The sequence below is a fragment of the Pseudomonas sp. FP597 genome (assembly GCF_030687435.1).
Taxonomy (GTDB): Bacteria; Pseudomonadota; Gammaproteobacteria; order Pseudomonadales; family Pseudomonadaceae; genus Aquipseudomonas; species Aquipseudomonas lactucae.
In genome coordinates this window covers 4,991,438-5,102,444 of the sequence record NZ_CP117432.1, presented here as the reverse complement: position 1 = coordinate 5,102,444, position 111,007 = coordinate 4,991,438, and the positions used below count along the sequence as shown (strand labels likewise).

Below are 111,007 nucleotides of genomic sequence, written 5' to 3'. Positions count from 1 at the left end.
CGCCGTTAGAGCGATACATGGCGAAGCGCAGACGGAACGACAGATCCTTGGCCGGGCCGCTTTGCATGACGTACTTGGACTCGGCGTTCCACTCGTTTTCCTTGCCTTCACCCAGACCGTTGGTCTTGATGTTGTCGCCTTTGACGTAACGGGTCATGAAGCTCAGCCCAGGAACGCCGTAGGTCGCCATGTTAAGGTCGTAGCGAGCTTGCCAGGAACGTTCTTCCCTGCCCACGAAGTCGGAGATCTGGATGGAGTTGGCCAGGAAGACCGTGCCGTTGCCGTCCACGCCGTAGTAGTAACCGTTGTCACCGCTGGAGCGTTGGTGAGCGAGGGTGAACTTGTGCGCGCCGACGCTATAGGCGGCTTGCAAGCTCCACACGTTGTTGTCGACCCCGGTGGTGCCGTCGCCGATCATGTCGACGAGGTCGCCGCGCTTGTCGCCGCGGGTGCGGTAGCCGTTGAAGTCGAAGTTCAGCGACTGGGTGTCGCTCATCGGCAGGGTGTAGTTCAGGTTGACGTACTGCTTCTTGAAATACTGATCAACGTCGGAAGCCGCGAAAGTACCGGTGAAGCTATCGGTAAATGCGTACGTCGCGCCGAAGATGTTGGCTGCAGTCAGGCCCTTGCCGTTGTCGAAGCCATCGGAAACACCACCGATGCTGTCGCGCCCCATGCCGGTTTGCTTGCTCAGGGCGGTGAAACGACCTGCGCTCAGCTCCAGACCTTTGATTTCAGTGGAGGTGATCATGGTGCCGGTAGCGATTTCAGGCAGCAGACGGCTGTCGTCAGTCGAGAACACAGGGCTGGCGACGGTTTGCTGACCATACTTCAAGACGGTGTCGGAAATGCGGAACTTGATGGCTGCGCCGCCCTTGGACTGAGTCTTTTCAGGGTTGCCATCACTGTCGTTGGCAAACAGGCCGTTACCGCGACGGCCCGAACCGCCGTCCAGCTTGGCCGAACCCATGACGAATGCATCGAGGCCAACGCCAACGGTGCCTTGCGTGAAGCCGGACTTGTATTGGAGCAACTCACTGATACCGGTATCTTGACGATAGCCGCTTGTGCCCGAAGAAGGGTTACTCGCCCCATTCTTGTAATCACGGTTCATGTATTCCATGCGAGTCTTGGCCGTGAGGCTCTGATCTTCGATGAAACCCTTGGAGTCGTCCTGGGAGGACGCCATTGCGAACTGCGAGGTGCCTGCTGAAACAGCCAGGGCGATCATGCTCCACTTCATCACGCGCATCGTGATTTGCTCCTTTGGTTTTCGGAAGAGTACTGCCGTCCCACCTGTATTTTTATCTGGGCGGCTCTTTCTTTTTTGTGTCGGCGCAAAGTTATATCACGCCGGCTCTATTGACGATACTTACCCATCTTTCCTTTCAGCTTCTTTACGAGGCTGTCGTAAACTGCTAGCTCCGTGTCGCAAATTCACAGCCCGAGTGTAGCCGGGCTGACAACTTCAATACTGTTTCAAACGCCTTTCGAAGTTTGAATCCTTCCTTGATCTGCATTGAAACGCTGCTGTTTCTTATCGCGTAACACCTGCTTCCCGCTGGGTGTCGTTGCCGACGATAGCGGGGTGAATGCAACAAGCGCGCCCAAACCGGTAATCAAATGTCATTTTTTCGTGAAAAATGTGATGGTCCTGTAAAAGCCGCATAAACACGGGCTTTTTACGCCGTTTGGTTTGGGCTTGACGCCCACGTGTTACTTCTGTTCGCACGTGCGAAAAACCTGTTCCGGTGAAAAACGTTACCGGTCCACCCCGTTGAGTGGGTAGTCGGCGGTTCTCTTTGAAGCACAAGTGGGTCATTTTGGTGCATCCCGGTGAGGCCCGAGTTAGCGTAGCTCAAATAACGATCTGCATCGAAAGGGTGCAGATTTTTTATCCAATTGCGCAGGTGTGTGTGCAATCGCCGTGAAGCCTTGGGCATTCAACGGTATGCTGGGCCCTGAACCTGACCTGCCGAATGGAGTGCCCGCGGTGTTCGCCCTAGATCAACGCCTGCAACAAGACACACTGGTCCTCGGGGACTTCCCGCTGTGCCGCCTGCTGCTGTCCAATGACTCGAACTACCCCTGGTTCATTCTGGTGCCGCGTATCAACGGTATCAGCGAAGTGTTTCAGCTGGGTGTCGCAGATCAACAAACACTGTGGCAAGAGACGACGACCCTGGCGCAATTGCTGAACGAAGGCCTGGGCGCCGACAAGATGAACATTGGTGCGCTGGGTAACGTTGTCAGCCAATTGCATGTGCATGTGATCGTACGCAAGCGCGATGACGCCGCCTGGCCGGCACCGGTGTGGGGCAAGCACCCGGCGCGGCCGTATACTGACGAGCAAGTGGCGGGCATCCGTGCACGCCTGCGCGAGCTGCTGCCCGCCGATTTCAAATTTACCCAGGGCTGAATCATGGACCTGCAAGCACGCGTTACCGACCTGGAAAGCCGCCTGGCTTTTCAGGACGACACCATCGAGACCCTCAATGACATTCTGGTTGCCCAGCAACGCGCGGTTGAACGTCTGCAACTGCAGATGACCGCGCTGCTCAAGCGCCAGGAAGAAATGGGCGGCCAGTTCGAGACGTCCGAAGAAGAAGCACCGCCGCCGCACTATTGATCGGCGTGCAATAAAAAACCGCGATCCAGTCAGCGCTGGATCGCGGTTTTTTTTGCTGCGAAGGCGGGTATCAGCGACGCGGCAGTGCCGCGATCACGTCTTCGGCTTGCAGGCCTTTGTCGCGATTCATCACGGAGAACTCCACGCGCTGGCCTTCCACCAGGACGCGATGGCCTTCGCCGCGAATGGCCCGGAAGTGGACGAAGATATCGTCGCCCGAATCACGGGAAATAAAGCCGAAGCCTTTGGACGTGTTGAACCACTTGACGGTACCGGTATCCCGATTGGTCATGTCGTAGGTTTGCGACGCGGCCGCCGGGGACGAGCGGTAGAAGCTGATGGCCAGGTGAAGAACGATGGCGACCACAGCGATCACCAGGCTGAGCAGGATGGCCGGGTGGCCGCCGACTTCAGGCATGGGTGCCAGGAGGGTGAGCGTTTGTACAACGACGGTCAGTACCAGCAGCGCGCTGACCAGGTTTTGCAGTTGATGACGGGTGCCTTTGTTCCAGTAAGGGATTACCGGGGCGAGCGTCAGGTTGAGAAGGCCGAACAAGGCCAGGTACAAAGCATCATGTTGTTGCAGGTAGGGCAGGCTTTCAGGCTGCAGGCTCGGGATAAAGGACAGCAGCAACGCTGCAACGCCCGTTAGCAGGTGGACGATTTTCAACATTTTGATTAACTCACGTTAAGACGGATCACAAGGAAGAGCTGACTGGCACGGTTCGCTTCTGAACAATGGGAGGCGCTGGGCACGTGCACGGGTATCAGCCTATGTCGCTTGCCGTGGACATTAACGACGGCGACACGCTGCCTATTTAACAGCAAAGGCCGTGCCTACTCAAATCAAGCCTTTGCGGGCGTTGCGAGGCTTCGGGCATTTCCAGGGCAAACGCTTGTCCTAGACAGGTGCGGACGATTTGCCGCACGTCGCCTGGGTGTGTCGGGCTGCGCATTGCCGGCGCTCTTGCTAGAGTGGGGCGGCACCTGGTCAATGAATGTTGCTCAATTGAAGGGGATAAACATGGCAATCGATATCGGTATCAGTGAAGAAGATCGCAAATCCATCGTCGACGGGCTTTCGCGTCTGCTTTCCGATACTTATGTGCTGTACCTGAAGACCCACAATTTCCACTGGAACGTCACCGGCCCCATGTTTCGTACACTCCACTTGATGTTCGAGGAGCAGTACAACGAGCTGGCGCTGGCGGTCGATTCCATTGCCGAGCGTATCCGTGCCCTGGGCTTCCCGGCGCCGGGTGCCTATTCGATCTACGCCCGCCTGTCGTCCATCAAGGAAGAAGAGGGCGTGCCCAGTGCCGAAGAAATGATCCAACAACTGGTGGCGGGTCAGGAAGCGGTCACGCGTACCGCGCGCGGTATCTTCCCGCTGCTCGACAAGGTCAGCGACGAGCCCACCGCCGACCTGCTGACCCAGCGCATGCAGGTTCACGAAAAAACCGCATGGATGCTGCGCTCCCTGCTCGAAGACAAGTAAGGCTTGCGCCTGAGCGGTGTCGTCCTGATGCCGCTCGCTTGTTTCTCCGTGTTTCCTGGCGTTGTCCTACAACTATCGACTCCGCGTCTTCTGGCTGTGCCCTCGCTTCCTGCTGTTTTATAGGTTCACCGCCCAATGGGAGCAACCCATGGGCAGCTGTTTGGCAATGGAGTGTCAGGTGTATGTCACGCGCAGTAGGTAATGGAGTGATGGAAGCCTGTGGTTTTCATAAGATAAAAGTCGATCCTTTCAGCAAGGGGTTCGACATGGGACTGGCCAGGCCATTGTCTCGATCGGTCAGGCTCAACGGGTTTTCAACGTGCCTGCGGCTCGAACAGATCTATTGGAATATCCTCACGGAAATCGCCAGGATCAACGCGTGCTCAGTCAGCGCGTTGTTGTCTTACGTCGATCGGGAAGTGCACTTGCGTTACGGCGGGGTGAAGAACTTCAGTGGGCTGGTCAGGGTGGTGTGCGTGGTTCACGTCCTCACAGGCCGTGTCGCCTCGCCCAACCCCGAGTAATCGGGGCGCTCCGGGGCCGGCTCGCAGCACAGGCGGGCAAGGCTCCGGTCAGAAAGCCGGCTGCGCTGCCTCGATTTACCAGATATAATCCCGCGCTTTGCCGCGCATGTGCTCAACCTTTGGGGCCGGCGTGGCGCAGTAACGATCTGATCGCCGAGACATCGCCATGCCCATGTACGATTATCAATGTGCTTCCTGTGGTCATCAGTTGGAAGCCATCCAGAAGATCAGCGCAGCGCCGCTGGTCGATTGCCCGGCCTGCAAGGCCCCTGAGCTCAAGAAGAGCTTGTCCATGCCGGGCTTTCGCCTGAGCGGCAGCGGCTGGTACGAGACCGACTTCAAGACCGGCTCCAAGAAGAATCTGGCGGGCGGCGATAAAGCAGACTGAGTTGAACTCAACGCGCAGGCTCCTGCATTATCCGTCCCCTGCTTAACTGTACGGTGACGAGGCACGCCTGCCACCGAATTTCGAATTACGAGAAGTGAAACCACGACCATGATGCGCAGCCACTATTGCGGCCAACTGAACGAGACCCTGGAAGGTCAGGAAATTACCCTTTGCGGATGGGTTCACCGTCGCCGCGACCACGGCGGGGTGATCTTCCTCGATATCCGTGATCGTGATGGTCTGGCCCAGGTGGTGTTCGACCCGGACCGCGCCGAGAGTTTCGCCGCCGCCGACCGCGTGCGCAGCGAATACGTGGTGAAGATCACCGGCAAGGTGCGCCTGCGTCCGGCCGGTGCCGTGAACAAGAACATGGCCTCCGGCGGTATCGAGGTGCTTGGCTACGAGCTGGAAGTGTTGAACGAGTCGGAAACCCCGCCGTTCCCGCTTAACGAATACTCCGACGTGGGCGAAGAAACCCGCCTGCGCTACCGCTTCCTGGACCTGCGTCGTCCGGAAATGGCCGAGAAGCTGCGCCTGCGTTCGCGCATGACCACCAGCATCCGCCGCTTCCTCGACGAGAACGGCTTCCTCGACGTCGAAACGCCGATCCTCACCCGGGCCACCCCGGAAGGCGCGCGTGACTACCTGGTGCCGAGCCGTACCCACGCCGGTTCGTTCTTCGCGCTGCCGCAATCGCCGCAGCTGTTCAAGCAACTGCTGATGGTGGCCGGCTTCGACCGTTACTACCAGATCGCCAAGTGCTTTCGCGATGAAGACCTGCGCGCCGACCGCCAGCCCGAATTCACCCAGATCGACATCGAGACCAGCTTCCTCGATGAAAAAGAGATCATGGGCCTGACCGAGCAGATGATCCGCAACCTGTTCAAGGAAGTGCTGGACCTGGAATTCGGTGACTTCCCGCACATGACCTTCGAAGAAGCCATGCGCCGCTACGGTTCCGACAAGCCAGACCTGCGTAACCCGCTGGAACTGGTGGACGTGGCCGACCAGTTGAAAGAAGTCGACTTCAAGGTGTTCAGCGGCCCGGCCAATGATCCTAAATGCCGCATCGCCGCCCTGCGCGTGCCTGGCGGCGCGAGCATGCCGCGCAAGCAGATCGACGACTACACCAAGTTCGTCGGCATCTACGGTGCCAAGGGCCTGGCGTACATCAAGGTCAACGAGCGCGCCAACGGTGTTGACGGCCTGCAATCGCCGATCGTCAAGAACATCCCGCTGGACAACCTGAACGCGATCCTCGATCGCGTCGGTGCGGTCGATGGCGATATCGTGTTCTTCGGGGCCGACAAAGCCAAGATCGTCAGCGAGGCCCTGGGCGCGCTGCGCATCAAGCTCGGTCACGACCTGAACCTGCTGACCTGCGAATGGGCGCCGATGTGGGTGGTTGACTTCCCGATGTTCGAAGAGAACGACGACGGCAGCTTCAGCGCCTTGCACCACCCGTTCACCGCGCCGAAGTGCTCCCCGGCCGAGTTGGAAGCCAACCCGGCAGGCGCGCTGTCCCGTGCGTACGACATGGTGCTCAACGGCACCGAGCTGGGTGGCGGTTCGATCCGTATCCACCGCAAAGAGATGCAGCAAGCGGTCTTCCGCCTGCTGGGCATCAACGAAGCGGAACAGGAAGAGAAATTCGGCTTCCTGCTCGACGCCCTGAAATACGGCGCACCGCCGCACGGTGGCCTGGCGTTTGGCCTGGACCGTCTGGTCATGCTGATGACCGGCGCCCAGTCGATCCGTGAAGTGATCGCCTTCCCGAAAACCCAGAGTGCCGCGGACGTCATGACCCAGGCTCCGGGTGTAGTGGATGCCAAGGCGCTGCGTGAACTGCACATCCGTCTGCGCGAGACGCCGAAGGCTGAGTAAGGCTGCTGCATGAAAGCGCGAGTAAGATTGTAGGCAGTCAAAAAGGCGCATCTTCGGATGCGCCTTTGCGTTACAAGGGGTGCATCCCGCTTGGGGCGGGATTGATAAGGTTTCTATAAGAATTTCGGAGTTGTGTTATGGCTGGCCATTCCAAGTGGGCGAACATCAAGCACCGCAAAGAGCGTCAGGATGCCAAGAAAGGCAAGATTTTCACCAAGTGGATCCGCGAGCTGACCGTCGCCGCTCGCCAGGGCGGTGGTGACCCAGGCTCCAACCCGCGTCTGCGCCTGGCGCTGGACAAGGCCCTCGGCGCCAACATGAGCCGCGACATCATCGATCGCGCCGTGGCCCGTGGCGCCGGCGCGGCCGACACCGACGACATGGTCGAGCTGACCTACGAGGGCTACGGCCCCGGCGGTGTGGCGGTGATGGTCGAGTGCATGACCGACAACCGCAACCGTACCGCTGCCGCCGTGCGCCATGCGTTCAGCAAATGTGGCGGCAACCTCGGCACCGACGGTTCGGTGGCCTACCTGTTCGAACGCAAGGGGCAGATTTCCTTTGCGCCGGGCACCGATGAAGACGCCCTGATGGAAGCGGCGATGGAGGCCGATGCCGACGACGTAGTGACCAACGACGACGGCTCCATCGATGTGTTTACCTCGTTCGCCAGCTTCTATGCGGTACGTAACGCCCTGGAGACCGCCGGTTTCAAGGGCACCGACGCGGAAATCGTGATGCTGCCGACCACCAGTGCCGAACTCGACCTGGACGGCGCGCAGAAGGTGTTGAAAATGCTGGATATGCTCGAAGACCTGGATGATGTACAGAACGTGTATTCAAATGCCGACATTCCAGAGTCAGTGGCCGAACAGCTAGGCTGAAGTGCGATGTGGATTAATTGTGGGAGGGGGCAAGCCCTAATGCCAGTCACTTAAGGGACAACACTGTATCTGTGGCGAGGGAGCTTTTTACCCCTTCAAAGCCTTAACTGACTGGCATTAGGGCTTGCCCCCTCCCACATTGGATCTTCTGTGTATCAAAAAATGTGTTTACCCAACCCGCAGGCGTTATGACTTTAATCCTAGGTATCGACCCCGGTTCGCGCATCACCGGTTTTGGCGTGGTGCAACACACCCCGCGCGGCTGCGTCTACGTCGCCTCGGGCTGCATCCGTACCGGCGCGGGCGAGCTGGCCGAGCGTTTGCAGATTGTGTATCGCGGTGTGCGTGAGGTGATCCAGATCTACGGCCCGGTGACCATGGGCATCGAGAAAGTATTCATGGCCAAGAACGCCGACTCGGCGCTGAAACTGGGTCAGGCCCGTGGCGCGGCGATTGTCGCCGGAGCCGAGGAGGGCATGGAAATCGCCGAATACACCGCGACCCAGGTCAAGCAGGCCGTGGTCGGCACCGGTGCGGCCAATAAAGAACAGGTGCAGATGATGGTCATGCACATGCTCAAGCTCACCTCAAAGCCACAGATCGACGCCTCCGACGCCCTGGCCATCGCCATTTGCCATGCGCACACCCGTTCCAGCCTGCTGCCACATGGCTTGGGCACGGCACGCAGTCGTGGCGGGCGGCTGCGTCTCTGATAGCATCAGCGCAATCGTTATGTCGGGTCAGGCCTTGATCTGACCCCAAGTTTTAAGGATCTGAACCGTGATTGGACGCTTGCGCGGCACCCTGGCTGAAAAACAGCCGCCGCACCTGATTCTGGATGTGAACGGGCTGGGGTATGAGCTGGAAGTGCCCATGACCACCCTGTATCGCCTGCCGTCGGTCGGCGAGCCGATAACGCTGCACACCCACCTGGTGGTGCGCGAAGACGCACAATTGCTCTATGGTTTCATTGGCAAGCGTGACCGCGACTTCTTCCGTGAGTTGATTCGCCTCAATGGCGTAGGGCCGAAACTCGCCCTGGCCTTGATGTCGAGCCTGGAAGTGGACGAACTGGTGCGTGCCGTCTCGGCCCAGGACACCTCGGCGCTGACCAAGGTGCCGGGCGTGGGCAAGAAAACCGCCGAGCGCCTGCTGGTGGAACTCAAGGACCGCTTTAAAGCCTGGGAAGTGGTGCCGAGCATGTTCGCCCTGGTGCCGAACCAGCCGGACATGCCGGCGGGCCAGGTCGCCAGCGCCGAAAGCGATGCGGTCAGTGCGCTGATCTCCCTGGGCTACAAGCCGCAGGAAGCCAGCAAGGCCGTGTCGGCCATCAAGGACAAGAACCTGAGCAGTGAAGATATGATCCGCCGAGCCCTGAAGGGAATGATTTAAGTGATTGAAGCTGATCGTCTGATCGCCGCCACCGGCCCGCGTGACCGTGAAGAAGTCCAGGACCGCGCCATTCGCCCCCTGAGCCTGGCCGACTACATCGGCCAGCCCACCGTGCGCGAGCAAATGGAGCTGTTCATCCAGGCCGCGCGCGGGCGCAGCGAGTCCCTGGACCACACGTTGATCTTCGGCCCGCCGGGCTTGGGTAAAACCACCTTGGCCAACATTATTGCCCAGGAAATGGGCGTGTCGATCAAGTCCACCTCCGGCCCGGTGCTGGAGCGTCCAGGCGATTTGGCCGCGTTGCTGACCAACCTCGAACCGCACGATGTGCTGTTTATCGATGAGATTCACCGGCTGTCGCCGATCGTCGAAGAAGTGCTGTACCCAGCCATGGAAGACTTCCAGCTCGACATCATGATCGGCGAAGGCCCGGCGGCACGCTCGATCAAGCTCGACCTGCCACCGTTCACGCTGGTGGGCGCAACCACGCGCGCGGGCATGTTGACCAACCCGTTGCGAGACCGTTTCGGCATTGTTCAACGTCTGGAGTTCTATAGCACAGCGGACCTGGCGACCATCGTCAGCCGTTCGGCGAGCATTCTCGGCTTGCCCCTGGACCCCGAAGGCGCGTTTGAAATCGCCCGTCGTGCCCGTGGCACGCCGCGTATTGCCAACCGTTTGCTGCGTAGGGTGCGTGATTTTGCCGAAGTGCGGGCCAAGGGGCATATCACCAAGGCCGTGGCCGACCTGGCGTTGAACCTGTTGGATGTGGACGAGCATGGCTTCGATCACCAGGACCGGCGTCTACTCTTGACCATGATCGAGAAATTCGACGGTGGCCCGGTGGGCGTCGACAGCCTGGCGGCGGCCATCAGCGAGGAGCGCCATACCATCGAGGATGTGCTGGAGCCGTACCTGATCCAGCAGGGCTACATCATGCGCACGCCAAGGGGCCGGGTGGTGACACGCCATGCGTATCTGCACTTTGGGCTAAACATTCCGTCACGATTGGGTGAGATGCCCGTGGTAGACGAATTTCTCGATGCAGTGGACGATTAAAAAGGCGACGCGCGTCGATTTATTCAAGGTTTGTGCTGTCCCAGTGTCGGGCGTCGTCATTCAGTCGTAGGAAATGTCTTCGAGAATGCAAAAACAGTTGCCGATCCGGATTGGCAACCTCAGGAGTAAGCACTAGAGTATGCGCGCGCAAAACGGGGATCAGTCGTTCGCACATCGCTGTCGCGTTTATTACGAGGACACCGATGCCGGCGGCATCGTGTATTACGTCAATTACCTCAAGTTCATGGAGCGGGCTCGAACCGAGCGGCTACGGGAGCTGGGCTTTGCCCAGTCCACGCTTGCGGGAGAGGACCTGTTGTTCGTCGTGCATTCCAGCGAGGCGCGTTACCACGCACCGGCGCGACTGGACGACGAACTGCTGGTCAGCGCTGAAGTAATCGAATTGAACCGTGCCAGCCTGCGTTTCAAGCAGCAGGTCAGGCGGGCCACGGATGCAACGCTGCTCTGTGAGGGGCAGTTCCTGGTGGCGTGTGTGCGCACCAACAGTTTGAAACCTCGGGCCATTCCCGAAACTCTACGTGCGGCCTTTGCCGCCGTGAGCGGCGCGGGTAAACAATCAAAGCAGGAGATTTAGCGTGGAACCTACCGTCGTCGACCATTCCTCCATGTGGAGCCTGGTCAGCAATGCCAGTGTTGTGGTTCAACTGGTCATGCTGATCCTGGTAGCCGCATCGGTTACCTCTTGGGTCATGATTTTTCAGCGCAGCAACCTGCTGCGTGCCGGTCGACGTGCCCTGGAGAGCTTTGAAGAGCGCTTCTGGTCGGGTATCGACCTGTCCAAGCTGTATCGCCAGGCCGGCAGCAACCCGGACCCGGACTCGGGCGTCGAGCAGATTTTCCGTGCCGGCTTCAAGGAATTCTCGCGCCTGCGCCAGCAGCCAGGCGTTGACCCGGAAGCCGTGATGGAAGGCGTGGCCCGCGCCATGCGCGTCGCCATTTCCCGCGAAGAAGAGAAGCTGGAGCAAAGCCTGCCGTTCCTCGCCACCGTCGGCTCCGTAAGCCCGTACATCGGCCTGTTCGGTACCGTCTGGGGGATCATGAACTCCTTCCGTGGCCTGGCCCAGGCGCAGCAAGCCACCCTGGCCACCGTGGCCCCGGGTATCGCCGAAGCCCTGGTCGCCACCGCGATCGGCCTGTTCGCCGCGATCCCGGCCGTTATCGCCTACAACCGTTTTGCCGCACGCGGCGAAAACCTGATTGGCCGTTACTACACCTTCGCCGATGAATTCCAGGCGATCCTGCACCGTAAAGTGCACACCAGCGAAGAATAAGCAGGTACTCCCCGATGGCTTTAATCACTCGAGCTCGAACCAAGCGCAAGCCGGTCGCCGAGATGAACGTAGTGCCTTACATCGACGTGATGCTGGTGCTGCTGGTGATCTTCATGGTGACCGCGCCGATGCTCAACCAGGGTGTCAAGGTTGACCTGCCCAAGGTATCCAGCGAAGCCTTGCCTCAGGACAACAACACCCAGGTGCTGACCATTTCGATCAAGGCAGACAAGACCTACTACTGGAACCTCGGCAGCGAAGTCGACACCCAGAAGCAGCAGGACAAGGCCTTGACCCTGCCGGCGATGACCGATGCGGTGACCAAGATCATTCGCTCCGGCAACGAAGGCGGCAAGCACACCCAGGTGTTCATCCGCGGCGACAAGTCGGTCGACTACGGTTCCGTCATGGGCGCCATGGGCGGGCTGCAGAAGGCCGGCGTGGGTAACGTTGGCTTGATTACCGAGGCGCCCTGATGCAGCAACAGCGAGAGCCGTCCGCCTCGGAAAGCTACTTCTGGCCTAGCGTCTGGGCAATTGCCCTGCACATCCTGGTGTTTGGCATGCTGTTCGTCAGCTTTGCCATGACCCCGGATCTGCCGCCGGCCAAGCCGATCGTGCAGGCGACCCTGTATCAGCTGAAATCGAAAAGTCAGGCCACCACCCAGACCAATCAAAAGATTGCGGGTGAGGCCCAGAAGTCGGCTGCGCGCCAGACTGAAGTCGAACAGATGGAACAGAAGAAGGTCGAGCAGGAAGCGGTGAAGGCTGCTGCGGAACAAAAGAAAGAAGAGGCGGCTCAAAAGGCCGAGGAATCGAAAAAGGCGGATGAAGCCAAGAAGGCTGACGAGGCGAAAAAGGCTGACGAAGCCAAGAAAGCCGAGAAAGCTGCCGAAGCGAAAAAAGCCGAAGAGAAACAATTGGCTGATATAGCCAAGAAGAAATCCGAAGAAGAAGCCAAAAAGGCTGCCGAGGAAGAGGCCAAGAAAAAGGCCGCTGAAGAAGCCAAGAAAAAGATAGTCGAAGACGCGAAGAAGAAAGCCGCCGAAGACGCCAAGAAAAAAGCTGAAGCAGACGAGGCGAAAAAGAAAGTCGCCGACGACGCGAAGAAGAAAGCTGCCGCCGATGCCACCAAGAAAAAGGCCCAGGAAGCAGCGCGTAAATCCGCCGAAGAGAAAAAGGCCCAGGCCTTGGCGGATTTGCTCTCCGACACGCCGCAGCGTCAGCAAGCCTTGGCCGATGAACGTGGCGATGAAGTCGCGGGCAGTTTCGACGACCTGATTCGGGCGCGGGCAGCGGAAGGCTGGACACGTCCACCTTCGGCACGCAAAGGCATGACAGTAGTGCTACAGATCGGCATGTTGCCGGACGGTACGGTGACTTCGGTCAGCGTGGCCAAGGGCAGTGGCGATCCATCGTTCGACAGTTCGGCAGTTGCCGCGGTCAAGAACATTGGCCGGTTGACCGAGATGCAGGGAATGAAACCAAGCGACTTCGCTCCCTATCGTTCATTCAAGATGACATTCACACCTGAGGATCTAGCCTTGTGAGAAACCTTCTTCGAGGAATGCTTGTCGTTATTTGCTGTATGGCAGGGATAGCGGCGGCGGATGAAAAGAACATCCTGGTCACCAGCGGTAGTGATCGGGCCACCCCGATCGCCGTTGTACCGTTCGGTTGGCAGGGCGGCAGCGTGCTGCCGGATGACATGGCCCAGATCGTCAGCGACGACCTGCGCAACTCCGGCTACTACGCACCGATTCCGAAAGGCAACATGATCAGCCAGCCGAACCAGGCCAGCGAAGTTGTGTTCCGTGACTGGAAAGCCGTGGGCGCCCAGTACCTGATGGTCGGCAACATCACGCCGGCCGGCGGTCGCCTGCAGATCACCTACACCTTGTTCAACGTGGCCACCGAGCAGCAGGTCCTGACCGGCAGCGTCTCGGGCACCGCCGAACAACTGCGGGACATGGCCCACTACATCTCGGACCAGTCGTTTGAAAAACTCACCGGTATCAAAGGTGCGTTCTCCACACGTCTACTGTATGTAACGGCTGAGCGTTTCTCCGTGGACAACACGCGCTACACCCTGCAGCGCTCGGACTACGACGGTGCGCGGGCCGTGACCTTGCTGCAATCGCGTGAGCCGATCCTGTCGCCGCGTTTCGCACCGGACGGCAAGCGTATCGCCTATGTGTCTTTCGAACAGAAGCGCCCGCGTATCTTCGTCCAGCACATCGATACCGGCCGTCGTGAGCAGATCACCAACTTCGAAGGCCTCAACGGTGCGCCGGCCTGGTCGCCGGATGGTTCGCGCCTGGCGTTCGTGCTGTCCAAGGACGGCAACCCGGATATCTACGTGATGAACATGGCTTCGCGCCAGATCACTCGCGTCACCAGTGGCCCGGGTATCAATACCGAACCGTTCTGGGGCAAGGATGGTTCGACCATCTACTTCACCTCCGATCGCGGCGGCAAGCCACAAATCTACAAAACAAGCGTGGGCGGTGGTGGTGCGGAGCGTGTGACCTTTATTGGTAACTACAACGCCAATCCGAAGCTTTCGGCCGATGAAAAGACGTTGGTGATGATTCACCGTCAGGATGGTTTCACTAATTTCCGGGTTGCGGCCCAGGATTTGCAGCGTGGAACCGTAAAAATCCTTACAGATACCAACCTTGATGAGTCAGCCACTGTTGCGCCCAACGGCACCATGGTAATCTACGCCACCCGCCAGCAGGGCCGGGGAGTCTTGATGCTCGTGTCCATTAATGGACGCGTAAGGCTCCCGCTTCCTACCGCACAAGGCGAAGTCAGAGAACCATCCTGGTCCCCTTACCTGAACTGACGCGGCGCTACAAAAAGATTTGCTTAACACACTGGGGTTCATTAGGAGTTTCACGATGGAAATGCTGAAGTTTGGTAAGTTTGCTGCTCTGGCTCTGGCTCTGTCCGTAGCCGTTGGTTGCTCGTCCAAAGGCGGCGACAATGCCGGTGAAGGCGCAGCTGTTGATCCAAACGCTGGTTACGGCGCTAACTCGGGTGCCGTTGACGGTTCCCTGAGCGAAGAAGCTGCTCTGCGCGCTATCACCACTTTCTACTTCGAATACGACAGTTCGGACCTGAAACCAGAAGCCATGCGCGCTCTGGACGTTCACGCCAAGGACCTGAAAGCTAACGGCGCTCGCGTTGTTCTGGAAGGTAACACTGACGAACGTGGTACTCGTGAGTACAACATGGCACTGGGCGAGCGTCGTGCGAAAGCCGTTCAGCGCTACCTGGTACTGCAAGGTGTTGCTCCAGGCCAACTGGAACTGGTTTCCTACGGTAAAGAGCGTCCAGTTGCTACTGGCCACGACGAGCAGTCCTGGGCTCAAAACCGTCGCGTCGAACTGCGTAAGTAATTCGTCATGCGAACGTGCCGTCGTGCTCTAACTGTATTGGCTCTCAGCTTCGCACCGCTTGCGGTGTGGGCTGCGGTTCCTGTAACGGATAGCAACTCTGGCTATAACAATAGCGGGAGCAGTTATCCGCCAGCGGGTTATGGCACGAACGGCGCCTATGCTGGGGGAGCGGCTACGGCCGCGCCCTCGGCACAGGGCGAGCTGTTCAACCAGCTGCAACGCATGCAGGATCAAATCGCGCAGCAACAAGGCGCCATTGAAGTGCTGCAGAACCAGGTTAACCAGCTCAAGCAAGAAGGCCTGGAACGTTACCAGGATCTTGATCGACGTATAGGAGCCGGTGCTGCACCTGCCGCTACTCCTGATAATTCTTCTGCCGGTGGCGCGCCCAGTGCGGCCATCGGTGGTGCGGCAGCGGGGGCGGCTGCCAGCCAAGCCCCTGCCGCCAGCAGCGAACCGGGTGATCCGGCGAAGGAAAAACTGTATTACGATGCAGCCTTCGACCTGATCAAAGCCAAGGATTTCGACAAAGCCAGCCAGGCATTCAGCGCGTTCCTGCGCAAATACCCGAACAGCCAGTACGCGGGCAATGCCCAATACTGGCTGGGCGAGGTCAACCTGGCCAAGGGTGACTTGCAGGGCGCGGGCCAGGCGTTTGCCAAGGTCAGCCAACTGTATCCCAAGCATGCCAAGGTGCCGGATTCGCTGTACAAGCTCGCTGACGTAGAACGCCGCCTGGGTCATACCGACAAGGTCAAAGGCATTCTGCAGCAGGTCGTAGCCCAATATCCGGGTACTTCCGCTGCCCAGTTGGCTCAACGGGACCTGCAGCGCTTGTAAGCGATGCCGCCCGTTTAGAAGAAACCCGCGCCTGGCGCGGGTTTTTTCGTTAGAATCCACGCCCTTTTATGAAATACGCTCCTTGGGGCCCACGCGTTGGCGGGGTTCCTTGAAGTGCCTGACGGAGGCGGACAGCCTGTTCAGCTGTTACGCCCGTGGCGACTATGCAAGACACACTACGCATTACCGAAGTTTTTTACTCGTTACAGGGTGAAACGCGCACCGCCGGCCTGCCCACAGTCTTTGTGCGCCTGACCGGCTGCCCGTTGCGTTGCCAGTACTGTGACAGCGCCTACGCCTTCAGTGGCGGCACTATACGCACCCTCGACGACATCCTGGAGCAGGTGGCCGGTTACAAGCCGCGCTACGTCTGTGTAACAGGCGGCGAGCCGTTGGCCCAGCCCAACGCCATCCCTTTGCTCAAGCAACTGTGTGACGCCGGCTACGAGGTGTCCCTGGAAACCAGCGGCGCCCTGGATATTTCCGCTGTCGATCCGCGGGTCAGCCGAGTGGTCGACCTCAAGACCCCGGACTCCAAAGAGGCGCACCGCAACCGCTACGAGAACATCGAACTGCTGACGCCCAACGATCAGGTCAAGTTCGTCATCTGTTCCCGCGACGATTATGACTGGGCCACCTCCAAGCTGATCCAATATGGCCTGGAGCGCCGTGCGGGTGAGGTGCTGTTTTCCCCAAGCCATCACGACCTGAATGCACGCGAGCTGGCGGACTGGGTGGTGGCGGACAACCTGCCGGTGCGCCTGCAATTGCAGTTGCACAAGTACCTGTGGAACGACGAACCGGGGCGCTGAGAGGGCGTGCAAACAGCCGCTATGACGGCCCAGACGCGTTATTTCTGGTTTTTTTAAAATAAGGTGTTGAATAATCCTTAGAAATCAGTATTATACGCGCCACCACACAGCGGGTCGTTAGCTCAGTTGGTAGAGCAGTTGGCTTTTAACCAATTGGTCGTAGGTTCGAATCCCACACGACCCACCATTTTTGGCGGTTTAGAAAATCCGGAAGGCCCACGCAAGTGAGGATTTCCGGGTTTTTTTTTGCCTTGTGAAATCACACCTGCCTGTCACTGTTATCGGTGACTTACCGTTTCCAATGCCCGGTTAATGAGTGCGTGTCGTTTTTTTGACCTGGCGTTTGCTATTAATGGGCTGTCAATCGATCTCTGTCTTGGTTAAATTAAAGCCTGTTCAGTTCAAGACATGGATCGTCTCATGACCACTCTTTCACCCATTGCTGCCAATACCCTCATTGTTCGCCGACCAGAGAGCGTTGCCGCGACGCCGATACAAAGCAGCGACACCCTCTCTGCGCGTCCCTCCTCAGTGGTCAGTCTGGGCAATGTCGTCTCCGACACATTCGCCGATACCTATTCGCGCCGCGGACAGTTACCGGGTCACGAAAGCGTACGTGCCTGGGAAAGCGACAGCCAGAACGCGCTCGGCAAAACGATGGGTACCAACTTCAATTCATTGTCCACAGCCAGCCGCTTCAATGGCCTGGGCGCAGGCTTGCTTGAGCAGTTCGCCAAGGACGGCAGGGACATTTCCCAGTCAGTGCTCTACGCCAGCGCCGATCGTGCGGACAACGCCGGCGAGCTCAAAATCGACCAGTCGTTGCTGCACAGCAAGGCCGACAACCAGGTCAGCCTGAGTATCAAGACGGCCAGCGGCAAGACCGTCACCTTCAGCCTGTCCAGCCAGAGCGATGGCTTGGGCGTGCAGGCCACCGTGGATGGGGGTGAGTTGACCGCCGACGAACTCAAGGCCGTGGGTCAACTGGGCAGTGCGTTCCAGGCGGCGGTAGATGGGCTTACCGCCATGCCGCCCAGGCTTGATTTAAGCAACTTGACTCAGGTCGACTCGAAGGTGCTGGCCTCGGTTGACCTCAACGCCAAACTGAAAACCTCGGCAGGGCAGGACCAGACCCTGGCCTTTCATGTGGACAGTCAAAGCCGCAGCACACGCATGAGCGGTCCGGACGGCGAATTGGACCTGTCCGTGGACCTGAAAAACGCGGCGATCCTGGGCAACGCCCAGCAACAGGCCAAGGCGCTGAAAAGCTACCTGGCACAGTTCGATCGGGTTCAGGAGCGTGGCAATGCGAAGGCGCAACTGATGACGATGTTCAAGGACGCGTTCAGCGCCATGAACAGCAATTATCCCCAGGGCCCCGGCGTTGCTGAGGCGTTGACCCTCAACCCGACCGACCAGGGCTTGCTGACCGGCCTGGCCGACTTCAAGGCGTCCATCAGGCAGGCCAGCGAATCCTCCAACCCGATGCGCCCGGCTGAAATCGACAGTTTTGCCTATAACGTGTCGCAGAAAACCCGTGTCAGCGGCGCCAGCGCGTTGGATCGCAGCATCACCCAGGACCAGAAGTCGAGCCTCTCGGCCAGCTATCACAAAGGCCTTGATGGCAGTAAAAACCCGAGCCTGGGGCGCGATCAAAACTCGCAAAACTATCTTTACGTTCAAGTCGAGGACAAGGCCACAAGTTCGGCCAATCTTTCCTACAAGAATGGCCTGCTGACCAACGCTTCCGTTTCCCAAGAGGCAAGCCAGACCACCCGCACGCAGAAGTACGTACTGGGCAAGCGGGTGGATGAGAGCTTCGTGCCCAAACAAGCCTCGGCTCAGCGTGACTACCTGGTGCTGTTGGAATACGCGGCCAAGGAGAGCAGGAAGTCCAAGGATGCGCTACAAGAGTCCACCTTGAAGGATGCCCTGACGACCCTGCATGAATCGGTGATGTTGCAGGAAGATCCGTCCGCCCTGGCACACTGAGGGTGCAATGAAAAAACGGGAAACCCCAACACGGGGTTTCCTTTTTTTTTGCCCGATAGACTTACCCTCGAATGCCAGATTAGGCTTTTGAAACCATTGGATATTCTGTAGCCTTGCGCAGCTTCAACCGTGCTTGATGAACACACTCACTTCGTCCGGCGGCGCCCGTAGGGCTCCTGAGCCGGTGGTACACTCGACTTTCGCGCAACTGCGCCTGCAGGTCTTGCGAACATGACGCATATTTCCGAACGCCTACTGGTTCAAGCCCACCTCGACGCCAAGCAGCCCAAGGCCCTCAGCGCCGACGAAGAGGCAAGCCTGCGCGCCGCCATCGCCGCCGAGCTCAAGGCTCAGGACGCGGTGCTGGTGGCGCACTTCTACTGTGACCCGGTGATCCAGGCCCTCGCCGAAGAAACCGGCGGCTGTGTCTCCGACTCCCTGGAAATGGCGCGCTTCGGCGCCGCCCACCCGGCCAAGACCGTACTGGTCGCCGGCGTGCGTTTCATGGGCGAGACCGCCAAGATCCTCACCCCTGAAAAACGCATCCTCATGCCGACCCTGGAAGCCACATGCTCCCTGGATCTTGGCTGTCCGGTGGATGAGTTTTCGGCGTTCTGCGACCAGCACCCGGAGCGTACCGTGGTGGTGTATGCCAACACCTCGGCGGCGGTCAAGGCGCGGGCCGATTGGGTGGTGACGTCCAGCTGCGCGCTGGAAATCGTCGAAAGCCTGATGGATAACGGCGAGACCATTATCTGGGGCCCGGACAAGCACCTGGGCACTTACATCCAGCGCCAGACAGGGGCCGACATGCTGCTGTGGGACGGTGCGTGCATCGTCCACGAAGAGTTCAAGTCCAAGCAGTTGGAAGACATGAAAGCGTTGTACCCGGACGCGGCGATCCTGGTGCACCCCGAATCCCCGACATCGGTGATCGAACTGGCGGACGCGGTAGGCTCAACCAGCCAGTTGATCGCGGCGGCGCAGCGTTTGCCGAACACGACCTTTATCGTGGCGACCGATCGCGGCATCTTCTACAAGATGCAGCAGCTGTGCCCGGACAAGGTGTTTATCGAAGCGCCGACGGCCGGCAACGGCGCCGCGTGCCGCAGCTGCGCACATTGCCCGTGGATGGCGATGAACACGCTGGAGCGCACGCTGCAGTGCCTGCGCGAGGGCAGCAACGAGATCTTCGTCGAGCCGTCGGTGATTCCGCAGGCGGTGCGCCCGCTCAAGCGCATGTTGGATTTCACCCAGGCGGCACGCCTGAAACTGGCCGGCAACGCGTGACCTGAGACTGGCTCGGTCAACAATGTGGGAGGGGCGGTGCGACGATTCGACTTGCCCCCTCCCACATTTAGATCGTCACTTGGCTGGGGTTACTTCTTTTGCTTCGGAATCCGCACCAGTTGCGTGTCCGAATAGATGTCATGCCAGCTGCGTTTGTTCTTATCGAACAACGACCAGATAAACCCCAGCCCCACGCACAACCACGACGCAATCGACACCACAAAGCGCAACAACGCCTGCCACAGGCTGATGCGTGAGCCGTCGGCGTTCTGCACGCGCACGCCCCACACCTGCATGCCCAGGGTCTGCCCCGAATGGGTCCAGAACTTGGCAAAGAAGCCAAACAGCACAAACAACAGGATTGTCGACAGCAACGGGTCACCGTCCAGTGCGCCGGATTCGGTGAGGGTGCGCATTTTTGCTTCGCCGACGAAGGCGATCCACACCAGCTTGTAGATAAACGCGGTGACGATCAGCAGGGCGGTGCACAGCAAAAAGTCATAGAACATCGCTGCCAGACGACGGCCCAGGCCAACAGCGGGAAATTCGCCCTGGGGGCTTAGCAGGGGGTTGGGCATGGCAGGGCTCTCGGAAGAAAAAACGCAGTTTACGGAATCGCGCCCATAAAAAAGCCCCTGATGTCATATCAGGGGCTTTTTGTCGCAGGAAGGATCAGGCTTCTGCTTGTACTTCGTCAGCCTGCATGCCTTTTTGGCCTTGCACAGCAACGAAGGTCACTTTCTGGCCTTCCTTGAGGCTCTTGAATCCGTTGCCCTGAATGGCGCGGAAATGCACGAACAGATCCGGACCGCTCTCCGGCGTGATAAAACCAAACCCTTTCTCGTCGTTGAACCACTTGACGGTACCGCTCTGACGTTGGGACATTTTCTTCTTTCCTTTGACGCTAAAATTAATGACAGCCCCTTTCACATGAAAGAGTACTGGGCTGGGTTGCAGGAAAGTAAGAGACGTCGAACGGGTTGTAGCATAACGACTTCAGCTACTGCCCAGGTCCAGGTTCCAAGCGACCCATGCAAACACAGTGGGCAAACTCTACGCCAACTAATATGAAAAAAACAACCCCTGGCAAACCCCAGGCTTTGCTCGGTTTCATGACGCTTCGTTGAATAATCCGGAACCGACTTATTCGATAGAGTTGGTCACTTGTTATAGGTGGATACCTATAACAATGACTATCGTGAGTGCACTGTTTTATGGCGGTTGCGTTACAGCTTAGTGCACGCTGACGCAACCGCGTTACTTATGGGAACAGTTACTCAGCCGCGATAGTAACGCTGCGGCACAAATGGCATTTTACTTACACGAAGTGGCACCCTTTTCCCACGCACCAACGCGGACACTTCGGTATCCAGTGCGGTGAATGCGCTGTCCAGGTAACCCATGGCCAGAGGGCCGCCCAGGGATGGGCCAAAACCGCCGCTGCACACGCTGCCGATCACGGTGCCCTCTGCGTCAACGATTTCCGCGCCTTCACGTACTGGCGTGCGTTCCTGCGGCAGCAGGCCCACGCGTTTGCGGCTGACCCCGGTTTGTTGCTGGGTGAAGATGCGGTCGGCGCCGGGGAAGCCGCCGGCACGTACGCCGTCGGCACGACGGGCCTTGGACATCGCCCACAGCAGGCTGGCCTCGATCGGCGTGGTCTCGGCGTTCATGTCGTGGCCATACAGGCACAGGCCGGCTTCCAGGCGCAGGGAGTCGCGGGCGCCCAGGCCAATGGCCTCGACTTCGGTCTCGGCCAGCAGGCTGCGCGCCAGGCTTTCGGCGCTGGCTGCCGGTACCGAGATTTCAAAACCGTCTTCGCCGGTGTAACCCGAACGGCTGACGTAGCAGTCCACGCCCAGCAGGCGCAGCGCGGCGAACTGCATGAAGGTCATCTTGCTGACTTCCGGTGCCAGGCGCGCCAGCACTTTCACCGCGGCCGGACCTTGCAGGGCCAGCAACGTGCGGGCTTCGAACAGTGGCTCGACGGTGCACTGGTCGCCGATATGCGCGCGCAGGTGCGCCAGGTCCTGGTCCTTGCAGGCGGCGTTGACCACCAGGAACAGCTCGTCGTTGCCCAGGTTGGCGACCATCAGGTCGTCGAGGATGCCGCCTTGTTCGTTGGTGAACATGGCGTAGCGCTGCATGCCCACCGGTAGGTCGATGATGTCGACGGGCACCAGGGTTTCCAGGGCCTTGGCCGCGTTGGCACCGGTGAGGCGGATCTGGCCCATGTGGGAGACGTCGAACAACCCGGCCTGATCACGGGTGTGCAAGTGTTCCTTCATCACACCCAGCGGGTACTGCACCGGCATGTCGTAGCCGGCGAAGGGCACCATGCGCGCACCCAGTTCCAGGTGCAGCGCGTGCAAGGGGGTTTTCAACAGGGTTTCGGTGGACATGTTCAGCTCCTGAAAAACGTGCCAGCGCGCCTTGAGGCGTCAGCACTCGATAATGTTGACCGCCAAACCGCCACGGGCGGTTTCCTTGTATTTGCTTTTCATATCGGCGCCGGTCTGGCGCATGGTGCGGATCACCTTGTCGAGGGACACGAAGTGCTGTCCGTCACCGCGCAAGGCCATGCGCACCGCATTGATCGCCTTGACCGAGCCCATGGCGTTGCGCTCGATACAGGGCACCTGCACCAGCCCGCCAATCGGGTCGCAGGTCAGGCCGAGGTTGTGTTCCATGCCGATCTCGGCGGCGTTTTCCACCTGCGACACGCTGCCGCCCAACACTTCGCACAAGGCACCCGCGGCCATGGAACAGGCCACGCCGACTTCGCCCTGGCAGCCGACTTCGGCACCGGAGATCGAGGCGTTTTCCTTGTACAAAATGCCGATGGCGGCGGCGGTGAGCAGAAAACGCACCACGCCGTCTTCGTTCGCGCCGGGGATAAAACGCATGTAGTAATGCAATACCGCCGGCACGATCCCGGCGGCACCGTTAGTGGGCGCGGTGACCACGCGCCCGCCGTTGGCGTTCTCTTCGTTGACCGCCAGCGCATACAGGTTCACCCAATCGAGCACCGACAAAGGGTCGCGCAGCGCCGACTCCGGGTGCTTGCATAACTGGCGATGCAGGGCCGCCGCGCGCCGCTTGACCTTCAAGCCCCCCGGCAGAATCCCTTCATTGCGACAGCCCGCGTCCACGCAGTCCTGCATCACTTGCCAGATGTTCAACAGGCCGGCGCGGGTTTGCGCTTCCGGGCGCCAGGCACTTTCATTGGTCAGCATCACTTGGCTGATCGACAGGCCATAGGTGGTGCAATGACCGAGCAGGTCCTTGGCGTGCTTGAACGGGAAAGTCAGGGGGGTGGTGTCCTCGACAATCCGGTCGGCGCCGGCGGCGTCTTCATCCACCACAAAACCGCCGCCGACCGAGTAGTACTCGCGGCTGCGGACCTGGATGCCGGCCGCATCGAAGGCGCGAAAGATCATGCCGTTGGGGTGGTAGGCGAGGGGTTTGCGAATCATCGCCAGGTGTTCTTTCTCGTTGAACGCAATGCTGTGTTCGCCGAGCAGGTTCAAGCGGCCGTTGCCGCGCATCTGCGCCAGGCGCGCGGCCACGGTTTCGGTGTTCACGGTGTCCGGGTGTTCGCCTTCGAGGCCAAGCAGCACGGCCTTGTCACTGCCGTGGCCTTTGCCGGTGGCGCCCAGCGACCCGTAGAGTTCCACCTTGATGCCGGTGGTGGTGCTCAACAGGTTGTCGCGCTTGAGGCCCTCGACGAATCGAGCGGCGGCGCGCATCGGGCCGACGGTGTGGGAGCTGGAGGGGCCGATGCCAATCTTGAACAGGTCGAACACGCTTAAAGACATGAGTTGTTCTCCGGTTTCTTATTATTCTTGAGATCGTACTCGGTCAAGTGTGGGAGGGGCGGTGCGACGATTCGACTTGCTCCCACATTTGATCGAGTTGACCCTTAAGTTACGCGTAACTCTCGATCGATGGGCATGCGCAGACGAGGTTACGATCGCCGAACACGTTGTCGACCCGGCCCACCGGCGGCCAGTACTTGCCTTCGACCAGCGACGCAACCGGGTACACCGCCTGCTCGCGGCTGTACGGGTGGCTCCATTCACCGACGATTTCAGCGGCGGTATGCGGCGCGTTCTTGAGCGGGTTGTCGTCCTTGTCCAGGGTGCCGTTTTCCACCGCGCGGATCTCTTCGCGGATGGCGATCATCGCGTCACAGAAGCGGTCCAGTTCTTCCCTGGATTCACTTTCGGTCGGTTCGATCATCAAGGTGCCGGCCACCGGGAACGACATGGTTGGTGCATGGAAGCCAAAATCGATCAGGCGCTTGGCTACGTCATCCACGCTGATGCCGCTGCTGTCCTTGAGCGGGCGCAGGTCGAGGATGCATTCATGCGCCACCAGGCCGTTGCTGCCGGTGTAGAGCACCGGGTAATGCTCTTCGAGGCGACGCGAAATGTAGTTGGCATTCAGGATCGCCAACTGCGAAGCGCGCTTGAGGCCCGCGCCGCCCATCATGCTGATGTACATCCAGGTAATCGGCAAAATGCTCGCGCTGCCGAACGGTGCGGCGCAGACCGCGCCTTCCTTGCGTTCCATGGCCGCGTGACCGGGCAGGAACGGCGTGAGGTGCGACTTGACGCCGATCGGGCCGACGCCCGGGCCGCCACCGCCGTGGGGAATGCAGAAGGTCTTGTGCAGGTTCAGGTGGGACACATCGCCGCCGAACTTGCCCGGTGCGCAGAGGCCGACCATCGCGTTCATGTTGGCGCCATCGATGTACACCTGGCCGCCGTTGTCGTGGATGATCGCGCAGATTTCGCGGATGCCTTCCTCGAACACGCCATGGGTGGACGGGTAGGTGATCATCAGCGCGGCGAGGTGTTCGCGGTGCTCGATGGCCTTGGCGCGCAGGTCTTCGATGTCGACGTTGCCGCGCGCGTCGCAGGCGGTCACGACCACGCGCATGCCGGCCATGTTGGCGGTGGCGGGGTTGGTGCCGTGGGCGGACGATGGGATCAGGCAGATATCGCGGCGGGCTTCGCCACGGCTCTGGTGATAGGCACGAATGGCCAACAGGCCTGCGTACTCACCCTGGGAACCGGCGTTCGGTTGCAGGGAGATCGCGTCGTAACCGGTGGCCGCACAGAGCATGGCTTCCAGGTCGGCGGTCAGTTGCAGGTAGCCGGCGCTTTGTTCGGCCGGGGCGAACGGGTGCAGGGCACCGAATTCGGCCCAGGTCACCGGGATCATTTCGCTGGCGGCGTTGAGCTTCATGGTGCACGAGCCCAGCGGGATCATGGTGCGGTCCAGCGCCAGGTCTTTGTCCGCCAGCTTGCGCAGGTAGCGCATCAGCTCGGTTTCCGAATGGTAGCGGTTGAACACCGGGTGGCTGAGGATCGGCGACTGGCGCAGCAGCGCGGCCGGCAGGGCGCTTTCTGCCTGGGCGAAAGCCGGCAGGGCCTTGCCGTCGGCGAAGATCGCCCACAGGGTTTCGATATCGGCCTGGGTGGTGGTTTCGTCGACCGACAGGCCGACACGCTCGGCATCCACCACACGCAGGTTGATGCGCTGGGCGCGGGCCTTGTCGTGCAGGGCGGCAGTGTTGGCGCCGGTGTTGAGCGTGAGGGTGTCGAAGAAGTTTTCTTGTTCGACCTTGAGGCCCAGGGCGGTCAGGCCCTTGGCCAGGATCGCGGTCAGTTGGTGAATGCGCTGGGCGATCTGGGTCAGGCCTTCAGGCCCGTGGTACACGGCGTACATGCTGGCGATGTTGGCGAGCAGCACTTGGGCGGTGCAGATGTTGCTGGTGGCTTTCTCGCGGCGGATATGTTGCTCGCGGGTCTGCATGGCCAGGCGCAGGGCCGGCTTGCCGAAACGGTCGACGGACACGCCGACCAGACGGCCCGGCATGTCGCGCTTGAACGCATCCTTGGTGGAGAAGTACGCCGCGTGCGGGCCACCGAAGCCCAGCGGCACGCCGAAGCGTTGCGCGCTGCCGATGGCCACGTCGGCGCCGAACTCACCCGGCGGGGTCAGCAGGGTCAGGGCCAGCAGGTCGGCGGCCACGGCGACCAGGGCGTTGGCGGCGTGGAAGCGTTCGGTCAGCGCACGGTAGTCGAACACATCACCGTTGCTCGCCGGGTATTGCAGCAGGGCGCCGAAGAAAGCGCTCACGTCGGTCAGCTCGCGCTCATCACCCACCACCACGTCGATGCCCAGCGGCTCGGCGCGGGTGCGCAGCACGTCAAGGGTCTGCGGGTGGCTGTGCACGGAGGCGAAGAAGGCGTTGCTGCCCTTGTTCTTGCTCAGGCGCTTGCAGAAGGTCATGGCTTCGGCGGCGGCGGTGGCTTCGTCGAGCAGGGATGCGTTGGCGATCGGCAGGCCGGTGAGGTCGCTGATCAGGGTCTGGAAGTTCAGCAGCGCTTCCAGGCGGCCTTGGGATATCTCTGGCTGGTACGGGGTGTAGGCGGTGTACCAGGCCGGGTTTTCCAGCAGGTTGCGCAGGATCGGCGACGGTGTGTGACAGTTGTAGTAGCCCTGGCCGATGTAGGTCTTGAACAGTTGGTTCTGGCTGGCGATGGCTTTGATCTTGGCCAGGGCCTCGGCTTCGCTCAGGCCGTCTTCCAGGCCGAGCACGCTGGTGCCCTTGATGCTTTCGGGGATCACGCTGGCGCTCAGGGCTTCGAGGGAATCAAAGCCCAGGCTTGCGAGCATTTGTTGCTCGTCTGCCTGGCGCGGGCCGATGTGGCGGGCGATGAATTCGTTGGCGGTGCTCAAATTAATACTCATGGCGCGCTCCTCAGGCTTGGGCATTGGCTTTGATCAGGCGGTCGTACGCATCCTGATCCAACAGCTTAGCCACTGCACCGGCATCGGCTGGTTTAAAGCGGAAGAACCAGCCTTCGCCCATCGGGTCTTCATTGACCAGCTCCGGGCTGGCGTCGAGTGTGTCGTTCACTTCCAGCACTTCACCGTCCAAAGGCATGTACACGCCGCTGGCGGCTTTTACCGATTCCACGGTGGACGCTTCAGCGCCCTTGTCGTAGGCCTGCAGCTCAGGCAGTTGCACGAAAACCACATCGCCCAGCGCGTTCTGCGCAAAAGCGGTAATGCCCACGGTAACGCTGCCATCGGCTTCGGCGCGCAGCCATTCGTGATCTTCAGTGAAACGCAACTCGCTCATGGAAACTCCTCGGGGCCAGAATCGTCTGGTGGACGGGATTGGGATAATGGGGAGTTGCTTAGCAAGAACGCGGCCAACGTTATTAATTCTTTATATTTCAATGAGTTAATAAAATTGGTTATGAGGTTATGCCATTTGTCTGTAGCGATTTCGCTACAGTTGAGCCTTGGAAAAAAAGCCTATGTGGATCAAAGCCTTGCATGGCGCGTAAAAAGCAGGGTTGTAGCGATATCGTTACGCTGTAGCGCTTTCAGTACACGGGATGTCGTTCTTGGACCAAAAATGCGGTCAATGTGGGAGGGGCGGTGCGACGATTCGACTTGCTTCCGATTGCGGTGTATCAGTGACATATGAATTGACTGACACACTGCTATCGGGAGCAAGCCCCCTCCACACTGGTTTGTATTTCACATTCAGATCCCATTTCCTTTGAAATCAGGGCTTGTTGGGGATGCCGTACTTGCGCAGGCGATGGGCGATTGCGGTGTGCGAAGTCTGCAACCGGCTGGCCAGTTGGCGGGTCGAGGGGTAGCTGGTGTAGAGCTTCTCCAGCAGGTCGCGCTCGAAGTCTTCCATGGCCTGTTCCAGGCTGTCGATTTCGCCGTCGTTCTGGCGTGCAACCGAGGTGCCGGCGATGTCCAGATCGCCGATGTCCACCAGGCTGCTTTCGCAGATGGCGGCGGCGCGGAAGATGACGTTCTGCAACTGGCGTACGTTGCCCGGCCAGCGGTTGCCCAGCAGCGCCGGATAGGTGCCGGGTGCCAGGCGGCACACCGGACGCTGGATCTGCGCACACGCCTGCTGCATGAAGTAGCGGGCCAGCAGCAGGATGTCCTGGCCGCGTGCACGCAGGGGCGGTACTTCGACGTTGAGGACGTTGAGGCGATAGAACAGGTCTTCGCGGAAGGTGCCTTCGCTGACCATTTTTTCTAGGTCGCGGTGGGTGGCGCTGAGGATGCGCACATTGACCTTCACTTCACGATCGCCCCCTACCCGGCGAAAACTGCCGTCGTTGAGAAACCGCAGCAGTTTGGCCTGCAGGTACGGCGACATCTCGCCGATCTCATCAAGGAACACCGTGCCCTGGTTGGCCAGTTCCATCAGCCCTGGCTTGCCGCCGCGCTGGGCGCCGGTGAAGGCGCCCGGTGCATAACCGAACAGCTCGCTTTCGGCGAGGTTCTCCGGCAGCGCCGCGCAGTTCAACGCCAGAAACGGCGCACTCTGGCGCGCGCTGGTGGCATGGCAGGCGCGCGCCACGAGTTCCTTGCCGGTGCCGGTTTCGCCCTGGATCAACAGCGGTGCATCCAGGGCCGCCACTCGCTGCGCACGCGCCTTGAGGGTGCGGATGACCGGCGACTCACCGAGCAGCGCATCAAAGCCTTCGGCATGGTCATGGTGCAGCGCCGAGAGTTGTTCGCCGATACGGTTGGGTTGGTACAGGGTCAGCAGGGCGCCGGCGTCGGTGATCGGCGTCGCGTCCAGCAGCAGGGTCTGGCCGTTGACACTGATCTCGCGCAGGGGCAAACGAAAGCCGTTTTCCAGCAAGGTCTCCAGCAGCGCGGGGTCGCTGAACAGTTCGGCGATACTCTCACCGGCCGGTTCGCGCCCGTAGAGGGCGATCAGCGCCGGGTTGGCCAGCAGGATCTTGCCCGCGCTGTCCAGGGCCAGCACCGGGTCGGTCATGGCGGCCAGCAGGGCGTCGAGTTGCAGGTGGCGGCGTTGGCCGGGAAGAATGTCCACCACCGTCACCGCTTGCACGCCGTGCACGCTGAACAGCGCATCGCGCAGCTCTTCCAGCACCTTGGCGCTGAGGGTCGGCGCGTCGATGTAGACGTTGGGCGGCACCATTTCCACCGCATCCAGGTTGAGATTGCGCCCACCGAGCAAGGCCAGGACTTCCTGGGTGATGCCGACTCGGTCGATGAAGCTGACGTGGATACGCATGGGGCGATTGGCAATTCTGGAGAGCTGGAGGCGGCAAGTATGCCTTGGCGCGGGGCGCAGGTGAAATCTGACAAATGATGGAGATCAAAATGTGGGAGGGGGCTTGCTCCCGATAGCGGTGTATCAGCCAATAAATACAGTGACTGAAACACTGCTATCGGGAGCAAGCCCCCTCCCACATTTGGACCGAGTTACGCCAGGTGTTCGGGCTTGACCGGGTCGCCGGATTTCATGTCCAACTGATGCCGCACATCTTCAAACATCAGATCGTAGTGCTTGTGGTCCGATCCCACGCTGCTGTGGTTTTTGGGGATGCCGTATTTCTCGACAATCCGGGTCACGTTGCTGGCGAAGTTGTAGGCCTGATCCTTGGGCAGAAAGAACGTTTCCTTCATGTCCTTGCCCTGGACGCTGCCATGCAGGGTGAACTGCATGCCTTTGCCCTCGCTTTTATCCGTGACGACTTCGTAGTCCAGGCACAGGTCGTAGCTGACGTCGTCCTTGTTCAGCGCATGGCGTTCGACATGCAGATGACCGGGTTCAAAGGTAGCCATAGGCGTATCTCCTCTACTTCACAGATAGGTGATGCCAGGTGTTGCCGTGCTGATGCGTGTACCGGCGTTGCCCTGGACGATGGCTTCGATGTCCGAGAGTGAACCGATCACCGCAGTTTTGCCAGTCTGGCGGGCGAACTCGCAGGCGGCTTGGACCTTGGGGCCCATGGAGCCGGCGGCGAAGCCGAGGTCTTCCATGGCGTCGGGGTGGGCCTGGGCGATGGCTTTCTGGGTCGGCTTGCCGTAGTCGATAAACGCTGCGTTGACGTCGGTGGCGATCACCAGCAGATCGGCGTCCAGTTGCGCGGCCAGCAAGGATGAGCACAGGTCCTTGTCGATCACCGCTTCAATGCCTGTGAGCTTGCCGTCTTCGTCATACATCGTCGGGATACCGCCGCCGCCGGCGCAGATCACGATGGCTTGTTTCTCCAGCAGCCATTTGATCGGACGAATTTCGAAGATGCGTTTCGGGCGCGGGCTGGCGACCACACGGCGGTATTTGTCGCCATCCGGCGCGATCGCCCAGCCTTTTTCGGCGGCGAGTTTTTCCGCTTCGGCCTTGGTGTACACCGGGCCGATCGGCTTGGTGGGGTTCTGGAAGGCGGGGTCCTTGGCGTCGACTTCCACTTGGGTGAGCAAGGTGGCGAAGGGCACTTCAACGTCCAGCAGATTGCCCAGTTCCTGTTCGATGATGTAGCCGATCATGCCTTCGGTTTCGGCGCCCAGCACGTCCAGCGGGTAGGGCGACACGCTGGTGTAGGCCGCCGCCTGCAACGACAACAGGCCGACCTGCGGACCATTGCCGTGGGCGATCACCAGTTCGTTGCCGGGGTGGATCTTGGCGATCTGTTCGGTGGCGATACGGATATTGGCGCGTTGGTTGTCCGCGGTCATGGGTTCACCACGGCGCAGGAGGGCGTTGCCGCCCAGGGCTACGACGATGCGCATAAGGAATGTCCTTCTAGAGTTCGATGTTGCGAACACAGGACCAAATGTGGGAGGGGAGCTTGCCCCCTCCCGCACTTAACCCGTGTAGCCTTTAGATATCCGCCAACGCCGACACCAGGATCGCCTTGATGGTATGCATGCGGTTTTCCGCCTGCTCAAAGGCAATGTTGGCCGGCGACTCGAACACTTCTTCGGTCACTTCCACGCCATTGGCCAGGTTCGGATACCGTGCGGCGATGTCCTTGCCGACCTTGGTTTCGCTGTTGTGGAACGCCGGCAGGCAGTGCATGAATTTCACCCGTGGGTTGCCCGAGGCTTTCATCATCCTGGCGTTGACCTGGTACGGCAGCAATTGCTCGATGCGCTCGTCCCAGGCTTCCACCGGCTCGCCCATGGACACCCAGATATCGGTGTGGATGAAGTCCACGCCCTTCACCGCCTCGGCAGGGTCTTCGGTGATGGTGATGCGCGCGCCGCTCTCTTCGGCGAACGCCTGGCATTGCTTGATGAAGTCGTCATGTGGCCACAGGGCTTTCGGCGCGCCGATGCGCACGTCCATGCCGAGCTTGGCGCCGATCATCAGCAGCGAGTTGCCCATGTTGTAGCGGGCGTCGCCCAGGTAGGCGTAGCTGATGTCATGCAGCGGCTTGTCGCTGTGTTCGCGCATGGTCAGGGTGTCGGCGATCATTTGGGTCGGGTGGAATTCGGCGGTGAGGCCGTTGAACACCGGCACGCCGGCGAACTTGGCCAGTTCTTCGACGATGTCCTGTTCGAAACCACGGTATTCAATGGCGTCGAACATTCGGCCCAATACGCGGGCGGTGTCTTTCATGCTTTCTTTGTGGCCGATCTGCGACGACACCGGGTCGATGTAGGTGACGTGGGCACCTTGGTCATGGGCCGCCACTTCGAAGGCGCAACGGGTGCGCGTCGAAGTTTTTTCGAAGATCAGCGCGATATTCTTGCCCTGCAGGTGCGGACGCTCGGTGCCGGTGTATTTGGCGCGTTTGAGGTCGCGGGACAGGTCCAGCAGGTAGTTCAGCTCGCGGGTGGTGTGGTGCATCAGCGACAGCAGGCTGCGGTTGCGCATATTGAAAGCCATGATGGAATCTCCTTAATAGTCGATTGGGTCGCGGATGATCGGGCAGGTCATGCAGTGGCCGCCGCCACGGCCACGGCCGAGCTCACCGGCGCTGATGGTGATGACTTCCACGCCGGCCTTGCGCAGCAAGGTGTTGGTGTAGGTGTTGCGGTCGTAGCCGATCACCACGCCTGGCTCCACGGCCACCACGTTGTTGCCGTCGTCCCATTGCTCGCGTTCGGCGGCGAAGCTGTTGCCGCCGGTCTCGACCACGCGCAGCGCCTTGAGGTTGAGGGCGGCGGCCACGGTTTCGAGGAAGTTGGTTTTCTCGCGCTGGATATCGATGCCGTGCGGCTTGCTGTCGTCAGGGCGCAGGGTGAACGGCACGATCTGGTTGACCACTTCGGGGAAGACGGTGACCAGGTCGCGGTCGCAGAAGCTGAACACGGTGTCCAGGTGCATCGCCGCGCGGGATTTGGGCAGGCCGGCCACGATTACGCGTTCCACGGCGTTGTTCTTGAACAGGTTGCGCGCCAGTTGGCCGATGGCCTGGTGGGACGAGCGCTCGCCCATGCCGATCAACACCACGCCGTTGCCAATCGGCATCACGTCACCGCCTTCCAGCGTGGCGGCGCCGTGTTCCTGGTCGGGGTCGCCGTACCAGATCTGGAAGTCGGCATTGGTGAACTCGGGGTGGAATTTATAGATGGCGCTGGCCAGCAGGGTTTCCTGGCGTCGCGCCGGCCAGTACATCGGGTTGAGCGTCACGCCGCCGTAGATCCAGCAAGTGGTGTCGCGGGTGAACTGGGTGTTGGGCAGCGGCGGCAGGATGAAGCTTGCGTGGCCGAGGAAATCGCGGAACATCTCGATGGTCTTGCCACCGAAGCTGCCGGGCAGGTCGTCGGCCGATACACCGCCGATCAGGTACTCGGCGATCTTGCGCGGTTCCAGGCTGCGCAGCCACGAGCCGACTTCCTCGACCAGGCCCAGGCCCACGGTGTTGGCGGTGATCTTGCGCGCCAGGATCCAGTCCAGGGCTTCAGGGTTGGCAACGATGTCGGTCAGCAGGTTGTGCATTTCCAGCACATCGATGTCCCGCTCGCGCATCTTGGTCACGAAGTCGAAATGGTCGCGCTTGGCCTGGGCCACCCACAGCACGTCATCGAACAGCAGTTCATCGCAGTTGTTGGGGGTCAGCCGCTGGTGGGCCAAGCCTGGGGAGCACACCATGACTTTGCGCAGTTTGCCGGCTTCGGAATGTACGCCGTACTTCACTTTTTCCGTGGTCATTACAGATCCTCCAATGAACAACAGTTACAACGTTAAGAAACCGTCATAGAGCCCATAGGCCGCCACCAGGGCGCCAATGACCACTGCGGCGAAAATCAGCTTCTCGACGTTGGTGAAAATGGGTTTGCCCAGTTCATGCTTGGCCTTGGCGAACAGGATCGCGCCGGGCGCATAGAGCAGGGCGGAGAGCAGCAGGTACTTGGTGCCGCCGGCGTAGAGCAGCCACACCGCGTAGATCAGCGCGACGGCACCGATGAACAGGTCTTTGCGGCGCTCCTTGAGGGCGTTTTCGTAGGTCTCGCCGCGTACCGCCAACAGCAGGGCATAGGCCGCCGACCACAGGTAGGGCACCAGGATCATCGAGGTGGCGAGATAGATCAGCGACAGGTAAGTGCTGGCGGAAAACAGCGTGATCACCAGGAACACCTGGACCATGGCGTTGGTCAGCCACAGGGCGTTGGCCGGCACATGGTTGGCGTTTTCCTTGCGCAGGAACTCGGGCATGGTGTGGTCCTTGGCCGCGGCGAACATGATCTCCGCGCACAGCAGCACCCACGACAGCAGCGCACCCAGCAACGAGACGATCAAGCCGACGCTGATCAACACCGCGCCCCAGTGGCCCACCACATGTTCCAGCACGGCGGCCATCGACGGGTTCTGCAACTTGGCCAATTCCGGCTGGGTCATGATGCCCAGGGACAGTACGTTCACCAGCATCAGGAACAGCAGCACGGTGATAAAACCGATCACGGTGGCCTTGCCCACGTCGCTGCGCTTTTCGGCGCGTGCCGAGAAGATGCTCGCGCCTTCGATGCCGATGAACACCCACACGGTGACCAGCATCATGTTGCGCACCTGGTTCATCACGCTGCCCAGGTCGGGGTTTTTCACGCCCCAGATGTCAGCGGTGAAGATCTCCAGCTTGAACGCGAACACTGCGATCAACACGAACAGCACCAGCGGCACAACCTTGGCCACCGTGGTCACCAGGTTGATGAACGCCGCTTCCTTGATCCCGCGCAGCACCAGGAAGTGCACGGCCCACAGCAACACGGAAGCGCCAATCACGGCAGCCGGCGTGTTGCCTTCGCCGAAGATCGGGAAAAAATAACCGAGGGTGCTGAACAGCAGCACGAAGTAACCGACGTTGCCCAGCCAGGCACTGATCCAGTAGCCCCAGGCCGACGAGAAACCCATGTAGTCGCCAAACCCGGCCTTGGCGTAGGCGTACACGCCGCCGTCGAGGTCGGGCTTGCGGTTGGCCAGGGTCTGGAACACGAACGCGAGGGTCAACATGCCCACGGCGGTAATCACCCAACCGATCAGCACGGCGCCTACATCGGCGCTGGCCGCCATGTTTTGCGGCAGGGAGAAAATACCGCCACCAATCATTGAGCCAACGACCAGCGCAACCAGTGCGCCTAAGCGAAGTTTTCCGCAAGATTCAGACATCGCATAACTCCAATGCAGGAGAAGAGAGACCACAGAATAATTCCGTGCGCTAATCAAACAGCTGACTCAGATCACTTCATTGGCACATTCCATTGTGGATTAATGACTTAGGCTGCAAATCCCTGAGCAATACTTGTGCGCGCAAAGCCGCTTTCCAGAGCGGTGCCTGCGTGTTGGTCACTTATTGAGTGCTACGTATGGACGTTTGACGCTAGACCGTTTTGTTGAATGTGCAAAACGTTTAGAGAGCAAACCGGCAAGTCGCTTGAAAAGGCTGAAGTATTCGACGTATTTAAATTATAAATACGTCTGAGCGTTATAAACTGTCATGCCGCTGGGTTATGAACGCGGGGCTTTTATCGCCATTACTAATAAACGCCGCACTCGCTGAATTAATTAAGTTGAGTGCACGATTGTCCGCAATTAAGTATTTCAGGAGTGTGCATGTCTCAACCGGCCCAGAAACTTCGACTCAGCGCCCTGATCGCCCTGGTGGTGGGGTCGATGATTGGCGGGGGGATTTTTTCCCTGCCGCAAAACATGGCGGCGCGGGCCGAGGTGGGCGCTGTGCTGATTGGCTGGGCGATCACCGCCGTGGGCATGTTGACCCTCGCGTTCGTGTTCCAGACCCTGGCCAACCGCAAGCCCGAACTGGACTCCGGGGTGTATGCCTACGCCAAGGCCGGGTTTGGCGACTACATGGGATTTTCGTCGGCCTGGGGTTATTGGATCAGTGCGTGGATGGGCAACGTCGGTTATTTCGTGTTGCTGTTCAGCACCCTTGGCTACTTTTTCCCGGTGTTTGGCCAAGGCAATACGCCGGTGGCCATCGGGTGTGCGTCGGTGCTGCTGTGGGCTGTGCACTTTCTGGTGCTGCGCGGGATCAAGGAGGCGGCGTTCATCAACCAGGTCACCACGGTGGCGAAGATCGTGCCGCTGCTGATGTTTATCGTGATCGCCGCCGTGGCGTTCAAGGCCGATGTCTTCACCCGCGATATCTGGGGCCTGGGCAACCCGCAATTCGGCAGCGTGGTGGATCAGGTGCGCAACATGATGCTGGTCACGGTGTTTGTGTTTATCGGCATCGAAGGCGCCAGTGTGTATTCAGCGCGGGCCGAGAAACGCGCGGACGTCGGCCGGGCCACGGTGATTGGTTTTCTCGGCGTGCTGGCGCTGCTGGTGATGGTCAATGTGCTGTCCCTGGGCGTCATGAGCCAGTCGGAATTGGCCGGTCTGCAAAACCCGTCGTTGGCGGGCGTGCTCGAGCACATCGTCGGGCCCTGGGGCGCCCTGCTCATCAGCCTCGGCCTGGCGGTGTCGCTGCTGGGCGCGTTGCTGTCGTGGGCGCTGCTCTGCGCGGAAATCCTCTACGCCACGGCCCATGACAAGACCATGCCGGCTTTCCTGAAAAAGGAAAACGCCAACCAGGTGCCGGTCAACGCGCTGTGGCTGACCAATCTGATGATCCAGGCGTTCCTGGTGATCACGCTGTTCTCCCAGAGCACCTACACCACGCTGATTTATTTGGCCTCGTCGATGATCCTGGTGCCGTACCTGTGGTCGGCGGCCTATGCGGTGTTGTTGAGCGGGCGCGGTGAAACCTATGAAGGCGCCCAGGGCCAGCGCCTGAAGGACTTGCTGGTGGGGTTGATTGCCCTGGGGTATGCGGTATGGCTGCTCTACGCTGGCGGCTTGAAGTACCTGCTGCTGTCGGCACTGCTGTATGCACCGGGCGTGATCCTGTTTGCCCTCGCCAAGCGTGAGCAGGGCCAGCCCTTGTTTACCCAACTGGAAAAAGGCATTTTCAGCTGCGTGATCGCTGGCGCCGGGCTGGCGGCGTATGGGCTGTATAGCGGGGGGTTGTCGTTGTGAGACTGGCGTATCAGCCGCCTTATGACTGGGCGGCGATGGTGGGTTTTTTATCGGCGCGGGCTATTGCTGGGATGGAGACGGTAGAAGCTGGCATCTACCGGCGCAGTATCAGCGTGAGCGGCCAGCACGGCTGGATCAGCGTGGCGCCGGGGGCTGGCGATTGGTTGGACGTTGGGGTGGAGTTTCCAGAGACTGCGGCGCTGCCTGAGATCGAACGGCGCCTGCGCAAGCTGTTTGATCTGGATGCGCAGCCCGAACTGATTAACGCGCAATTGGCGACGGACCCATTGATGGCGCAACTGGTTGCAGCGCGTCCCGGCCTTCGCGTCCCGGGTAGTTGGGAAGGGCTGGAATTGGCGATTCGGGCAGTGCTGGGCCAGCAGATCACGGTAGTGGCCGCGATTCGTTTGGCGGGCAAGTTAGTGGCGCAGTACGGCCAGCCGCTGGAAACGCCGCACACCGGTATCACTCATGTTTTTCCCACGCCCGAAGTATTGGCGGCGGCGGACCTGGCGACCTTGGGCATGCCCAAGGCGCGCGGGCGCACGTTGTCGGGTGTCGCGCAGGCATTGCTGGATGATCCTGAAGTGTTCGAACCCAAGGCCAGCCTCAAGGAAGGCGTGGCACGGCTGGTGGCCTTGCCGGGGATTGGTGACTGGACGGCGCAGTACATCGCCATGCGCCAGATGCGCGAGGCGGATGCGTTTGCGACAGGGGATATCGGGTTGATCAATGCGTTGGTGGCGTTGGAAGGTGGGCCGGTTTCGGCGCGGCAGTTGTGGGCGCGTGCTGAGGCTTGGCGGCCGCTCAGGGCTTATGCGGCGCAGCATTTGTGGACGTCGTTGAGCAGGGGGGATTGATGGTGATAGTTATGGCCTCATCACGGCATAGGTATCTACACAACTGCTTGTTCTTACGCTGTTGCTCTGGCTGTTGCTCTGGCTTTTGATCTTGATCTTGATCTCAGGCGCCCCCCCAAATCAATGTCGGATTACGGGCACACCGAGCCTAGGCGAGGTGCCGAGTGTTGGGCGTGGGCCTTTTGGTTACTTTTGTGCCTTTACAAAAGTGACACGCCGTAAGGGCGTAACCCTAAGTGGCCGTTACCGCAGGAATGGATATGTACTCGTTGAGCCAACATCCTCCTCAGCTGTCAGGCCGTCACAGGAGCACGCTCCCTCACCACAGGTCCAGGGCCACGCCAAAGTTGCGTAGATACCTATGCTGCGATTGCGGTGGTCAAGTCACCACTGCGGCCGGTGCGCCCCCAATTCCCCAGCCGGCAAATCCCACTGCAACGGCGTGCCGCTGATGGTCAACGGCGCCAACAACCGATGGGCCTGGCCCCAGGCTGTTTGTTCCACCACCAACCCCTGATCCCCCGGCGCTTCAGCCCGCAACGCCGGTTGCTCTGGCACCTGTCCTGCCTCCACTAACAACTTTGCCGTACGCGCCAACGACAAGCGCGCCGAACCGCCACGCCCGGTTTTCAGCCGTTCGCTCAATGCCCGAATCGCACTGGCCGCCATCAAATACCCGGTCGCGTGATCCAGCGCCTGCAACGGCAGCGGCACCGGTTTATCCGATTGTTTCCAGGCCATGCCCGCCTCGGCGATGCCGCTGCTCATCTGCACCAGGCTGTCGAAACCCCGGCGATTGCGCCACGGGCCGCTCCAGCCGTAGGCGTTGAGGCTGACGTCGATCAGGCCGGGGGCGAGGGCTTGCAGTTGGCCGGTGGTGTAGCCGAGTTGCTCCAGGGCGTCGGCGCGGTAACCGTGGAACAGGATGTCGGCGCCCTTGAGCAGGCTTTCAAACACCTGGCGGTCTGCGGTCTGCTTGAGGTCCAACCGGGCGCAACGTTTACCCAATGTCATTTCCGGCACCACGCCGGGTTCGTTCCAGGTGGGTGAGTCGATACGCAGCACATCCGCGCCCAGGCCGGAGAGAAAACGACTGGCCACGGGCCCGGCCAATACGCGCGTCAGGTCCAGGACCTTGATACCCGTCAGCGGGCGGGCCACCGAGCCGAGCCAGGGTGTGTCGCGGGTCGTCTCGACCGTCTGGCGCTGGATCAAGTCCTCGGCGTTCACCGCCAACCCCTGCGGATGGGTTTGCCAGGCCCGCCACGTGCGCATCTGCGCCGCGCAGCCGCCGGCCTCGACAATCGCCTGCTCCAGTTCGGCGGCCTGCCAGCCGGCGACGTTTGCGGCCATTGCGGCGCGGTCCGCGACCTTGCCGAGTACCCGTTCAGCGGCGGCACGGTGATGGGGCGCGTTGGTGTGCAGGCGAATCCAGCCATCGGCGCTGGCGTAGTCACCGGCCACCGGGTCCCACAGGGGCGGTACTTGCCAGCCCACCGGGCGAATCGATGAGGAGAACCAGAACGAGGCGAGGCGCCGGTCGACACTCACGCTGGGCAGGCGCCCGGTCTGTTGCCGGATCAGTTCGGCCACGGCCTGGCCGGCGACGCCGATGCTGGCGCCGGCCAGTTCGGTCACCGCGAAGGTCGAAGGCAGAGCGCCGGTTTCGGTAAGGGTCAGGGGCGTTGGCGGTAGATCGAGTGCGGCTTGGATGGGAGTCAGCAAGTCAGTCATCAAAGGCCCTCCGTAAGAGAAGGGCCACTATAAGAGATCATCACACCGCAGTGGTAACCCCCGGTTCCAACGGCAGGTCGATGCTGGCGATAAACCCGCCGTCGGGGTGGTTGGCCAGGATCAGGCTGCCGCCATGGCGTTCGGCGGCGCGCCGCGCAATCGCCAGCCCGAGGCCGTGGCCCTGGGCGGTCTGGCCGGGGGCGCGGTAGAACGGTTCGCCCAGTTGGCTCAGGTGTTCGGCGTCGACGCCGGGGCCATGGTCGCGCACGCTGATCAGGATGCGGTCGCCCTGGCGCTGTGCCTGCAATTGGATCGATTGGTCGGGCGGGTTGAAGCGTTGGGCATTGCGCAGCAGGTTATCCACCGCGCGCTCAATCATGGTCGGCCAGCCCTTCAGGTGCAGGTCGCTGTCGGTGCTCAGTTGCACCACCTGGTCCGGCGCGCTGAGTTGGGCGTCCTTCTGAAGGGTCTTGAGCAGCGCGATGAGGTCGACCTCTTCGGCGCTGGCGTTGTCGGCATCCACGCGGGCCAGCACCAGGATTTCGCTGATCAATGCTTCGAGGCGGTCGCACTCGCGGGTCAGGCGCGGCCAGAGTTTTTCGCGTTCTTCGGGGCCGGCGCGTTCGGCCAACGCCAGGGCGATGCGCAGACGCGCCAGGGGCGAGCGCAGCTCGTGGGACACGTCGCGCAGCAACTGGCGCTGACTGGCGATCAGGCTTTGCAGGCGTGCGCCCATGCGGTTGAAGTCGGTGGCCAGTACGCCGAACTCATCGCGACGGTTGGCCAGGCGCGCCAGGCTGTTCTGTTGATAGGTGGCCTGGCCGAGGTCATGCACCGCGCCGCGCAGGCGGCTAAGCGGACGGGTGATGGATAACGTGACGAACAGGCTGAACAGGGTCAGCACCACCAGCGCAATGGCCAGGGCGCTCAAGGGCCAGGTCAGGCTGCTGCGGTGCCACTGGTCGAGTTCCGGGTGCGGGATACGGTAGATCAACAGGTAGGTGTCGCCGGTTTTCTCGCTGGTGTACTCGGCGGTCAGGCGCCGCCAGGGCAGGTGGCCGTCTTTGTCGTCGTTCTGCCGCGCTTCGAAGGCGGCGGCGCGGCGCGGGAAGGTGCCGCGCACCACCGGCTCACCGCTTTCGTTCAGCACTTGCACGTCGATGTGGTACTGGCGCTTGCGCTGTTGCAGTAAGTCCTGGGCGGCGTCCTCACCCTGGGCTTCGTAGAGTTGGGTCCACTCCTGGGCCAGGTTATTGAGACCAGGGTGACGGCTGAGAATCCAGGCATCTTGATTGAGCATGTGCCCAAGCAGGATCGACAGCCCGGCAACCAAGGCGATGGCCAGCCAGAAACTGGCCAGGATGCGCCAGAACAATGAACGCACAGGAAACCCTCAAACTGGAAAAGCCCAGTGGCGGGGGCCACTGGGCTGGGAGCACTAACGCGAGGGCATTATTGCGCTTTTTGCGGCTGTTGCGCTTTCCAGGCTTGGAATTCCTTCCACTCGGCACGCCGCTGTTCTTGCTTCTTGACGATCTCGTCGAACTTCTTCTGCTGGTCCGGCTTGAGCACGGCGCGGATATCGGCCTGGGTTTTCTGACGGCCGGCGGCGATTTCATCCTGCATGGCTTTCTGGTCAGCGGCCGGGAGTTTGTCCAGGTACTTCCTGGTCAGGTCTTTGCGAGCGTGCCATTGGTCGCCCATCAGCTTGCCGATCTGCTCGCGCTGTTCGCGGCTCAGGTCCAGCTGGCTGAAGGGGCCGCCTTTGCCACGCGGACCGTGTTCACCGCCGTGGCCCGGGCCACCCATCATGTGGCCGGAAGGCTCGCCCATCGGGCCTGGGCCTTCGGGCATGGCGGCCATGGCAACGGTCGGCAGGGCAGCGGCGAACATCAAAGCGATAAGGGTCTTGCGCATGGTGAATCTCCTGTCTCTATTCCGGTGAGTCCGGATGTGAGTAGGTTACCCAGAGCAAGGTCAGCCGCCGTCAGGGGAGGGTAAAGGTTTGGTAAGGGGGAGGGGGGCAGCGGCAAGTTTTCAGCGGCAAGCTGCAAGTGAAGAGCTTGCAGCTTGCCGCTTGAAACTTGCAGCTGCCTCAAAGGCTGTAGTAATAGCCGCGGCTGCGCAACGCCACGATGCGCGGCCGGCCATCCGGGTGAGGGCCGATCTTTTTGCGCAGGTTACTCACGTGCATGTCCAGGCTGCGATCGTACAGGGTCAACTTGCGGCCCAGGGCGATCTGCGCCAGTTCCTGTTTATCCAGCGGCTCGCCGGGCTGGCGCAGCAAGGCTTCGAGCAGGCGGCTTTCGGAGACGGTGAGGGCGAACTCCTGTTCGTCGATGCTGACTACGCCACGCACCGGGCTGAAGCACAGGTCGCCCAGTTCCAGCTGGGTCGACACGGCGGCCGGGTGGCTGCGGCGCAACACGGCACGCAGGCGCGCGGTGAGTTCGCGGGGGTCGCAGGGTTTGGCCAGGTAGTCGTCGGCACCCAGTTCCAGGCCGAGGATACGGTCCAGGGGTTCGCCGCGGGCCGACAGCATCAGCACCGGCAGCTCCGGGTGGTCGTTGCGCAATTGCTTGAGCAACTCCAGGCCACTGCCGTCGGGCAGCATCACGTCCAGCACCACCGCGGCGGGCGCGCTATCGGCCAAGGCTTTGCGCGCGCTCAGGCCATCGTGGCAGGCGCGCACCTGGAAACCTTCCTGGCCCAACCAACTGGTCAGCAGCTCACAGAGCTCCTGGTCATCATCTATCAGTAACAGCTCGCTCATGACTCACTCAATTTAGCCATTGTCGACGGCGACGGTGCCCCCCGCTGGCGAAGATCCCGCACAGCAAGGCGATCAGTGCGACCGCCCCGCCAGTGACAAACCATTGCTGTTGCTCGGTCAGCCATCGGGTCAAGACGCCGCTTTGTGAATCTTTGAGTTGCTGGGTCAGCCGTTGGTTCTCTTGGCGAAGGCGACTCAATTGAGCGCTTTCGCGAGTAGCATCCGCGCTTTGCAGTTGCTTGCTCAGCTCTTCACGTTGCCGCTCGCTGTCTTTCAAGCGTTGCTGCAACTCGGTGATCTGGGCGCCGGCGCTCAAGGACAGGGGCGTGGAGCTACCGGTGTTCGAGGTTTCTTCAGCGTGGGCCGTAGCCCCGATCATTAACACTGCCAACAGACACAACTGACGTAAGCGCATCGGAACTCCTGATTCCACACGAATATTCAGTACGTTGTCGGCAGGTTACCGAGAATAATGAGCCATTTGGCGTGCGCCGAACTCAATAGGTTCGACGCAACCCGGATCAAGGCAGGACTTGCTTGAAGGGTTTGATCACCACGTCGGCATAGACACCTGCCGCGACATAGGGATCAGCCTTGGCCCAAGCCTGGGCATCGGCCAGTGAGGCGAACTCGGCAACGATCAGGCTGCCGGTAAAACCGGCGTCGCCCGGGTCGTTGCTGTCCACGGCCGGGTGCGGGCCGGCCAGGACGATGCGGCCTTCGGCTTGCAGCTGCTTGAGGCGCTCGACGTGGGCCGGGCGTACGGACAGGCGTTTTTCCAGCGAGTTTTCAACGTCGGTGGCAATGATGGCGTAGAGCATGTCAGTCCTCGGTTTTCGGCGTGGAAGGGTCGGTGTCATGCAGGTGGCGCGACAGGTAGATGCCCTGGCCGACCAGGAACAGCACGGTCATGCCCAGGCTGCCGAACACCTTGAAGTCGACCCAGTAGTCCTGGAAGGTAAACGCCACGAACAGGTTGGCGGCGCCACAGAAGATGAAAAACACGATCCAGGCCACGTTCAGGCGTACCCAGACCGGTTCCGGCAGGGTCAGCGCGTGGCCCATGATCCGCTTGATCAGCAGGCGGTCGCCGATGAAGTGGCTGCCGATGAACGCCAGTGCGAACAGCCAGTTCACCACCGGGGCTTTCCATTTAAGGAAGGTCTCGCTGTGGAAGGCCAGGGTCAGGCTGCCGAAGACCAGGCACGCGACCAGGGTCAGCCATTGGCTTTTTTCCAGTTTGCGCTGGGAAATGAACAGGGCGCCATAGACCACGATGGAGCTGATGATCAGCACGGCGGTGGCGCTGTAGATGCCGCCTACGGTGAGCTCATGGCCGGCCACGTCGACGACCCGAGGGTCAAGTTTGTAAACGATGAAAAACAGCAACAGCGGGATGAAGTCGATGAATTGTTTCACAGTAAGAGCCAGAAGCTGGATGTGGCGGCATAATAACAAACATCCTTGGTTGCGATAGCGCCAGCTGACTTGAGGTTACAGACCCCCGTGAATGTTGATTTGCACTGCCACAGCACGGCCTCCGACGGCGCCCTGGCGCCCGCGGTACTGGTTGCGCGTGCGTTTGAAAAAGGCGTGCGAGTCCTGGCGTTGACCGACCACGACACCCTCGAAGGCATCGATGAAGCCCGCACGGCGGCCCATGCCCTGGGCATGCAGTTGGTCAACGGCGTGGAATTGTCCTGCACCTGGGGCGGTGCCACCATTCATATACTTGGCTACGGTTTCGATCAAACGGCCCCGGCGCTGGTGCAGGCCATCGCCGATTTGCACGATGGCCGCTGGCTGCGGTCCGAAGAAATAAGCCGCAAGCTCAGCCTTAAAGGCATGCCCAACGCCCTCGACGGCGCCCGCGCCATCCAGCAGGAACTGGGCGATAGCGGCAACGCGCCGGCCCGGCCGCACTTTGCCGACTGGATGGTGCGTGAAGGTTTTGTCAAAGACCGCGCCGAAGCCTTTCGCAAATGGCTGGGCGCTGGCAAGTTAGGCGATGTGAAGCAGCATTGGCCGACCCTCGAAGACACCGTCGAGACCTTGCGTGCCTCCGGGGCCTGGGTCAGCCTGGCGCATCCCTGGCACTACGATTTCACCCGCAGCAAGCGTCGCAAGCTGATAGGCGACTATATTGGAGCCGGCGGCCACGCTATCGAAGTGGTCAACGGGCATCAACCTGCCGAACAGGTGGGCAGCCTGGCGATTCTTGCCCGCGAATTTGGTCTGCTGGTCAGCGCCGGCAGTGACTTTCATGGCCCAGGCGGCTGGTCCGAGATCGGCGAATATCGCGCCGTCCCGGACGACCTGCCGCTGTTGTGGGGGCGATTCAAGCATGACCCCATTATTGCCACCGTCTGAACAGGTAGAACACGTGAGTCAATTCTTCCAGATTCATCCGGAAAACCCCCAGGCGCGCCTGATAAAACAGGCCGTGGAGATTATTCGCGCCGGCGGCGTGGTGATCTACCCTACCGACTCGTCCTACGCCATCGGCTGCCAGATCGGCGACAAGGGCGCGGTCGAGCGGGTCAGACGCCTGCGTCAACTGGATGACAAGCACAACTTTGCGCTGATCTGCAGCGATTTGTCCCAGCTGGGCCTGTTCGCCAAGGTCGACACCGGTACGTTCCGCCTGCTCAAGGCTCACACACCGGGGCCTTACACCTTCATCCTCAACGCCACCCGCGAAGTGCCGCGCCTGTTGCTGCACCCGAAGAAGCGCACCATCGGCCTGCGTGTGCCGGAACACCCGATTGCCCTGGCGCTGCTGGCCGAACTGGGTGAGCCATTGATGAGCGTGTCCTTGATCATGCCCGGCGACACCGAGCCGCTGGAAGACCCGTACGAAATGCGCCAACTGCTGGAAAAGCAGGTGGACCTGATCATCGATGGCGGCTTCGGTGGCGGCAAGGCGTCCACCGTGATCAACCTGGCCGACGGTGAGCCCGAAGTGGTGCGTGTCGGCTGCGGCGATCCCGCACCGTTTATGGTCGAGGCCTGAATGTCGTCAGTGGAAACCGTCGACCCCCAGGCAGGCGCCCAGCAGGAGTTGCCGTTCGCCATGGTGTATGGCCAGGCGGTCATGGAAATGCCGCTGGACCTGTACATCCCGCCGGATGCCCTGGAGGTGTTCCTCGACGCTTTCGAAGGCCCGCTCGACTTGCTGCTGTACCTGATCCGCAAGCAGAACATCAACATCCTCGACATCCCGGTGGCGGAAATCACCCGCCAGTACATGGGCTATGTCGAATTGATGCAGTCGGTGCGCCTGGAACTGGCCGCCGAGTACCTGGTGATGGCCGCCATGCTCGCCGAGATCAAGTCGCGCATGCTGCTGCCGCGCTCGGAGACGGTCGAGGCCGAGGAAGACGACCCGCGCGCCGAATTGATCCGCCGTCTGCAGGAGTACGAGCGTTTCAAGGCTGCCGCTGAAGGCATCGACGGCTTGAGCCGGGTGGGCCGTGACGTGGTGGTGCCCAAGCTCGACGCGCCGGAGGCCCGTGCGCGCAAATTGTTGCCGGACGTGAGCCTGGAAGAGTTGCTGATGTCCATGGCCGAGGTGCTGCGCCGTGGCGACATGTTCGAAAGCCACCAGGTCAGCCGCGAGGCGTTGTCGACCCGCGAACGCATGAGCGATGTGCTGGAGCGTCTCAAGGGTGGCGGGTTTGTGCCGTTTGTCGAGCTGTTCACCGCTGAAGAAGGGCGCCTGGGGGTGGTGGTAACCTTTATGGCGGTCCTCGAATTGGTCAAGGAGTCCTTGGTCGAGCTGGTCCAGAATGAGCCTTTTGCGGCTATCCACGTGCGGGCGCGAGCCGAATAAAGAGCTGAAACCATGAACCTGACTGAACCCCGCGAACTGGCGCCCTTGCTGGAAGCCTTTCTCCTGGCCTCGGGTAAGCCGCAATCCCTGGAGCGCCTGTTCGAACTGTTTGAAGAGGCTGAACGCCCCGAGCCGCCGGTGTTCAAGAAGGCGCTGGAGATCCTGCGCAAGTCCTGCGACGGCCGCGCGTTTGAACTGCGCGAAGTGGCGTCGGGTTATCGCCTGCAGATCCGTGAGAAATTCTCCCCATGGGTCGGCCGCCTGTGGGAAGAGCGCCCGCAACGCTATTCACGGGCGATGCTCGAGACCATGGCGCTGATCGCCTATCGCCAGCCGATCACCCGGGGCGAGATCGAGGATGTGCGGGGCGTGGCGGTCAACAGCCACATCGTCAAGACGCTGCTGGAACGCGAGTGGATCCGCATCGTCGGTTACCGCGACGTGCCGGGCAAGCCGGCGATGTTCGCCACCACCAAGGTGTTCCTCGACCACTTCAACCTGAAAAACCTCGACGACCTGCCTCCGCTCGCTGAATTGCGCGAGATGGAAGCCGAGCCGGTGCTCGACTTCGACGACGCGCCGGTGCCGCAGGGCTTGCAGGAATTGGCCGATGCCAGCGCCGAGCCGGAGGAACCGAAGGACGAAACCAGTTTCCATACCTTGCTGCTGGAGCTGGATGACATGGAGCAGGGCATCAAGACCGACTTTGATGATTTGCTGCGTGATGGGGCGGCCGAGCCGGAAACCGAGGTGAACGTTGAAGTTGAGCCTGAGGTCGAGCCCGAAGAAGACATCCTCGGCGTGGCCGATGCCCGCGAGAAACTCCTGGCCGCCGTCGCCGCCCTCGAACAACCGCCGCTGAGCGATGAGGAAGACGAGGCCCGGGCACTGGCCGAGGCCATCGAAAACGAACGCCGCCAGTTCGAAGACTGACGCGGTCCCATGTGGGAGGGGTTAAGGCTTTGAAGGGGTAAAAAGTGACCTGTGGCGAGGGAGCTTGCTCCCGTTGGACTGCGCAGCAGTCCCATTCTGTGTAAACAAAGAGAGGGGCCGCTTCGCGGCCCAACGGGAGCAAGCCCCCTCCCACATTTGATCTCCATTGTTTGGGAGAAAGCATGAGTTCAACCAAAGACCCCTGCATCAGCCTCTGCAAGTTCAGCGACGATATCTGCGTCGGCTGCGGGCGCAGCAAGCGCGAAATCCGCGCCTGGAAGAAACTCGACAAGGTAGACAAGCGCGCGGTGCTGGCCGAAGCCGAGCTGCGCCTGCTGGTCTTGGGCGCCACCGGTCGGCGGAAAAGCAAATGACTTGGGCTGTATCGACTACTCTGTGATGCGCAATGCGCGTCATGCGCGTATGATTCGCGACCCTTTGCCGCCGTATTCGGCCAAAGCCCCGCTTTCAACACTCTTCAGGCCACGCCTGAATCGACCCACCGGGAGGTGCTTAAGATGAATGACCAAGACCATAAAGACCAGGAAATCGGCCCAGCAGGCGAAAAGCTGCAAAAGGTGCTGGCGCGTATCGGCGTGGGCTCGCGCCGCGACGTCGAAGCCTGGATCACCCAGAAGCGCATCAAGGTCAACGGCGTCGAGGCCACCCTCGGCCAGCGCGTCGACCTGCACGATGCGATCACCATCGATGGCAAGGTGATCAAGCGTGAAGAGGCCGCCGAATCGGTGCGCCGCGTGATCATGTACAACAAGCCCGATGGCGAGATCTGCACCCGTGACGACCCCGAAGGCCGTCCGACCGTGTTCGACAAGATGCCCAAGCCCAAAGAAGGCCGCTGGATCAACATCGGTCGCCTGGACATCAACACCACCGGCTTGCTGATGTTCACCACCGACGGTGAACTGGCCAACCGCCTGATGCACCCGTCCTACGAGATGGACCGTGAGTACGCCGTACGTGTACGCGGTGAAGTCGACGACGAGATGATCGAACGCCTCAAGGCCGGCGTGGTGCTGGAAGACGGCCCGGCCAAGTTCACCGACATCAAGCAGGCGCCCGGTGGCGAGGGTTTCAACCACTGGTACCACTGCGTGGTGATGGAAGGTCGTAACCGCGAAGTACGTCGCCTGTGGGAATCCCAGGGCCTGGTGGTCAGCCGCCTGAAACGCGTGCGTTTCGGCCCGGTGTTCTTGAACTCCGACCTGCCGATGGGCCGCTGGCGCGAAATGAGCCAGTACGAAGTCGACATCCTCAGCGCCGAAGTCGGCCTGACGCCGGTCGCAATGCCGCAGATGAACGCCAAGAGCAAAGACAAGCTTGAGCGTATGCAGCGTAAGTCGTCGCGTCCTGTCGCGCGTACCGAACGTGTGGCCCGCACCCTGCGCCCGGCGCTGGATGCACCGGCCACCGGCGGGCGTATCTCGCGTCAGCCGCAGATCGAGGGTGAACGTCGTCCAACGGCGCCATCGCGTCAGGAAGGCGAGCGTGCTCCACGTACGCCGCGCCCTGCGCCGGCCGGTGGTCGCAGCAACCGTGGTGAAGCGGATCGCCCGGCCGACAACGCCAGCACCAAACGTCCAGCCAAGCCGGCGGCGAATAAGCGCCCCGGTCCGAAACTGGTCGCCGACGAGCCGTCTGGCAAGCGCCGTGGCGCACCGGCCGGTTCGGGTCAACGTCCGGGTTTTGGTCGCAAGAAACCGCAGTGATGTAAACGCTGCACAAAAACGCCAACCTTAGGGTTGGCGTTTTTTTTTGGATCTTCATTTGATTCGAAATGGGTGCTCAGAACGCAAAGGCGCCATCGAATACCGGCTTGTCATCCAACGCCAACACCCCGCTGGCAAAGATCAGATCCAGGTGATGACTGCCTTTCTGCCCGCCGCCCAGCCCCAGGTGCAAGCCGCAATGGCGCTCCTCAAACCCGGCATTGCGCGCATATAAATCCTTGACCCCTTCATTGGTGCCAATGCCCAGTTCCTCCACCCGACGGTTGGACGGGTTGGCATTCAGGTATTTGTTGAAGTCATCCACCAGCCCCGGCACCTCGCTGGCCACGCTGCAGACGGTCGAGTTCTCGATCCACAACTCCAGCGGCGTCTCCAGCACGCCGTATTTGCGTGCAAACGGGATAGTGCTGAGAAAGGTGCCGACAAATCTCACCTGGCCATTGATGGCCTCACTGTGGGTGGCGATTTCGCCGGGTGCGAGGTCATGGTTGCCGACGCCGTTGATATTGGTCCACTTTTTGATGCTGCTCATCGGCGCTTCAAGACGTGAGCCGTGTTTGTCGGTAAAGCTCAGCACGTTGGCCTGGCCCATGCGCCGGATCAGCGTGGCGTTGAGGTCGGCGATGCGCTGCGGCTCGACGCTGAAGGTGTCGTAGAAGTAGTCGCCGTAGTCCTTGAACAGCAGGGATTTCTTCCAGTGTTCGGCCATCACCCCCTGCAGGGCGCGGATAAAGTTCGGGCCTTCGGCGCGTGGGTTGGGCAGTGTCGAGGCGTCGTAGAGAAACAGGTACAGGTCGCAGGCTTCGATGGCCTTGGCCAGGGTATCGCTGGCGGCCAGGTCCAGGCGCTGTACCTGGAAATTGAAGCGGGCGGCGCTGCTGTGGGTGATGGCGTGAGCAATGGCGTCGTAACGCTCGGTATGGCCCAGCAGCACAGTGGGGCAACTCAGCCCGTTGAGCGCCGGGTGATGGGCGAGGTAGTAAAGAAAGTGTTCGACGGCGCGGGCCTTGTCCATGACGGGTGTCCTTGTGTGCCTTGGGTAAGGGGGGCAGGTGCCGTGCACAGCACCTGCCGAATGCCTGTCGCGTCTTAGAAAGGCCACATCGCGGTGCCGAACGGCACGACGGCGTCGGCCTGCATCATTTCAACGGCGGCCTCATGGGTCGGCGCTTCAAACCAATCGTCGAGTTGCAGTTCGGTTTCCAGGTCGTTTTCCAGTGCTTGCATGGTGTATCTCCTAGAGGACGGTGTTTGAGAACGGCTTGCCAGCGGGCTTCGCTGGGCAAGTGGAATGAACCTAGGAGAGCTTGTTGGTTAATGCAAAAAATTTATTGACACGGTCTCATTTGGATTTTTTCTTCTGTTTTTCACCGTGAGTTTTTTATTCAGTAAAAACAATGAGCTGGCGCGGGTAATGTTTCGGAAATTTCTTACCGACATTTTTCCGTTTGCCGAAGGTCGACAGCTTGGCTGTAACGCTTATTTTCCACGGTGTAACGATAAATTTACGAGAAGCGCTCGGCATTATTGGGGCGCCTTTCGTCGTAACGAATGCCTGACAGATTGTCGCGTGCACTGTTGCAGGGCGTTCGCAAGCGGTCGAGCGGTGTACAATGCGCCGCGTTTTACTGTGACCCCTTGCGTAACCACGCAAAAGGCCAAGACCTCAGGGTTTACCCACCCTGATCACTCCGCCCGGCCACGAGCCCGGCGGGTTCGATTTCGTCACAGATAAAAACAAACAGGTGACGCATGAACGTTGGAAAAACGCTGTACTCCTGGTGCCTGCGCTGGGGTTTGAGCGGCGCTGCTTGAGTCGAGATTCAACGCAGCAACGTGCATTCACATCATCAAACCTTGCGTGAGACCCTTTTCATGAGTGGACCCCATTCTTCTTCAGGCGAGCTGAAACGCGGCCTGAAAAACCGTCATATCCAGTTGATCGCCCTCGGTGGCGCCATCGGTACCGGCCTGTTCCTGGGCTCGGCCGGGGTGCTCAAATCCGCCGGTCCGTCGATGATCCTGGGCTATGCGATCTGTGGCTTCATTGCCTTCATGATCATGCGCCAGCTCGGCGAAATGATCGTCGAAGAGCCGGTTGCCGGCTCCTTCAGCCACTTTGCCCACAAGTACTGGGGCGGTTTCGCCGGCTTCCTGTCGGGCTGGAACTGCTGGATCCTGTACATCCTGGTGGGCATGTCGGAGCTGACGGCCGTCGGCAAGTACGTGCACTATTGGTGGCCGGAGATCCCGACCTGGGTCTCGGCGGCGGCGTTCTTCGTGCTGATCAACCTGATCAACCTGGCCAACGTCAAAGTGTTCGGCGAGGCCGAGTTTTGGTTCGCGATCATCAAGGTGGTGGCCATCGTCGGCATGATCGCTCTGGGCAGCTACCTGCTGGTCAGCGGCAGCGGCGGCCCGCAAGCCTCGGTGAGCAACCTGTGGGAACACGGCGGTTTCTTCCCCCATGGCGTCGGCGGCCTGGTAATGGCCATGGCGATCATCATGTTCTCCTTCGGCGGCCTGGAAATGCTCGGCTTTACCGCTGCCGAAGCCGACCAGCCGCGCACCGTGATCCCCAAGGCGATCAACCAGGTGATCTACCGCATCCTGATCTTCTACATCGGCGCCTTGGTGGTGCTGTTGTCGCTGACGCCGTGGGACAGCCTGCTGGCCACCCTCAATGCGTCCGGCGATGCCTACAGCGGCAGCCCGTTCGTGCAAGTGTTCTCGATGCTGGGCAGCAACACCGCCGCGCACATCCTCAACTTCGTGGTCCTGACGGCGGCCTTGTCGGTGTACAACAGCGGCACCTACTGCAACAGCCGCATGCTGCTGGGCATGGCCGAGCAGGGCGATGCGCCCAAGGCCCTGTCCCGGATCGACAAGCGCGGCGTGCCCGTGCGTGCGATCCTCGCCTCGGCGGCGGTGACCCTGGTGGCGGTGCTGATGAACTACTTCGTCCCACAACACGCGCTGGAGTTGCTGATGTCGCTGGTGGTGGCCACGTTGGTGATCAACTGGGCGATGATCAGCTTCTCGCACTTCAAGTTCCGCCAGCATATGAACCGCACCGGCCAGGTGCCGTTGTTCAAGGCGCTGTGGTATCCGTACGGCAACTACCTCTGTCTGGCGTTCGTGGTGTTTATCCTGGTGATCATGCTGATGATTCCGGGGATCCAGGTGTCGGTGTACGCGATCCCGGTGTGGGTGGCGTTTATGGCGGTGTGTTACTGGTTCAAGAACAAGCGCAGTGCCGAAGCGGCGTTGGCGACGGCGAGTGCGGTGTTGAAGTAGGCAAACTGGGCAGGCTGTGTGAAAACGCTGCCTGCACCGGTTGAAAGCAAATGCCCTGACTTGTCGGGGCATTTGCTTTTCAGGGATGAAAAAAACAGATCTGGACGTCTGGTTTTTCCAGTGTTCATTTGTTTCGAAGACGTTGAGGTTTAAACGACTACTTTTTTAACCACGGCAGGACGCCATGAGCCGCACAGTTGCACTCCACTCCACTTATTTCATCTGCTGCCATACATTTCACGTCTACACAGCGCCGCCATATAGCCTCATTCACTACAAGACAACTGAAAAATGTAGTTCGGGCTATTGAAGGTCTTGCCGGTCATGCTTTCAAGAAGGCCGACTTGCTCTGGTGATAGGTCGTACTCATAGATCGCATCTTCAGGCTCGCTCCAGGACATTAGCTCCGATAATTTGTCGTACTGGTCGGCAGGAATTTCAATACTGAAAGCCAACTCCTCGGTTTTTTTATCAAATGCAAGAATTTCATGCTGCATGTCTGAGGCTCCTATCAAAATTATTTTGGCGTGGTTCGGCCTGGCTCGGCGTCCTTTGTGCGCTCTGCCGTTTTTCGGATAGGAGCGTTCAGACATGACGGGCTCACTTCCTTGTGTGGGGGAGTGAGCCTACGAGGGAGGATCAAGGAGCTGGAATCGGCAATATTCGATGGGAAACGTGGGAAAAGTAGACGGAATATCAGGGTGTTTCGAATACATTTTTTAAGAGGCATTCACCGGCTTTTTAAAATCACACCACTCATGTATTGATTCAAATCGCGAAAATCCTCAACGCTCCACGCATGCGGCGGTACGCGCACACCGTTCTCCTGCAGTGTTTTTGGAATCAGGTTCCCATTGGGACGAAGGATGACCGAAGACACAATTACGCCCGGATAATCAGCCAGGCGTTTTTTGAACGCGGGCGTCGTCAGGTCAGGTGTAGGCGGGCTGCTCTTCCTGGCCAGTGGTCCCGTTGCCTTGAGATCCGCTCCATGGCACATGGCGCATCGCTGTGAATACAGAGTCTTGCCGTTGGCACTATCGGCGAAGGACTGCGAAGTTTGAATGAGTGCTAAAGTGCCGAGCAAAGCGATCAAGGGTATTTTCATTCCACGGGTGACCTTGTTGCCTATGTTGTTATCCACGATTGGCTTATCCGTTGCCTAAGGTTTTTGAGTGATGCTGGTCATTTCCAACAACGTGCACCTGCCCGATGCCGAAATCGAGCTGACTGCCATCCGTGCCCAGGGCGCCGGTGGGCAGAACGTCAACAAGGTGTCGAGCGCGGTGCACCTGCGTTTTGATATTCCGGCGTCGTCGCTGCCGGATTTCTATAAAGAGCGGCTGCTGGCGCTGCGTGACAGTCGCATCACCAGCGACGGCGTGTTGATCCTCAAGGCCCAGCAATACCGGACCCAGGAACAGAACCGCGCCGATGCGTTGGAGCGCCTGGTGGAACTGATCCTTAGCGCCACCAAGGTGGAGAAGAAGCGTCGCCCGACCAAGCCCACCCTGGGCTCGAAAAAGCGTCGCCTCGAATCCAAGACCAAACGCGGGAGCATCAAGGCCGGGCGCGGCAAGGTCGATTTCTAAGCGTCGCGTGCCTCGCGCGCCTTGGGCGCCTGCCGGTACAGGTACACACTCAGCAACAGGCCACCCAGGGCGGCGAGGGCGGCGAACAGGAAGATCGACGCAAAGCCGAAGCCTGCCGCTACCGCCCCGGCCAACGGGCCGGTGATGCCCAGGGACAGGTCGATAAACAATGAATAGGCGCCGACCGCCGAACCCCGGCTGGACGCAGGCACCAGGTTGACCGCCTCTACCCCCAGGGCCGGAAACACCAGGGAAAACCCAAAGCCGCTCAACGCCGCGCCGGCCAGGGCCAAATTGGCATCCGGCGCCAGCCATAGCAACAGCAGGCCGAGGATCTCCACCGACAGGCAGGCGATTGCCACGCGAAAACCGCCGATACGGTTGATAAAATTGCCGAACAACAGGCGTGCGCCGATAAAACTGGCGCCGAACAGGCTCAGTGCCCACACCGCGTTATCCCAGTGCTGGGTGGTGTAATACAGGGTGATGAAGGTGGCGATGGTGCCAAAGCCGATCGAGCCCAAGGCCAGCGCGCAGCCGTGCGGGAGTACCCGACCGAGGACATTCATGAACGGCAGGCGCACGCCGGCGACAATCGGCGCGGCGACCTTGTTCCACCCCAGCAGCAAGCCCACCGCCGCCAGCAGGATAATGCTGACGCCCATGCTCCACAGCCCGAATTGCCTGACCAGCAACACTCCCAGCGGCGCACCGACCGCCAGCGCGCCATAACTGGCGATGCCATTCCACGAGATGACCTTGGCGGTGTTGGCCGCGCCCACCCGGCCGATGCCCCAGCCGATGGCGCCCGAACCCACCAGGCTTTCCGCGCTGCCCAGCACCAGGCGGCCAATCAACAGGCTGCCCAGGCTCAAGGCCGGCAGGCTTGAGGACCATGCCGCGATTAACATGAACACACCGCTCAGGCCGCATCCCGCCAGGCCGATCAGCACCGCTCGCTTGCTGCCCAGGTTGTCGATGAGTTTGCCCGCATACGGTCGGCTCAGCAGGGTGGCCAGGTATTGCACGCTGATCACCAACCCGGCAATCACCGCGCCATAGCCCAGTTCGCTGTGGACATAGCCCGGCAATACGGCCAGAGGGATGCCGATATTCAGGTAGCCGATAAAGGTGAACAACACGATGGAAACAACTTGCAGCGTGACCGCCATGGGGCGCTGGGTATCTGGCATGGGGAGAGGTCCACTGTCGCAGCAGGTAAAGATAGGCTGCTAATGATAGCGGTGCTTTGACCCGAGCAGGGCGGTAAAACGCAAAAACGTCAGAGGTCAGGGCTTGGCGGGGGCCAGCAGTTGAGTGGTGACCAATGCGGCCAACGCGTTTTCCTGGGTGCCGAAGCGCTTGAGCAGCACCGCTTGCTTGTCGGCGCTGAGGCGGTTCCACACCTCGACCATCTGCAAGGCTGCATCGAGGACGGCGGTGTCCCGGGTGTCGGGGAGGGTATCGGTCATGGCGGGTACCTCGGGTGATTCAGGCAGTGTGGAAAGCGCTCAAAGCTGCGCTTTCCACACGGTCTGGTACGGCGTCAGTCCTGGCGTTCGCTGTCGACTGGTTTGGCTTCTTTGGCCTCAGGCTGCTTGGGGCTGGCCTGTTGCGGTGTTGGCTGCTCAGTTTCGTGCAGGCTTGGGAAGGGGAGATTAGGTATCTCGTGCATCGTCGTCGCTCCTCGCAAAGTCTGTTTTTTCAATCGCAGGTGAGTCCGCGCTCTCAAAAAGCCTTCGCAGGATACAACACTGTAAATGACAAAAAGACTTTTATCTCGACGAGGAGCTAGAACGGCACCTTGCCCAGAATCATGTCGCGGTACATCACAAAATCCCCCAGCAAGCTGTAGAACGGGTGCTTGAAGGTTGCCGGACGGTTCCTTTCGAAGAAGAAATGCCCGATCCAGGCAAAGCCGTAGCCGGCAATCGGCACGGCCAGCAACAAGCCCAGTGACCCTTTGCCGATGGCGTAGGCCAGAATGCCGATCACTAATGTGGTGCCGATAAAATGCAGGCGCCGGCAGGTGCTGTTGCCGTGTTCGCGTAGGTAATACGGGTAAAACTCGGCAAAGCTGTTGAATCGATTGACGTTTTCCACAGTGACCGGCCCTTTGATTGTTATACCGCTCAACGGATGTTCGGCGGGGAGCTTATTTAAGTCTAGAGTGATCAGTGGTAACGGCCAGTGACATTGGATGCCACTTTAGTATCCTTGGCTTCCTGGCTGCCGTTTTCAGCCTGCTTTATTAAGAAGACGCCATGAGCGAACGAACAACTTCTGCAAGCTGGGCGATGGGGATAGTCAAGGCACTGGAAATGGACGGCCTTGATTGCCGCAGTCTGTTCAAGCAACTGGGCCTGGATTACGCCGCCCTCAACGACCCCGACGCCCGTTTTGCGCAGGATTCCATGACGCGCCTGTGGCAGCGCGCGGTCGAGCTGTCGGGCAACCCGGCGATCGGCCTGAACATGGGCAAGGTGGTGCGCCCAGCGTCGTTTCACGTCGCCGGTTACGCTTTGATGTCCAGCAACACACTGGCCGAAGGCTTTATGCGTCTGGTGCGCTACCAGCGGATCATCGCCGAAAGCGCCGACTTGAGCTTTCGCCTGTTGCCCGAAGGCTATGCGCTGATTCTGACGGTGCATGGCGATCATCTGCCGCCCACCCGGCAAAGCGCCGAAGCCTCGCTGGCTTGTGCTCTGGCGCTGTGCGGCTGGCTGACCGGGCGCACCCTGCAACCGCGCAAAGTCATGTTGCAGGGTGAGCCTCCGGTGGACCTGGCCCCTTACAAACAGGCGTTCCATGCCCCGCTGGAGTTTAATGCGGTGTACGACGCGCTGATCTTCGAACGTGCCGACATGGACGCACCGCTGCCCACGGCCAATGAAGCCATGGCGCTGCTGCATGATCGGTTTGCCGGTGAATACCTGGCGCGTTTCTCCGAAAGTCGTGTGACCCACAGGGCTCGCCAGGTGTTGTGCCGCCTGTTGCCCCAGGGCGAACCCAAGCGCGAAGTGGTGGCCCAGACCCTGCACCTGTCCCAGCGTACCTTGCAGCGGCGTTTGCAGGAGGAGGGCACCAGTTTTCAGACCCTGCTCGACGACACCCGCCGCGAACTGGCCGAGCAATACCTGGCGCAGCCGAGCATGACCCTGCTGGAAATTGCCTATCTGTTGGGGTTTGCCGACCCCAGTAACTTCTTCCGCGCGTTTCGCCGCTGGTTCGATGCCACGCCCGGCGAATACCGGGCGCGGTTGCAGGAGACATCGACGGTCAGTGACGCCAGAACGCCGGGATGCACAGAACAAAGACTGTGATGATTTCCAGCCGGCCCAGCAACATGCCCAGCGACAGAATCCACTTGGCCGCATCCGGCAGGCTGGCGAAGTTGCCGGCCGGGCCGATGGTTTCGCCCAGGCCCGGGCCGACGCCGGACACGGTACTGGCGGCGCCGGTGAGTGCGGTCATCCAGTCCAGGCCCAGCAGCGACAAGGCCAGGGCGATGGCGCAGATGGTGATGGCAAAGAAAAACGAAAAGGTCAGGATCGAACGCACGATCTCTTCGTCGAGACGATGACCGTTGTACTTCTGCTTGATCACCGCGCGGGGGTGAATCAACTGGTTCAAGTTGGCCTTGAGCAGGATATAGGCGACTTGGAAGCGGAAAATCTTGATGCCCCCCGCGGTGGAGCCGGAACAGCCACCGATGAAGCCCAGGTAGAAGAACAGCATCAGCGAGAAGTTGCCCCAGAGGCTGTAGTCCCCCAACGCAAAACCGGTGGTGGTGACCACCGAGGTCACGTTCAGCGCCACGTGGCGCAGGGCCTCCAGCCAATGCAGGTTGGTGGTCCACCAGTACCAGGTGCCGAGCACCAGCCAGGTCACCACCAGCAGCCCGAGCAGGCCCTGCACTTGTTGGTCCTTGATCAGTGCCTTGCGGTTGCCGCGCAAGGTGGCGACGTACAGGGTGAACGGCAGGCTGCCGAGGATCATCACCACCACCGCCACCCAGTGCACCGCCGGTTGTTTCCAGTGGGCCAGGGATTCGTCGGAGGTGGAGAACCCACCGGTGGAAATCGCCGACATCGCGTGGTTGATCGCGTCGAACAGGCCCATGCCGGCCCACCAGAACGCCAGGCTGCCGAGGATGGTAATCCCCACATACGCCGCCACGATCAAGCGCGCCACCATGTGCGAGCGCGGCATGACCTTTTCCGAGCGGTCCGAGGACTCGGTCTGGAACAGGCGCATGCCACCGATACGCAGCAGCGGCAGGATCGCCACCGCCATGCCGATAAAGCCGATACCGCCCAGCCAGTGCAGCAGCGAGCGCCACATCAGGATGCCCGGCGACATGCTGTCCAGCCCACTCAATACCGTGGAGCCGGTGGCGGTGATGCCGGACATGCTTTCGAAGAACGAGTCGGTGTAGCTGATGTGCTGGGTCAGCAGGAACGGCAGCGCGGCGAACACGCACACCACCAGCCAGCTGGTGACGGTGAGCAGGTACATGTCGCGCGGACGCAGGTGCACATGCTCGGGGCGACCGGGGATGACCAGGGCCAGGCCGGCGACAAAGGTGATCATGCTGGCCCACAGGAACGAGGGCAGGTCGCTGGTGCGTTCGAAAATCACCAGGGTGGCCATGGGCACAACCATGGCGATCGCGAGGGTGATCAGGAAGATGCCGATGATGAAACCGATGATACGTAGGGTCGGCAACGCCATGAAGTTCGCTCGATAGAGGGCAGAGGCGCCATTCTACCTGGGGTGCAGGGCATGTAAACCGGCGTACTTGGGACGATCTGGAGCAAATGAGGGGTCGGTGCGACGATTCGACTTGCTCCCGATATAGGTGGTTCAGCAGATACTTCCTTCACTGACACACCGCTATGGGGGTATGAACTCTCCCACAGCGTTTTGTGGTGGTTATTGGGCCGTGAAAGGCAGGCACAAAAAAGGCGACCCGAAGGTCGCCTCATTCGACACGGTGCAGATCAGAACTCGTGATCAGCGCTGTCCGGGTTCAGGTCGCTGATGCCCAGCTTGCCGGCCGCGGCTTCGATCGAGCCGGTCTGCTTGACCAGCGCCGCGATGGCGTCGCGCACGATCTGGTTGCCTGCCTCGTTACCGGCGGCGATCAATTGGTCGTAGTGCTCACCCTTGTTGGCGTGATCAACCATGACCTGGATCTTCGCCTCGGTGGCGGCCAGGTCGGCCTTCAACGCGGTATCGGCAGCCGGGTCGGCCTTGGCCACCAGGGACGACAGGCTGGCGCCGGTCATTTTGGTGCCGTCGACGCGGGTGTACTCGCCCAGGTAGACGTTGCGGATGCCCTTGGCGTCGTAAAAGTGCGAATTGTGAGTGTTGTCGCTGAAGCAGTCCTGCTCGTCTTCCGGCGAGTTGGCTTCCAGGGACACTTTCATACGCTCACCGGCCAGTTCGCCGAGGGAGAGGCTGCCCATGCCGAACAACATTTTGCGCAGGCCGTCGGTGGCAGGTTCTGCCTCGAGAGTGGCGCGATAGTTGTCTTCGACGTTGGGTTTCCAGTTGCCGACCATTTCTTCCAGGTCGCTGACCAGCAGTTGGGTCACGGCGCTCAGGTAGGCGCGACGACGCTCGTTGTGGCCGCCGGTGGCACCGCTACCGGTCAGGTAGTCCGATGCGGGACGCTTGCCTGCGCCGGGGCCGGTGCCGTTGAGGTCCTGGCCCCACAGCAGGAATTCAATGGCGTGGTAGCCGGTGGCGACGTTGGCTTCGGAACCGCCCAGCTCATTGAGGCTGGCGAGTTTTTCCGGGGTGATGACTTTCACGTCGATCTTGTCTTCGCCGATCTGGATCTGGGTGTTGGCGATGATGTTGGCGGTAGCGCCCGGGTTGCCCAGGGCATGCTCGTAGGATTTGTCGGTGTAGTCGATCAGGCCTTCGTCCAGCGGCCATGCGTTCACCTGGCCTTCCCAGTCGTCGATGATGGTGTTGCCGAAGCGGAATACTTCGCTCTGCAGGTACGGCACGCGGGCGGCAACCCAGGCGGCGCGGGCGGCTTTCAGGGTTTCGTCGTTCGGCTTGGCGAGGAACGCGTCGATCGCGGTCTGCAGGGTTTTCGCGGTGGATTCGGCGTCGCTGTACACCGCGAAGACCATGTCGGCGTAATGCGCGACCACGGCTTTGGCGGCGGTTTCGTCGACCTGGCCGGCAGGGGTGGCAGCCGCTGGAGCGGTAGTGCTGGCAGCCGGGGTCGGCGCCTGGTTGGCTGCGGGCTTGTCTTTACCTTCGCCGCAACCGGCGAGAGAAATGGCAATAGCCAGCAGACTGGCGGTGGCCAGGGGCATACGAATCATGGCGAACATCCTGCTTCGGTTGTTGATAGGACGCGCGGGGGGGCGCAAAAACTGCGACATAATGCGAAAGATTTGCATTTTGTGTAAAGGGTTATACGCGGGAAATATTAACTATCGTTTCGCCCTGTTACAGAATCATCGCGTTGTCCCGCTCGGCCTGCTTCAAAAAAGCCGCCAGCTCCCGAGCCTGCAAGGGTTTGCTGTAGTAGTAACCCTGACCTTCGTGGCAGCCTTCGGAGATGATGTAAGCCTCCTGTTCCGCGGTTTCCACGCCTTCGGCGATCACCTGCATGCCCAGGCTTTTGCCCAGTTGGATAATCGCTCGCACGATGGTTGCATCGTCGTCATCGTCCAGCAGGTCCTGGACGAAGCTCTTATCGATCTTGATCTTGTCCAGCGGCAGGCTTTTCAGATAGCTCAGCGACGAGTAACCGGTGCCGAAGTCATCGATGGCGATCAACGCCCCGGAACGGCGCAGGCTCAGCAGGTGCTGGGCGGCGGTGCTGATGTCTTCCATCAGGCCGGTCTCGGTGACTTCCAGCTCCAGACTGCGCGGTGGCAGGCGGTAGATCTGCATCAGGTTGTTCACCACGCGGGGCAGCTCGGTGTGGTGCAACTGCACGGTAGACAGGTTGACCGCCATGCGCAGGCCGGTGAACCCCTGGTCGTGCCATTCGCGCAGCTGGCGGCAGGCCTGGTCCAGCACCCACTCACCGATGGGAATGATGGTGCCGTTCTGTTCGGCCAAGGGAATAAACAGGTCCGGCGGCACCAGCCCGTGTTCCGGATGTTGCCAGCGAATCAGCGCTTCCACGCCCACCACATGCTGGTCGCGGTAACTGATCTGCGGTTGGTACACCAGGTGAAACTGATCGCGGCTCAACGCCTCGCGCAGGTCTTTTTCCAATTCGCGGCGCCGGCGCATTTCGCTGTCGACGCTGGCGATATAGAACTGATAGCGGTTGCGCGAGCGGCTCTTGGCCAGGGTCATGGTCTGCTCGGCTTTTTGCAGCAGCTTCTCGGTGCTGTCGCCATCTTCGGGGAACAGGGTGATGCCGATGGTGGCACGCAGGCGGATCGGTTCCTGATCGAGGGCGAACTCCGCTTCCAGGTCGTCGAGGATACTTTGCGCGAGTTCGGCGGCTTCGTAGGGTTGGTCGATATTGGCCTGGACCAGGGCAAACTGATCGCCGCCCAGGCGTGCCAGGGCGCCGAGGCGGCCGCTGTGGGCGCGCAGGCGGTCGGCCAGGGCCAGCAGCAACTTGTCGCCGGCCTGGTAGGTGAATTGCTCGTTGACGCTTTTGAAGTCATCCAGCCCCACGCACAACACGGCCACACGGCGCTGCCGGCGGCCGGCGTCGATCAGGATCTTGTCCAGTTGCTCCTGCAGTTTCTGGCGGTTCGGCAGGCCGGTCAGGAAGTCGTACTGGGCCATGCGCAACAGGCTGCTTTCCGCTTCGTGACGTAAGTGAGTGTTGCGCTCGATGGATTCGAGCAATTGGTTGGCGGTGTTGATCCACAGCCCCAGTTCGTTGCGCTCATGACCCTTGAGCTGCGGAATCTTGTGTTCGCTGGGGCGGTCCGGATTGATTGAGGTCAGGTGTTCGATGATTCGCGACAGCGGTTTGGTCAGCAGCCAGTGGTATACCAGGTACAGCACCAGGCCCAAGGCGAGCGCGCGCAGCACCCCGGAAATGAAGATGATCACCGAATTGACAATAAACCCCTGGCCATAGGTGGCGGTGTCGAGGGTAATGCTCAGGTCACCGTAATATTCACTGTAGGGGCCTTTGCCGACCAGGCTGGTGGTAAACGTGCGTTCCTGGCCAAGAATCAGGTCGGTCAGCCAGCGGCTGGAGGATTGCTGCAGCGCGCGGCTTTTTTCCGCCAGCATGGTTTCGTTGGGGTGGCCGATGGAGGCCATGCGCACGGCATCGTCCTGGAACAGCCCTTCGATCACCTGCATGCCCATCTCGCGGTCCAGGCTGTAGACGGCCTGGGTCGAAGGGTCCCGAAACATGTCGAGGATGCGCTGGGCATCACCGGCCACGGTCTGGCGCGTCTTATAGGCATCAAACACGATCTGGGCCACGCTCAGCGCCACGCCCACGATCAATGCCGACAGCAGCACCACCCGTAGCAACTTCACCGACAAGCTGTGTTTGAGTTCCAGCTTCAAAGGGGCATTCCTTGTCTCACGCGGGTGGCCTTCAATATGCCATGAGTATTGGCAATCTGGTAAGGGCCGTCAAAGGGACATTGGAAGACGCGTGAAATGGTGTGAAACCAGGAACCAAGTCTTGGGAAATTGCCACATAGGCCACGAGAGGAATAAGCCTTTCGGTCAATTTCGGAGTTTGTATTTATGATCGCAGCAGGAGCAGCAACAGCCGGCATCGCAGCGCTGGCCCCCATCGTATTGCCGTTGGCGGCTCAAGTAGCGGGGATGGCGGCGGATACTGCAAAGCAAGTGCTGGACCGCGCGGTGAATTTTGCCGATAGCAACATGAGCCAGCAGAAGCAAATTCGCTTCTGATAGCCAAGGGTGGCAAAGAGAGCGCTCTCTGCCACCCTTTGTTCTACTGTTTGAACGTGATCATCAGCTTTTCAATTTTTGCGTCTTTGGCAAATTCAATGGATTTGCTTGGCTGCGTCTCTTCTTCAGTGCCTATCTTCTTTGCGACGGCATCCGCGAACGGTTGGATCAGCGGCGTCACCGCTTTGACAATATCGCCAACCACCGGGAGTGCCGTTTTTAACAGGTCGCCTACTACGGGAAGTGCTGCCATTGCGCCGATTGCCATTGTTATTTCTCCGACAGGTTAGAGAGATCATTTCGTCTCGATGACTACGTGGCAATACACAATGACGGGGTTCCTGCGCAGGCATGACAATTTATGACAATCGAGTAGGAGGCGGATTTACATCCGCCGTCCTCTCACACCACCGTACGTACGGTTCCGTATACGGCGGTTCAGGTCATGCGGATAAGCCGTTGATCGTATCGAGTATCGAGACCAGTCCGAGCTGGTTCCACAGTTTCTTCGGCAGCGCCTGATTCATATGTGACGCTCCCGAGTTCCACCAAGGACCTCTGCCATTGAACGCTGATGTGCAAGCACGTCCTTCATGGATCCCCAGGCGCATCAGGTTGCGCGCCCTCGTAGAGGGCCGCTTCCATTGACGCCAGACGACACATCGAAGCTTACGTCTTACCCAACCGTCCAATTCTTCGAGTGGTTTCCTGCTCTGGCTGAGCTTGAAGTAACCCGCCCAACCACGCAGCACCGGGTTGATCCGCTCAATGACGTTAGCCATCTTGTGGCCCCGGGCTTTACGCAGCAGTGCTCTGAGCCGATCGCGTAGGCGATCCAGGCTCATCGTCGCCACTCTTAGTCTCGGCTGTTGGTGCCAGCTCATCCCATAACCCAAGTAGTCACAGGCCCAGGGCCGTGCCACACGGCTCTTTTCCTGATTCAACGTCAATTTCAGGTGTTGATTCAGGAAGCGTTCAACCCCGGCCAGCACACGCTCGCCTGCGCGACGACTACGCACATAAATGTTCGCGTCGTCGGCATAGCGTACAAAGCGGTGGCCCCGTCGTTCCAGTTCACGGTCGAGTTCGTTGAGCAGGATATTCGACAACAACGGCGAGAGCGGACCGCCTTGCGGCGTCCCTCCTGCCGTCGGCTGGCGATCCCACCCGACATGACTCCAGCCTCGAGGTAGCGACGGATCAGCCTGAGCACTCGCTTGTCTTCGACTTGACGTTCGATGCAGGCCATCAATACATCGTGGTTGACTCGATCAAAGAACTTCTCAAGATCAAGCTCCACGCACCAGCGGTTCCCCGCCGCCACATGGGCGCGAGCTGTTTCGATAGCTTGGTGAGCGCTTCTGCCCGGACGAAAGCCGTAGCTGTAATCCGAGAACAGAGGGTCGAAGATCGGTGTGAGCTGTTGCAGCAAAGCCTGCTGGATCAGGCGGTCCACTACACTGGGAATGCCCAGCTGTCGCGTTCCTCCCTTGGGCTTGGGGATTTCAACGGCGCGTACACCTTGCGGGTGATACTCACCGGCCAGCAACCGAGCCTTGAGGATCGGCCAATACTGATTCGTGTAGTCCGCCAATTGCTCGACCGTCATGCCATCGGCACCCGGCGCGCCCTTGTTGCTGACCACACGGTGATACGCACGCTTGAGGTTGACGGGTGCGAGCACCCGCGCCATCAGCGTGTCCGGCTCCGCTTTCGTCCGCGCCACAGACGCCGCCGATACCTCTGCGCTGTCAGCCGTCATCCTCGGATACTGTCCGGAACTCGGAGTAACAGTTTTCTCTGGGAGAAATTTCTGCATTTCGGTATTCAACGAGACTCTGACGCCTACCGGCGGCATAACCTGTTCAGCCCTTGATGACGTGGTTATTCGTCACTTACTACGGCCTCGGCTGACTTCTGCAGGTTCATCCCGTCGCCTCTCGACGCCCGGTAGCACAGTGGCAAACCTACAGATCTCCCAGGGTAATTCGCGCGACCTTCCTGCTTATGCCTGTCGGATCTACGTCGTAGCGTTCCGTGCAAGTATTGGGCTTTAACGATTTGCGCCGTCTTACCCCGCTACGCCGCCTCTATCCGCTTCCTGTTCGTCAGGCCAGCATTTTGCCTCGGGCTTCCTTCAGATTCGCAGTCACCCGCGACACCCTTGCCTCTGGCTAACACTTCCCCTTGCCGGGTGTGTAGAGGACTTTCACCTCCAAGTCACCAGCGTGGCCACCACAGCCAAGCTGGTTGCGCTTACGCGCAACGCGCCATGCCTGGCGCACGCACAAAAAAGCCCGGCAATCGCCGGGCTCTTTTTACTGCAAGCGTTGCTTAGGCAGTGAAGGTCTTGCCTTCGAACTGCTCAGCCACGAACTTCCAGTTGACCAGGTTCCAGAACGCTTCCACATACTTTGGACGCACGTTGCGGTAGTCGATGTAGTAGGCGTGTTCCCACACGTCGCAGGTCAGCAGCGGAGTGTCGCCGTTGGTCAGCGGGTTGCCGGCGCCGATGGTGCTGGCCAGGGCCAGGGAACCGTCAGCCTTTTTCACCAGCCAGCCCCAACCGGAACCGAAGGTGCCGACGGACGTCTTGGTGAACTCTTCCTTGAACTTGTCGAACGAACCGAACGCCGCGTTGATGGCTTCAGCCAGTGCGCCGGTAGGTTGGCCGCCGGCGTTTGGCGCCAGGCAGTTCCAGTAGAAAGTGTGGTTCCAGACCTGAGCGGCGTTGTTGAAGATGCCGCCCGAAGAGGATTTGACGATCTCTTCCAGGGTCTTGCCTTCGAACTCGGTGCCAGGCACCAGGTTGTTCAGGTTCACGACATAGGTGTTGTGGTGCTTGTCGTGGTGGTATTCCAAGGTTTCCTTGGAGATGTGCGGCTGCAGGGCATCGTGTGCGTAGGGCAGCGGCGGCAATTCGAAAGCCATGATGATTCTCCTAATCAGGTCAGTTGCGGTGAGCGCAAGGCCGATCACGGGCGGCCAAACAAGCGCCGGGGAGTTTGTACTCTTTGCGGCGCAGGGGCAGGATCATAGCACCGGGGGTGCGGCAAAACCACGCAACAACTGTGTGGGATAGAGGTTCCAGAGCCTTTTGGAATAAGTTCACGGCGCGCTTATTAATTGGTAGGCCACGCTGAACATCATCGCCGCCACCAACAGGTCCAGCAGGCGCCAGGTCGCCGGGCGTGCCAACCACGGTGCCAGCCATGCCGCGCCCACGGCCAGGGTCATGAACCACAGGAACGAAGCGCTGGCGGCGCCGGCCACGTAGGCGCCGGGGTCGGTTTGTTGCGCGCCCAGCGAACCAATCAGCAATACCGTGTCCAGGTACACGTGGGGGTTGAGCAAGGTGACCGCCAAGGCACTGAGCAGTACCGCGCGCAGGGAGCGCATCTTGATATTGGCGCCTTGATCCAGGCTCTGTGTCGAACAGGCTCGACGCAATGCCGACACGCCATACCACACCAGGAACGCAGCGCCGCCCCAGCGCGCCACGCCCAACAGGATCGGGCTGTGAGCCAGCACCGTGGCCAGGCCGAATACGCCTGCGGTGACCAGCAACGCGTCGCAAATCACACACAGCGCCGCCACGGGCAGGTGATGTTCACGGCGCAGACTCTGCGCCAGCACGAAGGCGTTTTGCGTGCCGATGGCCATGATCAGGCCGAGGGCCACCAGCAATCCGTTCATATAGCTTTGCCACATAGATAAGATCCTCTCAACGATGCTGGTCATTCTCATGGTTCAGGCTGTATAAGAAAAACAAATCTTGCTCATCGCTCATTAGGGAAACTGATGTTCGAGTATAAATTGCTCTCCGCCCTGGCGGCCGTGGTGGAACAGGCCGGCTTCGAGCGCGGCGCTCAAGTGCTGGGCATATCGCAGTCGGCAATTTCCCAACGCATCAAGTTGCTCGAAACGCGCATCGGCCAGTCGGTGCTGGTACGTGCCACGCCGCCGACGCCTACCGATATCGGCCGGCGCCTGCTCAACCATGTGCAACAGGTACGCTTGCTGGAGCGTGACCTGCAAAGCCAGGTGCCAGCACTGGACGAGGAGGGCATGCCTGAACGCCTGCGCATCGCCCTGAACGCGGACAGCCTCGCCACCTGGTGGGCCGAGGCGGTCAGCGATTTTTGCGCCGAGCAGCATTTGCTCCTCGACCTGGTCGTCGAGGACCAGACCGTAAGCCTCAAGCGCATGCGCGCCGGTGAAGTGGCGGCTTGCATTTGCGCCAGCGAACGTCCGGTTGCCGGTGCGCGCAGCCTGTTGCTCGGCGCCATGCGCTACCGGGCGCTGGCCAGCCCGGCCTTTATCGCCCGGCATTTCCCGCAAGGCGTGCGCGCCGATCAGTTGGCCCGCACACCGGCGCTGGTGTTTGGCCCGGACGATTTCCTGCAGCATCGCTATCTGGCCTCCCTTGGGGTGGACGGTGGTTTCGAACACCATTTATGCCCATCCTCCGAAGGCTTTATCCGCCTGACGGAAGCCGGCCTCGGCTGGGGGCTGGTGCCTGAATTGCAGGTGCGCGACCAACTGGAAAGAGGCGCGCTGGTGGAGTTACTGCCAGATAAGCCCATCGACGTGCCGTTGTACTGGCATCATTGGCGCAGTGGCGGGCAACTGTTGGGCGTGTTGACCGACCATCTGGCTCAGGCGTGTGGTCAATGGTTGGTGCCGTTGGACTGATGGCGTGCGTCAAGGCAACAGCGATGAAAAAACGAAAGAACACGGAGTAATACATGAAGATTCTGGTCACCGGCGCAAGCGGCTTCATCGGCGGACGCTTTGCGCGTTTCGCCCTGGAGCAGGGCCTGGATGTACGGGTCAACGGACGCCGCGCCGAGGGTGTGGAGCACCTGGTACGGCGCGGTGCCGAGTTTATCCAGGGTGACCTGAATGATGCCGACCTGGTGCGCGACCTGTGCCGCGATGTCGAAGCGGTGGTGCACTGCGCCGGTGCCGTGGGGCTGTGGGGGCGTTATCAGGACTTTCATCAGGGCAATGTGCTGGTCACTGAAAACGTCGTCGAAGCCTGCCTCAAGCAACGCGTCGGGCGCCTGGTGCACCTGTCGTCGCCGTCGATCTACTTTGATGGCCGCGACCATCTGGGCCTGACCGAGGAGCAAGTGCCCAAGCGCTTCAAGCACCCCTATGCCGCCACCAAATACCTGGCGGAGCAGAAAGTCTTCGGCGCCCAGGAGTTCGGCCTGGAAGTATTGGCCCTGCGCCCGCGCTTTGTGACCGGGGCGGGGGACATGAGCATCTTTGCGCGCCTGCTGAAGATGCAGCGCAAGAACCGCCTGGCCATCGTGGGCGACGGCCTGAACAAAGTCGACTTCACCAGTATTCACAACCTCAATGAAGCGTTGCTCAGCAGCCTGCTGGCCCCCGGCTCGGCACTGGGCAGGGCCTACAACATCAGCAACGGCGCGCCGGTGCCGGTGTGGGATGTGGTGAACTACGTGATGCGCCAAATGGAGTTGCCCCAGGTCACTCGTTATCGCTCCTACGGCTTGTCCTACAGCGTGGCCGCATTGAACGAGGCGTTCTGTGCGATGTGGCCCGGGCGCCCGGAGCCTTCGTTGTCGCGCCTGGGCATGCAGGTCATGAACAAAAATTTCACCCTCGACATCAGCCGGGCCAGGCATTATCTGGACTACGAGCCCAAAGTCAGCCTGTGGACCGCCCTCGACGAATTCTGCGGCTGGTGGAAAGCCCAGGATCCCGGGCTCAAGTAAAGGTCACACCAGGCAACATATCGGGAACCGAATTCAGGGTTCCGGGTCGATCAGTGCGACGCGACTGCGGTTTATACTCCGCTCGCTCGGCTCTCCCGCCAGCCACCTCACCGATTCAGGGTTGATACATGCGTAACGATGCCAACGACGATTTCGACAACGTTCCCAGCCTGCGGGCCGACCTTGGGGATGACGATGATTTCGAACCTTCCCCGGCCACTTCGGTGCGTTCGCGAAACACGCCCGTGGTCAAGGTCAAGGGGGCCAGCACCGGCCCGCTGTGGGCGTTGATCGGTGCGCTGCTGATCGCCTTTGCCGGCCTGGCCTGGTGGAGCTTCCAGCAGATCTCGCTGATGGGCCAGCAGTTGGTCGCCACCCAGGAAAGCTTTGCGCGCATCAGCGAAGAAGCGGCGGGGCGCCTGCAGGATATTTCCGGCAGGGTGGTCGCCAGCCAGGCCAGTGTGAATAACGGCAGCGAGGCGCTCAAAGCGCAGATCAAGCAGCTCGAGAGCCAGTTGCAGGAACAGAGTAAGCAGCAGCTCGGCGTTGCCGGCCAGGCCACCGACCTGGACAAACGCCTGGCGCAAATGACCGCCAGTACTACCGAACTGTCGGGTGCCAATGCCAAGCTGCAAGGCCAGGTGCAAGCCCTGACCGATGCGGTAGCCACCCTCAAGGCGGCTCAAGGGGACGTCGGCAGGCGCGACAATGAGATCAAGGAACTGGCCGCCGACGTGGCCGCGCTGAAAAAACAAGGCAACCCAAGCGCCGCCATTGCCCGTCTTGAACAGGACTTGGTGGTACTCAAAAGCGCGCAGGACGCCCAGCCGGCCAATAACGATGCGCCGACCAATAAAGAGTTCGATGTGTTCCGCATCCAGACCACGCGCAATATCACCACTTTGCAGAGCCAGGTGCAGAACCTGCAACAGCAGCTCAACACGCCGGCGAAGATCACCCCGCTTGGTCAATGATTAAAACCTAATGCCAGTCAGTTAAGGGACAGCACTGTATCTGTGGCGAGGGAGCTTGCTCCCGTTGGGCCGCGAAGCGGCCCCTCTCTTTGTTTACACAGAATGGGACTGCTGCGCAGTCCAACGGGAGCAAGCTCCCTCGCCACAGGTCACTTTTTACCTCTTCAAAGCCTTAACTGACTGGTAGGGCGAGTCCCCTCCCACTTTTTGGATTGGCGCCAAGTTAAATAATGCTCGCTGGTAGCATTGTCACCACTCGGTGACATTTCCCATCCCCTTCGTTACTTGCCCCGTTCACGCCCTTGTTTAGACTCCTGTCACCCCACAAAAAACAATAAGGGCCGCCCATGACCACGCAACCACTGCCTGCCAGCAGTTGGCTCAACGCACCTGCCCATCACGCCTGGCTCGCCGCCGAAGGCCAGCGCCTGCTGTCATTCGCCAAGGCCTCCCGCCTGCCGGACGGCTTTGGCAACCTCGACGACAAAGGCCAGCTCCCATCCGCTGCCCACGCAGAGACCATGAACACCGCGCGCATGACCCACAGCTTCGCCATGGCGCATGCCATGGGCTTGCCGGGGTATGCCGAGCTGGTTGAGCACGGGGTGGCGGCCCTCAGTGGACCTTTGCGCGACAGTGAGCATGGCGGCTGGTTCGCTGCGCCGCAGGCGGTGGATGGCAATACCGGCAAGGCTGCGTATCTGCATGCGTTTGTCGCCCTGGCCGCCAGCTCTGCGGTGGTGGCGGGTGCGCCGGGTGCGCAAACCCTGCTCAATGACGCCATTCACATCATCGACCAGTTTTTCTGGAGCGAGGAGGAGGGCGCCATGCTTGAGTCCTTTGCCCGCGACTGGAGCGGCCTGGAAGCCTATCGCGGCGCCAACAGCAACATGCACGCCACCGAAGCGTTTCTCGCCCTGGCCGATGTGACCGGTGATACGCGCTGGCTGGACCGCGCACTGCGCATCGTCGAGCGCGTGATCCGCACTCACGCGGCCGGCAACCAATTCATGGTGATCGAGCATTTCGACAGCCAATGGCAACCGCTGCTCGGTTACAACGAAGACAACCCCGCCGACGGTTTCCGCCCCTACGGCATCACCCCCGGCCACGGTTTCGAGTGGGCGCGGCTGGTCTTGCACCTGGAAGCCGCGCGCCTGCACGCCGGGCTGGTCACGCCGGATGGGTTGGTCGGCGACGCCAAGGGGCTGTTCGCCAGTGCCTGTGAGTTCGCCTGGAATGTGGACGGCGCCCCCGGCATCGTCTACACGCTGGACTGGCAGCATCAGCCGGTGGTGCGCGAGCGCCTGCACTGGACTCACGCCGAAGCCAGTGCCGCGGCCCAGGCCCTGCTCAAGCGTACCGGTGAGACTCACTACGAAACCTGGTACCGGCGGTTCTGGGAATTTTGCGACACCCATTTCATCGACCGCCGCCACGGCAGCTGGCACCACGAACTCAGCCCGCACAACCAGCCCAGCAGCACCATCTGGGGTGGCAAGCCGGACCTGTACCATGCCTGGCAAGCGGTAGTGCTGCCTGCACTGCCCTTGGCGCCGAGCATGGCCAGTGCTTTAGGCGCTGGGCGCTATGTCACCAAGTGGTGACATTTGTGCATCCCTTTGTTACCTGCGCTCAAAAAAACCATGTTTAAACTCCGTGCAGCGCAAGCTCCAGACTTGCATGCATAACAACAAGAAAAGGTATTCAGATGAACGCGATTAATCGCCTCGCCGTAGCTATTTCCGTTGCCTCGTTGTTTCCTCTCAGTGCATTTGCCGCCGACTCCAAAGGGACGGTTGAAGTTGTGCATTGGTGGACCTCGGGCGGCGAAAAAGCGGCTGTAGATGTCCTGAAGGCCCAAGTCGAGAAAGACGGCTTCACCTGGAAAGACGGTGCCGTCGCCGGTGGCGGTGGCGCCACGGCCATGACCGTGCTCAAAAGCCGCGCGGTCGCCGGCAACCCGCCAGGCGTTGCCCAGATCAAAGGCCCCGACATCCAGGAATGGGCGTCCACAGGCCTGCTCGACACCGACGTCCTCAAAGACGTGGCCAAAGAAGAAAAGTGGGACTCCCTGCTCGACAAGAAAGTCTCCGACACTGTGAAGTACGACGGTGACTACGTCGCCGTACCGGTCAACATTCACCGTGTGAACTGGCTGTGGATCAACCCGCAAGTCTTCAAGAAAGCCGGCATCACCAAGAACCCCACCACCCTCGAAGAATTCTACGCCGCCGGCGACAAGCTCAAGGCCGCGGGCTTCATCCCGCTCGCCCATGGTGGCCAGCCTTGGCAGGACAGCACCGTATTCGAAGCGGTGGTTCTGTCGGTGATGGGCGCTGATGGCTACAAGAAAGCCCTGGTCGACCTGGATAACGCTGCGCTGACCGGCCCGGAAATGGTCAAGTCGCTGACTGAGCTGAAGAAAGTCGCGACCTACATGGACGTCGACGGCAAAGGTCAGGACTGGAACCTGGAAGCGGGCAAGGTCATCAACGGCAAGGCCGGCATGCAGATCATGGGTGACTGGGCCAAGTCCGAATGGACCGCCGCCAAGAAAGTCGCCGGCAAGGACTACGAGTGCGTAGCCTTCCCAGGCACCGACAAAGCCTTCACCTACAACATCGACTCCCTGGCGGTGTTCAAGCAGAAAGACAAAGGCACTGCTGCTGGTCAGCAGGACATCGCCAAAGTCGTCCTGGGTGAAAACTTCCAGAAGGTGTTCAGCATCAACAAGGGTTCGATCCCTGTGCGCAACGACATGCTGAACAAAATGGACTCGTATGGCTTCGACTCCTGCGCCCAGACCGCCGCCAAAGACTTCCTGGCTGACGCCAAGACCGGCGGCCTGCAGCCAAGCATGGCGCACAACATGGCCACCACCCTGGCCGTGCAAGGTGCGTTCTTTGACGTCGTGACCAACTACATCAACGACCCGAAAGCCGACCCGGCCGACACCGCCAAGAAACTTGGCGCTGCGATCAAGTCTGCCAAGTAACACCCTATGTAGGAACCCGATTGCTGTGGCGAGGGAGCTTGCTCCCGCAGGGGTGCGTAGCGCCCCCAAAGGCGGCGCTGCCGCGCAGCCGAACGGGAGCAAGCTCCCTCGCCACAAAAAGCGGGTTCCTACAGGCTGTAGTCCTTTTTCCTTGTATTGGATTTCCCCATGAGTTCTGTTGCTGTGTTCAGCAAAGCCTCGCCGTTCGATGCACTGCAGCGCTGGCTACCCAAACTGGTGCTGGCGCCCAGCATGTTCATCGTGTTGGTGGGCTTCTACGGCTACATCCTGTGGACGTTTGTGCTGTCGTTCACCACGTCCACCTTCCTGCCCAGTTACAAATGGGCGGGCCTTGCGCAATACGAGCGGTTGTTCGACAACGATCGCTGGTGGGTAGCGAGCAAGAACCTGGCGCTGTTTGGCGGCATGTTCATCGGCATCACCTTGGTGATCGGCGTGACGCTGGCGATTTTCCTCGACCAGAAAATCCGTCGCGAAGGCTTTATCCGCACCATCTACCTGTACCCGATGGCGCTCTCGATGATCGTCACCGGTACCGCCTGGAAATGGCTGCTCAACCCGGGCATGGGCCTGGACAAACTCCTGCGTGACTGGGGCTGGGAAGGTTTCCGCCTGGACTGGCTGATCGATCCGGACCGCGTCGTTTACTGCCTGGTGATCGCTGCTGTCTGGCAAGCCTCGGGCTTTATCATGGCGATGTTCCTCGCCGGCCTGCGCGGTGTTGACCAATCGATCATCCGTGCGGCCCAGATCGATGGCGCGAGCCTGCCGCGCATCTACTGGAGCGTGGTGCTGCCCAGCCTGCGTCCGGTGTTCTTCAGTGCGGTGATGATCCTGGCGCACATTGCGATCAAGAGCTTCGACCTGGTGGCGGCAATGACCGCCGGTGGCCCGGGCTACTCGTCCGACCTGCCTGCAATGTTCATGTACTCGTTCACCTTCAGCCGTGGCCAGATGGGCATGGGTTCGGCCAGTGCAATCCTGATGCTCGGTGCGATCCTCGCGATCATCGTGCCTTACCTCTACTCCGAGCTGAGGACCAAACGTAATGACTAGTCTCGCCTCCAAACCCGCCATCAGCCTGAGTCGCATCGCGATCTACGCGGTGCTGATTCTCGCGGTGCTGCTGTACCTGGTGCCGCTGGTGGTGATGTTGCTCACCAGCTTCAAGACCCCGGAAGACATCACCACCGGCAACCTGCTGAGCTGGCCGACCGTAGTCACCGGCATTGGCTGGATCAAGGCCTGGGATACGGTGGATGGTTACTTCTGGAACTCGATCAAGATCACCGTTCCGGCCGTGCTCATCTCCACCGCCATCGGTGCGCTGAATGGCTACGTGCTGTCGTTCTGGCGCTTCCGCGGTTCGCAGCTGTTCTTCGGCTTGCTGCTGTTCGGCTGCTTCCTGCCGTTCCAGACCGTACTGCTGCCGGCGTCGTTCACCCTCGGCAAGATGGGCCTGGCCAGCACCACCACGGGCCTGGTGTTTGTGCACGTCGTCTACGGCCTGGCGTTTACCACGCTGTTCTTCCGTAACTACTACGTGAGCATCCCGGATGCGCTGATCAAGGCGGCACGCCTGGACGGTGCGGGTTTCTTCACCATCTTCCGTCAGATCATTCTGCCGATGTCGACCCCGATCATCATGGTCTGCCTGATCTGGCAGTTCACTCAAATCTGGAACGACTTCCTCTTCGGCGTGGTGTTCTCCAGCGGCGACTCCCAGCCCATCACGGTGGCGCTGAACAACCTGGTCAATACCAGCACCGGGGCCAAGGAATATAACGTGGATATGGCGGCGGCGATGATCGCCGGGCTGCCGACCCTGCTGGTCTATGTGATCGCAGGCAAGTATTTCGTGCGCGGCCTCACGGCCGGCGCGGTCAAGGGGTAATCATGGCTACGCTTGAACTTCGCAATGTAAACAAGACCTATGGCGCCGGCCTGCCCGACACCTTGAAGAACATCGAACTGTCGATCAAGGAAGGCGAATTCCTGATCCTGGTCGGCCCGTCGGGCTGTGGTAAATCCACGCTGATGAACTGCATCGCCGGCCTGGAAACCATCACCGGCGGCGCGATCATGATCGGTGATCAGGACGTGAGCGGCATGAGCCCCAAGGATCGCGACATCGCCATGGTGTTCCAGTCCTACGCGCTGTACCCGACCATGAGCGTGCGCGAGAACATCGAGTTCGGTCTCAAGATCCGCAAGATGCCCCAGGCCGACATCGACGCTGAAGTGGCGCGCGTGGCCAAGCTGCTGCAGATCGAGCACCTGCTCAATCGCAAGCCGGGCCAGCTCTCTGGTGGTCAGCAACAGCGTGTGGCCATGGGCCGTGCGCTGGCGCGTCGCCCGAAGATCTACCTGTTCGACGAACCGCTGTCCAACCTCGACGCCAAGCTGCGCGTCGAGATGCGCACCGAAATGAAACTGATGCACCAGCGCCTCAAGACCACCACCGTCTACGTGACCCACGACCAGATCGAGGCGATGACCCTGGGCGACAAAGTGGCGGTGATGAAGGACGGCATCATCCAACAATTCGGCACGCCGAAAGAAATTTACAACGACCCTGCTAACCTATTTGTGGCAAGCTTTATCGGTTCACCACCCATGAACTTCGTTCCCATGCGCCTAAAACGCAAAGACGGTCATTTGGTTGCGCTGCTCGACAGCGGCCAGGCCCGTTGCGAATTGCCGCTGAGCATGAACGACACGGGCCTGGAAGACCGCGATGTGATCCTGGGCCTGCGCCCGGAGCAAATCGTGCTGGCGACGGGTGAAGGCAATGGGACGTCGAGCATTCGTGCCGAAGTCCAGGTCACCGAGCCCACCGGCCCGGACACCCTGGTGTTCGTGCAGCTCAATGACACCAAGGTGTGCTGCCGTCTTGCACCGGACGTAGCACCCCAAGTGGGGGAGACGCTGACCCTGCAATTCGACCCGGCCAAGGTCTTGTTGTTCGACGCCAACACCGGCGAGCGCCTGGGCACCGCTTCTTCATTGCCCGCACAGGGGCATGCCGACAATGTGGCCCAATTCAAGGGTCGCTGAAGCAGTTAACGTGTTGTTTTAATTGAAAAAAATGTAACCCGCGTTAGATAAAAACAGTTTAATAACAATAAAGACGAGGATGTAGGGATGAAAAAGCAACACAACAACACCCGGCTGATCTGCCAATTGTCAGCGGCAGCAGCCCTGGTATTGTCCGCCAATGCGATGGCGGCCGATGCATTCAGCGCCGATTCCAAGTGGATGACCGGCGATTGGGGCGGCGAACGTACCAAGCTGATCGAGCAAGGTATCGACATCAAGGCTGACTACGTAGGGGAGATGGGCTACAACGCCCACGGCGGTTATAACGACGACAAGACCGGTCGCTATTCCGACCAGTTCGGTCTGGGCGTGGCACTGGACCTGCAAAAACTGTGGGGCTGGGATAACACCCAGGCCAAGATCCAGTTCACCAACCGTAATGGCCAGAACATCTCCAACGACCGCATTGGCGACCCGCGTGCCGGCACGCTGAGTTCGTCCATGGAAGTCTACGGTCGTGGCCACATGGTGCGTCTGACCCAGTTCTGGATCCAGCACCAGATGTTCGACAACAAGCTGGATGTGAAGCTCGGTTACTTCGGTGAAGGCGAAGACTTCAACACCTTCCCATGCGACTTCCAGAACCTGTCGTTCTGCGGCTCGCAGGTCGGCAACTACGTGAACACCTGGTACAACTGGCCGGTCAGCCAGGCGGCGATCCGCGTGAAGTACAACATCACGCCAGAGCTGTATGCGCAAATCGGTGCCTACAACCAGAACCCATCGCAGCTGGAACACGGCAACGGCTTCAAGCTCAGCGGCAGCGGCACCAAGGGCACCGTGATTCCGGTGGAATTGGTCTGGTCGCCGAAGGTTAATAACCTGCCGGGCGAATACCGTGTGGGTTACTACAAGAGCGCGGCCGATGCTCCGGATGTACGTGAAGACGTCAACGGCGGCAATGCTGTCCTCACTGGCGCGGACTTCCGTACCCGCAGCAGCAAGAAAGGCTACTGGTTCGTCGCCCAACAGCAACTCACCACGCACAACGGCGACGCTTCCCGTGGTCTGAACATCGCGGCCAACGCGACCTTCCACGACAAGGAAACCAACCTGGTCGACAACTATCAGTCGCTCATGCTGGTGTACAAAGGCCCATTCGATGCGCGTCCAAAAGACGACGTCGGTATTGGTGCCGCGCGCCTGCACGTCAACAATGACGTGAAGAAAAACGCGGAACTGCTCAATGCCGCCAACGGCGTCAGCGACTACGACAACCCGTTGTACACGCCGATCCGCGAAACCGAATACAACTTCGAAATCAACTACGGCTTCCACGTTACCAACTGGCTGACCGTGCGTCCCAACCTGCAATACGTCGTGCAACCTGGCGGCGTGGATAAAGTCGACAACGCGTTGGTGGCTGGCCTGAAAATCCAGTCTACGTTCTAACGCTGTTGCGATAAGCTCCTTCTCTCTGTGCGCATTTTGCGGGTAGCCATGGCTATCCGCTTTTTTTTGGGTGGCACTGTGAAGATATTCAGGACCGTGGCACATGCATGAGCAACCGCTGCAACGTTTTTTCAGATCCCTGCGTGAACGTCCGGTGTTCGCCTGGGAGCGCTTTCAGCTGCGCGACGTGTTGGTGATCGACCACCCGCTGTGCCAGGCGGTGTTCAGTCGCCAGGGCGCACAACTGCTGCATTTTCAGCCCCGTGACCAGAAACCCTGGTTGTGGTGCGCGGCCAAGTGGCCGCAGGTCGGCGCCATTCGGGGCGGCGTGCCGGTGTGCTGGCCGTGGTATGGCCGTCACCCGAGCGAAAACGCATGGCCCTCCCATGGCTGGGCGCGGTTGATCGATTGGAAACTGCTCGACAGCAGCACCGACGACGACGGCGTGCGCCTGCATTGGCAATTGCAGCTGTGCGACTGGCAGGTCGACCTGCACGCGCACCTGGGCGAAACCCTGGAGCTGCGCCTGAGCACCGAGCATCAGGACGAGTTGCCGTGCCAGTTGAGCCATGCGTTGCACGCTTACTGGCGTATTGGTCACGTCGACGAGATAGCGCTGTCTGGGCTCGACGGTGCGCAAGGTTACGACCAGCTCAATCGCCAGGCTTGCCAGCAGGAAGGCGAATTGCGGGTGGAGGGTGGGTGCCAGCGAGTCTTCAGGCACGAGGGCGAGTTGCAGCTCAAGGATCACGCCTGGCAGCGCGAACTGTGCATCGACACCGGTGACAGCGCCAACACCGTGGTGTGGCACCCGGGCAGTCGGCCGCTATTGGGCGTGAGTTTCAACGAGGCGTCGGGGTTTGTGTGTGTGGAGTCGGCGATGGCCGGGGCCAGTTTGGCGCCGGGAGAGAGGGCACACCTGAGTCTACAGGCTAGAGCGGGGGCTTAGCGGTGTGGCTGATGGCCCCCGAAGAGGCCAGTGAAGCCAACGCACATACCGGCTTAGTTGAACTCATCCCCCACAGGATATCGGCTGTCATTCAGACTCTCTTTGATCTTGCGCAAATGCGGCTGGAAATCCACCCCGCGACGCAAGGTCATGCCGGTCGCCAGCACGTCCAGCACCGTCAATTGGATGATCCGCGAGGTCATCGGCATGTAGATATCGGTGTCTTCCGGCAGTGGAATGTTCAGGCTCACCGTACTGGCCTTGGCCAGCGGCGAGTTCTCGGCGGTTACGCCCAACACGGACGCACCGTTTTCGCGGGCGATACGCGCCACTTCCACCAGTTCACGGGTACGCCCGGTGTAGGAAATAATCACGAACAGCTCGCCGGTATGCGCGACCGACGCGATCATGCGCTGCATCAGCACGTCGGCATGCGCGGTGACCGCCAGGTTGAAACGGAAGAACTTGTGCAGCGCATCCATGGCCACCGGTGCCGAAGCGCCGAGGCCGAAAAAGTGGATCTGCCGCGCCTGGATCAACAGATCCACGGCCTTGCTGATAAGGGCTGGGTCCAGCGCCTGGCAGGCACTGTCCAGGGACGCGATGGCGCTGCCAAAGATCTTCTGGGTGTAGGCCTCGGGATTATCATCGGCTTCCACGGCGCGGCTGACATACGCGGCACCACTGGCCAGGCTTTGCGCCAGTTGTAATTTGAGTTCAGGGTAACCGCTGACGCCGAACGAACGGCAGAAACGGTTGACCGTCGGTTCACTGACCGAAGCGGCTTGGGCGAGGGCGGCGATAGAGAAGCGGGTCGCCTGCTGCGGGTTGAGCAGGATGACCTCGGCGACTTTTTTCTCGGCCTTATTCAATTCTTCGAGGCGGTTCCGGATCTGTTCCAGAAGATTTCGCACGCGGTCCATTCAGTCTTTCCTTCGGGCGACGATGCAAATAAAAGGCGGCAGCCAATCGACGAGTGGCTTTTCGCGGTGGCCTATCCTACTGAGGGTAGCTGAACACCACCACTCGGAATGCGTATTTCGGGAAAATGTTGTGGTTATTACTACATTTTTCCTTGAGTGATGCCTTGAAAAAAGGTATTTGTAGCTTAACTTGATAAAAGAACAAACATCATGCCTTTGATAACCGTAGAACCCTGCACCTTTGCCCTGTTTGGCGCCTTGGGTGATCTGGCGCTGCGCAAGTTATTTCCTGCCCTCTATCAACTCGATGGCGCCGGGCTGCTGCACGAGGATACGCGCATCCTGGCCCTGGCCCGTGAAGCCGGCTCCGAACAGCAGCACCTGGCCCATATCGAAAAAGAACTGCGCAAATACGTCGGCAAGGAACTGGAAGAGACCATCGTCCAGCGTTTCCTCGCGCGACTGACCTATGTGCATGTCGACTTCATGAAGGCCGATGACTACGTGGCCCTGGCTGAAAAAGCCGGCACCGAGCAACGCCTGATCGCCTACTTTGCTACCCCGGCGGCGGTGTACGGCGCGATCTGCGAGAACCTGTCCAAGGTCGGCCTGGCGGAAAACACCCGTGTGGTGCTGGAAAAACCCATCGGTTCGGACCTGGAGTCCTCGCGCAAGGTCAACGACGCCGTGGCGCAGTTCTTCCCGGAGAACCGCACCTACCGCATCGACCACTACCTGGGCAAAGAGACCGTCCAGAACCTGATCGCGCTGCGTTTCGCCAACAGCCTGTTCGAAACCCAGTGGAACCAGAACTACATTTCCCACGTGGAAATCACCGTGGCCGAGCAGGTCGGTATCGAAGGCCGTTGGGGTTACTTCGACAAGGCCGGTCAGCTGCGGGACATGATCCAGAACCACCTGCTGCAGCTGCTTTGCCTGATCGCCATGGACCCGCCGGCCGACTTGTCCGCCGACAGCATCCGGGACGAGAAGGTCAAGGTGCTCAAGGCCCTGGCGCCCATCAGCCCGGACGGCCTGACCACCCAGGTTGTACGCGGCCAGTACATCGCCGGCTACAGCGCCGGCAAACCGGTGCCGGGTTACCTGGAAGAAGAGAATTCCAATACCCAGAGCGATACCGAAACCTTCGTCGCGCTGCGTGCCGATATCCGTAACTGGCGTTGGGCCGGGGTGCCGTTTTACCTGCGCACCGGCAAGCGCATGCCGCAAAAGCTGTCGCAGATCGTCATCCATTTCAAGGAACCGTCCCACTACATTTTCGCCCCCGAGCAGCGCTTGCAGATCAGCAACAAACTGATCATCCGCCTGCAGCCGGACGAAGGGATTTCCCTGCGTGTGATGACCAAGGAGCAGGGCCTGGACAAGGGCATGCAACTGCGCAGCGGCCCGCTGCAACTGAATTTTTCCGACACCTATCGCAGCGCACGCATCCCCGATGCCTACGAGCGTTTGTTGTTGGAAGTGATGCGCGGCAATCAGAACCTGTTTGTTCGCAAAGATGAAATCGAAGCCGCGTGGAAGTGGTGTGACCAGTTGATCGCCGGGTGGAAGAAATCCGGTGATGCGCCCAAGCCGTATGCGGCGGGGTCATGGGGGCCGATGAGCTCCATTGCACTGATCACGCGGGATGGGAGGTCGTGGTATGGCGATATCTGAATTGAAACTGCCTCAGGGCGTGACTGCCCATGAGTACCGTTCGCCGGTGCTGCTGGCAGAGGGCCTGGCCAATGACGTGGCCGAGCAGCTGCGCGGGGCCATCAGTGCCCGTGGCGAGGCGACCCTGGTGGTGTCCGGTGGCCGCAGCCCCGTGGCGTTTTTCCAGCACCTGGCCAAGCAAGGCCTGGACTGGTCCAAGGTCACCATTACCCTGGCCGATGAACGTTGGGTGCCGGTGGAGCACGCCGACAGCAATGCCGGCTTGTTGAAGCAGCACCTGTTGCAGGGCCCGGCTGCCAAGGCCCGATTTCTGAGCCTGTACAGCGCGACGCCAACCCTTGAAGACGCCGCCGAGCAGGCCGATCGCCTGCTGGCCGAACTGCCGGCCATTGATGTGCTGGTGCTGGGCATGGGCGATGACGGTCACACCGCCTCGCTGTTTCCCAACAGTCCCAATCTCGCCGAAGCACTGAAGGCCGACGGTACCCGCCGTTGCTGGCCGATGCTCGCGCCGACCGTGCCGCACCAGCGCCTGACCATGAGTCGCGCCTTGCTGGCCACGGCCAATTACACCGTGCTGTCGATTTCCGGCAGTTCGAAGTTGACGACCTTGAGCGCCGCCCTGGCCAGTGACGACGTTGCTGCCATGCCGATTCGCGCGTTTTTGCAACCTACATTAGAGATTTACTGGTGCCCATGAGCCAAGGATCAGCCGCTATGAAAAGCCCTCAACCCACCGTGTCCATGGCGGACAAAGTTGCCCTGATCGACAGCCTCTGCGCCAAGGCGCGGATCCTGCCGGTGATCACCATCGCCCGTGAACAGGACATTCTGCCGCTGGCCGATGCCTTGGCAGCCGGTGGCTTGACCGCATTGGAAGTGACCCTACGTTCCGAGTTCGGCCTCAAGGCCATCCAGGTATTGCGTGAGCAGCGCCCAGAACTCTGCACCGGGGCGGGCACCGTACTCGACCGTCACATGCTCGATGCGGCTGAAGTGGCGGGCTCGCAATTTATCGTCACCCCAGGCATCACCCGCGATCTGCTGGAAGCCTCGGTGCACAGTCCTATCCCATTGCTGCCTGGCATCAGCAATGCCTCCGGCATCATGGAGGGCTATGCCCTGGGTTACCGCCGCTTCAAGCTGTTCCCGGCCGAAGTCAGCGGCGGCGTGGCGGCCCTCAAGGCGCTGGGCGGCCCGTTCGGCGAAGTGAAGTTCTGCCCGACCGGCGGCGTCGGTCCGGCCAACATCAAAAGCTACATGGCGTTGAAAAATGTCATGTGCGTGGGCGGTAGCTGGATGCTTGATCCGGAGTGGATCAAGAACGGCGACTGGGCCCGCATTCAGGAAGTCACCGCACAGGCGTTGGCGCTGCTGGATTGATCTGATCTACCGAATCGTTGTTGCTGTGCTTAACGGCATTTTTGCGGTGCACTTGGTCGGTGTACCGCTTTTTTTTGCCTGTAGAAAAATCGAGAGCGCCCCATTTTCAGTGTGTGTTCAACTGGGTAATGGCGGCGACCAGCAGATTCATGTCCGCCGCAGACGTCACCAACCCCGGCGTCACCCGAATGCAGGTACCAAACGCCGCCCCCGTGCGCGTGGTGGCAAACAGGTCGTATTCCTTGAGCAACCGATCCACCATGACTTGCTGATCGCGCCCAGTGAACTTGAACGCGGTAAGCGCGCAGTACAACCGCGGATCATCCGACGTCAGCACTTCAATCCCTTCCAGTGGCCGCACCTGCCTCACCCACAAATCCCGCAGGTAATTGACCCGCGCGCCTTTGGCCGCCGCGCCACCCAATGCCCGGTGTTCTTCAAACACCAGCGGCAGGGTCATCAGCGCCGGAAAGTTCGGCGTGCTGTAGGACGTACGTGCGCGTACATCGGTGGCGGGGTAGTGGAACTCGCCCATGTCCGGGTCGATGTCCTTCAGGCGTTCGGGGGCGATATAAAGAAAGCCCAGCGTCAGCGGCGCGCCAATCCATTTGTGCAGGTTGAAGCCCGCGAACTGGATACCCAGCTCCGCCAGGTTGAACTCGAGTTGGCCCAGGGCATGGGCGCCGTCGAGGATCACGTCGATGCCATGCTCCCGCGCGGCCTCGGCAATCGCCGCAACGGGCATTACCAGGCCGGTGCGGTGGGTGACATGGGTCAGCGCCATGAGCTTTAAGCGTGGATGTTGTATGAACGTATCGCGATAGGTCTGTACCAGGCTGTCGAAACTGGCCGGATGCGTGTGGGAAATCTCGATTATGTCCACGCCGCGAACACCGGCCAGCCAGCGCATGGCGCCCTTGACCGTGTCGTATTCCAGGTCGCTGATCAGCACCTGATCACCCGGTTGCAGGCGGTTGTAGTTGCGGATCAGCGATTGCAAGGCTTCGGTGGCGTTGCGGGTGAAAGCGAGCGCCTGCGGCTCGACGTCGATCAAGGCGGCCAGTTGGCGGCGGATCTCGTCGTTTTCGCCTCGCTCAAAGCGCTGGCGCACATGCACCGCGTTACTGCGGTTGATAAACGCCACGTGTTCCACGTATTGCGCCTGCACCGCACGGCTCATGCGGCCGAAGTAGCCGTTTTCCAGGTTGATCGGGCCTGGTTCCAAGTCATAGCGCCGAGCGATGGCCTGCCAGTGATGTTCGTTATCTGCGTTCCTTGGCATGGTGGGGCTCTTGGTCAATGGCGTGGGGCGGGTTTGCCGTGTTTCGCGCGCAGCGGTTCGAGTAATTCGGACAGGCCGTTGTGGTCGATTTCCTGCATCAATGCCAGTAAACCGCCCAGTTCACCGTGGGGGAAACCTTCACGAGCAAACCAGTTCAAGTAGGGGCCCGGCAAGTCGGCGATGATCCGGCCCTTGTACTTGCCGAAGGGCATTTGACGAGTGATCAGCAGTTCGAGTTTTTCGGGGTTCATAGGGCATCCGCTGCGTCAGTCGAGACCTTGGAAAATACAGGCATTCTGCATGAAGGCCAAATGACAGATCATGCAAATAACGAGCATACAGATGGTTCAATAATTCGTAACTTGTTGATTTTAAATGTTTAAATTGTTTTTAAAAACCTGGCACGAGCGCTGCAATTACTAAGGCAAGCTGAAACAAAGCTTCTTTAAGTGACCTCTTCAACCTGCCAAAGGAATTGAAAAATGACTGACATCAACAAAGAATCGATCTCCGTGCTCAATGACCTGATCGAAACCAGCATCGACGGTCAAAAAGGTTTCAAGGAGTGTGCCGAAGACATCAAGCACCCAGAGCTCAAGGCCCTGTTTGCCAAGCGTTCCGCTGACTGCGCGACGGCCGCCGCCGAGCTGAAAACCGCCGTGCGTGCGCTGGGTGGTGATCCGGAAGATTCCGGCAGCGTAGCCGGTGCATTGCACCGTGGCTGGGTCGACGTGAAGTCGATGGTCACCGGTAAGGATGAAGAGGCTGTGCTCAACGAAGCCGAGCGTGGTGAAGACCATGCACTCAAGGCCTACCGTGAAGCGATCGAGAAGATCAACAAGCACAACCTGCTGGGCATTCGTGACCTGGTTGAGCGTCAGTACCACGGCGTACAGCGTAACCACGACCAGGTAAAAGCCCTGCGTAACCAGGCTCGCGCTCAGTCGTAAGCCTACGCGCTAAATGCTGTAAAAAATCTGCTGTAAAAAATGTGGGAGGGGCTTGCCCCCTCCCACATTTTTTTGTGTCGACCTTGAATCAGCCGATGCTGATTGGCGGCAGCTCGGTCAGGGTCACGACCTGCTGTTTGCGCGGCGCGAGGATCTCGGCTTCGCCATCCACCACCAGCTCATCGCGCTGGTTGAACACCCGCGTGGCGATGCGTACACGAAACTTCGGCAGCTTCTCGAGGATTTCCAGGCGCACGGTCAGGGTGTCGCCGATCTTGACCGGTTTCTGGAAGCTCATCTGCTGGCCGATATAGATAGTGCCCGGCCCAGGCAGCTCACAGGCTACGGCTGCGCTGATCAGGGCGCCGCTGAACATGCCATGGGCGATACGCTCCTTGAACATGGTCGCCTTGGCGTATTCAGCATCCAGGTGCACCGGGTTGTGGTCGCCGGACATGGCGGCGAACAGCTGGATATCGCGCTCTTCGACGGTCTTGCTGTAGCTGGCGGTCTGGCCGACTTCGAGGGCTTCGTACGGGGTGTTGGTTACCTGGGTCATCTAAAGGTGCATCCTGTGGCTAATCGGTAATTTAACTGGCTGATATTAAAGGTAAATTTATTCGCAGCGGGCCGGCCTGCGCAAGGTCAGGGCCTGGTCGAGCCACGTCAGCACATCCGCGGTGACTTCATCGCGGTTGGTTTCGTTGAACACTTCGTGACGCGCCTGCGGGTAGATATTCAGTTGCAGGTGCTGACACCCGGCCTCACGCAACGCGTTGGCCAGACTGGTGAGACGTTTGCCCTCGCTCACCGGATCACATTCGCCGCCCATGACCAGAATCGGCAGGCCCGGATCGATCTGCGCGAGGTTGGACGCTTTGCTGATCTGCTGCAAGCCGCCGAGCAAGTCGACCCACAGCTGGTTGGTGCAGCGGAAACCGCACAGCGGGTCATTGATGTATTTGTCCACTTCCGCCGGGTCGCGGCTGAGCCAGTCGAACGCCGTACGGTTGGGCTTGAACGCTTTGTTGAATGAGCCGAACGACAGGTAATCGATCAGCGCGCTGCGGCCGCGTAGCCCCTGGCGCAAACGTTCGGCGCGGGCGATCACGCGTGCGGCGCGGTACAGCGCCACCGGCTGGAAATTCGAACCACTGACAATCGCCCCATGCAGGCTGGCGCTGTGGTGCAGCAGGTAGGCCTGGGCGATGTAGCTGCCCATGCTGTGCCCCAACAGAATGATCGGCAGCCCTGGGTGCTGCTGGCCAACGTGCTGATTGAGGCTGGCCAGGTCGCCCACCACTTTGTTCCAGCCATCCTTTTCGGCGTATAACCCCAGCGTGCCTTCGTCGGCGGTGCGGCCGTGGCCGCGCTGGTCCAGCGCATAGACAGCGTAGCCGGCGGCACACAGGGCATCGGCCAGCCGCGCATAACGGCCGCTGTGCTCTGCCATGCCGTGGGACAGCATCAGCACGGCCCTGGCCGGACCCTCCGGCATCCAGTGGTTGACGTACAGGCGGCTGTGGTCGTTCGCGGTCAGCCAGTGGGTGCTGTGGTTCATGGCGGTTCCTTGTTTCAAGGTCTGCTCGGTCTCGTAGCAGTGTATAGCGCATCCGCCGAAACGCGGGGTATCTGCCTACGCATCAGCAGCTAGATTCATACAATCAATGACAGGCCCGGCTGTATTTGCCTGTTTGGCCATAGCTGCTAACGTCCCCAAAGCTCCGCTTTTTATAAGTTATAAGCGGCCAGACACATTCAGGTACCGAGGACAAGAATAATGCAACCTGATTTCTGGAATGACAAACGCGCGGCGGGCGTCCCCAATGCCATCGACCTCTCGGCCTACAAGTCGGTGATCGAAGTGTTCGAGCGCTCCTGCAAGACCTTCGCCGACCGTCCGGCCTTCAGCAACATGGGTGTCACCCTCACGTACGCCGAGCTTGAGCGCCAGAGTGCGGCGTTCGCCGGTTACCTGCAGCAGCACACTGACCTCAAGCCCGGCGAGCGCATCGCGGTGCAGATGCCCAACGTGCTGCATTACCCGATCGCCGTATTCGGCGCCCTGCGCGCCGGACTGATCGTGGTCAACACCAACCCGCTGTACACACCGCGCGAGATGCGCCACCAATTCAAGGATGCCGGCGTGCGGGCGCTGGTCTACCTCAACCTGTTCGGTTCACGTGTGCAGGAGGTGTGCGCCGACACCGAGATCGACTACCTGATCGAAGCCAAGATGGGCGACTTTCTGCCAGCCGCCAAAGGCTGGCTGGTCAACACCGTGGTCGACAAGGTGAAGAAGATGGTCCCGGCCTATCACCTGCCACGCGCGGTGTCGTTCAAGCGTGCGCTGCGCATGGGAACGGGCCTGGGTATAACGCGCCATCCCGTGAGCCTGGATGACATCGCGGTGCTGCAATACACCGGCGGCACCACCGGCCTGGCCAAGGGCGCGATGCTCACCCATGGCAACCTGGTGGCGAACATGCAGCAGGTACGCGCCTGCATGTCGCAGACCGGCGAGGACGGCCACCCGCTGATCAAGGAAGGGCAGGAGGTGATGATCGCGCCGCTGCCGCTGTACCACATCTATGCGTTCACGGCCAATTGCATGTGCATGATGGTGTCCGGAAACCACAACGTGCTCATCACCAACCCACGGGACATCGGCGGGTTTATCAAGGAGCTGAAAAAGTGGCGCTTTACCGGGCTGTTGGGGCTCAACACGCTGTTTGTGGCGTTGATGGACCACCCTGACTTCAAGAGCCTGGATTTCTCCCACCTCAAACTTACCAACTCCGGCGGCACCGCGCTGATCAAGGCCACGGCCGAGCGTTGGGAGCAACTGACCGGCTGTGCGATTGGCGAGGGCTATGGCCTGACGGAAACCTCACCGGTCGCCAGCACTAACCCTTATGGCAACAAATCGCGCTTGGGCACCGTGGGCATTCCGGTGCCGGCGACGGCGATGAAGGTGATTGATGACGCTGGTGTGGAGCTGCCCTTGGGCGAGCGCGGCGAACTGTGCATCAAGGGCCCGCAGGTCATGAAAGGTTACTGGCAGCAACCGGCCGCCACCGCCGAGGCCCTGGACGCCGAAGGTTGGCTCAAGACCGGCGACATTGCGGTGATCGACGACGATGGCTTTGTGCGCATTGTCGATCGCAAGAAAGACCTGATCATCGTCTCGGGTTTCAACGTGTACCCCAATGAAATCGAAGACGTGGTGATGGCTCATCCGGGCGTGGCCAACTGCGCCGTGATCGGCGTGCCGGACGAGCGTACCGGGGAGGCGGTGAAGCTGTTTGTGGTGGCGCGTGCCGAAGGCGTGAGCCTCGAGGAGTTGAAGAGCTACTGCAAGGCCAACTTCACGGGGTACAAGGTGCCCAAGCAGATTGTGCTGCGCGATTCGTTGCCGATGACGCCGGTAGGCAAGATTTTGCGCAGAGAGCTGCGCGACATCGCCTGAATTGAAAGAGGGTCAAAGTGTGGGAGGGGGCTTGCTCCCGATTGCTGAGTGTCAGCCACTGCTTCCAGTGACTGACCCACCGCCATCGGGGCAAGGCCCCTCCTACATTTGTTTTATGTTGTGCTGTAAGCCTTATTCCAGAGCCCCTCGCTGTGGGATTTTAGCTTTGTTTGAAGTGTGACCAAATATTGTAGGACAGTCATGATAGTGACTGTAGGGCCCTCGTTTGGCTCTAGTCGGCCCTTGGCAAAGCTGCTACTCTCGGCGCGCTTTGTGACGTCTCGGCCTGCTTGAAAGCGCCAGATTCACCTTAAAAAAACATACACCAATAATAATCGCATCAAATGCGATGATGAATTCGCGTCGCTGAGGAGTGGGCTTCCATGCACGAAGACTTTTGGAAGGATAAGTACCCCGCCGGGATTGCTGCAGACATCAATCCAGACGAGTATCCAAATATTCAGGCGGTACTGAAGCAGTCCTGCCAGCGCTTCGCCAACAAACCGGCTTTCAGCAACCTGGGCAAGACAATCACCTACGGTGAGTTGTACGAATTGTCCGGCGCCTTCGCCGCGTACCTGCAACAGCACACCGACTTGAAGCCCGGCGATCGAATCGCCGTGCAACTGCCCAACGTTCTGCAATACCCGGTCGCCGTGTTCGGTGCCATCCGTGCCGGCCTGATCGTGGTCAACACCAACCCGCTGTACACCGCGCGGGAAATGGAACATCAATTCAACGACTCCGGCGCCAAGGCGCTGGTTTGCCTGGCCAATATGGCCCACCTGGCGGAAAAGGTCGTACCCAAGACGTCCGTCAAGCACGTGATCGTCACCGAAGTCGCCGACCTGCTGCCGCCGCTCAAGCGCCTGCTGATCAACAGCGTCATCAAGTATGTGAAGAAAATGGTCCCGGCGTATCACTTGCCGCAGGCGATCAAGTTCAACGACGTGCTCGCCAAGGGCCATGGCCAACCGGTCAACGATGCCGGCCCCGCCAGCGGCGATGTGGCGGTGTTGCAATACACGGGCGGCACCACCGGCGTGGCCAAGGGCGCGATGCTCACCCACCGCAACCTCGTCGCCAACATGCTGCAATGCAAGGCGCTGATGGGCTCCAACCTCAATGAAGGCTGCGAAATCCTGATCACACCGCTGCCGCTGTACCACATCTACGCGTTCACCTTTCATTGCATGGCGATGATGCTGATCGGCAACCACAACATCCTGATCAGCAACCCGCGCGACCTGCCGGCGATGGTCAAGGAACTGTCCAAGTGGAAGTTCAGCGGCTTTGTCGGCCTCAACACTTTGTTTGTGGCGCTGTGCAACAACGAAGCCTTCCGCAAGCTGGACTTCTCCGCCCTAAAGGTCACCCTGTCCGGCGGCATGGCCCTGCAACTGGCGGCCGCCGAACGCTGGAAAGCCGTGACCGGCTGTGGCATCTGCGAAGGTTACGGCATGACCGAAACCAGTCCGGTGGCCACGGTGAACCCGATCCAGCATATCCAGCTCGGCACCATCGGCATTCCGGTGCCTTCGACCCTGTGCAAGGTCATCACCGATGACGGCGTCGAGCTGGCCCTGGGTGAAGTCGGCGAGCTGTGCGTCAAGGGCCCGCAGGTGATGAAGGGCTACTGGCAGCGCCAGGACGCCACCGACGAGATGCTCGACAGCGAAGGGTGGCTGAAAACCGGGGATATCGCGATCATTCAGCCGGACGGCTATATGCGCATTGTCGACCGCAAGAAGGACATGATCCTGGTCTCGGGCTTCAACGTGTATCCCAATGAGCTGGAAGACGTACTGGCGACCCTGCCGGGCGTACTGCAATGCGCGGCCATCGGCGTGCCGGACGAAAAATCCGGGGAGCACATCAAGATTTTCATCGTGGTCAAGCCGGGGGCCACCCTGACCAAGGACCAGGTGATGGAGCATATGCGCGCCAACGTCACCGGCTACAAGGTGCCCAAGGCCGTGGAGTTCCGCGATGCCCTGCCGACGACCAACGTGGGCAAGATCCTGCGGCGTGAGTTGCGCGATGAAGAACTGAAGAAACTCGGTCTTAAAAAGTAACGCAATACAAATGTGGGAGGGGCGGTGCGACGATTCGTTGCACCACCCCTCCCACATTTTTTTGTCCTGTGTTTTTACAGGGCAAACTGCGCGAAGTTCACACCCGCACCCGCCGGGCGCACATCTTTCAAGAACGAATCCTTGTCCGCGCTCAGCTCCAGAGTAATCTCCGGCTTGCGCTTGCCGGCATTACGCACCACCAAGCCTTCGAGCTTCTCCCGCAGGAACGCCGTCGGCACCTTCAGGTGCAGCAACTGGTCGGACTCGGCGTTGTGCATCAACAGGTGAATCCACTCGTACTGGCCCACGGCAATCCGCGCCAGCGGCAGGTCGAACCACCAGATGTTGCGTTTGCGGTCCAGGTCGGTGAAGTGGCAGTTGTTGACGCCGAGTACGGCACCGCCCAGTTCCTGGTTTCTGCGGGCGATGGCCTGTGCTTTATTGAGTTTCATAACCTTCCTACGGGATCTGTTATTCAGCGGTATGGCCTGAATGTGCCGGGCATTCTCGTGGGTTGGCTGCAAAACATAAAGCCAAACCTGTTCCTTTCGATGAAATGCCTGCTGAAAATAATTGAAACTCTGCCGAACGGCCTCAGGTCAACTTCTACGTAGTGACCAAAAACCATTTGATTGTTATCAGGAGTCATACCATGGGCAGCACCTCCGATAAGGTAAAAGGCATGGCGAACGAAGCCGTCGGTAACATCAAGCAAGGTGTCGGCAAAGCCACCGATAACGACAAGTTGCGTGCTGAAGGCGTGATCCAGGAGAAAAAAGGCGAGGCTCAGCAAGCCATCGGCAAAACCAAGGACGCGGTCAAAAAAGCCACCGAATAAGTCGCTTCGGCGGGCTCATCCCAGCCGCCCGACGGCCATCCACGGATGGCCGTTTTTGTATCTGGCTGTGCAACTAAACTTTCGAAATTGTTTCAAAGTCGCCAAATGGGCTACTTTGATGTAGAAAACGGCCCCTGAGTCGCCCACGATCTCACCCTCTCTGCGGCGAAAAGGAGACGCTATGATCTTTCCGGTTCTCGATGGTCTCAAGCTGCACAAGGTGCTGGCGCGCACCGTCAAGGAATTCGTCGACGACGAGATGTCCACCTACGCCTCGGCGCTGGCCTACCAGATGCTGTTTTCGCTGTTTCCCTTCCTGCTGTTCCTGATTGCCCTGATCGGTTTCCTGCATTTGCCGGACTTTTTCAGCTGGCTGCGCCTGCAGTCGGAACTGGTGTTACCGCCCCAGGCCCTGGAGCAGGTCAACCCGGTGATCGACCAGTTGCAGCAATCCAAGGGCGGCCTGCTGTCGGTGGGTATCGTGATCGCGCTGTGGACCGCTTCCGCCGGCGTGCGCCTGATGATGAGCGCGATGAACGCCGCCTACGACGTGGTGGAAGGCCGGCCGATCTGGAAGCGCTTCCCGCTGTCGATTTTCTACACCGTCGGCATCGCCGGCATGCTGCTGGCCGCCGCCGCGCTGATGGTGCTCGGCCCGCAGGTGATGGAATGGCTGGCCGGGCAGATCGGCATGCAGGAATTCGTGGTCACCCTCTGGACCATCGTGCGCTGGCCGCTGATCGTGATTCTGCTGATGTTCGCCGTGGCCCTGATGTACTACGTAATGCCGGATGTCGAGCAGGAATTTCGCTTTATCACCCCAGGCTCGGTGCTCGCGGTGGTGGTGTGGATCGTCGCCTCGCTGGGCTTTGGCTATTACGTCAAGACCTTCGCCGACTACAACGCCATGTATGGCAGTATCGGTGCGATCATCGTGCTGCTGCTGTACTTCTACATTTCTGCCGCGGTGCTGTTGCTGGGGGCGGAGATGAATGCCGTGATCGAACACATGTCGGCCGAAGGCAAGGCGCCAGGCGCGAAGGATTTCGATGAGCCCGCGCAGGAAAAACAGCATGTCTCCGGCCTCGGCCGTGACCACTCCAAGCCCCTCCCTGATGAAGTCTGATCAATGATCCGTGAAATCCTGAAAATGGGCGATGAACGCCTGCTGCGTATCGCCCCTCCGGTTCCGCCGGAAATGTTCGACAGCCCTGAGCTGTGGCAATTGATCGACGACATGTTCCAGACCATGGAGCACGTGGGCGGTGTCGGCCTGGCCGCGCCGCAGATCGGCGTCGACCTGCAACTGGTGATCTTTGGTTTCGAAGCCAGTGAGCGCTATCCGGATGCGCCACCGGTGCCGCAGACCATCCTGATCAACCCGTTGATCACACCGCTCAGCCCGGTGTTGGAAGAGGGCTATGAAGGCTGCCTTTCGGTGCCTGGCCTGCGCGGCGCGGTGAACCGTTACCAGCAGATTCGCTACGAGGGTTTTGACCCAAAGGGCGAGCCCATCGTACGTTTCGCCGATGGCTTCCATGCGCGGGTGGTGCAGCACGAATGCGACCACCTGATCGGTCGGTTGTACCCGTCGCGGATTACCGATTTCAGCAAGTTCGGGTTTATCGACGTGATGTTTCCGGACATGGATCCGACGGCTGACGAGTAACTTGAACACGGCCCTCACGTAGGGGGGTGTGCTTGTTATTCGGTTCCAAACCCATCGCAATCATCGGCTTGTTGCGCTTATAGCGCACCAGCCGTTCGCTCAGCGACTGCGGCAGCACGGTGTCCTGGGAGAACCCCATGCGCTGATACAACCCTTCCAGGTCCGGATGGCACAGCAGCCACACCGTCCCTCCGCAGGAGGCCACTGCGTGAGCAATCAACCGCGCCGCCAACCCCCGGCCGCGATAATCCGGCGCCACAAACACCCCCGTCAGCCACTGCCCACCCACCACCGGCGTCAGGCACAACCCGGCGACAATCTCGCCATCGCGCGCCACCCACAAACGCCCGCCCTTGAGCGCCTTCATCGATGAATTGTGGCTGCGATAAAACTTGTTCAGCAGCGGCCACAGGGGTTCTGCCAGCAGATCGATGGGTAACTCGGGCATGGTGTTCAGGCAGGCGTTATGAAGGACCAGGGATTATAAGCGCCTTCTGCCGGGCAATAGGTGGTATACCCAATGCTGCATCCCTTCACAGTGGAGTACGCAGCATGGCCAAAGGTATGGATTCAAAGAAAGCCGCGAAGAAAAAACCGGCAAAGACTGCCGATGAAAAACGCGCCGACAAAAAAACCAAGAAGTCCGAGAGCGGGTTGTTCGGGCACTGATCACTGTCGAACTCAGGGATTTTCGGCGGCCAGCGCAGCAATCACCGTTGGCCGCTCATTCACTCGCTGTTGAAACGCCGCCAGCGCCGGCCAGTCGCGCAGATCGATCGCGTGAATGTCTGCCCAGCGCAGCACCACGAACAAATACGCATCCGCTACCGAAAACCGTGAGCCCATCAAGTAGTCTTGTTGTTCCAGCGTCTGTACCAGAATCGCAAAGCGCTTGAATAACGTGGTCGTGAACATCGCCTTGATGTCACCTTGGATGGCGCTGTTGAAAAAGACCGCCAACCCGCCATGCACTTCGCTGGCAATAAAATTCAACCATTCCTGCAAACGCACGCGCTCCCAACTGCCATTGACCGGAGCAAGATGAGCGTCGGGTTTCAGGTCGGCCAGGTATTGCAGGATGGCGCTGGCTTCGGTCAGTACCTGGCCATTATCCAGTTGCAGCGCCGCCACATAACCCTTGGGATTAATTTGCAGGAAATCTTCGCCATTGGCCGTGGTTTTTGCCTGGTTGTCGACCCGTATCAGGTCAAAGGGCAGCGCCAACTCCCGCAGCACGATATGCGGGGCAAGAGAGCAGGCATTTGGGGAAAAATACAGTTTCATCAGGGGCAGCTCCTTAGGATTTGCGCCAGTCTTGCGGGCATGCCACCGTGGGTAAAATTAATTCTTCAGCGCCCAGCCATAAGGACAGCGACTGCCATGATGAACCTGATGCACTGGCGCCTTTTGGTGGCCGTGGCCGACCACGGCAGTATCACCGCCGCCGCCGAGCGCGTGGGCATGACCCAATCCGCCGCCAGCCAGGCCATGGCCGGCATGGAGGCGGCCTTGGGGGCGCAACTGTTTACCCGAGCTCCGCGCAACACTTTGCCTACCGCTCTGGGGCTGAGTGTGATCGAACAGGCTCGGGTGATGCTGAACGCCTTGCAGACGATCCGCAGCACGGTGGATCAAGCCCGGCCCATGCTGCGTGGGAGTCTTCGCATCGCCAGTTTTCCCAAGGTTCTGGCTAAGTTTCTGACGCCGCAGTTGCAGCGTTTCGCGCAGCTGTATCCGGGTATCGAAGTCACTTCTCTTGAGGTGACCGACAACGAAGTGAACACCTTGCTTGATGCCGGCCTGATTGATCTGGGCGTAGTGCTCAACCCCGCGCCTGAGCGCAACGCCTCATTTCTAGGGCGTGACCTTTGGCTGGCTGTGTTGCCCACGAACCATCCACTGGCACAGCGCCCGGCGGGTGCCAGCGTGTCGTTGGAAGAACTGTTTCAACAACCCTTTGTGCTCGCCACCGGAGGTTGCACCGCCAATGCCCGCAGCCTTGGCGCCGAGGCCGGTCTGGCGCTGCGCGATATCCGCGTGCAAGTGCGCGAATGGAGCAGCGCGTTCAGCCTGGTGCGTGAAGGTGTGGGGGTGACCTTGGTCCCGGAAATGACCTTGCCTATCCAGCGCCTGGGCTTGCGCGTGATGCCGTTGACGGTGCCGGTGCAGCGAGAATTTGCACTGGTGGCAACACCACAACGCTCGCCATCCTCCAGTGCCCGTGCCTTGTTGCAAATGCTGGCTGAATAGCCGCCTTGCGTAGCGCAACCCCCTGTCGCCGCTTTGGTAACCTGATCAAGGTGGGAGCTGGCTTGCTTACGAGACACACAGGTATCTATACGTCTTCCGGTGAGCGAAAAATCTATGACAGATGGGCCGCTCACCACAGGAGGATTTTCAGCTTTTAAAATTGTGTAGAGACTCATGGCTATCGCTGCAGGCAAGCCACCTTCCACATTGAGTCAGCGGTGCGGCTCAGATCGCCGCCAGGGTCTCTTTCACCGCCTGTGCCTGCGGGTCGACCGTCTTCGCCGCTACCTGCTGCTCTTGCTGCTGCTTGAGCCGCTCGGCCACTTGCTTGGAAATAGCATCCTGTTTTTCCTGCGACATATTCTGCACATCCGCCTCGGTCAAGCCCTGCTCCTTGAGCAACTGCTCACGAATCCGCTCGGCCGGGGATTTGCTCATGTAGTCGGTGAACTCGGCGCGTGCGCCCGAGGCGGAACTGGTCGCCGGCACATCGCTGGTTGATGCGCTGGTCTGTAACTGCACACGGGTCTTGGCGAAGGCTTCGTCGATACGGTCGGTCGCCTTGTCCAATTCCTTCTGCACGGCCGGCACGGTCACGCTTTGTTGCACTGCTTGCAGGGCTCCGCTGTACAGCGCACTGGCGGCGGCGTTGGCGGGGTCCATGTCGGGCCGCTTGATCTGTTGCACCGTCGACACGGCTTGGGTGTTGTTGTTAACCAGCATGATCGGTCACCTGGGGAAATGTACGGTGTAACTGCTGGAGCAAATAGCGTGCCGGGCGCAAAACTCCCGTATCTGTTGGGAGGGGAGTGGCCGTCGCGGCAAGTATTGTCCCGCAGGCGGCCAAGCCTTGCCGTCAATGAGCAATATTTTCCAACGCCAGGTTACGCGTACGCGGCCCGAACCAACTGATGGTGATCATCACGATCAGCATGCTGCTGGCGATGAACGCCAACACGCCTGGCGTACCCAGGTGTTCGAGGATAAAACCGATCAACAGGCTGCTGAACACCGTCGACAAGCGGCTGAACGAGTAACAGAACCCCACCGCCCGCGCGCGGATATTGGTGGGGAACAGTTCGCTTTGGTACGAGTGATAACTGAAGCTCAGCCAGGCATTGCAGAAGGTGATCATCACCCCACACACCACCAGACCTACCGCCGTGGTTTGCAGGGCGAAGAGGCTGCCGAAGATCACCGCGCCCATGGCCGAACCGACGATCTGCCACTTGTTCTCAAAGCGGTTGGCCACCTTCACGAACAATAACGGCCCCAACGGGTAGGCGAGGGTGATGATGAAGGCATAGAGCAAACTGTGGGTCACGCTCACGCCCTGACCCGACAGCAGCGCCGGCAGCCAATTGCCGAAGCCGAAGAAGCCGATGGCCTGGAATACATGGAACACGATCAGCATCAGCGCGCGGCGCCGGTACGGGGGCTGCCAGATATCGGCGAAACGGCCGCTGCCCTGCACGCTGACGGCCTCCGGTTCGGGTTTATCCAGCGGTTTGCCATGATCCTTTTGGCAGCGTGTTTCCAGGCTGTCCATGATCGCCCCGGCTTCTTCAAAGCGGCCTTTTTGCGCCAACCAGCGCGGTGATTCCGGCAAGCGCTTGCGCAGTTGCCAGATAAACAGCGCAAACACCGCACTGCTCAGCACCACCCAGCGCCAGCCGGAAACCCCGAACGGCGCCTGGGGCACCAGCCACCATGACATCAACGCCACTGCCGGCACCGACAGGAACTGGATGAAAAACGCAAAGGCAAACGCCGAACTGCGCATGCGCTTGGGCACCAGTTCCGAGAGGTAGGCGTCAATGGTCACCAGTTCGATGCCCAGGCCGATACCCACCAAAAAACGCATGCAGATAATGCCCAGGGCGGAGGTCTGGATGCCCATCAGCACCGTGGCGACCGTGTACCAGATCAGCGCAAAGGTGAAGATCGCCCGGCGCCCGAAGCGGTCGGCAATCGGGCTGAGCAGGCTCGCGCCGAGGAACAGGCCCAGAAAGGTCGCCGAGGCGAACGCCGCCTGGTCGGAGAAGCCGAACACGCCTTCGCTGCCGGTGTGGAAGATCCCGTCGCTGATCAGGCCGGGGCTGATATAGGCGGTCTGGAACAGGTCATACAGCTCGAAAAAACCACCGATCGACAACAGCGCCACCAGGCGCCAGACGGTGGCGACGGCGGGCAGACGATCGATGCGGGCGCTGATATGGGCGGCACGGATGGGGTCGATGCCGTCGGTGGCAGAGAGTGCGGGCATGGCGGGAACGCTCAGTCAGTTATGGCCGTCGAGGGCGAAGGTCTTGAAGCCTTGATGTTGGCTGAGGCGTTCGTAATAGGCTGCGATGGCGGGGTAGGGCGGATGCTCCATGGGGGTCATGCGCCAACGGTGCACCGAAAGGCCGATGAGGATGTCGGCCAGGGTGAATTCCTCGCCGGCTACGTAGGCATTGGTGCGAACAAGCTGTTGTTCCAGCAGGCCCATCTTGTCGTTCCAGGCATGTACACCTGCCTTGATGCGTTGCGGGTCCTGATAGTCGGGGTTGCGGCGCACCAGGGCATGGAACGCGTAACCCCACGACGGGTTGAGTTCGGTGGCCTGCCAGTCCATCCACTGCTCCACCCGCGCCCGTGGCGCGGGTTCGGCAGGCAGCAGGTCATAACGTTGGTACAGGCCGACGAGGTAGCGGCAGATGGTGTTGGATTCCCACAGCACGCCATGGTCGTCGATCAGCACCGGGATTTGCGCGTTGGGGTTCAGCGCGAGAAATTCGGGGGATTGGGTGGGTTTGAAGCCGATGCCCCAGTCGTCCTGGTGCGTGTAATCGATGCCCAGTTCGAGGCAGGTCCAGAGTACTTTGCGCACATTGATGGAGGAGGTGCGGCCGAGGATTTTCAGTGAGTGGCCCATGGTGGTTCCCTGGCATTTGGAAAATGATCAATCTAGCAGGGGATAGGCAGCTGCGCGATATCTCAAGTGGGCACGGTTGAACATATGGGAGGGGCTGTTCGACGATTCGACTTGCTCCCGATAGCGGTGCGGATTACCTATATCGGGAGCAAGCCCCCTCCCACATTTTGACCGAGTAAAGGTCTCAACAGCGCGGTGTATGTTGGTCCATGGCTTTGCCGACCAGCAAGACGGACAGCTCGCTCAGTTGATGAATGGCCAATGCAACATCACGCTGTTTACCACTGAGGTCATTGGACAGGTCAAGCAACAAGGTACTGACGGAACACACGGTTTCGTAGCTGTTGATCAGCAGGGTTTCGGTGGAGACATCGGGAATGACGGTGAAGAGGGTGGTTGGCGGCGTATCGATTTCTTTGATCATTAGAGCATCCTGATAGGAGCCTTCACCGTATCGCTACTAAACAATGGGTGGCAGCTGTACGCAGGTTAGTAGACCGGTGGACACTCAAAGCCGGCGCATCCGAAGATGCCCTACGCACAGCCGCCATAAAACAGAAAAGGCTCGTGCACTAAGAGTGACCAATAGTCGGGCTACTAAACCCGATCACCGAAAAATTCAGCGACCGACAAACCTTAAAGACCGCCACCCAGGCGCACAAGCCGGCGGATTCTGACGTATGCGTAGGCAGTGGAGCAAGGCGCTTACTGCAATGTCAGCCCGGTCCTACAGGCGTCCTACCTATTGAAGTTCAGGTGCTCTCCCGCACCTGCAACTCAAACCCCATGTCCACCACCGGCTTGGCGATCTTGTTGCCCGCCATGATCGTCAACAAGTGCTCCGCCGAACGCCGACCAATCGCCTCCCGTGGAGTACTGATGCTGCTCAGGCGCGGCACCATGAATGACGATGCGGGCAAGTCGTTGAAGCCCAGCACCGCCACGCGCTCGGGTACGTTAATGCCGTGGCGCGTCGCCTCCAGCAGCGCGCCCTGGGCCAGGTCGTCGTTGCCGAAGAAGATCGCGTCCACATCCGGATGCGCGGCCAGCAGTTGCAGGAACAGCTCACCGCCCAGGCCCACGGAAGAAGGGCGCGGCGTCAGCAATTCCAGCGCCGGGTCGTACTTGCCTGCCTGTTGCAGCGCCCGGCGGAACCCTTCGCCGCGCAGCAAGGTGCGTTGGTCCAGTTGTGCGCCGATATAGGCCAGGCGTTTGCGCCCACGGGACAGCAGATGCGCCGCCGCTGTTTCGCCTGCGGCCAATTGCGAGAAACCCACGCAGTTCACGCCCGCATTCGGGTCCAGGTCCATCATGTACACGCAGGGCACGTTGCTGGCCTCGACCATTCGTCGGGCGCTTTCGGTGCGATCGAAGCCCGTCAGCAGCAACCCCCGCGGCTGGTAAGCCATATAGTTGCGCAGCAGGTTTTCTTCTTCATCGCGCGAATAGTGGAAATTGCCGATCAGCACTTCGAAGCCCTTGGGGCGCAGCACTTGGTGAATGGCTTCGAGGGTTTCGATAAACAGCAGGTTAGACAACGACGGCACCAATACCACCACCGAATGGCTCTGGGCCGAGGCCAGGGCGCGGGCGGCGGGGTTGACCACGTAGTTGAGTTCGGCGGCGGCGTGCTGGACTTTTTCGACCAGCTCAACGGCCACGGTGCTGATGCCGCGCAAGGCGCGCGAAGCGGTAATCGGGCTGACGCCGGCCAGACGGGCGACTTCATTGAGGGTCGGGCGACCCGTGGTGCGCGTATTTTTATCGTTCTTGGAGGTCATCAGGCGGCTTGCCAAACAAAAATCGAGGCACTAAGGTAGCGCTGTCTCCAAATGGCTGCAAATTATTGAACTTTGGGTTGCCTGACTCGGTTCAAATGATTGGAGCGGATGCACGCGTCACTCCATAAAAATGACAAGACGGCGCGGGAAAAGCCTGTTTTTGCACTCGCCTTAGGGCATGCAAAGGTAGCGCTATCTGCGTCTTGAGGTGTTTCATGAGTCAACCTGTTACCGCCCTGGTCATCATGGGCGTCGCCGGCTGCGGCAAGACCAGTGTCAGCGAGGCCCTGTGCCGGCTGAACGGCGCCACTGCCATTGAAGGCGACAGCTTCCACCCCGCCGCCAATATCGAAAAGATGAGCGCAGGCCACCCCCTCAACGACGACGACCGCGCCGGCTGGCTGGACATCCTCTGCGATGAACTGCGCCGCTCTCTTGAAGCCGGTGAACATCCGGTGCTCACCTGCTCGGCCCTGAAGAAAAAATACCGCGACCATCTGCGTGAAGCCGCGCCGGGCCTGGGTTTCGTCTTTCTGGAACTGACCCGTGAAGTGGCCTCGGACCGTGTGTCCCATCGCCCCGGCCATTTCATGCCGGCAAGCCTCATAGACAGCCAGTTCGCCACCCTCGAATCGCCCAAGGGCGAGCCGCTGACCCTGGCCCTCAACGCCAGCGAAGACAGCGTCGAGGAACTGGCCAGGCAAACCAACGCCTGGTGGCTCAAGCACGGCTTTGAACCAACTCATTAATTTTTTGCCGGAAAAGATAGCGCTGTCCCCGGCAGGAAGTTCAACACCCGCTTTAATAACAACAACAAACAGGAGAGACCCCCATGTTTGGCATGTCCCACGAGTCGTACCTGCTGTTAGATGCAGTCGTCACCATCATTGGACTGATCGTTCTGATCACCAAGTTCAAGGTTCACCCTTTTATTGCGTTGATCATCGCGGCCGGCTTCCTGGGCCTGACCTCGGGCATGCCCGTGGACAAGATCATCAAGGCGTTCCAGGACGGTTTCGGCGGGGTGCTCGGCTTTGTCGGCATCATCCTCGCGCTGGGTACCATGCTCGGCAAGATGATGGCCGAGTCCGGCGGTGCCGATCAGATCGCCCAGACCCTGATCCGCGCCTTTGGCAAGGAGAAGGTGCAGTGGGCCATGATGTTTGCCGCGTTCCTGGTGGGCATCCCGCTGTTCTTCGAGATCGGTTTTGTACTGTTGATCCCGCTGGTGTTTATCGTTGCGCGCCGCACTGGCGTGTCGCTGATCAAGATCGGCATCCCGCTGCTCGCCGGCCTGTCGGCGGTGCACGGCCTGGTGCCGCCGCACCCGGGTCCGCTGCTGGCCATCGGCGTGTTTGGCGCGGACATCGGCAAGACCATCCTTTACGGCCTGATCGTCGCACTGCCGACCGCCATCATCGCCGGCCCGATCTTCGGTACGTTCATCGCCAAGTACATCCCCGGCAATCCGTCCCAGGAGCTGGTCGACCAACTGGCCCGCGAGACCGATAACAAGTCGCTGCCAAGCTTCGGCATCACTCTGGTCACCGTGCTGTTGCCGGTGTTCCTGATGCTGCTCAAAACCTTTGCCGACATCGCGTTCGCCGAAGGCAACGTGGTGCGCAACTGGATGGACATGATCGGTCACCCGATCACCGCCTTGCTGCTGGCGCTGTTGCTGTCGCTGTACACCTTCGGTACCCGTCAGGGCATCCACGCCAAGCAGATCCTCAAGCTGCTCGACGCCAGCCTGGCACCCACCGCCGCGATCATCCTGATCATTGGCGCCGGGGGCGGCTTCAAGCAGATGCTGGTGACCAGCGGCGTGGGCGACGTGATCGGCCATATGGCGGTGAACGCGCAGATCAACCCGATCTTGCTGGCATGGCTGGTGGCGGCGGTGATTCGTGTGGCCACCGGTTCAGCGACCGTGGCGACCATCACAGGCGCGGGCATTGTGGTGCCGGTGGTGGGAATGATCCCTGGGGTCAACCGCGAATTGCTGGTGCTGGCGACGGGGGCGGGTTCGTTGATCCTGTCTCACGTCAACGATGCGGGGTTCTGGCTGGTGAAACAGTACTTCAACATGACTGTGGCCGAGACCTTCAAGACCTGGACGGCGATGGAGACCATTCTGTCGATCGTGGCGTTGATCTTCATCATGCTGCTGTCGTTGGTGGTGTAAGCCACACCACCAGACAAATGTTGGAATGCAATCAAATGTGGGAGGGGGCTTGTCCCCTCCCACATTTTGACCGAGTTAGGCCCCAGTTTTTGGTGCCAACCCATCCGCCCTGAACATCCCGCGAATCCCCCGCACCGCCTGGCGAATCCGGTCCTGGTTTTCGATCAGCGCAAAGCGCACGTGATCATCCCCATACTCGCCGAAGCCGATGCCCGGCGAGACACACACCTTGGCTTCCAGCAGCAGCTTCTTGGCGAATTCCAGCGATCCCATGGCGGCATACGCCTCCGGGATCTTGGCCCATACGTACATCGACGCCTTCGGGTTCTCGACCATCCAGCCCAGTTCATGCAGGCCCTTGACCAGCACATTGCGGCGTTGGCGGTACTGCTCGGCGATGTCTTTCACGCACTGCTGGTCGCCTTCGAGCGCCGCAATCGCCGCCACCTGCAGCGGGGTGAAGGTGCCGTAGTCGTGGTAGCTCTTGATGCGGGCCAGGGCGTTGACCAGTTCCGGGTTGCCCACCATGAAACCGATGCGCCAGCCGGCCATGTTGTAGCTCTTGGACAGGGTGAAAAATTCCACCGCAATGTCCTTGGCGCCGGGCACCTGCATGATCGACGGGGCTTTCCAGCCGTCGTAGACGATATCGGCGTAGGCCAGGTCGTGGATCACCAGCACGTCGTACTGCTTGGCCAGCGCAATCACCCGCTCGAAGAAATCCAGCTCCACGCACTGCGCGGTGGGGTTGGACGGGAAGCCGAGGATCATCATTTTCGGCTTGGGGATCGAGCCACGAATCGCCCGCTCCAGCTCGGCGAAGAAGTCCACGCCCGGAACCAGCGGCACCGAACGCACCTGCGCGCCGGCGATCACCGCACCGTAGATGTGAATCGGGTAGCTCGGGTTGGGCACCAGCACGGTGTCGCCCTGGTCCAGGGTGGCCAGCATCAAGTGCGCCAGGCCTTCCTTGGAACCGATGGTGACGATGGCTTCGGTCTCGGGGTCGATGTCCACTTCGTAACGGTCTTTGTACCAGCGCGAAATCGCGCGGCGCAGCCGTGGGATACCTTTGGACGTGGAGTAGCCGTGGGTGTCTTCACGCTGGGCCACTTGCACAAGTTTTTCGACGATGTGCGGCGGCGTGGCGCCGTCGGGGTTACCCATGCTCAAGTCGATGATGTCTTCGCCGCGCCGACGCGCAGCCATCTTCAGCTCGGCAGTGATGTTGAATACATAAGGGGGGAGTCGATCGATGCGCGCAAAGCGGCGCGGCGAACCTTGGTCGGCCATTGTTGCCTCGAAGTACGTAAGCGCCCGGAACCGTCCGAGCGACGTCGGCCACTGCGGTGGCCTGCGGGGCAGACAATACGGTCGATGATGGCCAGTTGTCCAGATGCGTAGGAAAATTTTCTGCTTGGAGCAGCGTGTGCAAATGCCCCTATACTCGATCCGGGTTTGTTCCCTCATAAGAAGGAGACTGTTCGTATGGATCAGCAGACAAGACAACCGCTCGAGCCGCGCATGGAAGCAGGCAAGGCCTTGGTGATCGCCGGGGTAAAAGGTCGTTATTCGAAGGCCACCATCGGCGATATTCCACAGCTGTGGGAGTTGTTCGACCGTTGCAGCAAAGACATCAAAGAACGTGTCGGCGGTGTCACCTATGGGGTTTGCCATAACCCCCACCACGGCGAATTCGATTACATGGCCGGCGTGGAAGTCCCGGCCAAAAGTGCTGTGCCGAGCAACTTTGAAGTGATCGAAATTCCACCGCTCAACTATGCCGTGTTCGCGCATCACGGCCCGGTGCAGGCGTTGGAACAGACCTACGAGCGCATCATGTTCGAGTGGTTGCCGCACTCGGGCTACAAGGTGATGGGGGCGGATTTCGAGCGCTACAGTGCCGATTTTGATGCGCACAAAGGCACGGGAACGGTTGAGATCTGGTTGCCGGTGGGGGAGAGGGGCTGACTGCCCTCTTCAGGCGCTGGCTTGCCGGCGCCTGAAGAGGCGCGTCAGTCGCCAAAGCTGCGTTGGTAAACCTCAGCCGATTGCCGTATGGCTTTTGCCACTTCAGGCGCTGACCGGCAGTAGTCGTCTTCGCGCTTGAGCACGACTTCAAGCGTCTGGAGCAACGCCTGGATGCGGGTTTCAGGATTGTCGACTTCGCAGGTTTTGGCAAATTCGAGGATGCCAAGGCGCGAGGCGAATAGGGATTTATTTCCGCTCAGGTCCAACGCCAGTGCATCCTCGGGGATGTAGGCGGTGGTGTTTACAATGTCGTAGGCAGGCGCCAGTCGCGTATCCGATTGCACTGGATCGCTGTAGAGCACGCCGAAGTTTTTCAGATGTGCATCGCCATTGCCCACGATGCAGCTCAGCGCCACGCTATCGAACAATTGAGCGAGTGAGCTGCGTTGATGTGCCGGGGCGCAGAACACACGCACGGCCTTGGCAATGGCGGCGTAGCTCTTGCTGTATTTCTGCTCGGCAGACAGACCCATCAGGGCGGTCATGTCTTCAAAGCCCAACGGGTTGAGCTGCTCGTCTCGGTCAAAGCGCCGCATAATGAATAGTTTGTGGTTCTTCGACAGGTAAAACGGCGGCACCGGAAGACCTGCATCCCGGGCAATGGACATGCACAGGTATTCATTGATGGCCAACCCCGGAAACTCGTCGCGACCGCTCTTGATAATCAGGTCGTCTGTTTTCGAGGTGAATTTCTGCTCGGGTGTCTGTGGTTTTTCCGGCACCAGCACTTTGGGCTGCACACCAGAAATGCCTGCCCGCAAAATGTAGCGATCCACCAAGTCGGCGAACAAATCCTGCGCACCGTCCCAGGCGAGAATCTCGTCCAGGTTCTCGCCTGTGGTCGAGGGGCTGTTGCGTTGGAGTAATCCGTTCACTTGCTCAGAGGATACGAACACTCGGCCAATCGGCGCACTGCTGCCTGACAATGCCAGTAACAGCATCGGGTCGACCTTCATCGTTTTGGCGAGGCGATTGCGCAATTGCTCCAGAACGTAGCCTTCCGGCAGGTTCATCTGGAAGATGGGATGAAGGTCTCTGCGACGATACTCCTCCGTTCGAACAGGCATAGACAGGCTTACTGCGCTTTGTGCCTTTGCTGAGTCGCTGTATCGAAACAGGTAGTCGTCAGCGCTGAGCAACACACTACCGCTGTCTCCTTGAGGGGTACGCACACGGAGCGTTGGGCTATTCATCGAACAAATCCTCTAACTCCTCCAGCGTCGGCAGAGTCACGGGTACCAATTTGACCTCGCTGCCCAAGGCCGCCATCACACGGGCGTAAGCATTCATGGAAACCGAGGGGCTTCCTTGTTCAATTTCAATCAGTTTCTGCCGGGTAATGCCCGCAAGCTTCGCCAGGTCCGCCTGTTTATAGCCGCGGTTGAGGCGCATGGCGCGGATTTGATGGCCGAGTCGTTGGGTAATAACGGAGGTATCCATGTTACGTATTCGTTACTTTTAATGGGTTAAGTCATATATACGTTACATCGCGTCAGTGTCAACGGTGGCCCGACCAAATACCCAGCTCAAACGCCGCTCATAGCCAACTCGCCCTTTGTAAGCCTCCCCGCAATCCACCCACCCCAGCCCCAGATACAAGCCCATCGCCGCCACATTGTCCGTATCCACCGACAACTCCAATGCCTTGATCTGCGGCCAGGCCTCAAGCGCCACCGCCGGCAACGCCTGCAGACACGCCTTGCCGAACCCACGGCCTTGTTGGCGGCGATCCACCTGCAAGGCATGCAGCGTGGCGCTGTGCTCATCGGCCCAATGGGGCAGGCACGGCGGACGTTTGAGCAGGAGGAAGGCCACGGGGAGGTCGCCGGCCAGCAGCGCAAAGCCTTTGACGCCGGGGCTGGGTTTGGCCAACAGGCTATTGAGCGTGCAATACATATCGCCGCAAAACGGCAACTGTTCAGGGTGGACTTCGAGGGCGCTGACCTGCTGTTTCTGTACGGCGGTCAGCGTTTCGTAGGCGACTAGGCGGGTGTGCATGGGAGTGGCCGAGCGGCTGCAAGTAAGGCCGCAGTCTATCGGGTTTGGTGGGGGCGAAATTATTTTTCAGTGCTCTGTCGATTCGTCCACGGCGCGTTCGACTAAGGGTGTCTTCCATGATTTTCCATCCCAGGAGTCAACGCCATGAGCACTGCAATCAACACCCTGATCGAACAATGGAAACATGCCGTACTGGCCCGCGATATCGACAGGATTGTCAGCTATTACGCCGACGATATCGTCTCGTTCGACGCCGTGACCGCCCTGCAGTTCAAGGGCAAGGCCGCTTACCGTGCACACTGGGAGGCGTGCATGGAGCATTGCCCGGGCCCCGGTATTTTCGAGTTCCACGAACTGCGCATTGTGCAGGCCCAGGACAGCGCATTTGCCCACTGGCTGGCGCACTGCGGCGGTGGCGACAAGACTTGCTGGATGCGCGTCACCGCCGGTTATCAGCGTTTTAATGGTGAATGGAAAGTGGTGCATGAGCATTGGTCGGCACCGTTCGACATGGAGAAAGGCACCGCGCTGTTCGACCTGAAACCTTGAGCATCGCGAACTATAGTCATGAGTTCAGAAAACGGAGAACACCATGAAATACCTGTGCCTGATCTACAGCAACGAACAGGTGCTGCACACCTCGCCCGACAGCCCTGCCGACCCTGAATGTTTCGCTTACGCCCAGGCCATCCAGGCCAGCGGGCGCATGCTCGCGGCCGAGCCGCTGGAGTCGGTGAGCACCGCCACCACCGTGCGTATGCGCAACGGCAAGTTGTCGATCACCGACGGGCCGTTTGCCGAAACCAAGGAACAGCTCGCCGGCTTTTACCTGATCGAGGCCAAGGACCTCAACGAAGCGCTCCAGGTAGCCGCAGGCATCCCGGCTGCCCGGGTAGGCAGTGTGGAAGTGCGCCCGGTGCGCGAATTGAATCTCTGAGCACAACAAACCCAATAATCAGGAGGTTTATCCCATGTCCCTGCAACCTGCCGAATTTGAACTGTCCATCAGCAGACTGATCGACGCACCGCGTAGTCGGGTGTTTCGCGCCTGGACCGACCCCACGCTGCTGCAACAATGGTGGGGCCCCCACGGCATGACCACCCCCGAGTGCGAAATGAACCTGTGGGTCGGTGGGCTGTTTCGCACTCTGATGCGCGCGCCGGATGGCAGCGAGTACCCGACCCAGGGCGTGTTTTTGGAGATCGACGCGCCCAACCGGCTGGTGTTCACCGATGCGTTCAAGCCGGGCTGGATCCCCTCGGGCAAACCCTTCATGAGCGCCGAGGTCACTTTCCAGGAGCAGGACGGCAAGACCCTCTACACCGCCCGCGCCATGCATTGGAGTGCCGAGGACAAGCAGGCCCATGAAGCCATGGGCTTTCACGACGGCTGGGGTCAGAGCCTCGACCGTTTGGTGAAGCTGGTGACCGAGGACCTGCGCGATTGACGCCGCAGATCGAGGCGATCTACCGCAGTGAATCGCGGCGCGTGCTCGCCACCCTGATCCGTCTGCTGGGGGATTTCGACCTCGCCGAAGACGCCCTGCACGAGGCGTTCTTCGTCGCGGTCGAACGCTGGCCGCAGGACGGCATGCCAAGCAACCCCCGCGCCTGGCTGGTCTCTACCGGGCGCTTCAAGGCCATTGACCGCCTGCGCCGCCAGGCGCGTTTTACCCCGCTGTTGCAGGCGCAGGCCGACGCATTGGAAGCGGCGCACTGGAGCGTTGACGACGTGGAAGACGACCGCCTGCGCCTGATGTTTACCTGCTGCCACCCGGCACTGGCCGCCGATGCCCAGGCGGCGTTGACCTTGCGTGAGATCTGCGACCTCACCACCGAGGAAATCGCCCGGGCGTTTCTCGTCACGCCCACCACCATCGCCCAGCGCATCGTGCGGGCCAAGGGCAAGATCCGCGAGGCGAAAATCCCCTATCAAGTGCCGTCGCTGGTTGAGCTTCCAGAGCGCCTCGACAGCGTATTGCGCGTGATTTACCTGGTGTTCAACGAGGGTTATTCGGCGTCCATCGGTGCCGACCTCACCCGCGAAGAACTTACCGGCGAAGCCATTCGCCTGGCGCGCTTGCTCATGGAGTTGTTGCCGGAGCCGGAAGTCATGGGCCTGCTGGCGCTGATGCTGCTGCACGAATCCCGCCGTGCGGCGCGTACCTCGGCCAGTGGCGAACTGGTGTTGTTGGATGAACAGGACCGTTTGTTGTGGGACGCGTCCTTGATTACTGAAGGCTGCGCGCTGGTGGAACGCGCGCTGACGACACGCCGCTTCGGCCCCTACTGCCTGCAAGCGGCAATTGCGGCGGTGCATGCCGAGGCGCCGAGCGCAGGGCAAACGGATTGGCCGCAGATTGTCGGGCTCTACGATGTATTGCTCAGGGTCCAGCCGTCGCCGGTGATCGAGTTGAACCGCGCGGTGGCGCTGGCCATGCGCGATGGGCCGTTGGCGGGGCTGCTAGAGGTGGAAGCGATTCTGGCGCGCGGCGAGTTGCTCGATTACCACTTGGCTTACTCGGCGCGCGGCGAGTTCTGTCGACGGTTGGGACGGGTTGAAGACGCGCGCGCAGCGTACGAAAAAGCCCTGTCCCTGACCCGACAGGCCCCGGAACAGCGCTTTCTCCAGCAACGTCTCGCCGAACTCCAGTAGCCCAGTCAATGAAGATCAAACTGTGGGAGGGAGCTTGATCTGTATTCTCAGGAAGGGCAGTGCTCGTCACTCCAACATCTTGCCCAACAACCAACTCCCCGCCGGCCCCGGTGCATGGTGGCGTGACCACAGTGCATCCACCGCCACCGACCGCGGCCAACTGCGTGCGGTGAGTTCGACCAGTTGCCCGCCGCCAAATCGCTCCACCAGCCAGCGCGGAATCGGTGCCCAGCCGAATCCCAGTTGCGCCATCTCCATCAGCATCAGGTAACTGGGCGCCGACCAGACGCGGCCGCTGGCGCGGGTTTCGTTGGGGTTGATGATGCTGGCCAGGCGCAGCTCGCGGTGTTGTTGCAGGGCGTGTGCGGTGATGGACTTGAGCGCCGCCAACGGGTGTTTCGGCGACACGAACAGCGCAATTTCCGTGCGCTCATCCACGGTCGCGCAGGTCAGGTCCGGCGGGTAAACCTCCTGATGCTCAATAAACGCGATCTGTGCCCGGCCGCTCTGCACCAGGGCGATCAGGTCTTCGCACTCGGCAATCAAACATTCGAGTTCAAGGTCCGGATAGCGCTGTTCAAACGCGCTGAGCGCACGCTCGAAACGGTCGGACTGGTACGTATCGGACATGGCGATGGTCAGCTTCGGCTCCAGGCCCTGGGCCAACTGACTCGCCGCCAGCGCCAGGCGGCTGCTGGCCTCCAGCACGTGCTCGGCGCGTTGCAGCAGCACATGGCCGGCCGGGGTGAGCGTCGGCTTGCGGCTGCTGCGGTCGAACAACAGCACATCCAAGTCAATCTCCAGGCTGGCCACCGCTGCGCTGACGGTGGACTGGCTCTTGCCCAATGTGCGCGCCGCCGCGGAAAACGAGCCCTGAGTGGCCGCCTGGACAAATGCCTGCAGCACTTCGTGAGAGGCCATGACTATCGCCTTGATCGATGGTTATTGGTTATGAAGTATCGAGTCAAAGGGTAATGATGGCAACCTTCCTCACTCACGGAGACCGGTCATGAGCCCTAGCAAATCCCTCACTGAACGCGTGTGCCAAGCCATCGGTTTCGAAGCCCTGGCGTTGTTGATCTGTACGCCGCTGCTGGCGTGGATCATGGACAAGCCCGCGCTGGAGATGGGCATGGTCACCCTGGCGATCAGCCTGATGGCGTTGACTTGGAACGTGATTTTCAACGGCCTGTTCGACCGCCTCAAGGCGCGCCTGCAACTGGCCAACAACGCCTGGACCCGCGTGCTCCATGCGTTGCTGTTCGAAGGCGGGCTGATCCTGGTGTGCGTGCCGTTGATCGCGGCGTGGCTGAAGATCAGTCTGTTGCAGGCGTTTATCCTCGACATCGGCGTACTGCTGTTCTTCCTGCCGTACACCTATGTGTATCACTGGGGCTATGACGTGCTGCGTGAAAAGCTCCTACAAAAACATACCGCCCGAAGCCTCGATCCGTTGGCCGGTGATCCAGTGGCTGCCGTCGGCCAACAGGCTGGCGATGGCCCCGCCAATGTCATCCGGTAAACCGGCGCGGCCCAGGGCGGTGTTGTTGGCGACCATCGTGTTGAGGCTGGCGTTGTCGCGCACGGCGCCGCCGCCGAAGTCGGTCTCGATGGCGCCGGGAGCGAGGATGTTGACGCTGATGCCACGCCCGCCCAATTCCTTGGCCTGGTAGCGGGTCAGCACTTCCATCGCACCTTTCATTGCCGCGTAGGCCGCGTAACCGGGCAGGCTGAAGCGTGCCAGGCCGCTGGAGACGTTAAGGATGCGGCCACCGTCGCGGATCAACGGCAACAACTGTTGGGTCAGGAAAAACGGCCCCTTGAATTGGATCGCCACCAGTTGATCGAACTGCTCCTCGGTGGTTTCAGCGAAGCTGGCGTGAATGCCGATACCGGCGTTGTTGATCAGAAAGTCGAAGTGATCCTGTGCGAAAACATCCTTCAGCACGCCGGCCACGTCGCCGACGAAATCGCCAAAAGTCGCGCTCTGGCTGACGTCCAGCTTGAGCATGGCGGCGCGGCCACCCAACTGTTCGATCTGTGCCGCCAGGGCCTGCGCTTCATCGGCCTTGCTGTGGTAAGTGCCAATGATGTCAACGCCTTGTGCGGCCAGGTGCAGTGCGGCGTTCTTGCCCAGGCCACGGCTGGCGCCGGTGATGAGTGCGATTTTACGGGTCATGGTGCAGTCCTCTTCAGATGTGAGCGTGGGACTGAGTGTATTTGTCCGCTTGTTACGTGATAAACAGAGCAGAACCGGAATCACTGGCCGGATAAGGCGAACAATCCCATGAACAAACTTGAATTGCTGCGCACCTTTGTACGCGTCACCGAACTGTCGAGTTTTACCCAGGCCGGCGAGAGCCTGGGCCTGCCGCGCTCTACAGTGTCCGAGCATGTGCAGGCGTTGGAAGAACTGCTCGGTGCGCGCTTGTTGCAACGCACCACACGCAAGGTGCAAGCCACCCAGGACGGGCGCGTTTTATATGAGCGCAGCAAGGATTTGCTGGCGCATATGGACGAACTGGAAGGCCTGTTCCGTCAGGACGAAGCGCAGTTGACCGGGCGGATTCGCGTGGACATGCCCAACGTCATGGCGCGCGATTTGATCCTGCCGCGCCTGCCGCAGTTCATGGATGCGCACCCGTTGATCGAGTTGGAAATCAGCACCACCGACCGCCAGGTCGACCTGCTCGCCGAAGGGTTTGATTGCGTGCTGCGCGTCGGCGCACAGCCGGACCAGACAGTAGTGGCGCGTTTACTGTGTAGCCTGCCGCTGCTCAATTGCGCGAGCGCGACCTACCTGGAGCGCTATGGTGTGCCGCAGACCCTGGCGGACTTGGCCGACCATCACCTGGTTCATTACGTACGCCCGCTGGGCTCACGCTCGGCGGGGTTCGAATACCTGCAGGGCAACAAAGTACAACGTATCCCCATGGCCGGGCGCGTCACGGTCAGCAGCACCGACGCGTACAAATCCGCATGCCTGGGCGGCTTCGGGATTATCCAGGCGCCGGCCCTGGGCATGGCTGAAGAACTGGCCAGCGGCGAGTTGGTGGCGGTGCTGCCGGGGTTCTCGGCTCCGCCGTTGAACGTGTCGTTGCTCTACGCCGGCCAGCGACATCTGCCGCTGCGGGTGCGGGTGTTCATAGAGTGGATGGCCGACACGTTGAAAGAGAATATAGCGTCGACAGGGTGATGGCGCTTGGCTATTATTCGGCCCCGTTTCGCGATACAGATAGATTCAGGCAATATATTTAATCACCAAGGATGGAAGAGTACGTGTCAAATAATATTGATAAGTTCAATGGTGTAGCGTCGCTGCTCGCTAAGTGCCTGCTCGGTGTGGGTGTCCTTGTTGTTCTTATTTACTGCATGAGAATTGGTTTTTTTCCGGTAGGTTTAACATTGAGCGATAGCTTGGTTTTCATCTTCTTGGCTATTGGGTTTGGCGTGCTGTATCTGTTCTGGATTTCATTGGGCTTCTTTATTATTTACGGTGGCCATCTGGCCCATGAAGAATATAAGAAAGTGAAGGAAAGAAAGGCTATAGAGCTTGAAGGCAGGGCGCTGACGGCTGATGAGGAAGTTGAATTAAAATACGACTACTCAGTCTGGTTGATGCCCATTGCCAGTTTGTTTTTCGTAGCTATATTAGTGCTGTTGGCTATTTTTTTTGAGGATGTATTTGTCATCATTATTCCGTTGGCCAGTGGCTTCATGCTTTTTCTGGTGACCATCAAGTGGACGCCACTGGATCCAAGTTCGGACCCTGTGCACATACAACAACGCGAAAACGTAAGGTGGTTCATACTTGCAATGGCGCTGGCCGTCGCCCCGTTGATGGCCATGTCATTTATTAACGCGCTGATTGACGTCAACATGAAAAAGCTGGGGTTCAGGCAAG

General features: G+C 60.2%; 117 protein-coding genes, 1 tRNA gene and 1 pseudogene (2 of these 119 cut by a window edge). 63 read left to right on the top strand and 56 right to left on the bottom strand.

Annotated features, from left to right (window positions below):
• Positions 1-1,252 carry the 5' portion of an OprD family porin gene (locus PSH66_RS23395; protein WP_141063345.1) on the bottom strand. Its footprint begins 71 nt before the window's first position, so only the first 1,252 of its 1,323 coding nucleotides appear in the window; its start codon is at positions 1,250-1,252; its stop codon lies beyond the left edge, outside the window.
• Positions 1,253-1,993: 741 nt separating this feature from the next.
• Here PSH66_RS23395 and PSH66_RS23390 point away from each other — a divergent pair.
• Positions 1,994-2,419, top strand: a complete 426-nt coding sequence (locus PSH66_RS23390; RefSeq protein WP_003175811.1) for an HIT domain-containing protein — start codon at positions 1,994-1,996, stop codon at positions 2,417-2,419.
• 3 nt (positions 2,420-2,422) lie between these two features.
• Positions 2,423-2,629: a SlyX family protein gene (locus tag PSH66_RS23385; protein WP_003175810.1), complete on the top strand. Its 207-nt coding sequence runs from the start codon at positions 2,423-2,425 to the stop codon at positions 2,627-2,629.
• 70 nt (positions 2,630-2,699) lie between these two features.
• On the opposite strand, the gene PSH66_RS23380 is transcribed toward PSH66_RS23385, so the two are convergent.
• Positions 2,700-3,302 (bottom strand): cold-shock protein, encoded by a 603-nt coding sequence (locus PSH66_RS23380; RefSeq protein ID WP_078734478.1) that lies wholly within the window; start codon positions 3,300-3,302, stop codon positions 2,700-2,702.
• A 351-nt stretch (positions 3,303-3,653) separates the two neighbouring features.
• Here PSH66_RS23380 and PSH66_RS23375 point away from each other — a divergent pair, with 351 nt between their 5' ends.
• From PSH66_RS23375 to nadA, 19 genes are all read left to right on the top strand, one after another.
• A complete protein-coding gene (locus tag PSH66_RS23375) occupies positions 3,654-4,127 on the top strand; it encodes a Dps family protein (RefSeq protein WP_003175808.1) in 474 nt (157 codons plus the stop codon).
• Between the two features lie 182 nt (positions 4,128-4,309).
• Complete coding sequence (locus PSH66_RS23370) at positions 4,310-4,651, top strand: ribbon-helix-helix domain-containing protein (RefSeq protein WP_003175807.1); 342 nt, start codon at positions 4,310-4,312, stop codon at positions 4,649-4,651.
• Between the two features lie 166 nt (positions 4,652-4,817).
• A complete protein-coding gene (locus PSH66_RS23365; protein WP_003175806.1) occupies positions 4,818-5,039 on the top strand; it encodes an FmdB family zinc ribbon protein in 222 nt (73 codons plus the stop codon).
• 108 nt (positions 5,040-5,147) lie between these two features.
• Entirely contained in the window at positions 5,148-6,923 is a 1,776-nt protein-coding gene (gene aspS, locus PSH66_RS23360) for an aspartate--tRNA ligase (RefSeq protein ID WP_021491234.1), read from the top strand.
• A gap of 137 nt (positions 6,924-7,060) precedes the next feature.
• The gene (locus PSH66_RS23355; protein WP_141063344.1) at positions 7,061-7,807 is read left to right on the top strand and encodes a YebC/PmpR family DNA-binding transcriptional regulator; all 747 of its coding nucleotides are present in this window, start codon (positions 7,061-7,063) and stop codon (positions 7,805-7,807) included.
• 188 nt (positions 7,808-7,995) lie between these two features.
• Complete coding sequence (gene ruvC / locus PSH66_RS23350) at positions 7,996-8,520, top strand: crossover junction endodeoxyribonuclease RuvC (protein WP_305427717.1); 525 nt, start codon at positions 7,996-7,998, stop codon at positions 8,518-8,520.
• A 67-nt stretch (positions 8,521-8,587) separates the two neighbouring features.
• Positions 8,588-9,199 carry a Holliday junction branch migration protein RuvA gene (gene ruvA, locus PSH66_RS23345; protein ID WP_003175802.1) on the top strand — a complete coding sequence of 204 codons (612 nt, stop codon included), beginning with the start codon at positions 8,588-8,590 and terminating at the stop codon, positions 9,197-9,199.
• Positions 9,200-10,258, top strand: coding sequence for a Holliday junction branch migration DNA helicase RuvB (ruvB, locus tag PSH66_RS23340; protein ID WP_003175801.1), 1,059 nt, complete (start codon positions 9,200-9,202; stop codon positions 10,256-10,258). It begins immediately after the preceding gene.
• A gap of 139 nt (positions 10,259-10,397) precedes the next feature.
• A complete protein-coding gene (ybgC, locus tag PSH66_RS23335; protein ID WP_003175800.1) occupies positions 10,398-10,853 on the top strand; it encodes a tol-pal system-associated acyl-CoA thioesterase in 456 nt (151 codons plus the stop codon).
• A gap of 1 nt (position 10,854) precedes the next feature.
• Positions 10,855-11,550: a protein TolQ gene (gene tolQ, locus PSH66_RS23330; RefSeq protein ID WP_003175799.1), complete on the top strand. Its 696-nt coding sequence runs from the start codon at positions 10,855-10,857 to the stop codon at positions 11,548-11,550.
• 23 nt (positions 11,551-11,573) lie between these two features.
• On the top strand, positions 11,574-12,026 hold the full coding sequence (tolR, locus tag PSH66_RS23325; protein WP_160384999.1) for a protein TolR: 453 nt from the start codon (positions 11,574-11,576) through the stop codon (positions 12,024-12,026).
• Positions 12,026-13,099 (top strand): cell envelope integrity protein TolA, encoded by a 1,074-nt coding sequence (tolA, locus tag PSH66_RS23320; RefSeq protein WP_003175797.1) that lies wholly within the window; start codon positions 12,026-12,028, stop codon positions 13,097-13,099. Before tolR ends, tolA begins: the two co-directional genes overlap by 1 nt.
• A 17-nt stretch (positions 13,100-13,116) precedes the next feature.
• Complete coding sequence (gene tolB, locus PSH66_RS23315) at positions 13,117-14,397, top strand: Tol-Pal system beta propeller repeat protein TolB (protein WP_003175796.1); 1,281 nt, start codon at positions 13,117-13,119, stop codon at positions 14,395-14,397.
• Between the two features lie 55 nt (positions 14,398-14,452).
• Entirely contained in the window at positions 14,453-14,953 is a 501-nt protein-coding gene (gene pal, locus PSH66_RS23310) for a peptidoglycan-associated lipoprotein Pal (RefSeq protein WP_003175795.1), read from the top strand.
• 6 nt (positions 14,954-14,959) lie between these two features.
• A complete protein-coding gene (gene ybgF, locus PSH66_RS23305) occupies positions 14,960-15,793 on the top strand; it encodes a tol-pal system protein YbgF (protein ID WP_141063343.1) in 834 nt (277 codons plus the stop codon).
• 164 nt (positions 15,794-15,957) lie between these two features.
• On the top strand, positions 15,958-16,605 hold the full coding sequence (queE, locus tag PSH66_RS23300) for a 7-carboxy-7-deazaguanine synthase QueE (protein WP_141063342.1): 648 nt from the start codon (positions 15,958-15,960) through the stop codon (positions 16,603-16,605).
• Positions 16,606-16,716: 111 nt separating this feature from the next.
• Positions 16,717-16,792 (top strand) — tRNA-Lys (locus PSH66_RS23295).
• 233 nt (positions 16,793-17,025) lie between these two features.
• Complete coding sequence (locus PSH66_RS23290; RefSeq protein WP_305427716.1) at positions 17,026-18,597, top strand: lactate dehydrogenase; 1,572 nt, start codon at positions 17,026-17,028, stop codon at positions 18,595-18,597.
• Positions 18,598-18,828: 231 nt separating this feature from the next.
• Positions 18,829-19,887 carry a quinolinate synthase NadA gene (gene nadA, locus PSH66_RS23285; RefSeq protein ID WP_078734469.1) on the top strand — a complete coding sequence of 353 codons (1,059 nt, stop codon included), beginning with the start codon at positions 18,829-18,831 and terminating at the stop codon, positions 19,885-19,887.
• Positions 19,888-19,976: 89 nt separating this feature from the next.
• Here the strand turns inward: nadA and PSH66_RS23280 are convergent, their stop codons facing one another.
• From PSH66_RS23280 to arcD (PSH66_RS23225), 12 genes are all read right to left on the bottom strand, one after another.
• Entirely contained in the window at positions 19,977-20,465 is a 489-nt protein-coding gene (locus PSH66_RS23280; protein ID WP_003175787.1) for an RDD family protein, read from the bottom strand.
• 94 nt (positions 20,466-20,559) lie between these two features.
• Complete coding sequence (locus tag PSH66_RS23275) at positions 20,560-20,772, bottom strand: cold-shock protein (RefSeq protein WP_003175786.1); 213 nt, start codon at positions 20,770-20,772, stop codon at positions 20,560-20,562.
• A gap of 392 nt (positions 20,773-21,164) precedes the next feature.
• The gene (gcvT, locus tag PSH66_RS23270; RefSeq protein WP_305427715.1) at positions 21,165-22,289 is read right to left on the bottom strand and encodes a glycine cleavage system aminomethyltransferase GcvT; all 1,125 of its coding nucleotides are present in this window, start codon (positions 22,287-22,289) and stop codon (positions 21,165-21,167) included.
• 39 nt (positions 22,290-22,328) lie between these two features.
• Positions 22,329-23,705 carry an L-serine ammonia-lyase gene (locus PSH66_RS23265; protein WP_003175784.1) on the bottom strand — a complete coding sequence of 459 codons (1,377 nt, stop codon included), beginning with the start codon at positions 23,703-23,705 and terminating at the stop codon, positions 22,329-22,331.
• Between the two features lie 109 nt (positions 23,706-23,814).
• A complete protein-coding gene (gcvP, locus tag PSH66_RS23260; RefSeq protein WP_305427714.1) occupies positions 23,815-26,652 on the bottom strand; it encodes an aminomethyl-transferring glycine dehydrogenase in 2,838 nt (945 codons plus the stop codon).
• A 10-nt stretch (positions 26,653-26,662) separates the two neighbouring features.
• Positions 26,663-27,046 (bottom strand): glycine cleavage system protein GcvH, encoded by a 384-nt coding sequence (gene gcvH / locus PSH66_RS23255; protein ID WP_003175781.1) that lies wholly within the window; start codon positions 27,044-27,046, stop codon positions 26,663-26,665.
• A gap of 435 nt (positions 27,047-27,481) precedes the next feature.
• Complete coding sequence (locus PSH66_RS23250) at positions 27,482-28,990, bottom strand: sigma-54-dependent transcriptional regulator (RefSeq protein WP_003175779.1); 1,509 nt, start codon at positions 28,988-28,990, stop codon at positions 27,482-27,484.
• Positions 28,991-29,181: 191 nt separating this feature from the next.
• Positions 29,182-29,544 carry a DUF5064 family protein gene (locus PSH66_RS23245; protein WP_141063330.1) on the bottom strand — a complete coding sequence of 121 codons (363 nt, stop codon included), beginning with the start codon at positions 29,542-29,544 and terminating at the stop codon, positions 29,182-29,184.
• Between the two features lie 18 nt (positions 29,545-29,562).
• Complete coding sequence (arcC, locus tag PSH66_RS23240; RefSeq protein WP_078825864.1) at positions 29,563-30,492, bottom strand: carbamate kinase; 930 nt, start codon at positions 30,490-30,492, stop codon at positions 29,563-29,565.
• 91 nt (positions 30,493-30,583) lie between these two features.
• Positions 30,584-31,594 (bottom strand): ornithine carbamoyltransferase, encoded by a 1,011-nt coding sequence (locus PSH66_RS23235; RefSeq protein ID WP_003175776.1) that lies wholly within the window; start codon positions 31,592-31,594, stop codon positions 30,584-30,586.
• Positions 31,595-31,606: 12 nt separating this feature from the next.
• A complete protein-coding gene (gene arcA, locus PSH66_RS23230) occupies positions 31,607-32,863 on the bottom strand; it encodes an arginine deiminase (protein ID WP_305427713.1) in 1,257 nt (418 codons plus the stop codon).
• 24 nt (positions 32,864-32,887) lie between these two features.
• Complete coding sequence (gene arcD / locus PSH66_RS23225) at positions 32,888-34,315, bottom strand: arginine-ornithine antiporter (RefSeq protein WP_003175774.1); 1,428 nt, start codon at positions 34,313-34,315, stop codon at positions 32,888-32,890.
• 444 nt (positions 34,316-34,759) lie between these two features.
• Between arcD (PSH66_RS23225) and arcD (PSH66_RS23220) the strand changes: the two genes are divergently transcribed.
• Positions 34,760-36,187, top strand: a complete 1,428-nt coding sequence (gene arcD, locus PSH66_RS23220; RefSeq protein WP_305427712.1) for an arginine-ornithine antiporter — start codon at positions 34,760-34,762, stop codon at positions 36,185-36,187.
• Positions 36,184-37,047 carry a DNA-3-methyladenine glycosylase gene (locus tag PSH66_RS23215; protein WP_305427711.1) on the top strand — a complete coding sequence of 288 codons (864 nt, stop codon included), beginning with the start codon at positions 36,184-36,186 and terminating at the stop codon, positions 37,045-37,047. The genes arcD (PSH66_RS23220) and PSH66_RS23215 overlap by 4 nt, the downstream gene beginning before the upstream one ends.
• 384 nt (positions 37,048-37,431) lie before the next feature.
• On the opposite strand, the gene PSH66_RS23210 is transcribed toward PSH66_RS23215, so the two are convergent.
• The 7 genes from PSH66_RS23210 to PSH66_RS23180 form a co-directional block, all read right to left on the bottom strand.
• Entirely contained in the window at positions 37,432-38,781 is a 1,350-nt protein-coding gene (locus PSH66_RS23210) for a CoA transferase (RefSeq protein ID WP_305427710.1), read from the bottom strand.
• A 40-nt stretch (positions 38,782-38,821) separates the two neighbouring features.
• Positions 38,822-40,165, bottom strand: coding sequence for a HAMP domain-containing sensor histidine kinase (locus PSH66_RS23205; RefSeq protein WP_305427709.1), 1,344 nt, complete (start codon positions 40,163-40,165; stop codon positions 38,822-38,824).
• Between the two features lie 68 nt (positions 40,166-40,233).
• Positions 40,234-40,698: a hypothetical protein gene (locus PSH66_RS23200; RefSeq protein WP_003175769.1), complete on the bottom strand. Its 465-nt coding sequence runs from the start codon at positions 40,696-40,698 to the stop codon at positions 40,234-40,236.
• Positions 40,699-40,876: 178 nt separating this feature from the next.
• Positions 40,877-41,554, bottom strand: coding sequence for a response regulator transcription factor (locus PSH66_RS23195; RefSeq protein WP_003175768.1), 678 nt, complete (start codon positions 41,552-41,554; stop codon positions 40,877-40,879).
• 7 nt (positions 41,555-41,561) lie between these two features.
• Positions 41,562-41,969: a hypothetical protein gene (locus PSH66_RS23190; RefSeq protein WP_003175767.1), complete on the bottom strand. Its 408-nt coding sequence runs from the start codon at positions 41,967-41,969 to the stop codon at positions 41,562-41,564.
• Between the two features lie 106 nt (positions 41,970-42,075).
• Complete coding sequence (locus PSH66_RS23185; protein WP_003175766.1) at positions 42,076-42,375, bottom strand: YciI family protein; 300 nt, start codon at positions 42,373-42,375, stop codon at positions 42,076-42,078.
• Position 42,376: 1 nt separating this feature from the next.
• Complete coding sequence (locus PSH66_RS23180; protein WP_141063324.1) at positions 42,377-42,973, bottom strand: septation protein A; 597 nt, start codon at positions 42,971-42,973, stop codon at positions 42,377-42,379.
• An 87-nt stretch (positions 42,974-43,060) separates the two neighbouring features.
• On the opposite strand from PSH66_RS23180, the gene PSH66_RS23175 reads away from it, so the two are divergent.
• The 6 genes from PSH66_RS23175 (at position 43,061) to rluB (ending at position 48,046) form a co-directional block, all read left to right on the top strand.
• Positions 43,061-43,924: a PHP domain-containing protein gene (locus tag PSH66_RS23175; protein ID WP_305427708.1), complete on the top strand. Its 864-nt coding sequence runs from the start codon at positions 43,061-43,063 to the stop codon at positions 43,922-43,924.
• A 13-nt stretch (positions 43,925-43,937) separates the two neighbouring features.
• The gene (locus tag PSH66_RS23170; RefSeq protein ID WP_017529178.1) at positions 43,938-44,567 is read left to right on the top strand and encodes an L-threonylcarbamoyladenylate synthase; all 630 of its coding nucleotides are present in this window, start codon (positions 43,938-43,940) and stop codon (positions 44,565-44,567) included.
• Positions 44,568-44,687: 120 nt separating this feature from the next.
• Positions 44,688-45,386 (top strand): ScpA family protein, encoded by a 699-nt coding sequence (locus tag PSH66_RS23165; RefSeq protein ID WP_176156672.1) that lies wholly within the window; start codon positions 44,688-44,690, stop codon positions 45,384-45,386.
• Positions 45,387-45,398: 12 nt separating this feature from the next.
• Complete coding sequence (gene scpB / locus PSH66_RS23160) at positions 45,399-46,319, top strand: SMC-Scp complex subunit ScpB (protein ID WP_003175761.1); 921 nt, start codon at positions 45,399-45,401, stop codon at positions 46,317-46,319.
• A gap of 182 nt (positions 46,320-46,501) precedes the next feature.
• Positions 46,502-46,693: a DUF1289 domain-containing protein gene (locus tag PSH66_RS23155; RefSeq protein WP_003175760.1), complete on the top strand. Its 192-nt coding sequence runs from the start codon at positions 46,502-46,504 to the stop codon at positions 46,691-46,693.
• 144 nt (positions 46,694-46,837) lie between these two features.
• The gene (gene rluB / locus PSH66_RS23150) at positions 46,838-48,046 is read left to right on the top strand and encodes a 23S rRNA pseudouridine(2605) synthase RluB (protein ID WP_003175758.1); all 1,209 of its coding nucleotides are present in this window, start codon (positions 46,838-46,840) and stop codon (positions 48,044-48,046) included.
• Between the two features lie 76 nt (positions 48,047-48,122).
• Here the strand turns inward: rluB and PSH66_RS23145 are convergent, their stop codons facing one another.
• Positions 48,123-49,082 (bottom strand): leucyl aminopeptidase, encoded by a 960-nt coding sequence (locus tag PSH66_RS23145; RefSeq protein WP_305427707.1) that lies wholly within the window; start codon positions 49,080-49,082, stop codon positions 48,123-48,125.
• 74 nt (positions 49,083-49,156) lie between these two features.
• Positions 49,157-49,294 carry a hypothetical protein gene (locus tag PSH66_RS23140; protein ID WP_003175756.1) on the bottom strand — a complete coding sequence of 46 codons (138 nt, stop codon included), beginning with the start codon at positions 49,292-49,294 and terminating at the stop codon, positions 49,157-49,159.
• Between the two features lie 648 nt (positions 49,295-49,942).
• On the opposite strand from PSH66_RS23140, the gene PSH66_RS23135 reads away from it, so the two are divergent.
• Positions 49,943-51,364, top strand: a complete 1,422-nt coding sequence (locus PSH66_RS23135) for an amino acid permease (protein WP_305427706.1) — start codon at positions 49,943-49,945, stop codon at positions 51,362-51,364.
• A gap of 266 nt (positions 51,365-51,630) precedes the next feature.
• Here PSH66_RS23135 and PSH66_RS23130 read toward each other — a convergent pair whose 3' ends face one another.
• A complete protein-coding gene (locus PSH66_RS23130) occupies positions 51,631-51,957 on the bottom strand; it encodes a hypothetical protein (RefSeq protein ID WP_232291268.1) in 327 nt (108 codons plus the stop codon).
• 137 nt (positions 51,958-52,094) lie between these two features.
• On the bottom strand, positions 52,095-52,472 hold the full coding sequence (locus PSH66_RS23125; RefSeq protein ID WP_305429645.1) for a cytochrome c: 378 nt from the start codon (positions 52,470-52,472) through the stop codon (positions 52,095-52,097).
• 70 nt (positions 52,473-52,542) lie between these two features.
• Here PSH66_RS23125 and arfB point away from each other — a divergent pair, with 70 nt between their 5' ends.
• A complete protein-coding gene (arfB, locus tag PSH66_RS23120; RefSeq protein WP_042945196.1) occupies positions 52,543-52,956 on the top strand; it encodes an alternative ribosome rescue aminoacyl-tRNA hydrolase ArfB in 414 nt (137 codons plus the stop codon).
• On the opposite strand, the gene PSH66_RS23115 is transcribed toward arfB, so the two are convergent.
• The 4 genes from PSH66_RS23115 to PSH66_RS23100 form a co-directional block, all read right to left on the bottom strand.
• Positions 52,953-54,149 (bottom strand): MFS transporter, encoded by a 1,197-nt coding sequence (locus tag PSH66_RS23115; RefSeq protein WP_003175751.1) that lies wholly within the window; start codon positions 54,147-54,149, stop codon positions 52,953-52,955. The two genes, arfB and PSH66_RS23115, sit on opposite strands and share 4 nt — an antisense overlap.
• A gap of 96 nt (positions 54,150-54,245) precedes the next feature.
• Positions 54,246-54,428 carry a hypothetical protein gene (locus tag PSH66_RS23110; RefSeq protein WP_003175750.1) on the bottom strand — a complete coding sequence of 61 codons (183 nt, stop codon included), beginning with the start codon at positions 54,426-54,428 and terminating at the stop codon, positions 54,246-54,248.
• A 74-nt stretch (positions 54,429-54,502) separates the two neighbouring features.
• A complete protein-coding gene (locus tag PSH66_RS23105) occupies positions 54,503-54,631 on the bottom strand; it encodes a hypothetical protein (protein WP_003175749.1) in 129 nt (42 codons plus the stop codon).
• Positions 54,632-54,747: 116 nt separating this feature from the next.
• Positions 54,748-55,059: a DUF962 domain-containing protein gene (locus tag PSH66_RS23100; RefSeq protein WP_003175748.1), complete on the bottom strand. Its 312-nt coding sequence runs from the start codon at positions 55,057-55,059 to the stop codon at positions 54,748-54,750.
• A gap of 161 nt (positions 55,060-55,220) precedes the next feature.
• Here PSH66_RS23100 and PSH66_RS23095 point away from each other — a divergent pair, with 161 nt between their 5' ends.
• Positions 55,221-56,279: an AraC family transcriptional regulator gene (locus PSH66_RS23095; RefSeq protein WP_078734440.1), complete on the top strand. Its 1,059-nt coding sequence runs from the start codon at positions 55,221-55,223 to the stop codon at positions 56,277-56,279.
• Here PSH66_RS23095 and PSH66_RS23090 read toward each other — a convergent pair.
• The 3 genes from PSH66_RS23090 to PSH66_RS23080 all read right to left on the bottom strand — a co-directional run bounded on the left by PSH66_RS23090 (position 56,236) and on the right by PSH66_RS23080 (position 61,482).
• Entirely contained in the window at positions 56,236-57,690 is a 1,455-nt protein-coding gene (locus PSH66_RS23090; RefSeq protein ID WP_003175745.1) for a TrkH family potassium uptake protein, read from the bottom strand. The two genes, PSH66_RS23095 and PSH66_RS23090, sit on opposite strands and share 44 nt — an antisense overlap.
• 269 nt (positions 57,691-57,959) lie before the next feature.
• Positions 57,960-59,303 (bottom strand): imelysin family protein, encoded by a 1,344-nt coding sequence (locus PSH66_RS23085; protein ID WP_003175744.1) that lies wholly within the window; start codon positions 59,301-59,303, stop codon positions 57,960-57,962.
• Positions 59,304-59,430: 127 nt separating this feature from the next.
• Positions 59,431-61,482 carry a bifunctional diguanylate cyclase/phosphodiesterase gene (locus tag PSH66_RS23080; RefSeq protein ID WP_141063317.1) on the bottom strand — a complete coding sequence of 684 codons (2,052 nt, stop codon included), beginning with the start codon at positions 61,480-61,482 and terminating at the stop codon, positions 59,431-59,433.
• Between the two features lie 186 nt (positions 61,483-61,668).
• Here PSH66_RS23080 and PSH66_RS23075 point away from each other — a divergent pair, with 186 nt between their 5' ends.
• Positions 61,669-61,839 (top strand): hypothetical protein, encoded by a 171-nt coding sequence (locus PSH66_RS23075; RefSeq protein WP_003175741.1) that lies wholly within the window; start codon positions 61,669-61,671, stop codon positions 61,837-61,839.
• Between the two features lie 43 nt (positions 61,840-61,882).
• On the opposite strand, the gene PSH66_RS23070 is transcribed toward PSH66_RS23075, so the two are convergent.
• The 5 genes and pseudogenes from PSH66_RS23070 to PSH66_RS23050 all read right to left on the bottom strand — a co-directional run bounded on the left by PSH66_RS23070 (position 61,883) and on the right by PSH66_RS23050 (position 65,550).
• Positions 61,883-62,107, bottom strand: a complete 225-nt coding sequence (locus PSH66_RS23070) for a hypothetical protein (RefSeq protein ID WP_003175740.1) — start codon at positions 62,105-62,107, stop codon at positions 61,883-61,885.
• 175 nt (positions 62,108-62,282) lie between these two features.
• Positions 62,283-62,621, bottom strand: coding sequence for a group II intron maturase-specific domain-containing protein (locus PSH66_RS23065; protein WP_305429589.1), 339 nt, complete (start codon positions 62,619-62,621; stop codon positions 62,283-62,285).
• Positions 62,622-62,786: 165 nt separating this feature from the next.
• Positions 62,787-63,448: pseudogene (locus tag PSH66_RS23060) on the bottom strand (reverse transcriptase domain-containing protein); the annotation flags it as partial.
• Between the two features lie 725 nt (positions 63,449-64,173).
• The gene (locus PSH66_RS23055; protein ID WP_003175739.1) at positions 64,174-64,770 is read right to left on the bottom strand and encodes a superoxide dismutase; all 597 of its coding nucleotides are present in this window, start codon (positions 64,768-64,770) and stop codon (positions 64,174-64,176) included.
• A 177-nt stretch (positions 64,771-64,947) separates the two neighbouring features.
• Positions 64,948-65,550: a LysE/ArgO family amino acid transporter gene (locus PSH66_RS23050; RefSeq protein ID WP_305427705.1), complete on the bottom strand. Its 603-nt coding sequence runs from the start codon at positions 65,548-65,550 to the stop codon at positions 64,948-64,950.
• Positions 65,551-65,640: 90 nt separating this feature from the next.
• On the opposite strand from PSH66_RS23050, the gene PSH66_RS23045 reads away from it, so the two are divergent.
• The 10 genes from PSH66_RS23045 to PSH66_RS23000 all read left to right on the top strand — a co-directional run bounded on the left by PSH66_RS23045 (position 65,641) and on the right by PSH66_RS23000 (position 77,019).
• Entirely contained in the window at positions 65,641-66,534 is an 894-nt protein-coding gene (locus PSH66_RS23045) for a LysR family transcriptional regulator ArgP (protein ID WP_003175737.1), read from the top strand.
• A gap of 53 nt (positions 66,535-66,587) precedes the next feature.
• Positions 66,588-67,586, top strand: a complete 999-nt coding sequence (locus tag PSH66_RS23040) for an NAD(P)-dependent oxidoreductase (RefSeq protein WP_003175736.1) — start codon at positions 66,588-66,590, stop codon at positions 67,584-67,586.
• Between the two features lie 128 nt (positions 67,587-67,714).
• Positions 67,715-68,560: an ATPase gene (locus tag PSH66_RS23035; protein WP_305427704.1), complete on the top strand. Its 846-nt coding sequence runs from the start codon at positions 67,715-67,717 to the stop codon at positions 68,558-68,560.
• Between the two features lie 347 nt (positions 68,561-68,907).
• Positions 68,908-70,167, top strand: a complete 1,260-nt coding sequence (locus tag PSH66_RS23030) for an AGE family epimerase/isomerase (RefSeq protein WP_003175734.1) — start codon at positions 68,908-68,910, stop codon at positions 70,165-70,167.
• Positions 70,168-70,271: 104 nt separating this feature from the next.
• Entirely contained in the window at positions 70,272-71,558 is a 1,287-nt protein-coding gene (locus tag PSH66_RS23025) for an ABC transporter substrate-binding protein (RefSeq protein ID WP_003175733.1), read from the top strand.
• A gap of 168 nt (positions 71,559-71,726) precedes the next feature.
• Positions 71,727-72,635, top strand: coding sequence for a carbohydrate ABC transporter permease (locus PSH66_RS23020; protein ID WP_003175732.1), 909 nt, complete (start codon positions 71,727-71,729; stop codon positions 72,633-72,635).
• Complete coding sequence (locus PSH66_RS23015; protein WP_003175731.1) at positions 72,628-73,473, top strand: carbohydrate ABC transporter permease; 846 nt, start codon at positions 72,628-72,630, stop codon at positions 73,471-73,473. The genes PSH66_RS23020 and PSH66_RS23015 overlap by 8 nt, the downstream gene beginning before the upstream one ends.
• Positions 73,474-73,475: 2 nt before the next feature.
• Positions 73,476-74,636: an ABC transporter ATP-binding protein gene (locus tag PSH66_RS23010; RefSeq protein ID WP_305427703.1), complete on the top strand. Its 1,161-nt coding sequence runs from the start codon at positions 73,476-73,478 to the stop codon at positions 74,634-74,636.
• An 87-nt stretch (positions 74,637-74,723) separates the two neighbouring features.
• A complete protein-coding gene (locus tag PSH66_RS23005; protein ID WP_003175729.1) occupies positions 74,724-76,070 on the top strand; it encodes a carbohydrate porin in 1,347 nt (448 codons plus the stop codon).
• 103 nt (positions 76,071-76,173) lie between these two features.
• Complete coding sequence (locus tag PSH66_RS23000) at positions 76,174-77,019, top strand: D-hexose-6-phosphate mutarotase (protein WP_003175728.1); 846 nt, start codon at positions 76,174-76,176, stop codon at positions 77,017-77,019.
• 53 nt (positions 77,020-77,072) lie between these two features.
• On the opposite strand, the gene PSH66_RS22995 is transcribed toward PSH66_RS23000, so the two are convergent.
• Entirely contained in the window at positions 77,073-77,933 is an 861-nt protein-coding gene (locus PSH66_RS22995; RefSeq protein WP_170039859.1) for a MurR/RpiR family transcriptional regulator, read from the bottom strand.
• Between the two features lie 219 nt (positions 77,934-78,152).
• Between PSH66_RS22995 and zwf the strand changes: the two genes are divergently transcribed.
• The 3 genes from zwf to PSH66_RS22980 are packed head-to-tail and all read left to right on the top strand — an operon-like array spanning position 78,153 to position 81,002.
• On the top strand, positions 78,153-79,619 hold the full coding sequence (gene zwf / locus PSH66_RS22990) for a glucose-6-phosphate dehydrogenase (protein WP_003175726.1): 1,467 nt from the start codon (positions 78,153-78,155) through the stop codon (positions 79,617-79,619).
• Positions 79,606-80,319, top strand: coding sequence for a 6-phosphogluconolactonase (pgl, locus tag PSH66_RS22985; RefSeq protein WP_305427702.1), 714 nt, complete (start codon positions 79,606-79,608; stop codon positions 80,317-80,319). Before zwf ends, pgl begins: the two co-directional genes overlap by 14 nt.
• A gap of 17 nt (positions 80,320-80,336) precedes the next feature.
• Positions 80,337-81,002, top strand: coding sequence for a bifunctional 4-hydroxy-2-oxoglutarate aldolase/2-dehydro-3-deoxy-phosphogluconate aldolase (locus PSH66_RS22980; protein WP_042945189.1), 666 nt, complete (start codon positions 80,337-80,339; stop codon positions 81,000-81,002).
• 106 nt (positions 81,003-81,108) lie between these two features.
• Here the strand turns inward: PSH66_RS22980 and PSH66_RS22975 are convergent, their stop codons facing one another.
• Entirely contained in the window at positions 81,109-82,284 is a 1,176-nt protein-coding gene (locus tag PSH66_RS22975) for an aminotransferase class V-fold PLP-dependent enzyme (protein WP_305427701.1), read from the bottom strand.
• Between the two features lie 14 nt (positions 82,285-82,298).
• Complete coding sequence (locus tag PSH66_RS22970; RefSeq protein ID WP_008056784.1) at positions 82,299-82,535, bottom strand: DUF3820 family protein; 237 nt, start codon at positions 82,533-82,535, stop codon at positions 82,299-82,301.
• A gap of 231 nt (positions 82,536-82,766) precedes the next feature.
• Here PSH66_RS22970 and PSH66_RS22965 point away from each other — a divergent pair, with 231 nt between their 5' ends.
• A complete protein-coding gene (locus PSH66_RS22965; protein ID WP_003175720.1) occupies positions 82,767-83,234 on the top strand; it encodes a PA2169 family four-helix-bundle protein in 468 nt (155 codons plus the stop codon).
• 88 nt (positions 83,235-83,322) lie between these two features.
• Here the strand turns inward: PSH66_RS22965 and PSH66_RS22960 are convergent, their stop codons facing one another.
• Both PSH66_RS22960 and PSH66_RS22955 read right to left on the bottom strand, forming a co-directional pair.
• Complete coding sequence (locus PSH66_RS22960; RefSeq protein ID WP_003175719.1) at positions 83,323-83,793, bottom strand: MaoC family dehydratase; 471 nt, start codon at positions 83,791-83,793, stop codon at positions 83,323-83,325.
• 57 nt (positions 83,794-83,850) lie between these two features.
• Positions 83,851-84,795, bottom strand: a complete 945-nt coding sequence (locus tag PSH66_RS22955; protein ID WP_305427700.1) for an alpha/beta hydrolase — start codon at positions 84,793-84,795, stop codon at positions 83,851-83,853.
• Positions 84,796-85,014: 219 nt separating this feature from the next.
• On the opposite strand from PSH66_RS22955, the gene fadD2 reads away from it, so the two are divergent.
• Positions 85,015-86,703, top strand: a complete 1,689-nt coding sequence (fadD2, locus tag PSH66_RS22950; RefSeq protein WP_003175717.1) for a long-chain-fatty-acid--CoA ligase FadD2 — start codon at positions 85,015-85,017, stop codon at positions 86,701-86,703.
• A 383-nt stretch (positions 86,704-87,086) separates the two neighbouring features.
• Complete coding sequence (gene fadD1 / locus PSH66_RS22945) at positions 87,087-88,778, top strand: long-chain-fatty-acid--CoA ligase FadD1 (RefSeq protein WP_141063313.1); 1,692 nt, start codon at positions 87,087-87,089, stop codon at positions 88,776-88,778.
• Positions 88,779-88,852: 74 nt separating this feature from the next.
• On the opposite strand, the gene PSH66_RS22940 is transcribed toward fadD1, so the two are convergent.
• Positions 88,853-89,230 (bottom strand): hypothetical protein, encoded by a 378-nt coding sequence (locus PSH66_RS22940; protein WP_003175715.1) that lies wholly within the window; start codon positions 89,228-89,230, stop codon positions 88,853-88,855.
• A 200-nt stretch (positions 89,231-89,430) separates the two neighbouring features.
• Here PSH66_RS22940 and PSH66_RS22935 point away from each other — a divergent pair, with 200 nt between their 5' ends.
• From PSH66_RS22935 to def, 3 genes are all read left to right on the top strand, one after another.
• Positions 89,431-89,616 carry a CsbD family protein gene (locus PSH66_RS22935; protein WP_003175714.1) on the top strand — a complete coding sequence of 62 codons (186 nt, stop codon included), beginning with the start codon at positions 89,431-89,433 and terminating at the stop codon, positions 89,614-89,616.
• A 181-nt stretch (positions 89,617-89,797) separates the two neighbouring features.
• Complete coding sequence (locus tag PSH66_RS22930; protein ID WP_003175713.1) at positions 89,798-90,742, top strand: YihY/virulence factor BrkB family protein; 945 nt, start codon at positions 89,798-89,800, stop codon at positions 90,740-90,742.
• 3 nt (positions 90,743-90,745) lie between these two features.
• Positions 90,746-91,285, top strand: coding sequence for a peptide deformylase (gene def, locus PSH66_RS22925; RefSeq protein WP_003175712.1), 540 nt, complete (start codon positions 90,746-90,748; stop codon positions 91,283-91,285).
• Here the strand turns inward: def and PSH66_RS22920 are convergent.
• Positions 91,239-91,733: a GNAT family N-acetyltransferase gene (locus PSH66_RS22920; RefSeq protein ID WP_305427699.1), complete on the bottom strand. Its 495-nt coding sequence runs from the start codon at positions 91,731-91,733 to the stop codon at positions 91,239-91,241. The genes def and PSH66_RS22920 overlap by 47 nt on opposite strands.
• Before the next feature lie 233 nt (positions 91,734-91,966).
• Positions 91,967-92,569, bottom strand: a complete 603-nt coding sequence (gstA, locus tag PSH66_RS22915) for a glutathione transferase GstA (protein WP_003175710.1) — start codon at positions 92,567-92,569, stop codon at positions 91,967-91,969.
• 96 nt (positions 92,570-92,665) lie between these two features.
• On the opposite strand from gstA, the gene PSH66_RS22910 reads away from it, so the two are divergent.
• Complete coding sequence (locus tag PSH66_RS22910) at positions 92,666-93,535, top strand: LysR family transcriptional regulator (protein WP_141063311.1); 870 nt, start codon at positions 92,666-92,668, stop codon at positions 93,533-93,535.
• 225 nt (positions 93,536-93,760) lie between these two features.
• On the opposite strand, the gene PSH66_RS22905 is transcribed toward PSH66_RS22910, so the two are convergent.
• The 5 genes from PSH66_RS22905 to PSH66_RS22885 form a co-directional block, all read right to left on the bottom strand.
• Positions 93,761-94,258 carry a hypothetical protein gene (locus tag PSH66_RS22905; RefSeq protein WP_078825832.1) on the bottom strand — a complete coding sequence of 166 codons (498 nt, stop codon included), beginning with the start codon at positions 94,256-94,258 and terminating at the stop codon, positions 93,761-93,763.
• Between the two features lie 133 nt (positions 94,259-94,391).
• The gene (locus PSH66_RS22900) at positions 94,392-95,801 is read right to left on the bottom strand and encodes an MFS transporter (RefSeq protein WP_305427698.1); all 1,410 of its coding nucleotides are present in this window, start codon (positions 95,799-95,801) and stop codon (positions 94,392-94,394) included.
• A 15-nt stretch (positions 95,802-95,816) separates the two neighbouring features.
• A complete protein-coding gene (locus PSH66_RS22895; protein WP_141063309.1) occupies positions 95,817-96,452 on the bottom strand; it encodes a glutathione S-transferase family protein in 636 nt (211 codons plus the stop codon).
• 184 nt (positions 96,453-96,636) lie between these two features.
• The gene (locus tag PSH66_RS22890; protein WP_003175704.1) at positions 96,637-96,876 is read right to left on the bottom strand and encodes a DUF6124 family protein; all 240 of its coding nucleotides are present in this window, start codon (positions 96,874-96,876) and stop codon (positions 96,637-96,639) included.
• A 328-nt stretch (positions 96,877-97,204) separates the two neighbouring features.
• The gene (locus tag PSH66_RS22885; RefSeq protein ID WP_305429643.1) at positions 97,205-98,236 is read right to left on the bottom strand and encodes a LacI family DNA-binding transcriptional regulator; all 1,032 of its coding nucleotides are present in this window, start codon (positions 98,234-98,236) and stop codon (positions 97,205-97,207) included.
• A 212-nt stretch (positions 98,237-98,448) separates the two neighbouring features.
• Between PSH66_RS22885 and PSH66_RS22880 the strand changes: the two genes are divergently transcribed.
• Both PSH66_RS22880 and PSH66_RS22875 read left to right on the top strand, forming a co-directional pair.
• Positions 98,449-98,982, top strand: coding sequence for a gluconokinase (locus PSH66_RS22880; protein ID WP_003175702.1), 534 nt, complete (start codon positions 98,449-98,451; stop codon positions 98,980-98,982).
• A gap of 83 nt (positions 98,983-99,065) precedes the next feature.
• Positions 99,066-100,418: a GntP family permease gene (locus tag PSH66_RS22875; RefSeq protein WP_003175701.1), complete on the top strand. Its 1,353-nt coding sequence runs from the start codon at positions 99,066-99,068 to the stop codon at positions 100,416-100,418.
• Between the two features lie 75 nt (positions 100,419-100,493).
• Here PSH66_RS22875 and alaC read toward each other — a convergent pair whose 3' ends face one another.
• A complete protein-coding gene (gene alaC, locus PSH66_RS22870; RefSeq protein WP_003175700.1) occupies positions 100,494-101,711 on the bottom strand; it encodes an alanine transaminase in 1,218 nt (405 codons plus the stop codon).
• 195 nt (positions 101,712-101,906) lie between these two features.
• Between alaC and PSH66_RS22865 the strand changes: the two genes are divergently transcribed.
• Positions 101,907-102,389, top strand: coding sequence for a GyrI-like domain-containing protein (locus PSH66_RS22865; protein WP_141063308.1), 483 nt, complete (start codon positions 101,907-101,909; stop codon positions 102,387-102,389).
• A 44-nt stretch (positions 102,390-102,433) separates the two neighbouring features.
• Here the strand turns inward: PSH66_RS22865 and PSH66_RS22860 are convergent, their stop codons facing one another.
• From PSH66_RS22860 to PSH66_RS22850, 3 genes are read right to left on the bottom strand one after another with little or no spacing between them, the layout of a single operon-like run.
• The gene (locus PSH66_RS22860; RefSeq protein ID WP_141063307.1) at positions 102,434-103,642 is read right to left on the bottom strand and encodes a type II toxin-antitoxin system HipA family toxin; all 1,209 of its coding nucleotides are present in this window, start codon (positions 103,640-103,642) and stop codon (positions 102,434-102,436) included.
• On the bottom strand, positions 103,635-103,889 hold the full coding sequence (locus PSH66_RS22855; protein ID WP_003175697.1) for a helix-turn-helix domain-containing protein: 255 nt from the start codon (positions 103,887-103,889) through the stop codon (positions 103,635-103,637). Before PSH66_RS22855 ends, PSH66_RS22860 begins: the two co-directional genes overlap by 8 nt.
• Before the next feature lie 42 nt (positions 103,890-103,931).
• The gene (locus PSH66_RS22850; RefSeq protein ID WP_003175696.1) at positions 103,932-104,447 is read right to left on the bottom strand and encodes an N-acetyltransferase; all 516 of its coding nucleotides are present in this window, start codon (positions 104,445-104,447) and stop codon (positions 103,932-103,934) included.
• A gap of 144 nt (positions 104,448-104,591) precedes the next feature.
• Here PSH66_RS22850 and PSH66_RS22845 point away from each other — a divergent pair, with 144 nt between their 5' ends.
• The 4 genes from PSH66_RS22845 to PSH66_RS22830 are packed head-to-tail and all read left to right on the top strand — an operon-like array spanning position 104,592 to position 107,103.
• Positions 104,592-104,996, top strand: coding sequence for a nuclear transport factor 2 family protein (locus PSH66_RS22845; protein ID WP_003175695.1), 405 nt, complete (start codon positions 104,592-104,594; stop codon positions 104,994-104,996).
• A 43-nt stretch (positions 104,997-105,039) separates the two neighbouring features.
• A complete protein-coding gene (locus tag PSH66_RS22840; RefSeq protein WP_305427697.1) occupies positions 105,040-105,384 on the top strand; it encodes a YciI family protein in 345 nt (114 codons plus the stop codon).
• A gap of 34 nt (positions 105,385-105,418) precedes the next feature.
• On the top strand, positions 105,419-105,895 hold the full coding sequence (locus PSH66_RS22835) for an SRPBCC family protein (protein ID WP_003175693.1): 477 nt from the start codon (positions 105,419-105,421) through the stop codon (positions 105,893-105,895).
• Positions 105,892-107,103: an RNA polymerase sigma factor gene (locus tag PSH66_RS22830; RefSeq protein ID WP_305427696.1), complete on the top strand. Its 1,212-nt coding sequence runs from the start codon at positions 105,892-105,894 to the stop codon at positions 107,101-107,103. Before PSH66_RS22835 ends, PSH66_RS22830 begins: the two co-directional genes overlap by 4 nt.
• A gap of 66 nt (positions 107,104-107,169) precedes the next feature.
• Here PSH66_RS22830 and PSH66_RS22825 read toward each other — a convergent pair whose 3' ends face one another.
• Positions 107,170-108,024, bottom strand: coding sequence for a LysR family transcriptional regulator (locus PSH66_RS22825; protein ID WP_003175691.1), 855 nt, complete (start codon positions 108,022-108,024; stop codon positions 107,170-107,172).
• Between the two features lie 88 nt (positions 108,025-108,112).
• On the opposite strand from PSH66_RS22825, the gene PSH66_RS22820 reads away from it, so the two are divergent.
• Positions 108,113-108,625, top strand: a complete 513-nt coding sequence (locus PSH66_RS22820) for a multidrug/biocide efflux PACE transporter (protein WP_042945180.1) — start codon at positions 108,113-108,115, stop codon at positions 108,623-108,625.
• On the opposite strand, the gene PSH66_RS22815 is transcribed toward PSH66_RS22820, so the two are convergent.
• A complete protein-coding gene (locus PSH66_RS22815) occupies positions 108,524-109,282 on the bottom strand; it encodes an SDR family NAD(P)-dependent oxidoreductase (RefSeq protein ID WP_305427695.1) in 759 nt (252 codons plus the stop codon). The genes PSH66_RS22820 and PSH66_RS22815 overlap by 102 nt on opposite strands.
• Positions 109,283-109,390: 108 nt before the next feature.
• Here PSH66_RS22815 and PSH66_RS22810 point away from each other — a divergent pair, with 108 nt between their 5' ends.
• Both PSH66_RS22810 and PSH66_RS22805 read left to right on the top strand, forming a co-directional pair.
• Positions 109,391-110,299 carry a LysR family transcriptional regulator gene (locus tag PSH66_RS22810; protein WP_003175689.1) on the top strand — a complete coding sequence of 303 codons (909 nt, stop codon included), beginning with the start codon at positions 109,391-109,393 and terminating at the stop codon, positions 110,297-110,299.
• An 83-nt stretch (positions 110,300-110,382) separates the two neighbouring features.
• Positions 110,383-111,007, top strand: partial view of a hypothetical protein gene (locus PSH66_RS22805; RefSeq protein ID WP_305427694.1) — the 5' portion only. Its footprint extends 689 nt past the window's final position; 625 of the gene's 1,314 nt are visible here — the first part of the coding sequence; the start codon lies at positions 110,383-110,385; its stop codon lies off the right edge, out of view.

Excerpts from the sequence above, each read along its gene's own strand:
- PSH66_RS23385 (WP_003175810.1), top strand. The coding sequence starts at position 2,423 with ATGGACCTGCAAGCACGCGTTACCGACCTGGAAAGCCGCCTGGCTTTT.
- PSH66_RS23380 (WP_078734478.1), bottom strand. The coding sequence starts at position 3,302 with ATGTTGAAAATCGTCCACCTGCTAACGGGCGTTGCAGCGTTGCTGCTG.
- PSH66_RS23375 (WP_003175808.1), top strand. The coding sequence starts at position 3,654 with ATGGCAATCGATATCGGTATCAGTGAAGAAGATCGCAAATCCATCGTC.
- PSH66_RS23370 (WP_003175807.1), top strand. The coding sequence starts at position 4,310 with ATGTCACGCGCAGTAGGTAATGGAGTGATGGAAGCCTGTGGTTTTCAT.
- PSH66_RS23365 (WP_003175806.1), top strand. The coding sequence starts at position 4,818 with ATGCCCATGTACGATTATCAATGTGCTTCCTGTGGTCATCAGTTGGAA.
- aspS (WP_021491234.1), top strand. The coding sequence starts at position 5,148 with ATGATGCGCAGCCACTATTGCGGCCAACTGAACGAGACCCTGGAAGGT.
- PSH66_RS23355 (WP_141063344.1), top strand. The coding sequence starts at position 7,061 with ATGGCTGGCCATTCCAAGTGGGCGAACATCAAGCACCGCAAAGAGCGT.
- ruvC (WP_305427717.1), top strand. The coding sequence starts at position 7,996 with ATGACTTTAATCCTAGGTATCGACCCCGGTTCGCGCATCACCGGTTTT.
- ybgC (WP_003175800.1), top strand. The coding sequence starts at position 10,398 with ATGCGCGCGCAAAACGGGGATCAGTCGTTCGCACATCGCTGTCGCGTT.
- tolA (WP_003175797.1), top strand. The coding sequence starts at position 12,026 with ATGCAGCAACAGCGAGAGCCGTCCGCCTCGGAAAGCTACTTCTGGCCT.
- tolB (WP_003175796.1), top strand. The coding sequence starts at position 13,117 with ATGCTTGTCGTTATTTGCTGTATGGCAGGGATAGCGGCGGCGGATGAA.
- pal (WP_003175795.1), top strand. The coding sequence starts at position 14,453 with ATGGAAATGCTGAAGTTTGGTAAGTTTGCTGCTCTGGCTCTGGCTCTG.
- ybgF (WP_141063343.1), top strand. The coding sequence starts at position 14,960 with ATGCGAACGTGCCGTCGTGCTCTAACTGTATTGGCTCTCAGCTTCGCA.
- queE (WP_141063342.1), top strand. The coding sequence starts at position 15,958 with ATGCAAGACACACTACGCATTACCGAAGTTTTTTACTCGTTACAGGGT.
- PSH66_RS23290 (WP_305427716.1), top strand. The coding sequence starts at position 17,026 with ATGACCACTCTTTCACCCATTGCTGCCAATACCCTCATTGTTCGCCGA.
- nadA (WP_078734469.1), top strand. The coding sequence starts at position 18,829 with ATGACGCATATTTCCGAACGCCTACTGGTTCAAGCCCACCTCGACGCC.
- PSH66_RS23280 (WP_003175787.1), bottom strand. The coding sequence starts at position 20,465 with ATGCCCAACCCCCTGCTAAGCCCCCAGGGCGAATTTCCCGCTGTTGGC.
- PSH66_RS23275 (WP_003175786.1), bottom strand. The coding sequence starts at position 20,772 with ATGTCCCAACGTCAGAGCGGTACCGTCAAGTGGTTCAACGACGAGAAA.
- gcvT (WP_305427715.1), bottom strand. The coding sequence starts at position 22,289 with ATGTCCACCGAAACCCTGTTGAAAACCCCCTTGCACGCGCTGCACCTG.
- PSH66_RS23265 (WP_003175784.1), bottom strand. The coding sequence starts at position 23,705 with ATGTCTTTAAGCGTGTTCGACCTGTTCAAGATTGGCATCGGCCCCTCC.
- gcvP (WP_305427714.1), bottom strand. The coding sequence starts at position 26,652 with ATGAGTATTAATTTGAGCACCGCCAACGAATTCATCGCCCGCCACATC.
- gcvH (WP_003175781.1), bottom strand. The coding sequence starts at position 27,046 with ATGAGCGAGTTGCGTTTCACTGAAGATCACGAATGGCTGCGCGCCGAA.
- PSH66_RS23250 (WP_003175779.1), bottom strand. The coding sequence starts at position 28,990 with ATGCGTATCCACGTCAGCTTCATCGACCGAGTCGGCATCACCCAGGAA.
- PSH66_RS23245 (WP_141063330.1), bottom strand. The coding sequence starts at position 29,544 with ATGGCTACCTTTGAACCCGGTCATCTGCATGTCGAACGCCATGCGCTG.
- arcC (WP_078825864.1), bottom strand. The coding sequence starts at position 30,492 with ATGCGCATCGTCGTAGCCCTGGGCGGCAACGCCCTCCTGCGCCGTGGT.
- PSH66_RS23235 (WP_003175776.1), bottom strand. The coding sequence starts at position 31,594 with ATGGCTTTCAATATGCGCAACCGCAGCCTGCTGTCGCTGATGCACCAC.
- arcA (WP_305427713.1), bottom strand. The coding sequence starts at position 32,863 with ATGACCACGGAAAAAGTGAAGTACGGCGTACATTCCGAAGCCGGCAAA.
- arcD (WP_003175774.1), bottom strand. The coding sequence starts at position 34,315 with ATGTCTGAATCTTGCGGAAAACTTCGCTTAGGCGCACTGGTTGCGCTG.
- arcD (WP_305427712.1), top strand. The coding sequence starts at position 34,760 with ATGTCTCAACCGGCCCAGAAACTTCGACTCAGCGCCCTGATCGCCCTG.
- PSH66_RS23210 (WP_305427710.1), bottom strand. The coding sequence starts at position 38,781 with ATGACTGACTTGCTGACTCCCATCCAAGCCGCACTCGATCTACCGCCA.
- PSH66_RS23200 (WP_003175769.1), bottom strand. The coding sequence starts at position 40,698 with ATGCGCAAGACCCTTATCGCTTTGATGTTCGCCGCTGCCCTGCCGACC.
- PSH66_RS23195 (WP_003175768.1), bottom strand. The coding sequence starts at position 41,554 with ATGAGCGAGCTGTTACTGATAGATGATGACCAGGAGCTCTGTGAGCTG.
- PSH66_RS23190 (WP_003175767.1), bottom strand. The coding sequence starts at position 41,969 with ATGCGCTTACGTCAGTTGTGTCTGTTGGCAGTGTTAATGATCGGGGCT.
- PSH66_RS23185 (WP_003175766.1), bottom strand. The coding sequence starts at position 42,375 with ATGCTCTACGCCATCATTGCCACCGACGTTGAAAACTCGCTGGAAAAA.
- scpB (WP_003175761.1), top strand. The coding sequence starts at position 45,399 with ATGAACCTGACTGAACCCCGCGAACTGGCGCCCTTGCTGGAAGCCTTT.
- PSH66_RS23155 (WP_003175760.1), top strand. The coding sequence starts at position 46,502 with ATGAGTTCAACCAAAGACCCCTGCATCAGCCTCTGCAAGTTCAGCGAC.
- rluB (WP_003175758.1), top strand. The coding sequence starts at position 46,838 with ATGAATGACCAAGACCATAAAGACCAGGAAATCGGCCCAGCAGGCGAA.
- PSH66_RS23145 (WP_305427707.1), bottom strand. The coding sequence starts at position 49,082 with ATGGACAAGGCCCGCGCCGTCGAACACTTTCTTTACTACCTCGCCCAT.
- PSH66_RS23140 (WP_003175756.1), bottom strand. The coding sequence starts at position 49,294 with ATGCAAGCACTGGAAAACGACCTGGAAACCGAACTGCAACTCGACGAT.
- PSH66_RS23135 (WP_305427706.1), top strand. The coding sequence starts at position 49,943 with ATGAGTGGACCCCATTCTTCTTCAGGCGAGCTGAAACGCGGCCTGAAA.
- PSH66_RS23130 (WP_232291268.1), bottom strand. The coding sequence starts at position 51,957 with ATGTCTGAACGCTCCTATCCGAAAAACGGCAGAGCGCACAAAGGACGC.
- PSH66_RS23125 (WP_305429645.1), bottom strand. The coding sequence starts at position 52,472 with ATGAAAATACCCTTGATCGCTTTGCTCGGCACTTTAGCACTCATTCAA.
- arfB (WP_042945196.1), top strand. The coding sequence starts at position 52,543 with ATGCTGGTCATTTCCAACAACGTGCACCTGCCCGATGCCGAAATCGAG.
- PSH66_RS23115 (WP_003175751.1), bottom strand. The coding sequence starts at position 54,149 with ATGCCAGATACCCAGCGCCCCATGGCGGTCACGCTGCAAGTTGTTTCC.
- PSH66_RS23110 (WP_003175750.1), bottom strand. The coding sequence starts at position 54,428 with ATGACCGATACCCTCCCCGACACCCGGGACACCGCCGTCCTCGATGCA.
- PSH66_RS23105 (WP_003175749.1), bottom strand. The coding sequence starts at position 54,631 with ATGCACGAGATACCTAATCTCCCCTTCCCAAGCCTGCACGAAACTGAG.
- PSH66_RS23095 (WP_078734440.1), top strand. The coding sequence starts at position 55,221 with ATGAGCGAACGAACAACTTCTGCAAGCTGGGCGATGGGGATAGTCAAG.
- PSH66_RS23090 (WP_003175745.1), bottom strand. The coding sequence starts at position 57,690 with ATGGCGTTGCCGACCCTACGTATCATCGGTTTCATCATCGGCATCTTC.
- PSH66_RS23085 (WP_003175744.1), bottom strand. The coding sequence starts at position 59,303 with ATGATTCGTATGCCCCTGGCCACCGCCAGTCTGCTGGCTATTGCCATT.
- PSH66_RS23075 (WP_003175741.1), top strand. The coding sequence starts at position 61,669 with ATGATCGCAGCAGGAGCAGCAACAGCCGGCATCGCAGCGCTGGCCCCC.
- PSH66_RS23070 (WP_003175740.1), bottom strand. The coding sequence starts at position 62,107 with ATGGCAATCGGCGCAATGGCAGCACTTCCCGTAGTAGGCGACCTGTTA.
- PSH66_RS23065 (WP_305429589.1), bottom strand. The coding sequence starts at position 62,621 with ATGGCTAACGTCATTGAGCGGATCAACCCGGTGCTGCGTGGTTGGGCG.
- PSH66_RS23055 (WP_003175739.1), bottom strand. The coding sequence starts at position 64,770 with ATGGCTTTCGAATTGCCGCCGCTGCCCTACGCACACGATGCCCTGCAG.
- PSH66_RS23050 (WP_305427705.1), bottom strand. The coding sequence starts at position 65,550 with ATGTGGCAAAGCTATATGAACGGATTGCTGGTGGCCCTCGGCCTGATC.
- PSH66_RS23045 (WP_003175737.1), top strand. The coding sequence starts at position 65,641 with ATGTTCGAGTATAAATTGCTCTCCGCCCTGGCGGCCGTGGTGGAACAG.
- PSH66_RS23040 (WP_003175736.1), top strand. The coding sequence starts at position 66,588 with ATGAAGATTCTGGTCACCGGCGCAAGCGGCTTCATCGGCGGACGCTTT.
- PSH66_RS23035 (WP_305427704.1), top strand. The coding sequence starts at position 67,715 with ATGCGTAACGATGCCAACGACGATTTCGACAACGTTCCCAGCCTGCGG.
- PSH66_RS23030 (WP_003175734.1), top strand. The coding sequence starts at position 68,908 with ATGACCACGCAACCACTGCCTGCCAGCAGTTGGCTCAACGCACCTGCC.
- PSH66_RS23025 (WP_003175733.1), top strand. The coding sequence starts at position 70,272 with ATGAACGCGATTAATCGCCTCGCCGTAGCTATTTCCGTTGCCTCGTTG.
- PSH66_RS23020 (WP_003175732.1), top strand. The coding sequence starts at position 71,727 with ATGAGTTCTGTTGCTGTGTTCAGCAAAGCCTCGCCGTTCGATGCACTG.
- PSH66_RS23015 (WP_003175731.1), top strand. The coding sequence starts at position 72,628 with ATGACTAGTCTCGCCTCCAAACCCGCCATCAGCCTGAGTCGCATCGCG.
- PSH66_RS23010 (WP_305427703.1), top strand. The coding sequence starts at position 73,476 with ATGGCTACGCTTGAACTTCGCAATGTAAACAAGACCTATGGCGCCGGC.
- PSH66_RS23005 (WP_003175729.1), top strand. The coding sequence starts at position 74,724 with ATGAAAAAGCAACACAACAACACCCGGCTGATCTGCCAATTGTCAGCG.
- PSH66_RS23000 (WP_003175728.1), top strand. The coding sequence starts at position 76,174 with ATGCATGAGCAACCGCTGCAACGTTTTTTCAGATCCCTGCGTGAACGT.
- zwf (WP_003175726.1), top strand. The coding sequence starts at position 78,153 with ATGCCTTTGATAACCGTAGAACCCTGCACCTTTGCCCTGTTTGGCGCC.
- pgl (WP_305427702.1), top strand. The coding sequence starts at position 79,606 with ATGGCGATATCTGAATTGAAACTGCCTCAGGGCGTGACTGCCCATGAG.
- PSH66_RS22980 (WP_042945189.1), top strand. The coding sequence starts at position 80,337 with ATGAAAAGCCCTCAACCCACCGTGTCCATGGCGGACAAAGTTGCCCTG.
- PSH66_RS22975 (WP_305427701.1), bottom strand. The coding sequence starts at position 82,284 with ATGCCAAGGAACGCAGATAACGAACATCACTGGCAGGCCATCGCTCGG.
- PSH66_RS22970 (WP_008056784.1), bottom strand. The coding sequence starts at position 82,535 with ATGAACCCCGAAAAACTCGAACTGCTGATCACTCGTCAAATGCCCTTC.
- PSH66_RS22965 (WP_003175720.1), top strand. The coding sequence starts at position 82,767 with ATGACTGACATCAACAAAGAATCGATCTCCGTGCTCAATGACCTGATC.
- PSH66_RS22960 (WP_003175719.1), bottom strand. The coding sequence starts at position 83,793 with ATGACCCAGGTAACCAACACCCCGTACGAAGCCCTCGAAGTCGGCCAG.
- PSH66_RS22955 (WP_305427700.1), bottom strand. The coding sequence starts at position 84,795 with ATGAACCACAGCACCCACTGGCTGACCGCGAACGACCACAGCCGCCTG.
- fadD2 (WP_003175717.1), top strand. The coding sequence starts at position 85,015 with ATGCAACCTGATTTCTGGAATGACAAACGCGCGGCGGGCGTCCCCAAT.
- fadD1 (WP_141063313.1), top strand. The coding sequence starts at position 87,087 with ATGCACGAAGACTTTTGGAAGGATAAGTACCCCGCCGGGATTGCTGCA.
- PSH66_RS22940 (WP_003175715.1), bottom strand. The coding sequence starts at position 89,230 with ATGAAACTCAATAAAGCACAGGCCATCGCCCGCAGAAACCAGGAACTG.
- PSH66_RS22935 (WP_003175714.1), top strand. The coding sequence starts at position 89,431 with ATGGGCAGCACCTCCGATAAGGTAAAAGGCATGGCGAACGAAGCCGTC.
- PSH66_RS22930 (WP_003175713.1), top strand. The coding sequence starts at position 89,798 with ATGATCTTTCCGGTTCTCGATGGTCTCAAGCTGCACAAGGTGCTGGCG.
- def (WP_003175712.1), top strand. The coding sequence starts at position 90,746 with ATGATCCGTGAAATCCTGAAAATGGGCGATGAACGCCTGCTGCGTATC.
- PSH66_RS22920 (WP_305427699.1), bottom strand. The coding sequence starts at position 91,733 with ATGCCCGAGTTACCCATCGATCTGCTGGCAGAACCCCTGTGGCCGCTG.
- gstA (WP_003175710.1), bottom strand. The coding sequence starts at position 92,569 with ATGAAACTGTATTTTTCCCCAAATGCCTGCTCTCTTGCCCCGCATATC.
- PSH66_RS22910 (WP_141063311.1), top strand. The coding sequence starts at position 92,666 with ATGATGAACCTGATGCACTGGCGCCTTTTGGTGGCCGTGGCCGACCAC.
- PSH66_RS22905 (WP_078825832.1), bottom strand. The coding sequence starts at position 94,258 with ATGCTGGTTAACAACAACACCCAAGCCGTGTCGACGGTGCAACAGATC.
- PSH66_RS22900 (WP_305427698.1), bottom strand. The coding sequence starts at position 95,801 with ATGCCCGCACTCTCTGCCACCGACGGCATCGACCCCATCCGTGCCGCC.
- PSH66_RS22895 (WP_141063309.1), bottom strand. The coding sequence starts at position 96,452 with ATGGGCCACTCACTGAAAATCCTCGGCCGCACCTCCTCCATCAATGTG.
- PSH66_RS22890 (WP_003175704.1), bottom strand. The coding sequence starts at position 96,876 with ATGATCAAAGAAATCGATACGCCGCCAACCACCCTCTTCACCGTCATT.
- PSH66_RS22880 (WP_003175702.1), top strand. The coding sequence starts at position 98,449 with ATGAGTCAACCTGTTACCGCCCTGGTCATCATGGGCGTCGCCGGCTGC.
- PSH66_RS22875 (WP_003175701.1), top strand. The coding sequence starts at position 99,066 with ATGTTTGGCATGTCCCACGAGTCGTACCTGCTGTTAGATGCAGTCGTC.
- alaC (WP_003175700.1), bottom strand. The coding sequence starts at position 101,711 with ATGGCCGACCAAGGTTCGCCGCGCCGCTTTGCGCGCATCGATCGACTC.
- PSH66_RS22865 (WP_141063308.1), top strand. The coding sequence starts at position 101,907 with ATGGATCAGCAGACAAGACAACCGCTCGAGCCGCGCATGGAAGCAGGC.
- PSH66_RS22860 (WP_141063307.1), bottom strand. The coding sequence starts at position 103,642 with ATGAATAGCCCAACGCTCCGTGTGCGTACCCCTCAAGGAGACAGCGGT.
- PSH66_RS22855 (WP_003175697.1), bottom strand. The coding sequence starts at position 103,889 with ATGGATACCTCCGTTATTACCCAACGACTCGGCCATCAAATCCGCGCC.
- PSH66_RS22850 (WP_003175696.1), bottom strand. The coding sequence starts at position 104,447 with ATGCACACCCGCCTAGTCGCCTACGAAACGCTGACCGCCGTACAGAAA.
- PSH66_RS22845 (WP_003175695.1), top strand. The coding sequence starts at position 104,592 with ATGAGCACTGCAATCAACACCCTGATCGAACAATGGAAACATGCCGTA.
- PSH66_RS22840 (WP_305427697.1), top strand. The coding sequence starts at position 105,040 with ATGAAATACCTGTGCCTGATCTACAGCAACGAACAGGTGCTGCACACC.
- PSH66_RS22835 (WP_003175693.1), top strand. The coding sequence starts at position 105,419 with ATGTCCCTGCAACCTGCCGAATTTGAACTGTCCATCAGCAGACTGATC.
- PSH66_RS22825 (WP_003175691.1), bottom strand. The coding sequence starts at position 108,024 with ATGGCCTCTCACGAAGTGCTGCAGGCATTTGTCCAGGCGGCCACTCAG.
- PSH66_RS22820 (WP_042945180.1), top strand. The coding sequence starts at position 108,113 with ATGAGCCCTAGCAAATCCCTCACTGAACGCGTGTGCCAAGCCATCGGT.
- PSH66_RS22815 (WP_305427695.1), bottom strand. The coding sequence starts at position 109,282 with ATGACCCGTAAAATCGCACTCATCACCGGCGCCAGCCGTGGCCTGGGC.
- PSH66_RS22810 (WP_003175689.1), top strand. The coding sequence starts at position 109,391 with ATGAACAAACTTGAATTGCTGCGCACCTTTGTACGCGTCACCGAACTG.